Below are 115,343 nucleotides of genomic sequence, written 5' to 3'. Positions count from 1 at the left end.
CTAAGTGCCCCACAACTTCGTGATGCGATAAACCATTATAATAAGCGAGATGAATTGCTTGTTTCTGCTGAGGCTCGAGTTCTCCCATACACTGGTCGAGTTTATTTTTATGAACTTGAGGCCCGTCATCATTGATATGCTCTTCAAAAATGGCTTCTTGGCCATCTTCAAGTGGATCTTCCTTTCTGACCTTTTGATAACGCAACATGTCTAAGGCTCGGTAACGAACAATACTGATCATCCACGTGAGAACCGATCCTTTTCCGTGTTGATATTCTGTCGCGTTATGCCAAATTTTTACGTAGGCTTCTTGTAATACCTCTTCGGCTAACTCACGTCGACCGAGCATTTTTAAGCTAACTGCGAATAACTGGCCACTGGTAGATTGATATAAATCAGCAAACGCTTGTTTATCTCCATCTGCACTAGCACTTAATAAGTTAAGTAAGGTGTCTTGATCCATAATCTGCCACGTTTCCCTATGATGGTTCGATATAGTTGATACAGGCTAATTGCGCATATATTGATAAAAAAGCCCCAATAGTGTTTATACGAACCAAAGTTAATATTGGATGCAAAATAAATAAAATAAAATAAAATAAAATAAAAAAGCACCATCACTTTTCAGCATGGTGCTTGGTAGCAATAATATGAAGCTATATTTAACCTTGCAGTAAATACTCTTCAGCTTTCTCGATACTGCGCGGTTTACCCACCAGCATTAAAATATCGTTACGCCTTAATATCCACTCAGGGGGGGGTGGATCGATCTCCTCGCCTTTACGCCGCACCGCTCTAAGCTCAACATCCAAAGCTTGCCATGGAATATCTGCAACGGTTTTACCCACCGCACTAGCACCTGAAGCCAGTGACACAGCATGGAGTAAATCTAAGGTAAAATCAGTTTCTGTGCCGGAAAAGAAACCGTGTAAATATTGATAATGATTACGACGTTCAGATTCCAAGCGTTTAATAATCCGCGCTAAGGGGACGCCACATTTAAACAACACTTGCGACACCAGCATTAAGCTGCCCTCAAGTGATTCAGGGATAACTTGGGTCGCCCCCGCTTCTTTAAGCTCATGTAGATTCGCATCATCGCGAGTGCGCACCAATATTTTTACATCGGGAGCCAGTTTACGCGCCACGGCTAAACACTCTTCAGATTGCCTTGGTTCGCAAAATGTCACCACCACTAAGCTCGCTTGACGAATGCCCATCTTCTTCAATAGCGCCATTCTGCAAGCATCACCAAAATGAATATTTTCGCCTGCGGCTCTCGCTTCTGTCACTCTGGTGGGATCTAAATCAAGCACCATATAAGGCACCGCTTCTGTTTTCAAAAAGCGTGCAATCGTTTGCCCTACGCGGCCGTAACCTAAAATCAGTACCACATCACTTTCGTCAGAATGAGGCAATACAATTTCTATCGGTTCATTTTTAGGTGGCAGCTTATTGCCGCTAACCTTTTTGGCAATATCAACACTGTGACGGATCAGCCAAGGCGCCATTGACATAGATATGACCGCCACGGCGACTAACACAGTGCTTACTTCGGTATCGAGTAATTGATAATTTACTGCTAATGCCAGTAACACAAAACTAAACTCACCGACTTGACCTAAACTGATTGCGGTACTGAGTGATACCTTAGTATTTTCACCCACAAGTTTGAGCAAACCGTGCACGATTAATATTTTGGTGAGCACCACACCTGCCAAAATCAATAACACTTGCCACCAATATTGCATCACTAAATCGAAATTCAGTAGCATGCCGATGGAAATAAAAAACAAACCCATTAATAAATCACGAAATGGCCTTATGTCAGCCTCTAACTGGCGTCGATACTGGCTTTCGCCAAGTAACATCCCAGCAATAAATGCCCCTAACGCCATCGATAATCCAAGCCATTGAGTAAACGCGCCCGTCACTAAAGCGACAACTAAGGTAGATAATACAAATAATTCATTTGAACGTGAGCGAGCTACTTCGTCAAAAATACGTGGCAATATCCATTTACCAAATGACATTAATCCTAAAAAGGCCAAAATACCGGTGAGTAATCCCCACGCGATACTATTGAAGCTCATTTCAGCACCGCCTTTGGCTAATAGCGGCATTAAAATCAATAGCGGCACCACCGCTAAATCTTGAAATAACAATACACTGACCGACAGCTCGCCGTGTCTGCGCCTTAACCAGTTTTGTTCATTAAGCAGCTTTAACACTATGGCCGTTGACGACAGCGCAATAGCCGAACCGATCACCACCGCAGCCACTAAATTTTGCCCAACCAACATAGCAATGCCGCCAGCCACAAAGGCTGTTACCAGCATTTGGGCGCTACCCAGGCCAAAAACAGTTCGGCGCATTGCCCACAACCTCGGTACCGAAAACTCAAGTCCTAGGGTAAACATCAGTAGCACTACGCCTAACTCAGCCACAGATTGCATTTGTAATTGGGTAAACCAATGAAAACCGCTGGGGCCGCTAACAACCCCGGTGAGTAAATAAGCTAAAATGGCCGGTAAGCCGAGTCGACGTAACAATGCAATCGCCACAATAGCAATCACAAGCATCAACAAAATATGGATAAAAATACTGTGTTCCATTGTGGCTTTGGCTCCTTGTCAAAAAACTGTCGAAAGGGAAATAAAACGTTTGTTAGCACTACAGTAAAACAACAACCAATTAATAACTATAGAAAATTTTTCATAGGCACGATTATTGCTAACAATATGGTAATTAGTTGTAACGTACTGGAACCAATATTATGGATTTTTCAATAGCGACAGAATTATATCCTGAAGATTACTGGTACCGTTCAGACGCTTACTTGAATATGGAACCCGAACTGGACCTTATTCAAGTGATTCAACAACTACATGGAAGTTTAGATCCTCGGACAGTTTTTGCCTGCTTCGGCAAGATCCTAGGACAACATTTGCCGATTAAAGGACTACAATTGAACCTAGACAAACAAAAGTTTGTTTGGGGACGTCACTACGGTATTGAACTGCAACGTACTATTAACGATAACCAAGATACGTTTATCATAACCTATCAGTTGTCTGTAGCACTTAGTTCGGCGCAAAAACACACTTTAGAGCAACTTGAAGGCATATTAATTCAACCGTTGAATAATGCGTTGAAGTATCAAAATATGTCTAATCAAGCCATGTTTGATGCACTAACCCAATTAGGTAATCGTTATTATTACCGCCAGGCAATCGACATCGCATTAGCACGAGCTAATCGCCAGCAAGGCCAAGTGTCTTTAATTGTATTAGATTTAGATAAATTTAAACAACTTAACGATGCGCATGGCCATAAAGTCGGTGATTTTGTATTAGTAGGCTTTGCCGCATTAATTAATGAAGCCATTCGTAATACAGACCAAGCCTTTAGAATTGGCGGTGATGAGTTTGTGATCGTTACCCAAGGGGATGCCCAGGCCGCTGCAATAGTATGCCAACGTATCATTGATATGATGCCAAAACATTCTGAGCTCACCGAATATAACATTCAGTGCAGTTTAGGTATTGCGGAGTCCAAACCGCAGCAACAAGCAGAAAATATATATGAGCGTGCCGATAAAGCCATGTATTCCGCGAAAGCTGCCGGACGTAACTGCTACCGAATTTGCGCTAATTAGCACAACCTTATACTTATGTAGTAACAACTAATTAATAAAAAAAGACCTTAACAGGTCTTTTTTATTGGTTGATTATTGTCTGGTAATTACATGCCGCGAAGCTGAATACGCCTTAAAAACTCAGTCATCACTCGGTCATACACTAAATCACCTAAAAACAAATCCTCGACGCCATGGTCGATACTCGGATTGTCATTAACTTCAATCACATAAGCTTTACCGTCGATTTCTTTTAAGTCGACGCCATACAAGCCAGCACCAATTAAATTAGACGCTTTAACCGCAGCATCGACAATATTTTGTGGCACCATCTTCAAATCGATACAGTCAAAATCACCACTACTGACGCGACCACTTTGATGATGTTGGTAAATCTGCCAATGACCACGACTCATAAAGTAACGACAGGCATAAATAGGTTGGCGATTTAACACGCCGATACGCCAGTCATAATCGGTTGGCATAAACGCCTGCGCTAAAATTAGCGCGCTGTGCTCAAAGATTATCGCTGCTTGTTCAAGTAAAGTTTCACGGTCTTTAACTTTAACCACCCCGAGCGAAAATGCGCCATCGGGTACTTTAAGTACAATCGGTAACCCTATGGTGTTAATAACATTATCGGCCCAGTTTTTATCTGAGGCTTTAAAGATTAAACTTTTGGGTACGGGCACTTTATGTTTGTTTAATAGTTCGGTTAAAAACACCTTATTAGTACACTTCATAATGGATTCAGGATCATCCATTACCACTAGCCCAAGTTGCTCAGCCGCTTTAGCGAACCGATAGGTAAAGTTGCTGATATTGGTGGTTGAGCGAATAAACAAACCATCAAATTCACTTAACCGAGCCAGATCATGAGAACCAATTTGGACTAAATCCATGCCAATACGATTAGCCGACTTAGTAAATAACTTTAACGCGGCTTTATCTGATGGCGGCATTTTCTCATGCTCATCCACCAGCATGGCAATTTCGTAACGATAACGTTTCGACGGTTTCGGTAAACGCCATACTTTTTGTGAAAACACTTCAAGATACTTGGCAAATAAATCTTGTTCAGGCTCGGTTAAATCTTGAAACGCAGCAGGCTCAATGGTGTTAACTTGCCATTTACCTGACATTTTTAACAAATTCACCTGCAATACAGGCACAGTAAAGCGTTCAAATATTTTACGCGCAAGCTTGTCTAGCAACGGATTATCACAATAGCCAAAATACAGCTTCATGCTGATTTCATTCACCGTCTCTGGCAGCTTATCTAAGCCTGATTGCGGCAAACTAAAAAAACGGTCCTGAGATAAATCATTAATGGTCATTACCCGAGGGATCACGCGATGCCCACGGGCTTCCGCCATTAACGAGCAGTAATAACCTGTGCTTAAATAGTCATAACTACGACACAAGTTAATCACTTGCATGGCGCTTTGATCTGCAAATGCACCCATTTCTAAATAATCATGAACCGTGACCATATGGTCACTGGGCAAATAGGGACGCCAATCATTAACATCGTCGGTGACAATTAAAAAATGAGCCATAAATATCTGTTGCCTCTTGTGCGGTTTAGCGCGTAAATTAAGCCACTATCATGTTTTGCCAACTCGAGCCGACTCATGCTTATTCGTCAAGCGACCCCCAGCGATTTGCTCCAACTAAACCACATCGAAAACAATGCATTTAGTGGCGATAAAATCAGTTCTCGGCAGATGAAACGCTTTCTCAATTCACCTCTGGACAGCTTATTAGTGGCCGAAATAGACGGCACACTTGCAGGCTATGCTCTGGTGCTATTTCATCGAGGCACTCGGCTAGCCAGGCTGTACTCTATTGCCGTTGCAAGCGAATTTAGAGGTCGCAACATTGCCTTCGAACTGGTCACACAATGTGAGCACACAGTAGTCGAGCGTGGTTTCATTACATTACGCCTAGAAGTGCGAAACGACAATATCGCTGCCAAAAATCTTTATTTAAAAATGGGTTATAAAGTCCTAAAAACCTTAGTGCATTATTATGACGACTTGGCTGATGGCGTGCGCATGCACAAACGCCTAGACCCACCAGGGCCAAGCAAAGTCATCAAGATGCCTTTGTATGTACAAACCACCCCATTTACCTGTGGCGCAGCCTGCTTAATGATGGCCATGAGTGCGGTAAAGCCGCAATATAATCCAAGTCGAGTTGATGAGCTGAGCATTTGGCGCGAAGCCACCACTATTTTTATGACCAGCGGCCACGGCGGTTGCAGTGTTCATGGCTTAGCCTTAGCAGCGATTAAGCGCGGCTTACAAATTGAAATGTACAGTCAATCAACCTCGGTTCCTTTTATTGATAGCGTCCGTGATAGCAATAAAAAAGCCGTCATCACGATTGTGCATGACGACTTTTGCCAACAATTGATTTCGCAAGGTGTTGAGATACACAACGCGGCACCTACACTGGTTCAAATTAAACATTGGATTGACAGCGGTTATGCCGTTTTGCTGATGATAAGTACTTATCGCTTTAATGGCGAGAAAGGCCCACATTGGGTGGTATTAAGCGGTTACAACGAGCAGTTCATGTTTATTCACGACCCATTTGTTGAAGCACAAAAAGATGCGATTAATGCAGCGTATGTACCGATTAGTCAGTCAGAGCTGGCGCAAGTGATGCAGTATGGGAAGCAGAAACAGGTTTCTTGTTTAGTGGTTAAATCATCTTTGGCTTAAGATGGTTAAGCTTTTTATGGCCAGCGGGCACTAACGTCGTGGCGCTTCACCCACACCAGAGTTTCAAACTTCGTTTGAATTGAGATCGCAAGGTTGCACCTTAATCAGGTCAAATTTACTGTCGTTCTGGTAGTGCTGTTGAACTGGAATCCAGCTTTGTTCTTATGGCCTGCGGCCACCAACGTCGTGGCGCTTCGCCCACACCAGACCAAGAGGAAATTAACGGCTATTCCCTCTTGGAACTCCCAGCCGCCCCGCAACATTTTCAAAAAACGAAAAGGTCGCCATGGAGATTGATTTAACTTTGACCTGCATTCGGAATCTGCTTCGGCCTTATTCGAAAATGCTAACGCTTCCGATGGTACATCCTGTACCGCGAAAGCTAAGCTCACATCCATGTGAGCTTCACGCTATTTTCTTCAACGGCCTCAAGTTCAGAGTTGAATCTATGCATTTTCATAAAAAACTAACTCGTTTATGGAAAAAATCTAACTGACTGTTTATGACTCTGACATTTAGGTTTAGAGTAATACGACTACACAATAGCCAGTCTATTTATTTAAATTAACGTCAAAGTAATTGATATTAATTGATTTATCATACCGTTCTAATTGCTCAATCACGTCTGCGGGCATCACATAGAAGAATTCTTTACGATTATTAACTAAATTAACTCTTTGTTCTGCAAAGCTATTGTGCAAATATTTTTCAAGGGTGGGTGCATCTTCGGTAAAAACGAAAGCATGAACATCGAATAACTCAGGTACCGAAGCATCACCAAGCTCTTTTACCCTATCATTAGGATCAGCCCTTCTAGTCATCCCAATTTTACAGACTCCTTTGCCAAATGACATTTCATTCGATATGACATATACATACCCAGCTCGAGTCAGTTGGGCTAAAGATATAGCTCGTCTTTCTTTTTCACGAAGAATTTCTAATTCCTGCTGATGCAATTTATATAACGCTTTCTGCTCTTCCGTACTCGACTCTAATTTAGCCAATTCTTCAGCGACTAGCTTTTCCATTATAATTCGTTCTTTTTCTGCTTTTTCTGCAGCAGCGATTATTCGCCCTTCTTCGCGCTCTGCTTCACGGAGAATTTTTGCCTCTTCACGTTCAATGTCTTTAATTTCTAGATTCAATTGATTTAGTTCATAACTTAACCGAAACTCCTCAGTTTTTAACTTTAAGTATTCATTACTCAGATATGTTTTAACTGTGGTACCAGAAACATTAATCTCATTGAATGTATCTGTAGTACGCTGAATTAAACGATTTATGTTATTCCATGCTACCAGCGCTGATGCTGCCTTAAATTCATTGTCTAAACAACGAAGTCGTAGCTTAACTTCTCTATTAAACAATTTAGTGGCTTCTGATTTCTTACCGTTAACTCTAACATCTGAACCTATGCTACAAATACAAGCAGTCTTTTTACCTACCATCTCTTTTAGTCTAGCTTTGGACTGGTGTAATTTACTTTCTATATCTTTCAGCTCCCTACTATTAACCAATTTTGAATATACCGTAGAGTCTGATGTACCAATACTTATATGGTACTTAGAAAACAATTCTTCACGTTTACGGAGAAGTGTTAAATTATCTTGATAACTTGATTGAAGAGAGCTGTACTTATTGTTTAAATCATTTAATTTTTGTTCTTCAATCGTCACTGGTTGATACATTATTTGAATCTGAGCAGATTTTTCTTTTAGCGCCAGAAACTTAGTTCGAGATGACAAAAGTAAATAAATTGAATAAGATAATAAACATGCTAATAACATAATTATGTACATATGCTATTCCCCCTATATGGAAGCTGGTAACTGATATGATGAAGTCTGAGCTTGTGAGGCATCATGTTTAAGAGCTTTTCGCATGAGTAAGCTTTCTCGATATTCTTTTGCTTCTGCATCAAAATACCAATCACATTCAATACCTAATTCTTCCATGGCTTCCGTTACTTGTTGTAACGATACTCTGAAGAACTCTTTACGATAATTGTCGGCATTCACACGTCTATCATTAAACTTTTGATGCAACTTCCTTTCAATCTCAGGAGCATCACCAACGAATGTGAGTGTATGAACATCAAATTTAAAGGGAACACTTGCATCACCCAACTCATTTACTCTATCCATAGGTTCTAAGCGCCTTGTCATGCCTATCTTCACAACTCCTTCACCAAAGCTACCAATATTAGAAATGACATAGATGTAACCAACTCTTGTTAACTGAGCTTGTGATGTTGCTCTTTCAAACTTACGCTCTAACTGATTAATTTCACTCTTAATATGGGAAATTTTTAATTCTATTTCTGCGGCATTAGCACCGTGTAATTGACTGGCAAGCTTCTGAGCTTTTATCAAATCAGATTTACGATAATAAAGTTCATCCCCTATTTCCTCTGCTTGATCACCTGATTGATTACCTTGCGCTCTAATTAAAGCCTGTTGCTCTTTCTTTTGCTGTTTAAGGTTTTCTTTGTGTTGGAGCTCACGATGCCAAACTGAAAGCTCATTTACTTTAAGCTTTAAATAATCACTTGAAATAGCAACTCTTGCTGTTTCACCAAGTTTTGATAATTGCTCTTCAAGCTTATATAGTTTTTTCAGTGCTATATCATAACTTGAATGACGCATTTGCTTTCGAATGAAATCAAACTCAGCATTAAATGCTTTTAACAAAAGGTTTCGATAAGAACTAACCATCTTAGCACCTTCACTTTTACTGCCAAACCACTCCCAGTTAGAATATGCAGTTGTCGCTCTACTATTCCTGATTGATTCGAATTGTACTTCTAAACAATCTTCAATATGCTTTTTCAGTGATTCACTATCATCAAAATTGAATGTAGGAGGAAACAATCCAACATCGATAAATTTTAATTGTCCATTAATATGAGCTAGTTTTTTATTTAACTCATTATATACAAGCATCCCTGTAGATAGCTTATGTTCGATGTTTTGATATGATTTCTGTAAATCAAGTATAAGTTGATCAATCGGTTTACTTTTCAGCGCTTTTTCTTTACGTTCAATTTCAATAGTTAGTTCTTTACGTTTACGTGATGTTGAGTAAACCATAAAAAATGTCACACAAGATAGAACAGCTAAAACTAATAAAGTAATTTGATAGAGTTCGACATCCTTGAACATAAGCTTCTCCATTTTATTTTGTTACACGAAGATACTTCATATATTTATGTAACGCATTCTAATATTTAAAAATTAAGTCATATTGCAAAGAAATAGTGTTAACCACGATATTTCATTAAACAAAACTTGCTCTATATTTTTGTATCATTGGCAATACTCTTCAACTAGTTTCGCGGCAGAAACGAGTTATATGCCTTGCTTGTAATGGGTCTCAACTCTGAACTTGAGGACGTTGAAGAAAATAGCGTGAGCCTGACAGGACGTCAGGCTAGCTTTCGCGGTACAGGATGTACCATCGGAAGCGTTAGCATTTTCGAATAAGTCCGAAGCCGATTCCAAATAAAGCCCAAAGCTGGATCAATCCCCATGGCGACCTTTTCGCAGCTGTTGTTTTGTAAATAGCGAAAATGTTGCGGGGCGGCTGGGAGTTCCAAGAGGGAACAGCCGTTGGTTTCCTCTTGGTCTGGTGTGGGTGAAGCGCCACGACGTTGGTGGCCGCAGGCCATATGTATCAGCCCATGTAGGGTGGAACCTTGCGATCTCAATTCAAACGAAGTTTGAAAAAGTCTGGTGTGGGCGAAGCGCCACGACCTTAGTGGCCGCAGGCCATTTCAAATAAAAATACACTACGGTTATTTACCGTCCATCGCTCTGCGTTTTTTAAAGTCTGAATCTTCGATCCATTTTGGCCAGTCGTTGTTGTTGGCAAGCTTTTCAATGATGTAGCTGATTAAAGCGAGGTCTTGCTCTACCCCGCCTAAATTCCAGCTGGCATCGTAATCGTCTGCGCCTTGATGGTACTTATGGGCAATGTAGTCTGGGTCGGTGTCGCCTAAGCTCATGAACATTAACCCGGGGACGCCTTGTTGGGCTAAGGCAAAGTGGTCTGAACGGAACATTAAGCCATTTTGTGGACGAGGATCAGCCTTTACAGTGCGGCCTTGTGCTTTGGCGGCATCATCTAAATAGGTTTCAAGTTCTGATACGCCTTGGCCATAACGCAGGATGTAATTAACACCATTGCCTACATTCATGCCGTCTATGTTTAAAAACGATACCAGTTGTTTAGTCGGTACCGGAGGATTGGCAGCAAAGTATTGCGCGCCAATGAGTCCTGTTTCTTCTGCGGTAAATGCAGTAAACAGAATAGAGCGTTTAGGTGCTTTATTTTGCGCTTTAAAATGACGCGCTAATTGCAATACACCAGCAACGCCAGAGGCATTGTCGACGGCGCCGTTTAAAATAACCGTTTTACCATCTTGCAAGGTTTTACCTAAATGATCCCAATGGGCATGCATGACTAACCATTCGTCGGCTTGGCTGGTACCTGGTATCAGCCCTGCTACGTTATATGAGGTGGCTAATTCAATGGTATTTTTTACTGCTAAATTGGCTTTGAGTTTAAGTGGTATAGACTGAAAACCCGCTTTTGCTGCGGTGAGTTTGACTTTATCAAAGTCTAAGCCTGCTGCTTGAAACACTTTTTGCGCGGTTTGGTGCTGGATCCAACCCATGACGCCAATGTGTGATTGATTATTTTGATCATCAACTAAGGTGTATTTAGTATTAGTGTTGCTGTTTTCAACGACGTTCCAACCGTAGGCTGCGGGTGCAGTTTCGTGGACAATAAACACCGCTTTGGCGCCCTGCCTTGCTGCTTCTTCATACTTATAAGTCCAGCGGCCATAATAGGTCATGGCATTGCCTTTAAAGATGGCAGGATCTTGAGTCGCAAAGCCTGGGTCATTGACCAGCATAATCACGGTTTTGCCTTTAACGTCAATGTTGGCGTAATCATTCCATTGATATTCTGGCGCATTAATACCATAGCCAACAAACACTACATCGCTGTTATCTACATTCACTTGAGGCTGAACTTGTTCAGTACGTGCGGTGAAGTCAGTGCCGTTGTTAAACACTAAATCCCCCATACTCAGCTGCATTGTTTGATCGGCAGTAATTTTAGCCATTGGCACAGCTTGACGATAACTGTCACCAAAACCTGGAGCGAGTCCCATTGCTTTGTAGGCGTTTTCTAAATACTCAACCGTCAGTTTTTCACCATGGGACAATGGTCCACGACCTTCAAATTCATCACTTGCTAAGGTTTGCACATCTTGACGATAGGTTTTTTGATCAAATTGAAACGGCGTAGCATTTACGCTTGGCAGCAAAAACGCACCAAACACGGCTAATAAACGAAAGGTATTCACAGACAACATCCTCTGTTGAGTATTAAGAAAATTTATTGTAACAGATGCTAGGGACTAGAGCGGACTTCGTCCTGCTAGAACGCTTCGCGGCAATAAAGGCCGAATTCAATAATATAGTCTGAAGCCATCAGCAGTACTACCGCTTTTATAGCATCTAGTCGCGAAGCGGCCTAGCACCTAGCGATTTATCCGTTGTTATCGCTTGTTATCATCTTGGCAGACTGTTACCGCTTTTGCTTGTTGTAACCGCTTGTTATCATCTTGGCCGACTGTTACCGCTTTTGCCTGTTTCTATCGCTTGTTATCGTCTTGACCTGCCGTAATCACTCTTCATCGTGCGTCAAAAAGCGGTATACAAATCCCTTGATCACCCGTTTGCGCTAAATAGCGTTTGTCGACCCATAAACCAACGGCGGCGACTAAGGTGTCACCATAAAAAACTAACGGGATTTGTGGTCTACGCCATGGCGGGATATTGCATTCTTGCCACAGTTTCTTTAATTCGCGCGGTTTTTGCCGTTGTGATGTGGCAAATTGTGGCTGACATTTAATTGAACCTGCCGCGCCAAAGCGTATGCTCACGGCGGTATTATTGGGTAAAGCAAGTAGCGGCGTATTGTCTGTGGCGATTTGCAGGCCCAGCTGGCATTGCTTGTGCCCAACTCGGCACACTATCTGTTGCAGCTCGCCTTTAAGCAGTTGCTCAAATGGTTGTTGAACTGTACTTGCATCAATAGCGTCGAGCTCTTTATGGCTAACCACATAAGCGATACCAGCAAAACGTTTAACTTGATAATCGCCCCACTGAATCGACATGTTAGCGTCGTCTTTAGCCGCTAACAGTTGTGACAGGATCTGCTGTAATTGCGCTTGCGAAGGTAAACTAACGCCACAATGAATTAAATAACCGCGAAACAGTAATGCTTGCCAAGCGGCACTCAATTTACCAAACCCGGTGAGTTTAAACCCGGTTGATTCGGTCATTAATGCATTTGTATCGCCGGGCACTATTAACCACTCGGGTAAGCGATGACTCACTTCGTCGTCAATAACCTGTTGCTGCTCGGCACATAATGCGGCGCTACGCCCTGCGGTGGTCGCAATACTTGGCCAACGCTGTTTTAATCTTGGAATGATATCCAGGCGTAAAAAATTTCTATCAAAGCTGTCGTCTTGGTTACTTTCATCTTCAATATGGGATAGTTGTTTTTGCGCCGCAAATTGCTCGATTTGATCGCGGCTGATATCCAATAACGGTCTAACTAGCCAAGCTTGTTTGTAAGCTTGTATCGCCCCCATTGCCGCCAACCCTTTTGGGCCTTGACCACGTTTTAACGCGAGTAATAAGGTTTCAAGTTGATCATCTTGATGATGGGCGGTCAGTAAAATGTCACCGGGATTAAGATAACGGTCAAATGCTTGGTAACGAGCATCGCGGGCTTGCGCCTCTAAACTCTGCCGAGGGCCCTTTTCAACCTTAACTCGCTCAATCTGCACTGGCAGCTGATAATGATTAGCCCGAGTGATACAGTGCTGTACCCAAATGTCAGCATTGGCACTTAGCCCATGATGAACATGAATAAGCAGGCAAGCAATATGCGGATGTTTGTGTGCCAAGGCACTTAATCCACACGCGAGCACCTCTGAGTCAACGCCGCCACTGTAAGCCAGTACTAACTTAGGCGATGATTCACCTTTAACTACATTCATTTGATAAAGGGGTAATATCGCTTGTTCGAGCAAACTTAGCAGTTGTGGTGCACTCATTTGCTCTGTTAACGAAGACTTTTCAATCATGATGCGCGCCTAATTAAACACGATTTTGACGTTAGTTGAACCAAGCATGCTTTCGAGGGCTAACATTAACTCATCACTGGGATTAACTCGCCACTCTTCACCTAACACGATTTTGCCGCTGGCTTGCTGTTTGGTGTAGTTAATCACCACAGGCACAGCGCCCTTACGCCACGGTGTTAATGTTTGCTCAAAGGTTTGTAACCACTCAGGCGTGACATCATCGCCATGAACATTGATTTCAACCGCTTTGGCAAAGTGACTGCGCGCTTCGCCAATTTCAATGATATTACGGGCGTTCATGCGATTGCCGCCAGAGAAATCATCAAAGCTGACATCACCTTCACAAATAAGAATGCGATCTTTTTCGAGCATGTGGCCAAACTTTTCAAACGGTTCGGTAAATAGCATGACTTCTAAACGGGCACTTTTATCATCTAATGTGACTAAGCCCATTTTAGAGCCACGCTTAGTGATCATCACCCGTGTTGCCACCACTAGACCAGCTGCTTTTACGGTTTTACCGCGCTCGGTTGGGTGAATGTCTTTTAAGCGGCCATTAGTGTATTGCTTCAGTTCTTTTAAATACTGATTAATAGGGTGACCAGTAAGGTAAAGTCCTAATGTTTCGCGCTCACCTTCCAACCAGATTTTGTCTGGCCACGGAGTACAATGGACAAAGTTTTGCTTACTGTCTTCAGGTTCACTATTGAGTAAACCAAACATGTCATTTTGGCCAGTAGCTTCTGCTTTAGCATGTTGCGCCGCGGCACTAATCGCTTGAGGCAAGGTCGCCATCATTGATGCTCGATGCGGGCCTAATGTGTCTAAGGCGCCTGCAAGGATAAGCTTTTCAATTACTCGCTTATTGAGTTTTTTTAAATCAATTCGAGCACAAAAATCGAACAGGTCGGTAAACGGTCCATTTTTACGGGCTGTTAAAATAGAATCTACCGGGCCTTCACCGACGCCTTTAATCGCGCCGATACCATAAACAATATTAAGGTCGTCATCGACCGTAAACTTGAATAAGCCTTTGTTGACATCGGGCGGAATTAGCGGCAAGCCCATGCGTTCACATTCGTCAACCAAGGTGACGATTTTGTCGGTGTTGTCCATGTCGGCAGACATTACCGCGGCCATAAACTGCGATGGGAAATGGGTTTTTAGCCATAAGGTTTGATACGACACCAGTGCATAAGCGGCAGAATGCGATTTGTTAAAACCGTAACCGGCGAACTTTTCCACTAAGTCGAAGATTTTCATCGACAAGTCGCCGTCGACGCCGTTATTAATCGCCCCTTCTTTAAACGTGCCGCGCTGCTTTGCCATTTCTTCAGGTTTTTTCTTACCCATTGCACGACGGAGCATATCCGCGCCGCCTAGGGTGTAACCCGACAATACCTGAGCAATCTGCATGACCTGCTCTTGGTACAAAATGATGCCGTAGGTCGGTGACAATAACTCTCTTAGTGACTCATGCTGATATTCTGCATCTGGGTATGACACTTCTTCACGGCCATGCTTACGTTCAATAAAGTTGTCAACCATGCCTGATTGCAAAGGACCTGGGCGGAAAAGTGCCACGAGTGCAATCATGTCTTCAAAACAGTCGGGCTGCAGACGTTTAATCAGGTCTTTCATACCGCGAGATTCCAGCTGGAATACCGCGGTTGTTTCGTAGCGTTGCAGTAATCTAAAACAGGCAGGATCGGCAAGCGGAATGGCTTCGATACTAACGGGGTCTTTACCTTCTTTAATCAGGCGCGGATTAATCATCTGCAATGCCCAATCAATAATGGTTAAGGTACGTAAGCCCAAGAAATCGAACTTAACCAGACCAGCAGTTTCAACGTCATTTTTATCAAATTGTGTTACTGGGTTTAAGCCTTCGGCATCGCAATATAGCGGTGCAAAATCGGTAATTCGAGTCGGTGCGATAACCACACCACCGGCATGCTTACCCGCGTTACGTGTTACGCCTTCTAAGCGGCGACACATATCGATAAGCTCTTTAACGTCTTCATCGCCGTCATAGGCTTCAGGAAGCGCGGGTTCAACTTCAAAGGCTTTCGCCAATGTCATCCCTGGTTCTGCGGGGATTAATTTAGTTAACCGTTCAACAAAGCCGTAAGGATGACCTAATACGCGGCCTACATCGCGCACAACGGCTTTGGCCGCCATAGTACCAAAGGTAATAATCTGTGATACCGCTTCTCGGCCGTATAACTCGGCAACGTGATCAATGACTTCGTCGCGTCGGTCCATACAAAAGTCGACGTCGAAATCGGGCATGGATACACGTTCAGGGTTCAAGAATCGTTCGAACAGTAAATCGTATTCTAGTGGATCTAAGTCGGTAATTTTAAGCGCGTATGCGACTAATGAACCCGCACCCGAACCACGGCCGGGACCAACTGGAATGCCGTTGTCTTTGCCCCACTGAATAAACTCCATCACGATAAGGAAGTAACCAGGGAAACCCATCTGGTTAATGACTTTCAGTTCAATCTCGAGGCGTTCGTCATATTCGACACGTTTTTCGGCGCGAACTTGTGGAGCTGGAAATAAAAACTCAAGACGTTCTTCTAAGCCTTTAACGGACACGTTAACCAAGAAATCTTCAATGGATAAGTCGCCAGTAGGGAAATTAGGCAAAAAGTATTCATTTAGGCGAATGGTGACATTACAGCGTTTCGCAATTTCAACGCTGTTTTGAATTGCTGACGGAATATCGGCAAATAATGCAATCATTTCATCTTCGGTGCGCAGATATTGTTGATCGCTATAGGTTTTAGGGCGACGAGGATCGACTAAGGTAAAACCATCATGAATAGCCACCCGGATTTCATGTGCTTCAAAGTCATCTTGTTTTAAAAACACCACTTGGTTAGTGGCAACTACAGGTAAACCTTTGGTTGATGCTAGCTCAACCGCCATGTGTAAATAGCGTTCTTCATGGGCACGACCAGTGCGGATAAGCTCGAGGTAATAGCGATCTTCAAAGTGTTGTTGATAAAAGGCAATCAGCGACTCTACTTGGTTTTGATTACCTTTTAATAATGCCTTACCGACGTCGCCATCTTTGGCACCTGAGATAATGATCAAGCCACTGTTATATTTGACTAACCAATCTTGGTCGATCACCACTCGGTTATCGACATGACCACGAAGATAAGCTTCACTGATCAACTGAGTCAGATTTTGGTAACCTTCATTGTTCATCGCAATAATGGTTAAGGCGCAAAATTCTTTTTCAAAACCAGGTGTTTGCACCCAAAAATCTGCGCCAATGATCGGTTTGATCCCCGCACCATTACAAGCACCATAAAACTTAACCAAACCACAAAAGTTGTTTTGATCAGTTAACGCTATTGCTGCCATCCCCTGATTTTCAGCAGCTGCAATAATAGGTTTAACTTTAGCAACGCCATCTGACATTGAATAATCACTGTGGACGCGCAAATGAACAAAACGAGGATCGGACATAGAATATTTTTTCTTCGAAAAAGATGAATGAAACAACACGAAAATGCGGGATTTAGACTACCAAACTACGCGATGTTATCCAACGATAAACTCGCTTAATTTGGCTATTATCAAAATGTATCCTGAAGCAATATACGCTCCGCAACAGGTTTAAAACTTCTACGATGCTCAGGCAACACACCATACAAGGCTAGCGCTTCAAAGTGCGCTTTGGTTGGGTACCCTTTATGCTTAGCAAAGCCATACTGCGGGTGCAGATTGTCTAACGCGTCCATCTCGGCATCACGAGTGACTTTGGCAATAATGGATGCCGCACTAATAGCAGCCACTAAGCCGTCGCCTTTAATTATCGCATGACTGGCAATACCAAAATCCGGTACCCGATTACCATCAACCAGCACTCGTTCTGGTAAAATGGATAACCCGGCTACTGCGCGCTGCATGGCCAACATGGTGGCATGCAAAATATTCAGCTCATCGATTTCAGCAGGGCTGGCACGGCCAATACTGACACTTAGCGCATTATCCATAATCTGTTGATATAAGGAATTACGACGTTTCTCGCTAAGCTTCTTAGAATCATTAAGGCCAACAATCGGTTTATTCGGATCTAATATCACCGCGGCAGTGACCACATCGCCAACCAATGGACCACGTCCAACTTCGTCAACACCAGCAACAAGCCCTTGTGAAATAATGGCTACTTGTTCAGGGGTAATACCTTTTATCACAACCGATAATGTCGACATATTAGCTTATCCTAGTCAGGTTACGGCGCTGGTAATAATGCTACTACAGCATCTGCAGCTCGCTCGCTGGCATTACACTTTAGCAATTGATGTAATTCTTCAAAGCGGGTATTTAGCGGTGCAAAATCTTGATTAAGCTGGTTGATTATCGCATCGGCAATTAACTGTGGTTGGCAATTAGCTTGCATCAGTTCTGGCACGATGGTGTCGTTTGCGAGTAAATTAGGCAACGAATAATTTTTGATTTTCATCATTTTAATCGCGATGGCGTATGTAATTGGGCTAACCCGATACGACACAACCATAGGACGTTTAACCAGCATGGCCTCTAATGTCGCGGTGCCAGATGCTAATAAAATACAATCTGCAGCAGCCATGACTTCGCGAGATTGACCTTCAACAATAGTGACTTCTAGATCGGGAGCAAACTCCTCCAGTGCAGCAAGAAATTGTTGTCGACGAGCATCATTAACCACTGGGGTGACAAATTTGATGTCTGGAAAGGTTTGCTTAACTAACTGAGCAGCTTTTATAAATGGTTCAGCTAATTGCTTTAGCTCTCCGCCTCTGGACCCTGGCAATACTGCCAAGTATTCAGCATTAGGATCTAATCCTAATAACTGCCGCGCAGCCAGCTTATCACTGTGCATCGGAATATCGTCCGCAAGTGTGTGCCCCACAAAGGTACAAGGTACTTGATGTTGGTCGTAAAACGCTTTCTCAAACGGCAATAACGACAACACCATATTAGTGGCTTTAGCAATTTTAAATATACGTTTTGGACGCCAAGCCCATACTGACGGGCTGACATAATGGACTGTTTTAATCCCTTTGGCTTTTAATTTAAGCTCTACGCCAATATTAAAATCGGGCGCATCAATACCAATAAAACAGTCTGGCGCTAATTCAGTAATTTGTTTCACGAGACTTGAACGAATATGAAGCAGTCGAGGTAAATGTGATAACACTTCGACTAAGCCCATGATCGACAGTTCTTCCATTGGGAATAAACTCTCAAACCCTAGAGCTTGCATTCGAGGGCCACCAATGCCAATAAAGCGTGCATCAGGGTAGCGTTTTTTGAGTGAATTAACTAAACCGGCACCTAAAATATCGCCGGAGATTTCTCCGGCGACAATGGCGAATACTTTTGAAGGAGAGTTGGTCATCGTTTCCGTCTATCGAATAATGCCACGAGCAGAGTGGTTGATAAATTCCATAAATGCTTTCACATTGATGTCTTTTTCAGCGGCCTCGATTAATTCAGCGTTAGCTTCTTCAATGGTTAAACTCTTACGGAAAACCGCTTTGTACGCACTCAAGATTGCTCGTTGGTTTTCTTTGGTAAAACCACGGCGTTTTAAGCCTTCTAAGTTTAATCCACGCGGTACTGCAGGAGAACCAGCAGCCATCACAAATGGAGGAACATCTTGCAAAATAAGTGAAGCACCCGCGGTAAAGGCATGCGCGCCAATATGTACAAACTGATGCACACCAGTCATGCCGCCCAAAATAACCCAATCGCCAACATGTACATGACCCGCAATTGAAGCATTATTGGCCATAATAACGTTATCACCGACAAAACAGTCGTGGGCAATATGAACATACGCCATAAACAGACAGTTAGAACCGATGCGAGTTTCACCTTTATCTTGGGTCGTACCACGGTGAATGGTAACCGACTCACGAATGATGTTATTGTCGCCGATAATTAAGCGAGTTTGTTCGCCTGCGTACTTTTTATCTTGACACTCTTCACCAACTGAAGAGAATTGAAAAATACGATTACCTTTACCGATAACCGTTGGACCTTTAACCACAACATGAGAACTTATCCATGTGTCGTCGCCGATTTCAACGTTTTCACCAATGTAGGTCCAAGGACCAATAGTGACGTTATTACCAATTTTGGCTGTTGGGTGAACAAACGCTAATTTATCTATCACTTCTTAATCTCTCTACGTGCACACATGATTTCAGCAGAACAAACCAGTTCACCATCAACCAAGGCTTCACCAACAAACACACCAATACCGCGACGCTCTTTAATCATTTTAACGTGAAAATGTATTTGGTCGCCTGGCTCAACAACACGTTTGAAACGCGCTTTATCAATACCAGCAAAATAATACAGTACCTCTGGAGACGGCTCTGTACTCATGGTTTTAAAGGCAAGTAAACCCGTTGCTTGTGCCATGGCTTCTAAAATGAGCACGCCAGGCATAACAGGCTGTATCGGAAAATGTCCCTGAAAAAAAGGCTCATTAATGGTGACATTTTTAATCGCATGTAAGTGCTCACCTACAGTAAAGTCCAATACACGATCGATCAACAAAAATGGATATCTATGAGGCAGATATTTAAGTATCTCTTTAATATCCATGGTGTTTAATTGGTTTGACACACTACATTCCTTAAATAAGGCAGAATTACAATTATTCTGTGCCCTTAGCACTTTTCTCGAGGGTTTTCACTCGGCTAAATAATTCATCTAATTGACGGAAACGAACAGTGTTTCGACGCCATAATTTATTTTCCATTGCGATGGTAGCAGACGAATACACACCTTTTTCACGGATAATGCTGGTCACGTTTGTTCCGCCTGATATGTGTACACCATCAGCGACACTCAGGTGTCCAGCAACAGCACTACCGCCACCGAGGATACAATATTTACCAATGGTAGAACTGCCGGCAATAATAGAGCCGCCAGCCATTGCAGTATTTTGGCCGATAATGACATTATGAGCAATTTGAACTTGGTTGTCGATAATCACACCATCGTGGATCTCGGTATGCGACAACGCACCACGGTCAATGGAAGTACATGCGCCAATTTCGACATGATTGCCAATCCGAACGCCGCCGGTTTGTGGAATTTTAATCCAGTTACCGCGCTCATTGGCATAACCAAAACCATCAGAGCCAATAACAGTCCCTGAATGGACGATGCAATGATGGCCAATATGGACATTATGATAAACGCTCACGTTCGCCCAAAGACGCGTGTTTGAACCAATAATACTGGTTTCACCCACCACACAACCTGGACCAATCTGGACATTTTCACCCAAAATAACATTGGCACCTATCACTGCATTTGCACCAATAGCCACACCGTCACCTAAAATGGCTGATGCATCTATTTGAGCCGAAGGATGAATACCAGGTGTTTCTTTTGGGGTGGTATCAAGTAATTGCGCTACTCGAGCAAACCCTATGTAAGGATCGCTAACAATCAGGGCGTTACCATGATAACCACTTGCTTCTTTTTCGCTCAGCAATACCGCACTAGCTTGAGTTGCCTCAAGCTGAGCACGGTACTTACTATTGGCTAAAAAAGAGAGTTGGCCTTTAGTTGCACTTTCAAGGGTAGCGACACTGGTTATTTCCAGCGTGGCGTCGCCTTTAATCGTTGCCCCTAATAGTTGGCTAAGCTCTTTTAAAGTCACTTTTTGCATACTTATTATTTGCCTTTGCTTAAGGCTTCTACCACTTTGCTGCTGATGTCAGCTTCTGGCTTAACAAAAATAACTGCGCCACGTTGTAGCACCATGTCGTATTTTTCTTTACCAGCGATGGTATTAATCGCTTTTTGAACTTGAACTAATAGTTTGTTTTGCTCTTCACCTTGACGACGACGCATGTCTTCATCTAATGCTTTGCCTTTCAACTGGAATTCAGACTTTAATGATTCCATTTTACGTACTAATTCAGTCTTTTGTGAATCGCTCATTAAGGCGCCGTCACGTTGTTGTTTCTCAACCAAAGAACGCATTTCTTCTTGCATTTTTTGGACTTCAGCAACACGGTCACCAAACTCAGCTTTTAATGATTTAGAAATTTGTTCGCGCTGTGGCAACTGCTCGAACACTTCACCCATATCAACCACAGCGAGTTTTTCCGCTTGGGCTAGCATAGGGGTAGCAAACAATGCCAATGTAATTAATGCGCGATTTACCATCTTTTTCAAAGTAGACTCCTTGTTAAACTTGTTGTTATCAGCAAAACCTGCCGAGTGTATTTGTTTTAGAACGTTTTGCCAATATTGAATGAGAAAATCTCTGTCTCGTCATCTTCATATTCTTTCAGCGGCCAAGCTAAACTAAATACCATAGGGCCCATTGGTGATAACCACTGCACGCTCATACCCCATGAGGCACGTAAGCGTTCTGGATCGCTATAGTCTTCTAACTTAGAGAACTGATCCGCTGGTAAAGTCCGATATGAGTCATAATCAAACTCAGTATCCCATACGTTACCCGCATCAACGAAGAAACTGGTTCGCACTGAGTTAGTGTAAGCTTCATCAAGGAATGGTGTCGGAACAATCATTTCAAAGCTTGCTGTTGCAATGGCGTTACCACCAATTGAACGGCCAGAACTCACCTGAATGGTATTTGGGTCACCAGGCAAACTACAACCATCACCAGAAACATCAGGCGCACATTGCTCACTACCACGGTATAAATAGAACGAACGAGGGCCTACTGAGTTAGACTTAAAGCCACGTAACGAACTGCTACCACCAGAATAATAGTTTTCCCAGAACGGTAAGATTTGATCGTTGTCGTTAAACTGACCATAACCGTTTGAATAACCTAAACGGGCGCGAGCCAATAATACAAACCCATGCTGAGGTGTCAAAGGGAAGTAGAAGTTGGTATCGAAATCCGTTTTAAAGTACTGTAAGTCAGAACCTGGCACGGTCATTTTACCGCTTAAACGTTGCGACGAACCATCTGTCGGGAACGTACCACGGTTAAGTGTGCTGCGGTACCAACCGGCATTCAATTCAAAGTTATCAAAACTTAAGTCTGAATTAGGATCATCAGTTTCACGATACACATTATAGAAACGCAACGCTTGTTCATAAGCAGAGATTTCTGAAATAGTATTATGACGATAACCAATACCACCGTTCAAACGGTTAGATTCGTTAATCGGGAATCCAGAGTTTAACGCTACACCATAAGATTTATTCTTATAGCGCTCAAGGTTAGCCTCGTTGGCATCAAACTCGTTCCAGTAAACGCTACCACCTAAACTGACACCATCCTTAGTAAAGTATGGGTCGGTATAAGACAAGTTAGCACTTTTAGAATATTTGTTAGTGTTTACGCTAAAACCAGCTTGGTTACCAGTGCCAAGGAAGTTATTTTGCTCAACGCCAAACTGCAAACTCACACCAGATTCAGTACCATAACCGACACCTGCGTTGAACGAACCTGACGGTTGCTCTTTCACAGTCACTGCGACATCAACTAAATCGTCACTGCCCGGTACTTGAATGGTTTCTGCATCAACAGTTTCGAAATAACCTAAACGGTTAAGACGTAGTTTAGACTGTTCAATTTGAGCAGAATTCAACCACGCACCTTCCATTTGGCGTAATTCGCGGCGCATTACCTCATCTTTGGTAACCGTGTTACCAGTGAAGTTAATTGAGCGAACATACACGCGCTTACCCGGCTTAACATTGATGTTGAGTACCACTTCTTTGGTTTCATCATCAATTTCAGGATAGGTTTTAACTTCAGGATAAGCATAACCAAAGCGGCCAAGGTATTTGCTGTACATTTCTTCGGTGAATGTCACGTCGGCACCGTTGTACATGTTACCCGCTTTAATTGGTAAAATAGATCTCATTAACTCTTCGCGACCCATTAGGTCACCAATTAAGTTAACTTCTTTCACCTTGTACTTTTCACCTTCATTCACGTTAATAGTGATGTACAAACCTTTACGGTCTGGTGTCATCGCCACTTGCGTTGAAGTCACTTCAAAGCGAATATAGCCTTGATTATGGTAATAAGTTTTAATGGTTTCTAAGTCAGCTTGTAGCTTTTGCTTTTGGTAGCGACGTTCACCAAATAAATCCCACCATGCCACATAGTCTTTAAGCTCAAGCATACTGATGAGCTCAGAGTCTGAGAACACAGTATTACCTACTACGTTGATTTGACGGATTTCAGCCGCTAAACCTTCGGTAAACTTAAATTTAAGCTCAACACGGTTACGCGGCAAGTTGATGATTTGCGCTTCAACTTTGGCACCGTATTTACCCACACCGTAATAGAAATCTTGCAGGCCTTTTTCAATACCAGACAACATTGTTCTATCAAGTGATTCGCCAGCTTTAACACCAGAACCGTCAAGGCTTTCTTGTAACTGCTCGTCTTTGATATCTTTATTACCGTCAAACGAGATAATACTGATAGTTGGACGTTCTTTAACCGTTACATAGAGTATACCGTCTTCATGACTGACACTGATGTTTTCAAAATTGGTTGAACCGTAAAGGCTCTTAATCGCTTGCTGTAATTTAACTTCATCTACCGTGTCACCTACTTTCACAGGTAAACTCAATAGTGCTGCACCGAGAGCAACTCGTTGCAAACCTTCTACTTGGATGTCGGTCACTTCAAAAGGTTGGAAAGACTCTGCCCAACCATTCCCTGAAAAAGACGCGCCGACGAATAACATCGAGGCAAAAATTTTATTAAATCTCATAGAGCACTTCTAATTATTAGTCTGTCCTTGCTCAGAGTCGGGCAAAATCGTTGAATAAGGCTACGCCCATCAACATTAGCAGCAAAGCTGCGCCAAACCTGAATCCTATTTCCTGTACCTTTTCGGGTACAGGCTTACCAGTAATCACTTCTATAAAGTAATACAGCAAGTGTCCCCCATCGAGCACTGGCAGAGGCATTAAATTAATAATACCTAAGTTAACGCTGATGAGCGCGATAAACCCTAGAAAGTACACTAAACCGTAACTTGCACTGGCGCCTGCGCCTTGTGCAATCGAAATAGGACCACTAAGGTTTTTCACCGACACATCGCCGGTAAATAATTTTCCAATCATCTTAAAGCTGACGACAACGAGTTGCCATGTTTTATCAGCTGCAGCGATAACAGAATCTACTATGCCATACTCAAGCTCAAAGCGCATATTATCAGGCCACTGTGCTTGGGTTGGGCTAATTCCGACAATTCCGATAGTTTTACCATCAGAATTTTGTTGTGCTTTTGGCACAACATCAACATTGATTTGTTCGCCTTGACGTATCAATGTCATATTAATATTTTTGTTAGCAGAGCTTTGTACCACATCAACAAACGCATTCCAATCGCTGTATTGAGTGCCATTGATATTGACGAGTTTATCGCCAATCTTAATGCCCGCTTGCTCTGCCGCACTGTCTTTACTCACTGCCGCAATCGTTGGATCTATCCCTGGGCGAAATATCCCTAAACCGAGTGCGGTAATCGGCGACTCTTTTTCTGGATCGAAAACCCAATTTCGCGTATCGAGTTTTACGGTGCGAACGGGCATATCCATGCCCGACAACGCTGGTAATGGTGCTAGGGATAACTCAATACTGTCATCACCAATATGACCCACTAAGGCTAAATTAACTTCTTCCCAAGTACGTACTGGCTGTCCTGATACCGCTATAATTTGTTGTGGTTCAACCAACTGAATAACACTGGCAGGACTATTTAACTTAGTACTGTCTATTACCGGCTTAATCGACGGAGTACCAATAAGGTACATGACATATAACGCTACAATTGCAAAAATAAAGTTAGCTATCGGGCCGGCTGATACAATCGCAATACGTTGCCATACCGTTTTACGGTTAAAGGCCTGGTCAAGTAAATGCTCCGGCACGTCTTCAACGCGCTCATCAAGCATTTTGACATAGCCACCTAGTGGGATCATAGCGACGACATATTCAGTGCCATCTTTACCCACTTTACGCCAAATCGCTTTGCCAAATCCGATAGAGAAACGCTCGACTTTAACACCACAACGACGGGCAACCCAAAAGTGGCCATACTCATGAGCGGTAATTAAAATACCCAACGCGACGATAAAAGAACCTAAGCTCCAAAAAAAATCTATCATTATTTCCCTGAATTAATTTAGTCTGCTGATAACGGACACTGCCGTGGCACGTGCTTGCTCATCAAGCTGTATTATATCTTCAATACTGTCTAAACGTGTTTGTTGCACCGAGTCTAAACAGCGATAATTAACGTTAGCAATATCAGTAAAACGAATTAGACCTTTTAAAAATGAATCGACAGCAATTTCATTGGCCGCATTCAACACTGTGGTCGCTTCCTGACCTTGCTCACAGGCTTGCATTGCTAAGCGTAAACATGGAAAACGGTCAAAGTCAGGTTCACAAAAGCTTAACTGTCCGACTTTGAAAAAATCTAAAGGTTCAACGCCAGCGCCAATTCTTTGCGGATAGCTCATACAATGAGCAATCGGTGTACGCATATCGGGGTTGCCCATTTGTGCAATAACAGAACCATCGCGGTATTGCACCATTGAATGAATCACGCTTTGAGGATGTATCACTACTTTGAGCTGTTCAGCTTGCGTATTAAACAACCAGCGAGCTTCGATAAACTCTAAGCCTTTATTCATCATGGTGGCTGAATCGACAGAGATTTTAGGCCCCATGGACCAATTAGGGTGATTGCAAGCTTGAACAGGTGTCATCGCACTCAGAGTGGCTAAATCAGTGTTTAAAAACGGTCCACCTGAACCGGTTAATAAAATATGTGATATGCCATTAGCACTTAAGTCACAATAACCGAGTTGCGCTTGGACATTGGTTGGTAAACATTGAAATATGGCATTGTGCTCGCTGTCGACAGGTAGTACTGTCGCACCAGATGCTCTAGCCGTGTGCATAAATAACTCACCCGACATAACCAATGCTTCTTTGTTGGCTAGCAACACGCGTTTACCCGCTTTAACAGCGTCAAATGTCGGTACTAAACCTGCTGCGCCAACAATAGACGCCATAACGGTATCAGTGCGACTGTCGGTCACTAACGCATTTAACGCCTCAGCACCTGTCGTCACTTGAGTAACACAATCATTAGGCAATAACGATTTAAGCTCCATGGCGGCGCTCTCATCCACCATATGAGCATACTCAGGCTGATGAGTGATACACAAGGCCAGCATTTTTTGAACACTGGCATTGGCCACTAATCCATAGACATGAAAATCGGCAGGGTTATTTACCATCACACTTAAGGTGCTAGCGCCAATTGAGCCTGTAGCCCCTAAAATCACCATATTTTGCATTGGCATCACATCCACATGGCTATGTAGATAAAGGTAAACACTGGCAATGCAGCCGTTAGACTGTCGATACGGTCTAAAATACCACCATGACCAGGTAAAATGGTGCCAGAGTCTTTAATATTTGCAGCACGTTTGAACATACTTTCAGACAAGTCACCAAAAGCAGAAGCCAGAGCAGTAACGAGTGTCACCACAATGAGTAAGCCTAACTCTTGTTCTGGCGCAACATACATAATGCCCGCAACTACGACCATAGTAGTAATTAAACCACCGGCTAAGCCCTCAAGCGTTTTAGCAGGACTCACACTCGGCATCAATTTATGCTTGCCTAACTTACGTCCAGCAAAATAAGCACCGGTGTCAGTCGCCCAAACCACTAACATAACGATAAACACTAATGCACCACCATAATAGGGATGAACGTTACTGCTTAACGATTTGAGAGCGATTAAAGAAGCAAAACACGGGATGAGTGTTAACTGACCAAACATGGATTTCAGCATAGGGCTGTCTTTCCAAATTTTGGCACTTTTAGGAAAACTGAACACCAATGCACTACTGACTATCCACCAAAATACACCAATAGTGATGATGGCCAAATAAATAGGGTGTAATTGGCCTTTAAACCACAACACATCTAAGGGTACTGATAAGTTAAGCGCTATCATTAACAGACCCAGGGTAGCAGTAAAAGACCACTGGGTGACATTACAGCTTGGGTCAATGAAACTGCCCCACTCTTTTGCTGCAATTAAAAACACTGGCACTAACACCCAAGCAAACCAGTTTGCTGGAAGTAAAAATATTGCCCCGAGTACAATTGGGATTAACCACAATGCTGTTATTATTCGTTGTTTTAGCAAAAACTAATCCTCTTAATATTTATATTGCGCGTATCTCTTCAATTTGACTACCCGTCAAACCAAAACGGCGCTGCCGACTGGCAAAAATGGCAATAGCATCACGGAATGCTAGCTCATCAAAGTCAGGCCATAGGGTGTCAGTAAACACCAACTCGGCATAAGCGGCCTGCCATAAAACAAAATTACTAATGCGGTAGTCACCGCCAGTACGGATCATTAAATCAACTTCGCTCTGGTTTTGCATGCACAAATGTTCATTTAATGCTTCTTCGGTCATCTGACTGCTGGTGATTTCGCCACTTTCTACTTTTTCGGCTAATTTTTGTGCAGCCTGTAAGATATCCCAACGTCCGCCATAGTTCGCCGCCACATTTAATATCAAACCAGTATTGCTTGCTGTTTTCTCTTGAGCACCGGCAATTTGTTTCTGCAAACGATTAGAAAACCTGCTGGTATCACCAATAATATTGAGCTTAACTTGGTTTTTATCGAGCAGTTTCAATTCACGTTGTAACACCGTAAAAAACAATTCCATCAACAAACTGACTTCTTTATCTGGTCGGCGCCAATTTTCGCTCGAAAATGCAAATAGGGTTAATGATTCAATACCAAGTTGACTTGCAGTACTTACCGCACGGCGCACAGCTTTAACACCAGCTTTATGACCGAAAACCCGGGCTTTACCCTGCAGTTGTGCCCAACGGCCATTACCATCCATAATAATCGCAACATGTTTGGGCAGAGATTGTTTTACTACATCAGATAATTGTCCCGGCAACAATTGCGAAGTCATTTGCTCCGAATCGGCTTTAGGGTCTGATTCAAACTCAACTGTAGACGACATCTACGACAATCCTTTATAAAAACAAACGCCGTGTAGTATACCCTTACACGGCGTGTTAACTCTAGCGTCTAAATTGACAGATTATACTTCCATCAACTCTTTTTCTTTCGCTGCTAGTATTTGATCAATGTTTTTGATTGATGAATCAGTGTGCTTCTGCACTTCATCTTCACTACGGCGAACATCATCTTCAGTACATGCTTTTGCTTTTTCAAGCTTCTTGACTTCACTGATTGCGTCGCGACGAACGTTACGAATGGCAATACGACCATTTTCCGCTTCGTTACGTACCACTTTGATAAAGTCTTTACGACGTTCTTCAGTTAACGAAGGCAACGGAATACGCAAAGTTGCACCTGCAGACATAGGGTTTAAGCCTAAATCTGAACTCATAATCGCCTTTTCTACCGCTTGAACTATCGATCTATCAAATACGTTCACTGTTAGTGTACGAGAGTCTTCAACTCCGACATTAGCCACTTGATTAAGCGGTGACATAGAACCGTAGCAAGACACTTGAATAGAATCTAATAAACTTGGGTGTGCACGACCAGTACGAACTTTCGCCATTTGGTTTTTAGTTGCATCTACGCATTTACCCATGCGCTCTTGCGCATCTAACATAATAGTATCAATCACAATAATTTCCTTTTTGTCACAAATTCATGTGTGTTTGAGCATTAGCCTAAGAATGACACATGCAATAAAACCGCTCAAACAGTTAAATTATATAATATAAATATTTTCTGTGTCTGTGATTAAGCAGGTTGTTTACTGCTAATAATCGTACCTTCTTTCTCACCCATAATAACGCGGCGAAGTGCACCTGGCTTGTTCATATTGAATACAAGAATCGGCATATTATGATCACGTGCCATAGTAAATGCAGCGAGATCCATTACTTTTAATTCTGATTCAAGGACTTCGGCAAAACTAAGCGTGTCATATTTAACCGCTTCAGGGTTTTTCATTGGGTCTGCTGAGTATACACCATCTACTTTAGTGCCTTTTAGTACTACTTCAGCTTCAATCTCAATACCACGTAAACATGCTGCTGAGTCTGTTGTACAAAAAGGATTGCCCGTACCCGCAGCAAAAATAACCACACGACCAGACTTTAATAGGCTAATTGCTTCTGTCCAAGTGTAATCATCGCACACACCTTTAAGTGGGATAGCAGACATAAGGCGGGCATTAACATATGCACGGTGCAAGGCATCACGCATGGCTAAGCCATTCATTACGGTTGCTAACATACCCATGTGATCGCCCACCACGCGGTTCATACCAGCTTTTGCTAAGCCTTCACCACGAAATAGATTACCACCACCAATAACCACGCCAACTTGAATACCAAGTTCAACAAGCTCTTTCACTTCTTGTGCCATACGATCAAGTACTTTAGGGTCAATGCCGAAGCCTTCTTCACCCATTAATGCTTCACCGCTTAATTTAAGCAGAATACGTCTAAACGCTGGTTTTGGATTGGTGCTCATAATTTTCATCCTGATCATAACAAAACCGCAGCGGTTGCTGCGGTCTTAGGGTATTTAGATTAAAGCGATTACGCTTTTTTAGTAGCAGCGATTTGCGCAGCTACTTCAGCAGCGAAATCTTCTGCTTTCTTCTCGATACCTTCACCAACTTCTAAACGAATAAAGCTGGTTACTGTAGCGCCTTTCGATTTAAGCACTTCGCCAACAGTTTTCTTTGGTTCCATGATGAAAGCTTGACCAGTAAGAGAGATCTCACCAGTGAACTTCTTCATACGACCAACAACCATCTTCTCAGCGATTTCAGCAGGCTTGCCTTCATTCATCGCGATTTCGATTTGAAGCGTTTGCTCTCTTTCTACAAGTTCAGCAGGCACATCTTCAGGGTTTACGAAATCTGGCTTAGAAGCAGCTACGTGCATTGCGATATGCTTTAGTGTTTCTTCATCAGCTTCACCCGCAACCACAACACCAATACGATCACCGTGACGGTAAGACGCAAGGTTTGCACCATCGATATACTCAACGCGACGAACGTTGATGTTTTCACCGATTTTAGTTACAAGCGCAACACGAGTTTCTTCAAACTGTGCTTTTAATTCTTCGATAGACACTTTAGATGCAGCAGCAACATCAAGCACTGCGTTAGCAAATGCTAGGAAGTTTGAGTCTTTTGCAACGAAATCAGTTTGACAGTTAACTTCTAAAAGTGCAGCGAAACCTTCGCCATTCTTGATTAGAATTGTACCGTCAGCAGCGATGTTACCTGCTTTTTTAGCAGCCTTCGCGGCGCCGCTTTTACGCATGTTATCAATCGCTAGTTCGATGTCACCGTCAGTTTCAGTCAGTGCATTCTTACAGTCCATCATGCCAGCGCCAGTGCGGTCACGAAGTTCTTTAACTTGGGCAGCAGTAATTGCCATTGTTAAATCCTCTAATTTAATTCGTCTAATATTGCATTTATAAAACAGGGGCCAAAAGGCCCCTGTTCACCAATTATCTTATTGGCAAATAAGGGGGATGATAATCATCACGCCTTATTAAACAGCTTCTACGAAACCGTCTTGCTCAGCTTGAACAGCTAAATCTTGACCACGGCCAGCGTTAGCAGCTGCAGCAACAGAAGAAGTGTACAAACGGATAGCACGCATCGCGTCGTCGTTACCAGGAACGATGTAGTTAACACCGTCTGGTGCAGAGTTGGTATCAACAACTGCAACAACTGGAATACCTAGGTTGTTTGCTTCTTTAATAGCGATATGCTCATGGTCAGCACCGATAACGAATAATACGTCAGGTAAACCGCCCATGTTCTTGATTCCGCCTAAAGACTTTTCTAACTTGTCTAATTCGCGTGAACGCATTAACGCTTCTTTCTTAGTTAACTTGTCGAAAGTACCGTCTACAGACTGGCTTTCTAGCTCTTTAAGACGCTTGATTGACTGACGAACAGTTTTCCAGTTAGTTAACATGCCGCCTAACCAACGATGATCAACATAATACTGATCACAAGAAAGTGCAGATGCTTTGATAGCTTCGCCAGCAGCGCGCTTAGTACCTACGAATAATACTTTACCTTTCTTAGAAGCGATGTTGCTAATGAAAGCTAAAGCTTCGTTGAACATTGGTACTGTATGCTCAAGGTTGATGATGTGTACACCATTACGAGCGCCGAAGATGAAAGGCTTCATCTTAGGGTTCCAGTAACGAGTTTGGTGACCGAAGTGAACACCAGCTTGTAGCATGTCGCGCATTGAAACAGTAGTCATTGTATTTACCTTAATGTAAGGGGTTAGACCTCCACGCATCCCATGTTTCGACTTTCTAACTTCCGTTAAGAATGAGAAAGCACCCCGAAAAATGTGTCGATACGTGTGTGATTTAGTATTTAAGTTAATTGCCATGTATAATGACCACCATATTTTACGATTTGCCGAACACAATGTATACCTTGCTAAAAAAACAGCGATTGACATTGTATTAACTCGAACCGTACAACAACGATCTTACACATAACGGCGCGCTTTATACCATAAACGGCATGTAAATACAAATTTTTGCCGTAAAATCCTTGGATAAAACAAGCCTATTTTGACCGTCAAAAAGATAGAGAGTTTTTCATGAGTATTGTGATCAAAAATGCAGACGAGATAGAAAAAATGCGTGCAGCGGGTAAATTAGCGGCGCAAGTATTAGAAATGGTAGCTCCACACATTAAGGCTGGAGTGACCACAAATGAATTAGATGAAATCTGTGCTAAATACACCGAAGAGCAAGGTGCTATTTCAGCTCCGTTAAATTATCACGGATTTCCGAAGTCTATTTGTACGTCGGTAAATGAAGTCGTGTGCCACGGTATTCCTTCAGAGTACGTGTTAAAAGAAGGCGATATGATTAACCTTGATATTACGGTCATCAAAGACGGTTATCATGGTGATACCTCGAAAATGTTTTTAATTGGCGAAGTATCAGCAAAAGACAAACGTTTAAGCCGCATTGCCCAAGAAAGCTTGTATTTAGCCATTCGTAAAGTGCGTCCTGGTTTAAAATTAGGCGAAATTGGCACAACCATCGAAAAATTCATCAAAACAAGTAAAACAGGGCTTGATAAGTACTCCATCGTACAAGATTATTGTGGTCATGGTATTGGCACTGGCTTCCACGAAGAACCACAAGTTGTTCATTATAAAAATAATGATAAAACCGTGTTAAGACCCGGTATGTGCTTTACGATTGAACCAATGATCAATGCAGGTCGTCATACTACTGTGTTGGATAAAAGTGATAATTGGACAGTGACAACTTCTGATAGTAAAAACTCAGCACAATGGGAACATACACTTTTAGTGACCCAAACCGGTGTAGAAGTGTTAACTTTGCGTGAAGAAGAAGACTTTCCCCGTATCATTAACCACTAAAGACTCAAATTAGTAAGGACATCAATGAATACTGCGCTGGCCGCCAAAAACGCATTAATTGACTTAAACCAGCGCTTAGTTGAGCAGTACACTGCAAAACACCCTATTGCTGATATTGTTAAACACCGTAGTCAATTTGTTGATGCTTTACTAATACAAACTTGGCAGGATTTTGGCTTACATAATAGCCAGCTTGCCCTAGTTGCCGTTGGCGGCTACGGTCGTGGTGAACTGCATCCCTATTCAGACATTGACTTACTTTTTTTGGTTAACGATGAACAATTATCGCCCGAAACTGAAATTCAGTTAGGGCAATTCATTACCTACCTTTGGGATACTGGGCTTGAAATAGGCCACAGTGTACGCACAGTTGCGCAAACCATTGAACAAGGTAAATCAGACATCACCATTGCCACAAATCTGATTGAAGCCAGATTGCTCACTGGTAATGAATATCTATTTGACGTGTTATACGATGCTATTCGTCAACAAGACTTTTGGCCCTCTTATGACTTTTATAATGCCAAGAAAGATGAACAAACGACTCGTCATAGTAAAGCCAGTGCCTTTGATTTAGAACCTAACATCAAAACCTGTCCCGGCGGATTGCGTGATATTCAAACCATCGCTTGGGTTGCAATGCGCCACTTTGATGCCGCTAAATTAGAAGATTTAGTCGAGCACGATTTTCTAGCGCCAGCCGAATTAGCAGAATTAATTGAATGCCAAAATTTTCTGTGGGAAATCCGTTTTGCACTTCACACCACCGCTAATCGCAACGAAAACCGCTTGTTGTTTGATTTACAGAGGCAAGTTGCCAGTTTATTAGGTTACGAGGATGCGACCCAATTAGCCGTCGAACAAATGATGAAGCGCTATTATCGCACGGTACGCCGAGTGATGGAGCTTAATCAAATGCTGTTGCAATTGTTTAAGCGCGCGACATTAGGTCACACTCAAGCACTGGAAATTCAGCCAATAAGCGATGTTTATCAACGGCGTGGACGTTACATTGAAGTATTAGATGACGATTTATTTAGCCGCCAAAACGAAGAAATATTACGCTTATTTTTACTGGTGGCTAAAAACTCAAACATTCAAGAAATTTACGCGCCAACGTTACGATTACTGCGCAATGCTCGTAGAGCATTAACATCACCCTTACAAGAAAACCCCGCATGTCGTAAAGTGTTTATGGAGATATTAAAACATCCACGAGGTATTACCGCATTTTCATTAATGCACCAGCACGGTATTTTGTCGTCTTACTTACCGGCTTGGCGCAAGATTGAAGGCCAAATGCAGTTTGATTTATTTCATGCTTATACCGTTGACGAACACACCCATAGATTACTGCTCAATATTGATCGTTTTTCACAGGCTGAACAAAAAGATGAATTTCCACTCGGTGCCATCTTAATTAATCAGTTACCGAAAAAAGGTTTGTTAGTTCTCGGGGCTATTTTTCATGATATCGCTAAAGGCCGTGGCGGCGATCACAGCAAATTAGGTTCAAAAGACGCTATCGACTTTTGTAAATTGCATGGCATGAATGATCATGACGGTCGCTTAGTGGCTTGGTTAGTTGAAAATCACTTAGTGATGTCAATCACCGCTCAGCGCAGAGATATTTCAGACCCGGAAGTGATTGCACTATTTGCTGAAAAAGTACGCGATGCTGCACACTTAAGTTATTTGTATTGCCTCACTGTCGCAGATATTTGTGCCACCAATGAGAAAACATGGAATAACTGGAAAGGCTCGTTATTACGTGATTTGTATTTTTCAACTCAACGAGTATTAGCTCGGGGTAAAGAAAAACCTATTGATGCTAAAGCGCGTGTTAAAGAGGTCCAAGCCAAAGCTAAAAAAGAACTTATTCGTCGTGGCCTGAAAGAAAAAGACATGGATGAACTCTGGTCTCGGTTCAAATCTGACTATTTTTTACGTCATCAGCCAACCCAAGTGGCCTGGCATGCTGAGGCCATTCTAAAACATCATCACGACGAACCATTAGTATTAATGTCTAAGCATACAACACGTGGTGGTACGGAGCTTTTTGTCTATAGCAAAGATAAACCAAAACTGTTCGCCACCGTTATGACCGTTTTAGATAACAAAAATATCAATGTGCATGACGCTAACATCATGACATCAAAAGATAACTATGCACTCGACACCTTTGTGATTTTAGAACAAGATGGCGAGCCTATTATCCAATTATCACGCATTCAAAGTATCCGCAAAGCACTTGAAAAAGCCTTGGCAAGTGAAAATCCAAAACTGCCGAAGTTTAGAAAACTAGCCCGGATCATGAAACCTTTTAATGTTGCGACTCATGTTAGTTTCTTACCCAGTGCTCGCCATGGTACAAGTATGATGGAATTAATCACTCTCGACACCCCAGGCTTATTAGCCAAAGTCGGTGATACCTTCTACCGTTGTAATGTGACATTATTAGCAGCCAAAATTACCACTATTGGTGAACGTGCAGAAGACTTTTTCATATTAAAAAACCAAAGTGGAACGGCCCTAGATGAGCCACAACAGCAACAATTATCTGATGCGCTAACACTGGCGCTAAAATCATCTAACTAATTTAAACCATAAATTTGTGCAACTAATCATTTAATACCGGGAGAAAACAATGGAGGCTTTACGCCAACGCATTGAAGCAGCATTCGAAACACGTCAAGACATCTCACCTGCAACCGTAGAACCGAGTGTTCGCGCTGATGTTGAAACCGTGATCAATATGCTCGATAAAGGCCAAGTACGCGTTGCTGAAAAAATTGACGGTGAATGGCATGTTCACCAATGGCTTAAAAAGGCGGTACTACTGTCTTTTCGCATTTTTGATAACGGCGTGATTGAAGGTGGCGACACCAAGTATTTCGACAAAGTCCCACAAAAATTTGCCGATTATGACGAAGCTCGTTTTAAAGCAGAAGGTATTCGTGTTGTGCCACCCGCAACGGTTCGCAAAGGCTCATTTATCGGTAAAAATACCGTATTGATGCCATCTTACGTTAACCTTGGTGCCTATGTTGATGAAGGTACTATGGTTGATACATGGGCTACCGTTGGTTCGTGTGCGCAGATTGGTAAAAACGTACACTTATCTGGCGGTGTTGGTATTGGCGGTGTTTTAGAGCCATTACAAGCAGGTCCAACCATTATTGAAGACAACTGTTTTATTGGTGCTCGCAGCGAAATCGTTGAAGGTGTTGTGGTTGAAGAAGGCAGCGTCATTTCAATGGGCGTTTACATTGGCCAAAGCACGCGAATTTTTGATCGTGAAACCGGTGAAGTACATTACGGTCGTGTTCCTGCTGGATCGGTTGTCGTATCAGGTAACCTACCATCGGCTTGTGGCACATACAGCTTGTATGCAGCGATTATTGTCAAAAAAGTTGATGCTAAAACCCGCGGTAAAGTGGGTATCAATGAACTATTACGTATCGTAGATTAATTTTATTATCCAACGATAATCTACAAAAGGCTCCTAGGAGCCTTTTTTGTTACTGTTAAATCATCCATTAAATAAAAAATATAAGTTCCAAAAAATAACATTAACTCATCAAATCAATAGTATAACTAATTAGATCTGGCTTGTGCATTCACCAATAATGCATTGGCTAATATTCGCCAGGTTAACATTCCAATCACCAACTGCTTGTCATTTTGAACAATCAAATAATTAACATTACTTTTTTCCATCGTCCGTTGAGCATCGTTCAAAATGGTACGATCGTTAATCATATTTATTTTATGTTCCATCACTTGATGTACACGTTTATTCAGCAAGCTTCTATCCGCTGCACGTTCTGCTGCTGTATTTAAAAATGGGCTGTGCCAAAATGCTAAAACGTTATTATCAACCACGCCGATTGGGCTACGATTTTTTTCTGACAGTACCACGGCCACATCCATTTTAGCTTTTTTCATCATAGACTCAGCATGTTCAAGAGTATGATACTCCTCTAAAAAAACAACTGGGGCTAATGACAAAGTGCTAACATATTCTTCTTGTTTAAAGTCTTCGACAGCCAAAATATCAATACAGGTATCAACAACGACCTCATCGAATATTATGCCTCTGCCTTTTAATAACTCTTGGGTTAACACCTCCATTCCGAGCGATGGCCGATAAGGTCGATGGCTAAGAATCGAATCAGCAACGTCGGCTACAGCAATGATCTTGGCTTCAAGTATAATGTCATCCGCTTTCAACCCTTTTGGATAACCTGAACCGTCTAAGCGTTCATGATGTTGAAGGATCATTTGCTTAATAGGCCAAGGAAACTCCACTTCATCAACAATTAAAGCGCCTTGCTCAGGGTGTTGTTTAACCAAGCCAAACTCAGCATCACTTAACCGTGAGGGTTTAGATAGAATCTGGCTTGGAATGGCCAACTTACCGATATCGTGGATCAATGATCCCAGTTTTAATCCTTCCAATACTTCAGGTGTTAAGCCCATTTTCTCGCCAATAAGATAACTTAACTGCGCTACCGACTTTTGATGCCCCGCGGTATAAGCATCTTTTAACTCTAGCGCTTCTGAAATGGCACCAATCAACTGCACCAAAATAAGGGTCATCTTTTCTTTTTGCATTTTAATAATGCTAGATTGTCTCGATACCGCTTTCATGGTGCGAGGTAATTCGACGCTGTGCCACAAAATAGTCGCAAAAATACTTAACGATTTGGCATCTACTTGGGTATAAGGTTTATCTCGATTGCCAACGCCGATAATGCCAACGAGTTTTTTGCGATAATGAATCGGCACACAAAGATGATTACTAAAGGCAAAAAAACCTTGTTGTTGCGAACGATTCTCAGAAATACTGGCTAATTCATTATGCACCATCGATTTACGGGTTTGGATGGTTTCAGCCCAAATACCAGAATCTGCTTTATAGGTTTGTTGTTTTGTAATCGTAAAGTATTCACTGACGTTTTCACTCCATGTGGTTCGCACTATTTGATTGTTTTTCTCATCAAACATATGCAGATAACCCACATTAGATTGAGTCAGTGAAAGTGCCTGTTTTAATGACGTAGCAAACACCATATCACCGCTGGCATTAATCACTTCTTCGATTTGATTTAGCCAATCATCACTAGACTGGATCGCTTGATGATAATCAGGATGTAAATCAGATAACCAAGCTTTATCGAGTTCGATTTCTATGAAGGTAATACACCAATGCTCACTGCTTTCTTCTATCGGGGTGACAGTCGCTTGTAATGCATGCCCTTTGTCATCAACAAAATTGATCAGTTGTGAAGAAAGATGATTGGTAAGATCTATTTGCTCATGAGTAAGCATTGAAAAAGCATTCGATAATGGTTGTTTTAGAATAGCCGAGATGGGTTTATTGACTAATTTGTATAGCGGTTCACTTAGCTTAATTAATTCAAGCCTATCATTAAGAATGCCCCAACAGAGCCCAACTGTTTTAGGTAATTCTGAAGGTTTTAAGAAAAAATTAGCTTTTTGTAACATCCAGTTTCCCGTTTCTTACTTATACAGACTAAAAATATCAATTCCAATGGAATACAGCATAGCAAATTTCTAATAGATAAGTTGATACAGTAACTTACAGGAACCACTCATCTTTATTTATCTTTAAAGATAACACCATTTGATTTAACGTCAAATGATGTATATCTACAAACTTTAAAACACGACCGTTTTATTACCGTACACCACAACTTGTTCATTTAATACCAATTGCAGGGCTTTACTTAATACGCTTTTTTCAACATCACGGCCATTATGGGCTAATTCTTCTGCGCTATAACTGTGATCAACTGAAATGACATCTTGTTTAATAATAGGTCCTTCATCCAAGTGATTATTCACAAAGTGTGCTGTTGCACCAATAATTTTAACACCACGATCCCATGCTTGCTTATAAGGTGATGCACCAATGAATGCGGGTAAAAAAGAATGATGAATATTAATAATTTTATCTGCAAATGCTGTTACAAACTCAGGTGTTAATACTCGCATATATTTAGCGAGTACAACAAAGTCCGGATCATAAGGTTTTATCACTTTAAGCATGGCTTGTTCATGTTCTTGACGATTTAAGCCTTCATGACTGACATAATGAAATGGGATATCAAACTTTTCAGTTAATGGCTGCAACACATCATAATTGCCTACCACAGCGGCAATCTCAACATCTAAACCGCCATAATAAGACTTCATCAAAATATCGCCTAAACAATGAGCTTCTTTTGTCACCATGATCACGATACGTTTTTTACCCATATCCACTAATTTCATGTGATTTTTAGCTGGCAATACTTCACGTAATTCATTCAGTAGGCGTTCATCATCAAACACCCCTTCAAGCTCCGCACGCATAAAAAAGCGGCCTTGAGTGTGGTCAACAAATTCGGTGTTTTTAATAATGTTTAATTGATGAGCAAAACATACGTTGGTGATTTTGGCTATCAACCCCTGAGCATCAGCACAATCGGTTATTAGCACTTTACGTTGTAAATTAGCTGGGGTAAAAATAGTTTTATCTTGATGGCTCACGCGTACAACTCCTATTAAAATACTGTTTTACAGTGTGCCATTTAAAAAGATTTTTGGGTGATGTTTTTAATGATAAATTCTCATAAAAGAGAAATAATCTTGCTTTAGATACAAAACTCTCAAATATGTATGACAAGTTAAGCAACAATTATTATGGCTTAATGAAACAACCGTCCGTACTAACGCCGAGAATCTAAATATTTTTGCAGCAATTTACGTAATGTTTCAGCCTTAGTGCCATAAACAACTTGTACACCTTTGCCCATAACAACCACGCCTTTAGCTCCTAAACGCATTAGTCTAGCTTTATCGATTAAATTGGCTTGATTAACACTTATACGTAAGCGGGTTAAACAGGCATTAATCTCAACAATATTCTCGCGTCCGCCCAATGCAGAAATCATAGCCCGCAAGCTCTCTTTAGGCTCTGCAGGTAAATCACTTTGCTCGATTCGGCCAGGTGTTTTTAAATTGAACGCTAAAATACTGGCCCTAAAAATGGCATAATAAATGACTGCGGTAAGCGGGCCCAATATCCAAATCCAATGAGTATTAGCAGAGCGAGAAAACAATAAGGTGAAATCTACCAGCCCATGAGAGAACACGATGCTGTGATGAACTTCTAGTAAAATACACACGCTATAAGCTATGCCCGTGAGTAATGCATGCACAATAAACAAAATTGGCGCGACAAACATAAAGGCAAATTCTATCGGCTCTGTGACCCCGGTTAACCAACTAGCTGTCGCCGCTGATAACATAATCCCCGCAACTCTGTTACGCTCGGATTTATCAGCACAACGCCAAATCGCTAATGCTGCCGCGGGTAAGCCCCACATTTTAATCAAATAGCCACCAGCAAGATTTCCCGCCAATGGATCGCCGGCCAAATAACGCGCCACCTCACCCCGAACCACTGTACCTTGATTAATGTACTGCCCTACTTCAAGATAAAATGGCGCATTCCAAATATGATGCAACCCTAGTGGAATTAATAAGCGTTCAACCGTTCCGTAAACCCCAAAAGCAATAGCGGGGTCTTGATATACAGCCCAATCAGAAAGGAGTTCAATAATATGCGACAAGGGTGGCCAAACATGCACAAGTAAATAAGCCAGTGCCATAGACAGGGGTATAGTAATTATTGGTGCACTGCGACGACCTTCGAAAAATGAAAAAATAGCAGGCAATTTAACATGTTGACTAAGATTGACAGCTAAACATGTCATCGCACCGACTAACATTCCGCCAGCGATACCAGTGTCAATCGTTTGCATGCCCCATAGCGGTCGCGATACCAGACCATAAATATTTGTTAGGGCACCCATCGTGGACAAAAACACCCCGAAACCAAATACAGCTGAAAATGCTGCAATGCCTTGGTCTCGACAAAAACCAATCGCTACAGCAACACTAAACAGCAAAGGCATCATGGTAAAAACCAGATTGCCTACAGCAGAAAATACTGTATTCAATTCTGCAGGGATAAATGGCAACGGGTTAACCGTCAACCCTAACATCACCCCCGCAGCGGGTAAAATAGCAATAGGTATGAGCAGTGCTTGACTCAGGCGCTGTGCGAATTTAAACCATTGTTGCGTAAAAAAACTTACGCTACGTTTACCGATATGACGGCGTTGTGCCAAGTGGCTATCCATGTTTTAGCTTCTATTTCGGGTTCCATTGTTTCACAGGCATCAATTTCTAATCGTTCAGTCAGCGGCTTGGCACCCAACTCGGTTAACAACTCATCAAATTGTTTTATCGCCCCACAAAAAGTGTCATAGCTCGAATCGCCTAACCCAATTAGGCTGTATTGCAATAATGGTAAATACGGTGCACTGGATTTAAGTTCATTAAACCAAGGAGACATATCCTCGGGTATATCACCTTGCCCTGTGGTTGATGACACTACTATGAGTAGTTCATCTTGAGGTGGTATAAAACCAGATAATTCATTGGGTTGCCAAAGCTTAGTTGTAAACCCTAATGTTGCAATCGCTTTAGTCACTGTTTCGGCTGTAAATTGTGCGCTACCATAAACGGTACCAAAAACAACATTGACCTTTTTCATGGTATACTTTCCCCTTAAATGTAATACGATATAAAAGACCTTGAGTCTTAGTGACTTACCTTACTGTATTGTTTGAGTCTCTCGCAAGTGTCTTTATAAAGTAATTTAAATCGATATGGTCAACATCAGTTGCCCCAAATGAAATAGCGCAATAACGGAATCAAGACGATGCGACAAGTGAGCAGAAAGCGAAGACTAAAACTACAACATAAATTCGCCCACATTCGTCGTAACTATTATTTCCACATCGAACAAAAGCAGCACGAACCTATACCGCATATCCCCGAATTTGAAAAGCTTAAAGCCTTGCTTGCAGACCGAATGAATTAACTTAACAATATACTTGGCATTGAGGATAATTGATCATCATCCCAGCCAAATGCGTTAAAAACATTCAACCATTCAGCTTCTAACTCTGTTTCAATATGCATTGCTTGCTGGGTTACCGGATGCACAAACTGCAGGCTTTTTGCAATCAACCACAAACGGTTAATACCGAAATGTTCGCGAAAGAACTTATTTTGTTTACCATCGCCATGGGTTGTATCACCAACAATTGGATGACGTAAATGTGCCATATGACGACGTAATTGATGCTTGCGGCCTGTATGAGGGCTTAATCTTACCAAACCGTATCGGCTGGAAGGATAACGACCAGAACTAAACGGTATTTCGGTATTCAATAATGGTTGATAATCCGTCACGGCTTCTTGTGCGGCTTTGTTGGGATCAACATGCTTATCGCCTAAATCATCAAATTCCTGTTTTAGGGCATAATCTAGCGTGCCAGACTCATGCATATTGCCACGGACTATGGCTAAGTAGTGTTTTTTGATACTGTGATCAGCAAATTGCTCACATAATGCCCGAGCCACCTCACTAGACTTGGCAAACAGCAATACTCCGGATGTTGGTCTATCTAGGCGGTGCACCGGAAAAACATGGCAGCCCACTAAATCACGAGTCATCTGCATCGCAAAAAAACGCTCTCTACGGGCTAAATAACTACGATGAACCAACAAACCAGCAGGCTTATGGATAGCAACTAGGTGCTCGTCTTCAAATAGAATGTCGATATGGGGAGGTTGTAAATCACTGTCTAATTCAGTATCTGCAGTAGAGGTCTCATCCATGTATTCTGAGCCTATTGGTTCACATAAGTCATCGTTATCTAATGAGTATTCAGCATCGTTATCTTTTAAGATCATTTGTTATCACTTTACTTATTTTGTATTGGCCAACTCAGTATTGGCTTAATTTTTTTGTTGGAATGTGGTGGTGTTTGTCATTCGCTTAACGCTGACTGAGCAAAGTATCAAATTGTTGTAATTGAGCAATCAGAACATCACCATAGTGCATACCTTGCCACACATGCTCGGCCATAGGCGCTAATGCCATATTGGTCGGTAAAGGTTGTCGTTGCGCAATAAGCTCGGTCATCTTTGGAATAAAAATAAACTGCAACCATTGCTCGAATGCCATTACATCACAGCAAAAAGGTGCAGTACTCGCCATAACAGATGCAGGAGGTGAGATATCAGACCATAGCTGAAATTCCTTAAGCAATTGTTCTAATTTAACTAAATAATTTTGACTGGCTAAATAAAGCATAAAAATGAACGACAACATAAAGGCTAAGTCGGAGTATGATATCATTTAGCCCATTGAATACCCATCCAACTTCTTTGATTTAGTGACGACCCCATGACCGAGATAACCACCTTAAGCCAGTTTCTGACGACCGCAAATACACAATTCCAAATATACGATTTAGGTCGCCGAGTGCAACATATCGATATGTTAGCTTTTCAGCAAATTGATTCTTTACTGGCACCGTATCCTTATCCTATTCAAGGCCATGCACAGTTTGCTATCGTATTTTGGCAACAAGAACAATTACCTTATATTTGGTTTGTAAAGTTACCTCTAGATGAGCAAGGTTTATTATCACCTGCGCCTCGAACTCAGTTTATTAAAATGATTTTAGAAGCCCTAGGTCGTAATCCAACCCAAGCATTAACCGATGTACAGCAAGAACAATTAGCCAATCATCCTTTCAGCTTTAAGCCTAATCAGCACAAACTGGCGTTATTTAATGCATTGGTCAGACTTCAGCTTGGTCAACCCGCATCGAGCCAATATGAATTTGCTACGCAGTATTTGTCTGGCCAAGCAGCGCAAAACACATGGCCACTACTGGGTTTACAAGGTTTAGCCGATATTTGCGTTCGCGCACATCAATTCAACCATCTTGATGACATTATAAATGCACTTGATAATGCACCTATTGAAGTGCAAGCCGCCCTTTGCCAATGCTTAGAACACATTAATATTGATAAACGCCTTGCCGAGTACTTATTTAATCAATTAGAACAAGCTGAAGACCATATAAAAGTAATGTATTTAGCGGCATTAGCATCTGATGTTCAATACAGTACGACAGCCATTAACCAGCTCAATGAACAACAACATTTAGACGACAACACGCTAATAACAATTGCTGCACGTAACTGGTTAGCGTTAAAAGATGATGCCACTCGTAAACACTATTTAGAAGCGCTAGCAAAACAGCCTCAGCACTTCTTTAATCAAGTATTTGCTGATATCGTGGCAATACCCAGCTTACGTTCTGGATTATTAGCCGACTTAAGGCATCCAGACAGAAGCGTTCAATTAGCAACCGCAATTGGCGGATTATTTAGAGCTACCAGCCTATGATGACTGATTTTTTATTAATTGTTGCTTTAGTTGTCGTTGCTGCTTTTTTTTGGCAACTTCGACAAATGGCAGAATTAAGCCGAACGATTACAGAGCAAGCCTGTAAAAAGCAAAACGTACAACTACTGGCTATTGCAATGGAATCAGCCCGTCCAAGTATTGGTGGCAGTACTGGCATTTGTTGGAAAGCAACATTCATGTTCGAGTTTAGCACCGATGGTATTAACCAATATCGCGGCCATATTTTAATGCATGGTAATCGAGCCAAAAAAATTGAATGGCCAATTTTCCCTGAACCAGAATGGATGGATGCACCAATGGCGAGCGGTAAATTTGGCAGTTGTGGCAGCAGTAAAAGCTGTGATTCTGGTAAATGCCACTAATATCATTATTTATTAGTCGATGTTGAATCAAAAAAAACGCTATTTTTCAAAAAAATAGCGTTTTTTATTGCCATAAAATGCAATTAAGTTTGTGGATTGTTGAGGATTTTATAATCGCTGTAGGTAACAGTTTGAACACTGTCGAGTGACTTAAAAATTGCCGCTGTACCCATTATAGTGGTTGATGTATGAGCTGGCATCACTAATCCCTCAAACACATCAAAACTTAACTCTAATTCAAATTTAGTTAACGTAACTGAAAACGCAGGATTTAACTCGTCAGTATTTTTGATGAGAATTTTACGTAAATGCTTGGATGTTTTATCCAAATAAAGCACGCCTGCTAATACGTTATTGTCTAGCTCATCAATATTGGGTGTAAACGTAAATGACATATTATTGTCATCCTCACCGACAAAAACCAATGTCGACAAATCAATTAAATCAGAAAACGCTAATTCATAGCTAGTTTCGTCTTTATCTTCATGCAGATCTTGTTGACGTTCTCGGTATTCAGTTAAGCGCTTTTTACCAGGAGTATCACCATTTTCAGACACCAAACTCCAACGTTCAGTTTCAGTTAAAGATGCATTGAATTGTTCAATACGTGTCATGTCTGGCATCACTGTTTGCTGTGAATACTGCCAAAGCACCTTGGTACCGTCATTATTACTATTAAGATCGCTGAACGCTTGCTCAACCCATTGCTGTTGTTCTTCGCTCACGGCTGCATTGGCGTTATAGCAAACGAATGAAAAACCTACCAATAGTGCAACTTTAAACCCTTTCATGCTATCTCCTTATACAATGGTGAGTTAGATGTTGTGTACTTAAATGAGGTACTCAAACCCTACACATAGGCACTTTACAATTGGACAACATATCACTACAAAGTTCCATTGCTCTGAAAAAAACCAAAAGAAAGGCCGCGACAGTAACTGTCGCGGCCTCTTTATCTCTTGTTAAGCTTTCCAGCTATAAATGTGCTCCCTGCACCATCCATGCGTATCACTTGCTTCCTGCTCTATCCTTGTTCAATCCTTGATGTTCCTTGTACAATTAAGTACTTTCCATCTTACTCGATTATCCTTTTACCGAGCCTGCTCCATCCTGAGCGTGTCCTTATATCATCCATGAAATTCTTAACGTATCCTGTCGCAAATCATTTGCGTAGAATCTTGCATCCATTGCACACTATCATCCTGATAATGTTATAAAACTCGCTTAATCCGCTATTGCGTCCATTGAGCAAGTTTAACGTTTCATCCTGAAACTCAATACCGTCCGTTATTTCCATATACTCATGGTCTTCCAAGACCTCTTTACTACCTTGTAATATTCCCGTCCTAGGAACGAGATAAATAATAATTCATTTACCTCTACGTAAACAGGTACCTCTAAATGATTAAAATACCTCACAGATAACACAAAATTAAATAAACTTTACAATCAATAACTTAAATATTCAGGAGAAATATTAACCCGTAATAAGGTGATTCGGCTCACACACTTTGTGAGATATATCTCACAAAGTGTGTAGCAGAAAAGGTAAACAACAAGTTAACGATTTTTATATCCACTACACAACATAAGTTAATTTATAATCGAGCAAGTATTCTTGCTCGAAAATAATATAAAAATTTAGTGCGTATACTCAGAGATCAAACACTTTCAACTTACGACCTTCTTCAGCACTGGCAATGCCGAGTCCAATAAGTCTCATGACCAAAAGGGCCTGCTCTGCCGTTACTGGATTTGGGCTGCCAAGACAAATCGCATCGCGAATGCCTTCATAATATGCTTGGTAATTGCCTGGTGTCGTTATGATGTCTTGCTCGATAATCGCGTCTTTGTGTTTCAGCGATAATTTGCAAGAAAGTGGATCGTTTCCCCACCCCGGAGTTCCAGGCTGCTGACCTGACTTAAGCGCATTCTCCTGCGTATCAAGACCAAACTTAGTAAAGCTGCCACTAGTGCCATGCACTGTCATACGTGGGCCAGGGTTAGCAACCAATGCACTACCATGAAGAATTACCCGCATTTCGTCATATCCCAGCACGGCATGAAACCAGTCATCTGCGACTGCTCCATCACGTTGTTGAGCCAGGTCTAACCACATTGTTTTTGGTGTACCAAACAACTGCAGTGCCTGATCGAGTAAATGCGATCCCAAGTCAAACCACAAACCTCCGCCTAGAGCAGCCGACTCACGCCAGCGCGTTTGAACTTCAGGCCTATAGCGGTCAAAGTGTGATTCAAAATGTGTCACACGGCCTAGTGAACCTTCGCGCAACACCTTCTTTAACGTCAAAAAATCGGAATCCCAACGGCGATTATGAAATACTGATAGCAGCCGATCATATTGATGAGCGAGCTTAATAAGCTCCTTACCTTCACTAGTAGTGAGAGTGAATGGCTTATCCAAAACTACGTGCTTACCGGCTGCTAGAGCCGCTGCCGCAAGAGGAAAATGCGTATCATTGGGAGTTGGAATAACCACCAAATCTATATCAGCGCAGGAAAATAACTCTTCGGGGGATGAGAACACAGCCAAATCAGGTTGGTCTATATGCACCTTTGCCGGATTGCTGGAGGATATTGCGGCGAGTTGTAGGCCCGATACAGCCTTAATCAATGGTGCATGAAACGTTTTTGCGGCATAGCCGTAACCAACGATGCCTGTTTTGAGTATCTTTGTCATAAATTAATTCCTAGCATGAGCAACCAAAAATTTGATCATCGTCACTACCTATAAAAATTGCTCTATTTTGTAAATTCCGTTACATAACAATTTGCTGACCGAAGTGTTAATATTATAAAAATGAATCTGCCTTATTTATGTAAATACATTTTTAACCTGTCGGAGTCACAATACCACTGCATAAATATTGTAGTTTGTAAAACTTCAGACTGGGGGGTTCTAGTGGTGTGAGGTATCGATAATTTAATGTTAGAACGTTGTCTTTATTACTGACACCCGGCAACTTACCAACAAGCTTACAAAGTCTTCAAACCATTTAAATCAATTTTTCAATAACTTACCCTCACCCGCTTCGGTGGGTTCATCGACATATTACTCATATAAACCTTGAGTATAAAATTATTAAAAAGCCCCATCATTTCTGATGAGGCTTTTTCTGTTCTACGCTAATCGAACACTGTCCTAAAAAGCCTTTTCAAATTCAATTGTTGGCTATTCAACATGTGGTCAATACTGTCATCATATTTTAATACTCATATATCTGACTGAATCACCTCTTCTTAACAGCTTCAGTCGGCAAAAGTCTCATTTAACACGCTGGCTAGTCCTGTTGTATTCATACTAAAAATTAAATGAACCAAGTTCGGATTTAAAACCAACACAGCTTCAATGCCATGGGCTTGAAGGGCGGTACTGTCTAATAGACTGGCATCTTTCACTTCTAAGCGTAAGCGATTATCGGCAATAGCACGACATGAACTCACGTCACCCAATAGTGGCAGGATGGCTTGAGCTTGCTCGCGATCCTTTGCTGAAATGTTAACCGTTGCGGTTGCTATTACAGGCGTGGGAGTCGCAGCAAGATAGCCACCTGACGCGAGCATTTCATCAATTTCGGTACGTGACACTTCGGCGATAGTCCCCACAATAGCTTGTACCGCATTTCCCGAAATCAACACGCCACTGGCGCCTAACTGCTTCAATCTAGCTTGATCCACTTTACTGGTATCGCGCACATCCATCCGTAAGCGGGTAATACAAGAATCCACATTGACTAGGTTCTCTGGTCCGCCGAAGGCTTCGATAAAGTTACGCGCTCTTTCTGTCCCTTCTGATGAAACGATCTCTAATTCAACATCCATTCGACCTGGCGTTTTCAAGTCGAACTTCAAAATTAAGAATCTAAACACCACGTAATACAAAGCCGCATAAATGAGACCTAACACCACCAGCAACCAGATTTTTTGCGAATGACCTGAAAGAACAAGAAAATCGATCAAACCGTGTGAGAAAGAGGTTCCATGAACAACACCAAACATATTTACTAGCACATAAGCAAGACCAGCCATTAACGCATGTACTACATAAAGTAATGGTGCGGCAAATAAGAATGCAAACTCAATGGGTTCAGTAATTCCGGTTAAAAATGCGGTTAACGCTGCCGAAATCATGATACTACCGACCATGACACGATTTTCTGGGCGCGCAGTATGCCAAATCGCCATTGCAGCAGCAGGTAAACCAAACATTTTAAACAAATAACCTCCCGCAAGTTGACCGAAGCCATTACCAGCAGCTCGACTCGCATCGTCTGCTTGCAAATAACACGTCAGTACGCCAGTTGCAGGTTTACCTAAACTGTCAACACAATTGCCCGCTTCGAAGAAGAAAGGTACGTTCCATACATGGTGTAAACCGGCTGGAATTAACGAACGCTCAACCACACCATAAATACCAAAAGCTAATGTTGGATTTTGATATGCCGCCCAATGGGAAAATGCAGCAATAGCATTGCCTATCGGAGGCCAAATGAACGATAAGATAACTCCCGCAAAGATCGCTCCAAAACCAGTAATAATAGGCACACTTCGTTTACCTGAGAAGAATCCAAGATATGAAGGTAATTGAATTTTAAAGAAACGGTTAAAGGTCGCTGCAGCAATAGCACCGGCAATCATACCGCCAAACACGCCCACATCAGTACCAGGTTCAAGTACGCCGATGGTTTTAACCATGATGGCATATCCCACTAAGGCCGCCATAGCAGCCACACCATCATTTTTAGCAAATCCTAACGCGATACCTATCGCGAATAGCAATCCCATATTGCTAAAAATGGCTTCGCCCGCTTGTACCATTAACACATTGACGATATCGGGGAGCACACTAAAACCTGCGCTCCCAACGCCTAATAAGATACCCGCCACGGGTAATACGGAAACCGGCAACATGACCGATTTGCCCACTTTTTGTAAAACCGAAAATGCGCCACTCATCATAGCCTTCTTCGGTTTAGCTGCTGTTATTGTTTTAGATGTCATAATACAACCTTAGAAATTTTAATAGATTACCAAGTGATCAACGTTTTTCAATATCGCCTTTAACGGCAAGTAACGTATTAGGATCTCGCATTAATGCTCGAACATCTTTGGCATCTGCACAGCTCATCGCTTTAGCAGCTATAAGCTGACACGCTTGCTGATTTAAATGACGCACTTGATGCTTCACTTCTGGAATTGAAGGCACACTCACAGACAGTTCATCAATACCTAAGCCGACCAAAATAGGCACAGCATCTTTTTCGCCGGCCAATCCACCACAAATGCCAGCCCATTTACCTTTGGCATGCGCGGCCTTAACCGTCATATCGATCAGGCGTAATACTGCAGGATGCAATCCATCAGCAATGGCGGCTAACTTAGGGTGTCCACGATCAATCGCTAAGGTATATTGAGTCAAATCATTAGTACCAATAGAGAAAAAGTCGACATGTTCAGCCAACACATCTGCCATTACGGCTGCCGATGGCACTTCAATCATGATGCCAATTTGGATCCCACTAATATCGATAGCCAATTTTTCGGCTTCTTCTTTTACAACTTGTTTGGCTAACTTAAGCTCAAACAAAGATGCTACCATCGGGAACATAATGCGTAAGTTTCCTGCACCAGCCGCTTTCAATAGTGCGCGAACTTGTTGTCGTAATACTGCAGGCTTATCTAAACCAACACGGATACCACGTTCACCGAGAAATGGATTATCTTCTTTAGGCAAAGGTAAATAGGCTAACGGCTTATCTCCTCCTACATCTAACGTACGCACAACTAAAGGACGCTGTCCTAACGTTTGCAATACCGCACGATAGACTTGTTCCTGATCATCCTCTGAAGGTGCAACTGATTGGTCTTGATAAAGGAATTCAGAACGCAATAAACCAACCGCTTCGCCTCCCATTTCAACTAATTTTTGGGCATCACTGACTTTAGCGATATTGCCGGCAATTTCAAATCGCACTCCATCTAAGGTAACGGCTGTCTCATCTTTGTGCGCTAAAGCCAAGGCTTTCTGCTGCTCAGCGGCATTTTTAATCACATCAAGTTGCGCCATTTCAGCTTCTGTTGGCGACAATAATAGATAACCTTTTGCTGTATCGAGTAACACCTCAGTACCGTGCAAGGTCATGATCTTAGCTTCAACACCAGCCATAGCAGCAATACCCATTGCTCTAGCTAAAATAGCACTGTGGCTCGATGCCCCTCCTAAAGTGGTGCAAATTCCTTTAACAAATGCGGGGTTTAGTTTGGCTGTATCTGAAGGGGTTAAATCTTTGGCGACTAAAATGGTATTTTCAGGGAGTTCAGCCGGAATAGTATCTTGAGACAATCCCGCCATAATACGTGAAACTCGATTACCAACGTCGATAAGGTCTGTTGCTCGTCCTGCGAGTAATGGGTTGTCCATTCCAGCAAGTTTGTCCGCTTGGCGACAAATACTTTTACTCCAGGCATAAGGGGCCGACTTACCTTGCTGTAATTCAATAATACAGTCATCGTACAAATCAGGATCTGACATTAGCTCTTGGTGGGCCACAAAAATATCGGCTTTTTGCCCCATATCCTTGTTATGCAGCTCTTCAACCAGTTCGACTAAGGTTTGATTAGCCACCTTCATTGCATCGTCTAAAGTTTGCTGTTCAACCTGTGCATCGTCGGCAAAAGTGTCAAACTTAGGCACTTCAGCTTTAATCACGTATAAACGCCCTTTAACTTGACCGGGAGATGCCTCCACACCAATCAGCTGACGTGGATCTTGGCTCGTTTGTAGTAGTAGTGATGGTTCGGAAAAAGGATCGAAGTCGCTTTTAACGTTCTTAGTCACAAGTGAAGCATCGGCGCCCTCTTCACCTAAACCAGTGCTTATCGCCTCAGATAATGCTGCTATTGCCGCTTGCTGATCTTTACCTTTAGCGAGAATAACAATCTGCTCACCAAAAGCGATGTCTAACCCCATAAGACCAACCACACTTCGAGCATTTGCTTGCTTGCCTGCTTTATCAATCATCACGTCACAGTCAAATGCTTTAATCGCAGTGACAATGGCAGCAGCAGGCCGAGCATGAATACCGGTTGGATTAATAACCACTATTGGCGCAGAACTGACCATGTCATCTGACTTTGTTACAGCACGAACTGCCGCTGATACCTCTGCACTAAATAACAGATCGCCCGCGTTGACAAATTGTTCAGTCGTTGGTGTTAATGTAATAATTCTGGTCATATCCGTGAGCAGTATGACGGTACGCAAACTTTTTACACCGCAACCCACTTTATCTAAATCCAGCTCAATCAGTGGCGTTTTAGCTTTTACAGCATCACCCACTTTCACTAATGCCTTAAATCCTTCGCCTTTCAATTTAACGGTATCGACACCTATATGAAGCAGAATTTCGATGCCAGTCGCCGTTAATAAAGTCACGGCATGCTTAGAAGGATGTATTTGAGTAACGGTGGCGTCACATGGGGCGTGAAGAATGTTTTCTGTAGGGTCTATCGCTAATCCATCACCCACCATCTTTTGGGAAAATGCGGCATCAGGAACCTGACTCAGTGGACAGCACACCCCCGTAAAAGGGGCCAGCAACTGAATTGTGGTTGAAGTTTTTTTATTCATTGGAACTCCGAATTAAACACTTAACTGCATAATATTAATGTTTTTTATTTTTTGCAGTGAAAATAGTAAAAATGAAAAGCTGCTGCTTACATGATTACTCACTACTCCCTTATCAATCTGACTATTAGCACAACTAAATGAACGTTTTTAAGGAGACCAACGATTGCCACTCCTTAATGTGTAGGGACGACGATATTCTTTAGGTAAATATCACGGATAATCGCAGTGAATACCTTAGTGATCTGGCACTAATTTACCAAAGGTAAGATGTGATGTCCCAACCAGATCTCCGAGATATGACATTGGTAACAAAATTACTTAATTGTTACCAACATCCCAAAACGTTAACAACCCCCAGCGCAGATTGAAAACGTTACCTCTGTATTTAGCCTTGCGTTTATTCATCTATAATCGAATCTAAAACATCTACAATAACGGTTACTTATATTAGCGTTAATTTAAGCTGTTTTAGAGTGCATGTTGTATTTCAGCTTTAGTTAAAATGCAATATCACCTTTGAGAGTGACAACCCAAGCATCATTATTCTCACTGATACCACCTGGATTATGTATGTACTGAATTTCAGGACGAATAGCAGAATACTTAGTCACTTGAAATTTGTAATAGCTAGCAATGACCGTCTCTGTTTCCTGGATAGGCATATAAAGTGCGTGATTGTCATTATAAAGCTGAGCGCTATCAGCTATGCTATCGTTCACATGTAGGTATTTAGCGGCTAAGCCCCATTTATCTGTCGGACGAGCAGCAAATGGACCTTGATAATTCACCCCTAATGCCAATGATTTATCCACAGTAGTGATATCTTGATCGTTCAACGTCCCCATAAGGAACACACTAAGACCGCGGACAGAATCACCATCTACAGCAGTAACCTGTTGCTCTGCGACAAAATAAGCGCCAGCTTTACTGTCATGTTGACGTGCTTTGCCACCATCAATAATCAAGGGATTACCATCTTGATTGTAGTAAAGATCTTCACCTCCAACGGTATCATGCCAATAACCCAGTTTATAAGTACCTGGTAAGTCATTGAGGTTGGGCATCCAAGCAAGTTCTACAGGAATCGTCACTCCCAAAGTGCCATGAGGACTGCCCAAATTAAGATTTTGACTGTTTTTAAGCCAGCTTGGGTTCATTTGGTAAACCCCGGTCTTTACATACCATTCTGGCGCTAGCTGATACTTGACGACACCCGCCCATTGGCTTATAGGCCAGTTGTAAACCGTGGAATTAACATTACCGAATTGGGATCCACAGAATCCAAGATAGGCAAATTCACATTGGAAAGCACCAAATTCAGCGCCAACATTCATACGGCCTAACTTAATATTGAGGTCGCCACTAAGTAGTTTTTGCTCATAATAAAACTCAGAAATACGGGTCACTCTGCCGCGGCCAAACACTTCTATAGATTGCATTAACTGGCCGATTTCAGCTTGATCATTAATATTCTGGCTCTGCCCACCTCTATTGGTCAGTGACAAATGGAAGTTGGCATCGGACAAGTCTAATAATTTTTCGAGGTCGAAGTTAACACCAAGAACGGTTTGATCTGCATAACTAGTGGCATGATGTTGGCCACCTGTTAAGTTGCCTCCGGTTTCGAAGGTATAACCTAAGCTAACGTCGATACCGGCATTATGCATCTGGCTTCGGATACCACCAATATCACCGAACAAATAGTTATCCGCGGAGAAATTTTCGGCTTGTACTGAACTACTGCAAATAATTAACAGTACTGAGGCTGTTATGAGAGAATTTATACTTTTCATTGAATACTTCTTTTAGTCAATTGGAAAGCGCAATGCATCGTCAAAAATAAATGCACTATTTGATGTAGCAAAATCGTTATTTTGTTTAAAAAAAATAGTAATTACAAAACGAGAATACAGTAATTAATTTACATACCAATCTGAATGTGTTGATTATGAGCGCGTGATCTCATGTTGAAAATTGCCACTGTTCTTTCAGACACTCTTGAATTTAGTTGGCTTTTAGTTTGCATAACAAACAATGTTTCTAACGCAATATAGATTCTAGTGGGAGCGCATAGATGAACAGGATTGCCAACGGATACGTTGGCAGAAAAACTCACTTGGAAGGAGTTACAGGTGCTAGTGAGGCTATACAGGCCGATGTGAGATGGAGTGATGGAGTGATGGAGAGTTTGCGGTTATGAGTACCACTTACAAAGAATAAAGCGCAACCTTACATCTGAGGCCATATCATCATGCCAAATATGTGGGTTTTATTGCTCTTATTGCGGACGATATTGATTGACTGATTAACCTGGGCAGTTAACTCACCAACATAGGTGATGAAAGCATCAATCCGAGTAGGTTTATCTATCGATTTGATTCGATTTTGAAGATGCTAATAACATCAACATTGCGCCATAATGTACATAAAATTGCATTCCAGCGCGGTGACGAGTGAGCAAGAACTCTATATTTCCATCGAAGGGAAAGTCTTTATCGCGTAACGATTTGTCGAAACAAATATGAGATTAATTAAACAGTAACGCAAATAAAGGCGCGGTTATCACCATGGCTATGCCAGTAAAAATCATGGTTAAACTTGCGACGACGCCTTCTTCTCGGCCAATTTGATTCGCTTTAGCGGCTCCTGCGCCATGGGCTGACGCGCCTAATGATATACCTCGTGCCAAGCTGCTTTTTATGTTGGCAGCTTTAAAAAGAGGATCGCAAATGAGCATACCCATAATACCTGTCACTAACACTAACATTGCGGTTAATTCAGGGACGCCACCAAATGCGCTTGTAGCTTCGATAGCAAAGGGAGTTGAAACCGATCTTACAATTAGGCTTTTAGATAGTTCTGCCGGCATATGAGTGAAATGGAGAATCAACCATGATGAACCAACGCCTAAACATAACCCCACTAATACGCCAACACTTATGGTTAACGGATAACGTTTAATCAGAGCCCTTTCTCTATAAATTGGCACTGCAAATGCAATAGTCGCAGGCGCTAATAACGCGGGTAGCCAATGGGTAAATTGAAAATAATCGACCAATGGAATTTGAAATATCACTACAGTCAACAAAATAATAGTAGGGGCTAAAATAATGGGGGCGAACCAAATGCGTTGCTGGCGTAAATACAAGCGCTTACTAAAATAATAACCGACTAACGTGAGTAATAAACACAATACACCTAATAACGAACTATTCATTGTTACACCCCATTATATTCAATTTTAAACAGCACGTAAGCGCTGAGATGTAATGCTGTTTAAACGTTGCTGACGTTCAAATTTAAATAGCTTATCGACAATAAACGCAGTACCCAATAACACACTCGTACTCGCCAATAACATGCACACAATCAACTCTGCACCATAACTTTCTAGCAATGACTCATATTTTGTAATGGCAACAACTGGAGGAATAAAAAATAACAATAAATCGCCAATTAACCAGCTCGAACCTTGTTTGACGACTTTCTCAGGGATCCATCGGCAAGACAATAATATCAACAATACGCCGAGGCCAATCACGCTTCCTGGAATAATCGAATGAACAGAATAAGCAACCCATTGACACAACCAAGCAAAGAAACATAGGCCGCTGACTTGGATGATTAAGGTTGTTTTGCACTTTAAAAAGGCACTATGACCAGTGAATAGAGATAACATTTAGTTTCACGCAATGGTTATTTAGTTGATATGCGGAGTTTACCCTTGCTTAATTGATAAAAAAAATGAATATTAATGATTGATTACATCACTTTTGGTTATGACATTGGATCTTAAAGCACTGCACTATTTCACTGAGGTTGTTAATGCTGGCGGTTTCGCTAAAGCATGTCACACAGCATTTGTGACTCAACCTGCCCTCTCAAAAGCAATACGCTTACTGGAAGAAGAGCTTGATATGATATTGCTAGAACGCGGAAAGCGTGGCTCGCAAATCAGGCTAACTGAAGCAGGGAAAGTAGTTTATCGCCATGCCTCAAAGTTAATGGAAGCCCGTCAACTGATGATGGCTGAACTGGATTGTTTACGTAATTTAAGTGGTGGTTCACTAAAATTAGGGCTAGCTCCATTAGGCAGTGCAGAGTTATTTGCCCCTGTGATAGCTCAATTTAGACAACAATATCCGAGTATTGAGCTGCAATTATTGGTGCGCGGCGGTATAGAGCAAACGGCAGCCTTACACAAAGATGAAATAGAACTTGCGACAGGGATTATTGATTTCGATGATGAGTTTTGTGGTATTCGTATTCGCAATGAGTCAATGGTGGTTGTATTACCCGCAGGCCATAAACTTGCGAGTAAAGAAACGTTACAGTTAAGTGAGCTTGATCAATTGGCCCAAGTGATGTTTGAGCCAGAATACGCCTTATATGAGCTAGTGCTTGAAGCTTGTGCCAAAGCGGGATTTAAACCCCAAAATATCACTCGAGTCAGTCATGCTGATTTTGGCATTGCACTAGTCGCGGCTGGCTCTGGAGTAATGATACTGCCAAAAATTATTGCTGAACGATACCGGGTCGAAGCGGTTGTGAATGTCCCCTTAGCCAGTGAAGATTTACGCTGGGAGTTATCATTGTTTTGGCGTAAGCAGAAACATCTATCATTTGCGGCTCAAGCAATGATAAAGCTTATTAAGCAGCATTTAAGTCAGCTAGAAAATAAACCTAAAAACGAGTAAAGCAGCAGCGTTACGCATAATGTTTATCGAAAGCAACTAGCCAAGATTTTATCAACCGAAGAGTCAAAATAATTTAGATACAATTGCACCTAAGCCGGTAGCAGAGGTTGGTGTTGCTTTAGATGGGCTGTTATCTACCGTTAACGTATAGGTCCCCACAAAGTCATCAATGTAGCCAGGGGGCATTTATGCGTAAGAAGTAACAGTAGGTTCAACATGCAGCTCATTACTAGCAGACCAATAAGGCGATGTATGGTTAGGCATACCATTGGTTTCAATAACAATGTTCGTGCCACTGAGCACCACATTGACGTTGTTATCATCAAACTCATAGTACGCAGTATGTAAAATGCCACTGCCTAAATCTTCTGTTCCCGTATCGGTGCCGGTATCGGTTGAACTGGTTGCATCTGTTACATCGGTGCTGTCTTCAGAACCGCCACAGCCAGTTAACCCCAAGGTTAATGCTAAGGTGATGGCAAGAGTAAGCAAACTTAAAGGTGAAGAATTCATGTCATATCTCATAGGTGTAAATATAAGATAAAGCTTAACAATGAAATGTGTAGAAACTACGCAGAAATTATGAATAACCAGCAGTTTTGTATATACCAATGTTAATGAGGTTAAAAAGCCCTCCAATCGCCAAATTCGATAAAAATAGCATTATCGGTGTAATCATATATTGTTTTTCTAGCCAATTAGTCACGTCAATCAACACAGCCAGCGAGTCAATAAACAATTGAGTGGAACACTAATATGACACATATCAACAATGAGAATAACTTCACAAATTTAAATATCACAAAGACTTAGTATCAAGTTACTGCTCCGATCCGCTTTAACAATTGACCAAATGATAACGACATTTATTGTCATTGCTAAAGGTGTATTCTCAAACCTAAGGATACTGCAATGAAAACTACCGACATCCGAATTGTTCCAGGTCTGATTTCAATTGCGATAATTATATTTCTTTGGTTCATCGTCCCCTCACCGGAAGGTGTGTCGGCCAATGCCTGGCATTTATTGGCTTTGTTTATTGGTACTATTGTCGCAATTATTGGTAAAGCGATGCCTATTGGGGCTATTGCCATATTAGCCATTACACTCGTTGCATTAACAGGCGTAACCAATGACAAGCCAGCTGATGCCATTAAGGATGCCTTAAGTGGATTTTCAAACTCACTGATTTGGTTAATTGGTATTGCGATTATCATCTCACACGGATTAGCTAAAACAGGTTTAGGGAACCGTATTGGCTATTACTTTATTGCTTTTTTTGGGCGAAAAACCATTGGTATTGGCTATGCGTTAGCGTTATCAGAGCTGGTCATTGCACCTGTCACACCCAGTAATACGGCACGAGGCGGCGGAATTATTCACCCTATAATGAAGTCAATTGCAGCGAGTTTGGGCTCGTCTCCAGAAGAAGGAACATCACGCAAAATAGGCCATTATCTTGCCTTAGTGAATTATCATACCAACCCCATTACCTCGGCAATGTTCATTACCGCGACTGCACCTAACCCATTAATAGTCAAATTGATTGCTGATGCCACAGGTGCAGATATCAGTATTACTTGGGGCACATGGGCACTGGCAGCATTATTGCCAGGTTTGCTTTGTATTGCGCTGATGCCACTGGTTATCTATGCGGTTTACCCCCCAGAAATAAAGCGCACGCCAGACGCAACAGCTTACGCTAAGTCAAAGTTGGCTGACATGGGCCCTATGACTTTTGCTGAAAAAATCATGGTGAGTGTGTTCTCGCTATTACTGATCTTATGGGCAGGAGTACCTGCCATGATATTAGGGGCGGATTTTGCGGTTGATACCACTGCAGTCGCATTTTTAGGCTTATCCATTTTGTTAATTAGCGGGGTACTGAGTTGGGAAGATGTGCTTAAAGAAAAAACCGCTTGGGATACCGTGGTGTGGTTTTCAGCATTAGTCATGATGGCAACGTTCTTAAATAAGTTGGGATTAGTCGATTGGTTTTCTGGTGTGGTTGAAACCAATATCGCCCAAATTGGTGTCAGCTGGATGATTTCAGTGATCATATTGGTGGTGGTTTACTTTTATGCACACTACTTTTTTGCCAGCACCACTGCGCACATTACCGCCATGTTTGCAGCATTCTTCGCCGCTGGCATCGCATTAGGTGCCCCACCTTTATACCTAGGTTTACTCCTTGCAGGCGCATCATCTTTAATGATGTCGCTCACGCATTATGCCACTGGCACCTCACCGATTATCTTTGGCTCCGGTTACGTATCAATGGAAGACTGGTGGGTAATGGGCATTATTATGAGTGTTGTCAATTTAACCATTTGGGGTGTTGTCGGCGGACTGTGGTGGAAAGTACTTGGTTATTGGTAAGGTTGAGATAGAAATAAAATCAGCCTGTGCTTAAGCCATATTGATAAAGCCAAAAGTTGATTAAACCTAAAATTGATAAAGCCAAAAGTTAATTAAACTCAAAATTGATTAAATTAACGCTGACAAATAACATGAGTGATTTGTCAGCGTTAATCTGTAACCCTTTCACAGAACGAATAACTATATTTCGGTCTTAAACTGCTTTACATTTAACTCTAAGCTTTTAGCAAGCTCTTCAAGTTGATAACTGGCCGCGGTAATTTTACCGGCTTCTTGCTGAGCCAATAATGCTGAATGAGTAATTTGAATAAAGTTTTGATTTATATCCGCAGCAACCACAGACTGCTGCTCTGCGGCTGTGGCAATTTGGATATTCATATCGCTTATTTTAATTACCGATATATTGATAGCCTGTAATGATTCTCCAGCGTTTTTAGCTTGCTGAACACTACTATTGGCTTGCTCTTGACCTTCGTTCATAACAGTCACTGCTTTAACAGAACTGGCGCGCATGCTTTCAATTACAGCTTGGATTTGTCTTGTTGATTCTTGTGTACGCTGAGCAAGATTACGCACTTCATCAGCAACAACGGCAAAACCTCGGCCTTGTTCACCTGCACGTGCAGCTTCAATGGCCGCATTTAACGCCAACAAATTAGTTTGTTCAGCAATACCTTGAATCACATCTAACACAGATCCAATTTCTTTACTGTCTTGTGATAGTAAATCAATGATCTGTGCCGCTTCACTTACTTTAACGGCTAACGCATCAATATCAGTCTGTGTTTTAGTCACTTCAATCTGACCAGCATTAAACTCATTTGTGGCCGTTTGTGATAGTAGCGCAGCTTCGCTGGTATGGTTTGCCACTTCTGAAACGGTACTCGACATCTGGGTGATCGCTGCAGCACCATTATCGGTCGCTAATTTTTGATTATTGATGAGGTGTTCGTTTTGCTTTGCCGTTTGGTATAAATCTTTAGACGCCGCAAGTAACTTATTTGCGGCCAACATGGAATTTTGGGTTATGTCGGTCAGGTTAATGGTTAAATCCTGCACTGCACTTAATATACTCTGAGAAGAATTAACGGTTAATTTTACCGTGAGATCACCTGAAGCGATTTGTTGAATCACATTGGCAGCATATTCCGGCTCGCCGCCAATAATATTTTTTAAGCGCTTTACAGAAGTTAACGCCACCATACACCCAATAAATAGTGCAATGGCGGTTACAACGAGCATCACCGACTGAAAACTGGTTGTTTGCTCACGCGCTGCTGAAACTTGTTGTTGAATCTGCGCTTCTTGATAATCAATTAACTTATTAATTCTTTTTAGCCATTCGCTATATAAAGGTGAAACTACCACTAATAGGTGCTCTGTCGCAGCATCATTACGGCTCGAATTAACCATCTGTAACAAGGTTTCAGTAGCCGCTAGCGTGGTCACTTCAATGTCTTTAATCGCTTGCAGTAAGCTTAACTCTTCATTGCTGTGCTGCACGTTGGCATACATAGTATTAAGTGTTTTTGCAGCTGTGAGATAAAACTGTTTAAGACGATTAATGTCATTTTGATGCTGTTGTGACAGTGAAGCATTATTGACTAATACGGCATCTCGAATTGAAATGGCTCGATCATGCACACTGCCTCTAAAATTAATCGCTTGGCGCTGTTCAACTGCTGTCTGCTCTGACAATTTGGTTAAATTATTGTCTGCGATACTTATTTTGAGTAAACCAAACAAGGTTATACCAACCATAATGACCAGTAAACTTGCAAAGCCAAAGTAAAGACGGCTTATTATTCTCATTATTAAGACCTTTTGTGTAATTAAGTGTATTGGTACTTTTCGGTAAAATTTGAAGCGTAAAATTGAGTCAGTAAAATTAAAAACATGAATAACAAGCACTAAAGACAACGGCTATCGACAATTGACAATTGACAATTGACAATTGACACTTTGATTTTTAAGGTGATAACTAAAAATCAACTTCTATCATTAATGGTATAGTTGATGCTCAACAGTTTTCGGACTCCATGATGAATAAAGACCGGAGCATCGTTTCAATAATTTCAGCAAACCTTTTTTACGGCCTAATCTAAAGAGTGAGCGTATAAAAACCGCGAGCTCGATTGAATAAAGCTCTAAAATCAGCAAACTCAATACGCTTAGCGATGCTCCGTAGCTCACTTTTTATTAAAGCTTTTCGATCAATGTATTTAAAGTCATCAGATTCAAATCAATCAACAAGATGTCGTAAATAGAAATACCTGTTGTCAAAATGGCAACTCGTACCTACAAACCTTTCAATCTATTATCCTTGCAACATTAAGTGAGGGTTTTATGACTAGATTTATACTGTGTAGCTTCGCGCTGGTTCTGCTTTATCCCACTGCAATTGACCTTTATTTAGTTGGTTTACCACAAATCGCCAAAGACTTAGGTGCAAGTGAGTCACAACTCCATATCGCTTTTTCTGTGTATTTAGCGGGTATGGCCACAACGATGGTATTTGCCGGTAAATTATCAGACGTTATCGGCAGACGACCCATAGCAATTACTGGCGCTATTATTTTTACATTAGCTTCGTTCATGGCCAGTACAGTAGAAAACAGCCAATCTTTTTTAATCGTCCGCTTTATTCAAGGTATTGGCGCTGGCAGTTGTTACGTGGTCGCGTTTGCTATTTTACGTGACAAGCTGGACGATAAACGCAGAGCAAAAATATTATCTATGGTCAATGGAATTACCTGCATCATGCCCGTTATCGCCCCGGTGATTGGTCATTTGATCATGCTTAGCCTTCCATGGCCAAGTCTGTTTATTACTATGGCAGCCATGGGTGGAGTGGTGTGTTTAATGTCAGTATTTGTTTTAAAAGAAACCAATACTACACGCCAATCATCACGAGCTAATGTAACAACAGTCGAAACAACTGATCCATCGACAGCCCACCCCTTCACTCAATCAACAACTCAACCCACAACTGCGACAGAATCCTTTTACCAACGATTCTTTTTAAGCCGACTACTCATTAGTGCCATTGCCGTTACAGCAATTCTTACGTTTGTAAATGTATCGCCAATGTTGATCATGAATATCATGGGCTTTAGTCGCGGCGAGTATTCAATTGCGATGGCATTAACGGCACTTGTTAGTATGCTCACCTCATTTGCTATGCCATTGGCGTTGTCATATATCAAGCAACGTAGCTTGATGCTGGTATCTCAATTATTATTTGTGTCTGCCGCAATCATCCTCGGGCAGACTCAACTCAGTGCCGATAGCCAATTTATCAGTCTATTTGGTCTTAGTCTTATCTGTGCAGGATTTTCAATTGGGTTTGGTGTGGTAATGAGCCAAGCGCTTAGCCCCTATCGTTATCGAGCGGGTGTCGCCAGTTCTATGCTCGGAGTGGCTCAAATTTGCAGTTCAGCTTTGTATATTTGGCTATTAGGCTTGCTTGGTATAAGTGCATTGAATATGCTGATATTAATATTGTTAATGGGTGGCGTTATCAGCGCTGTTTTAATAGTATTCATTCCCTCACCACTGCCGAGTATTTCCAATGAAGAAATCATTAGCACGCCTTGATCTAAACTTGCTGATCACTCTGCAATTGTTATTACAAGAATTAAGCGTCACTAAAACAGCAAAAAAACTGAACGTGACGCCGTCAACGGTGAGCAAATCTCTCAGCAAGTTACGAGAATGGTTTGACGACCCTTTGTTTATAAAAACACCTCATGGATTTAGCCCAACGTCACTCGCCATCAGTATGGAACAAGAGCTTGCTGACTGGTTACAAGTCAGCAGTCAAATACTCGCAAAACGCGGCGATGAGATCCCTAATGGTGTGCGCTTTAATCTTGCGATGGAATCGCCATTACTACTGACGATGTTTAATCAACTTACACAGCAAATTTTTCAGCAGTATCCAGATGCTAAAGTCAAAGTTCATAACTGGGACTATGACTCAATTGAGGCGATCATTCGAGGAGAAGTCGACATTGGTTTTACAGGCCGAGAGAGCCACCCAAGATCAAAAGAATCGATTAAACTTTTACCCTACTTTATCAATTACGAAGTATTATTTACCGACCTCCCCTTAGTGTATTTACATAAAGATCACCCAGCCTTAAAAGAAGATTGGAATATTGATACTTTTGTAAAATACCCACAAATTAACATCACATGGGAAAAGTCAGACACCTGGGCATTAGATGAAGTGTTAATAGAAATGGGCTTAAGCCGTAATATTGAATTAACCATGGCCACGTTCGAACAATCTTTGTTTATGACAGCTCAGTCTGGTCACAACATGATTACCACTGCACCACAATATTGTCAGCACTACTGTCGTAATATACACACAGATTTAGTGTGTTTACCTATTCCGGTAGATAAAGCATTACAAGATAAATTGATGATTCCCTTCACCATGATTTGGCATAAACGAAACAATCAAAATCCAAAAATAAAATGGTTAAGAGATGCGATAAAAGCCTTATATCGAGACCTTAATAATACCCACTTGCGTTAGTGTAGAGATACAAGTGGCATAGTTATTTTGGCCACCTAAATAGAGGTGATATTATTATCTCGTACATGACTTTAGGTGAACACATGAGATCGATAACCTACTACTTTATAAGCGCAGATGACGGTTACAGTTGTTGAAAAATAGCTTTCATATGATTTTCACACAAAGATCAACACACACTAAAGACTAACTCATAACCCTCATTTACAAATCCAAGGAGGAGACGTATTCCATAAATTAATCCACTCAGGGATTGAGCTTGCTGGCATTGGCCTTGCTATACCGAAACCTTGTGCTAATTGACATCCCATTTTGAGTAATTGCCGACCATGCTCTTGGGTTTCAACCCCCTCTGCTATCACAGAACGACCGAAGGTCTTCGATAATTCAATGACACTTTTTACAATGGCTTGATCATCCATATCATCTAACATGTCAATGACAAAAGATTGATCTATTTTTATAACATCAGTCTTTAACTTTCTCAAATAGCTTAAAGATGAAAACCCCGTACCAAAATCATCTAACGAAAAACGTATCCCTAACTGTTTACATTGACTAATAACCTCAGCGATGTGCTGAGTATCTTTAATAATACTGGATTCTAAAATTTCAAATTCAAGCTGACCCGCTTGAAAACTCGTGTTGAGAAATAAGATTTCATTTAATTGTTTAATGAAATCTTCATGCTGAAGTTGTAATGGACTGACATTGACACTGATAGGTATAACTATTCCTAAGCGTCGCCATTCATTATGCTGCTTTATTGCCTGGTCAATTACCCATTTACCTAACTCAATTGCTAGAGGCTCTTCTTCAATGTAGGGCAAAAAGCGAAAGGGTGACAAAAGACCTTCTGTCGGATGTTGCCAACGAATAAGGGCCTCTAAACCTATAATATCATTAGTTTCCATATTAATTTTTGGTTGGTAGAATAACAAAAACTCATTGTTATTAAATCCATTGCTTATGTATTCTAACTCTCGATACTGGAGTTTTATCGCTACATCATTTTCAAAGTCAAATTCATGAATGCAATTCTTTCCCTGCTCTTTAGCCCTATACATAGCCTGATCAGCATGACGAATAAGTATGTCTGGGTAACTATTATCCTGTGGGAAAAATGTCACGCCAATACTCACCGTTATAGAAAGGCGCTTATTTTCAATAATAAATATTTCTGTAATTGAAGAAAGTATTCGCTGTAATATTTCTGTTGCTTGATGATGACAGTCTAAATCATCAAGAATCAAAACAAACTCATCGCCACCAAACCTGGCAAGAGTATCATCCTCTCGTATTGCAGTTTTAAACCTATTTGCAACAAGGCAAAGAAACTCATCTCCTATATCATGACCGTAAGCATCATTTACCTCTTTAAAGCCATCCAAGTCTAGGAAGGCTATAGCTATTTGTTTGCTATTACGCTGCGCTTTGATAAGCGCTTGCTGCATTCGATCAGCTAACAAATTTCTGTTTGGCAAATGTGTTAGTGGATCATAGTTGGCTGCAAACTTTAACTTCTCATTTACTTCTTTTAATACCTGATTACTTTTTTCAAGTTTCCGTTGATTATTTTTCTCGTCGGTAATGTCTTGAAATATACCACTTAATTTTTCAGCAACACCATCGACATACGTGATATGACAAGTCGTTCTAACGTCAATCTTTCGTCCTTTGGTGGTATAAGTTTCAAGCTCTAAGTCGTACTCTTCGCCAAGTTGAATCGCAGCATCAAGCGCTTCTTGGAATAATTTTTTGGAATCGGGTAATAAATAACTTACCCCCATTTCAACGGTAGGAATATATTCTTGCGGAGTTGTTTCATAAATTCTGTAAGTTTCATCTGTCCAAATCAAGTCACCGTTATGCAAGTTGAGTTGCCAGCCACCTAGCTTGCCTATCTCTTGAGATTCTCTCAATAACTCGGTTGTGGTTGCAAGTAGTTCTTCCTGCCGCTTACGAAAGGTTATTTCTTGGTGCATGCCAATCATTCGTGTCGGCTTGCCTTCAACATCCCATGCAATAGCTTTGCCTGTAGACAATACCCAAACATAATGACCGCTTTTGTGTTTCATACGAACTTCTAACTCACAAAGTTCGCTTTGGCCTTGACAATGGTAATCATAATTTTTAATTGCCCTAGGCAAATCATCTGGGTGCAATACATCTAGCCAAGTTTGGTAATCAACAGGCATTAACTCCGATAAGGTATACCCTATAATCTCAGCCCAACGTTCATTACAAACAAGACCATCATTTTCAACACGCCAATCCCAGACGCCAACATTAGTCGCATCTAAAACTAACTCATTAACCTCTTGGCTTATCGTATTCTTGTGCATGGCCTTTATACTGTTTGGGATAAAAAGTTATGGATTAATCAGCTTTTGTAAATAAGAACTTTTTGCCTTTTAATCAATCACAAAAGTCTACTTATTACTGTTTTTTAACTTCAATACTAAAACAGTTTTAACGAACAGATATTCTTTAATATAAGGTAAGCTTGATTAAGTATCAAAGCAAATCACTTAGTTAATGAGCGAAAAAAATATTAATAAAACGAAAAACAAAATGAGATTAGAGCTTCAATTTTTTACACTATATCCAAGACCTAAACGGTAGAAAAAAACTGTGCCACCCATCCTCTGAACAAGTAACATAGCTCATTTCCATTGCTTTGGCGACAGCTCTGCTCGATGTACTCAATTCATCAACTTCAATCGAAACATCAAAAAACTATTTTTGAATTAGTAACCTATCGGTCACCTACGGAATTCAGCACAGCTGAGAAACTTGATAGCAATCAAATATGAGGATGTGTTGTGTTTTTTGGAGGGGATACTTAAACGCACAGCCTGCGCTGGCAATTTGTGGTGCCTTGTCGCCGTTTTCGGTATCAATGCTCACAGTATTCAGTTAATGCAGATAAAACTCAAAACTGTTATTGAGGATGGATAGCTTACTTTTAACAAACAGGAACCCGGGGTTCAGAGTCCTATCTTTAGCCCCAATAAATAAGCCTTATATTTGTCGGATTGGCATTTAGTCTTGAATCTAGAAGAGGGATAGCTTGCTTTTAATAAAGAGGAACCCGGGGTTCAGAGCCCTATCTTTCACCAAATAAAAAGGCCCGCTATAAATAGCGGGCCTTTTTATTGAATGTGGCGGAGGGATAGGGATTTGAACCCTAGAACGGGATAAACCGTTGCCGGTTTTCAAGACCGGTGCATTCGACCACTCTGCCATCCCTCCGAACGGGCTGAATAATATAAGTAACTCGTTTGCTTGTAAACCATAAAGTTAAAAAAAACACCTGAGTGCATAGCATTTAATCAGCATGCTCATATTTTTGTCATCATCGAGACTTTTTTAATCAACACAAAACTCGTTGGCGACTCTTTTATGGACTTGAATCACTTCAACAACACCAGGTAAGCTAGAAGAGTTGAATCTGCTAAGGCTTTTGTGGTGCTTTATGCTAATATCATCTCATTATTTTTCGTTGTCGCAGCTAAATTACCACTATATGAATTCAACGCTACTGCCTAGTGCCAAACTCGCTCCTCAATATCATTTACCTGATGCATCGACTTCAGTTTCTTTTCCAAGTCATATACTGCTTGGTCAAGAACGAGTGGTTGAAACATTCAAATTAATGAGCAAAACAAATTCGCAACATTTATTTCTTGCTGATTTTTTAGGGGTAGATAGATCACTATTTATTGATGCGTTGGTAACTCAAGCTAACACGCCTTCAAATCATTACCTTGTTGCGACTAAAAAACAGCAAGAAGATGCAGATATTCAGTTTAAGTGGCAACAAACCCTCCCTCCTGAACATGTCGGCATTATCGCTAAACAAGAATCATTGTCTTGCTATTTACAAGGGACTATTCGCCGTGCTGATTTGCTCGGTAGAATGCTTAAAACGGATAAATCCAGTGTTTATAAACCTGGTGCACTAGCCAAAAATCATTTCGTGTTTATTTGCTTAGCATCATTATGGCAGCGCGAGAGTTTGTGGGATTTGTTGATGCAAATTATCCACGATGGCTTTTATCGTATTAATAATGAGTTAACTCCTATTCCACTGAATTGTAAAATTGTACTTGTGGGCTCTGGTTTATCGTATAGCCAGCTTAGAGTTGAAGACCGAAATTTTAATCGCCATTTTCCATTGCTGGCTGAAATGAGTAATGAAGTTGATCTAACACAGCATCCTGAATCGTCTTATGTGCAATGGTTGAACGTGCTTGCCCAAGCAGAATCTGTTGAATTAGAACCATCAAGTTTGTTACCGTTATTTTGGTATAGCTCTCGTTTGGTTGAACATCAACAACGCTTAAGTTTAAGTATGTTGGAGTTTAGGCAACTATTAGGTCAAGCAAAAGTATATTCAGGTCAAGCTACATTGAATGCTGCAGCTATAGCTAAAGCACTGGAAAAATTAAAATTCCGTCACAATAGCTCTGAAATATATTCGGCTCAAAGTTTTGATGATAATTTTATAAACCTGCCAACTAAAGGCGCTATGGTAGGTCAGATTAATGCCCTTACGGTTATTGATACAGGCGATTATACCTATGGTGAGCCTGCCCGTATTACCTCATCAGTGCATTATGGTGATGGCGAAGTGGCAGATATTGAACGAAAATCAGAGTTGGGTGGCAATATTCATGCAAAAGGCATGATGATCCTATCTGCTTGCTTGTACCGTATTTTTGGTCGTGACGCGCCTCTTCATTTGAATGCAAATATTGTATTTGAACAGTCTTACCAAGAAATTGATGGTGATAGCGCTTCACTCGCCGAGTATTGCTGTTTAATGTCTGCGATAGCTGAACAACCGATTATCCAAAGTTTAGCGGTTACAGGCGCATTAGATCAGTTTGGCAATGTACAAGCGATTGGTGGTGTGAATGAGAAAATTGAAGGTTTCTTTAATTTATGTCAACGCCGCGGTTTAACGGGTGAACAAGGTGTTATTATGCCTAAGGCCAATGTATTACAGCTAAATCTTGAACCTACTGTGATTGAAGCCATTGATAAAGGATTATTTCATATCCATGCAATTGAGCATATGGATCAAGCAGTTGAACTGCTGATGCAAATGCCTGCTGGAGTCGCGAATGAAGATAACGACTTTGCACCAGACACGCTTTACGGATTAGTACAACAACGTTTAGATAAATTAGCCGGACAAGATGATGATGACGTGGAACTGAACTTTTTTGCTAAATTGTTAGCTAGATTGCACATTATTTAGTGATCGGAGTTGTTTAGCTTACACGTGTTCGCTATCTTGTTAGTATTATCAGTCAATTAAGTGGTATCGATTTAAATGGAAAAAGCTAATAGTTTCAATAAAGAGCAACTTGTCGCATGTGGTCATGGCAATCTTTTAGGCCCAAATAGACCGCGCTTACCTGTCGACAATATGTTGATGATTGACCGTATCATTACCATAAATGAAGATGGTGGTGCATTTGGTAAAGGTGAAATAATTGCCGAACTCGATATCACACCCGATCTATGGTTTTTTGATTGCCACTTTATCAGTGACCCAGTAATGCCTGGTTGTTTAGGTTTGGATGCTATGTGGCAACTTGTTGGTTTCTTCCTAGGCTGGGAAGGCGCTGAAGGTAAAGGTCGAGCATTAGGCGTGGGTGAAGTGAAATTTACCGGCCAAGTATTACCTGATGCAAAGAAAGTGACTTACAAGCTTAATATTAAACGCAAAATTCACCGAAAATTGGTTATGGGTATAGCTGATGCCACGATGGAAGTTGATGGTCGTCAAATCTACTCAGCAACTGATTTAAAAGTAGGTATTTTTAGTGATACATCAACTTTCTAGTTAACGCCACTTTACTTCGAAATACGTTGAAAATGTAGCTTAATGCCCTCCGATATACTTCGTGAGGGCATTTTATTAAGTGTTACTTATTAAGTACTACTTGTTAAATAGGCCATTAAGACGACCGTCAATACCTTCACGCCATCCGCCTAACCATTGAGACCGTGAATCCAGATTCGAATGGGGACAAACCTCCTTAGAACGCCCTCCTACTCCGGCTTGAAATCCTTTTGAAAATGCTCTGTCTAAACGATCTCTTTTCTGTCTTTTCATGCATGAGTCCTCTTCAGTAACAGGCTTTTGTTTGACATGATAAAGCTGAAGCCTTGCATATAGAAATAGATCGTTTTTTAACCAAAATCAACCAAAAAAACCATCATTTTAATGATCTTTTATTAAGGTATTGAGAATTAGGTTAAAAAAAATCGAGGAATATTTCCTCGATTTTTTTATGGTTCTAGACTACCCCCTGTTTGAGGTGCTAGATGACGGTGACTACACTGAGTCTATGATGACAGTTAAGCCTATTTTTTTACTCTGCGACGCAACCATAATAATGGCAGAGTGAATAACCAAGCAAAACTGGCTGCACCTTGACGTACATAAGCCACTTCTTCAACTGTGTCTGAAGTCGTACATGCTTCACCAGAGGTTGGTTTCAAAATAACCATTCGCGGCAAATATGCTGTTACTGGAGCACCGTTCCCATCTAATTCAAATAGCGGTAGATTATTTTCACCGACAAGCACATTACCAGTAGTTGCATCGGTTTGATATTGTGGCTTACGAATAAACGCAGTCCCTACAATAGTGCCGTCTTCATTGATGCTATTGGCTTCTACAACTTGAATATCGGTGTTATAAGTTAATATTTCACCAGTACCATCTTGAATACTCACTTGATGACGAGCCCACTCTCCATCAGTATTCTGTACATAGCCTTTAGAACCACAGGTAAGGAGATCGTTTAAATTAGAAAATTCGCTAGTACTATTTTCAAATAAGAAACCCACTTTTGGACGAGGCTTTTCTTTGTCGTAAGTTGATTCAACATAACCGACAACTTGTCCTTTATTGTTGATATCTTTAGGTTTGCTACTTAAATCTGACAATGTGGTTTGGAAGTCATTCGGCGTAACAATTCCTTGTTCAGGATTATTAGTGTCTAATGTGAAGAATTTATCACGCAAATAGCCACCAATATATTTACGATAACTGCCGACTAAAATACCATTATCATTAATATCATATGCGATAGAACTGGTGACTTCATTCTCCATATCTACCCAATTATATTGATATTCACCATTGGCATTCTTTTTCCAGTAAGCAGCATCAAAATATAATTTATCGGTGTCGCCATTACGATAAACATGTGAGCGGCCAGCCACATCATCATCGCTGTTAACACCTAATGCTTGGGCGGTGTAAATTAGCGTTGAATCCGTTGCAGGGGTTAAGCCTAACGGTAATTCAGTACGCTCAGGTACACCGGCATCGTCTATGTTATTTAAATCCCATACTAAAGCGCGTGTTTGATAAATAATATAACGACGGCTGTTAGTGTCTGGATACTGAGAATCTTGAACACAAATAGCGAGCGGCGTAGGATTATCTGCATCAGTGTCTTCTGCGCTTGTAATACAGCTATCTACACGGTCAACACTTGATGAAGCCAATGCGGTACTTCCATAACCAACAACAAGATTATTTTCATTTACATCGGCTGCAACAGACGAACCACCTAACTCAACGGTAGCTGCACTAGTGTCAGCATCTTGTTCACGAACATAGGTTGTGTAAGGAGGTAGCAATGAAAATTCAACATCATCTTTTACTGCAATGGCACGAAGTTCAAAATCACGATAATACCAAAGCTCTTGTGTTGTGCTTGTACCTTCATAAGCCAAGGTCTTTTGTTCACCGGTATAAGCACCCACTTTGGTGCCATTACTGTTAAGACCATAGAAGAAGGTATCAATTGAATTAACAACCAGTTCACCATCACTGTCTACATCAGTAGGATTAGTCGTACCTGCTAGGCTATAAAATGAAGGCTTCCAAGCGCCTTCAGCGGCATTTGCACTGGTAGTGACAGTGAAGTTATTTGCCTCTATTGGCTTTAATACTGAATAGGTAATCTCTTCTGCATCAGAAATACCATCTTCAACATCAATGATGCCGCCTTCAATGTCTTCGGTACTAAGTTTCTTTTTACCTTTTGAAATACCGACAACTTCATCTTGACTGTTCACCGCCATGGCATAGCCATTACGTGTACCGTCAATAGTGCCATTTAGGTCGAAATCTTCAATATTAACAATTTCATATACTGGCGCAGCTTGAACTGTTCCAATCACACTTAATACACCTATCGCAACAAGGGATAAGGCTTTATCAAACTTTAACTTCATGTAACTATTCCTGTTTTATTATGCTTTACTTCAGTGACTCAAGCTCTTCCCATCGCTCGAAGCAAACTTCTAAATTCTGTTCTTTTTCTGCCAACAACTGCAGTGTTTTATTGACCAAATCCTGCGGTTGATTATAAAAATCAGCACCCGCTATGGTTTGCTGCAATTGGGCAATATCTTGCTCGAGCTGTTCCATTTGGCTCGGAAGCGTATCTAATTCTTTTTGCAATTTGTAAGACAGTTTTTTGACTGCTTTCTCAGGGATACTGACAGGCTTTGTTTCAACCACTGCGGTAGGTTGGACAACATTAGTTGCAACAGGTTCCTCAGAATAAAACTTTGCACCTTGAGCAACAGCATCTTGGTAACCACCAACATACTCAGCCCATTGTCCATTGCCCGCAAACCACCAACTGCTGGTAACGGTATTGTCGATAAATGCTCTATCGTGGCTCACGATAAGTAATGTACCAGCAAAATCAGCAAGCAGTGACTCTAACAATTCTAACGTCTCAATATCAAGATCGTTTGTTGGTTCATCGAGAATAATTAAATTGGCAGGGCGTAATAATAATCTCGCCAATAACAAACGGTTCTTCTCGCCACCAGAAAGTGCTTTTACCGGAGTACGAGCACGCATTGGCGAGAATAAGAAATCTTGTAGATAACTAAGAATATGGCGATCTTGGCCATTAATTGTGACGGTACTTTTACCCTCACCAACGTTTTCTTCTACTGTTTTTTCTGGGTCAAGCGCTTCACGATACTGGTCAAAATAGGCAACGTCTAGCTTAGTACCGACTTTAATTTCGCCAGATTGAGGCTGCAGCTTTTCAATTAACAGTTTGATTAGCGTTGATTTACCGCAACCATTTGGGCCAATTAACGCGATACGGTCACCACGTATGACAGTAGTACTGAAATCTTTAACTAAATTTTTATCAGGCAAATTATAGTTAACATTTTTAATATCAAATACTAACTTACCAGAGCGTTCGTTATCAGATACCGACATTTTGGCGTTACCTTGACGGTTTAAGCGTTCACTACGTTCGGTACGTAGTGCTTTTAACGCTCGAACACGACCTTCATTTCGAGTACGTCGCGCTTTAACACCTTGGCGGATCCAGGTTTCTTCGTCGGCAAGTTTTTTATCAAAATGAGCGTTTTTCTCAGCTTCAACTCGTAACCATTCTTGCTTACCATCTAAATAAACTTGATAGTTACCTGGAAATGAGACCACTACACCACGATCTAAATCGACGATACGCGTTGCCATTCTTTGAATAAAACCACGGTCATGGCTTACAAATACGATAGCGCCTTTAAAGCTTAATAAAAATTGCTCTAACCATTCAATGGTATCGATATCTAAATGGTTGGTAGGTTCGTCAAGCAGTAATAAATCAGGATTAACAACAAGGGCACGAGCTAACGCCACTTTACGCTGCCAACCACCAGACAATTCATTTAATGGCTTATCCGGATCTAGACCTAACAACTGACAGTTTTGGATAATGCGTGAATCTAATTGCCAGCCGTCATTGTGATCTAACACTTCCTGAAGACGTTGCATTTGATTCAGCATACGGTCCATCTGCTCAGGATTAGCATCTGCAACATCGTGTGATAATTGATGATACTGTTCTAACGCTTCACCAATTTCTTTCAAACCCGCTGCTATATAAGAGTAAACCGATCCGGTTTCTGCTTTAGGAGGGTCTTGCTGTAAACGACTGACGTTAACGTCATTTGCAATATTAAACTCACCATCATCAAGTAATACATCACCTGATAATACTTTCATTAAACTTGATTTACCGGCGCCATTACGCCCAACAATACACACGCGCTCACCAGGTTCAATGGTAAAATCTGCATTTAGCAGCAAAGGAATGTAACCGTAGGCTAACGAGCCATTATTAATGCGTACCAGACTCAATCTAAACTCCTAAAAATTCTTGTAATTGTGCGGCATCGAAAGGCCAGAATAACTCACGTTCGCCCTGTACAAATACAGGAATGCTCATGCCATAACGCTCTGCAAGTGATGCGTTATCACAAATATCGATGTGCTGATAATGTATTGCGGTTTGATCAACCAATTTTTGAGCTATTTCACACAGATGACAACCCTCGGTGTGAAATAGCACATAGGCGACTGAACTATTTTTTAGCATGAGTCAGTAGCCAAACATTATGGATATGTGGATTACGTTTATAATCCAGCGGTAAACATAAATGGTCGATATTAGTCACGTCGATACCTGCTTGGTTCAACGCCTCGATATCCATTTTAAATTTACGTTTGTTGTTTGAGAAGATAAGCTCGCCATTTGGAGAAAGTAGCTTAATCAAGCCACCTAACATCTCTGCATGATCGCGTTGCACATCCCAACTGTCTTCCATACGTTTTGAATTTGAAAACGTCGGTGGGTCGATAAAAATGAGTTCATATTTCTGATGGCTATTATCTTTTATCCACTGCAAACAGTCTGCTTGAATAAAGTCGTATTTAGCGCCAGACAAACCATTTAAGGCAAAGTTTTCTTTGGCCCAATTGATGTAGGTATTAGACATGTCGATGGTGGTAACTGATTTAGCTCCACCGATCGCAGCATGTACTGATGCAGAGCCAGTGTAAGCGAATAAATTAAGGACATTTTTGCCTTTTGATTTATCGCCAACCAGTTTACGTGTAACTCGATGATCAAGGAACAAACCCGTATCGAGATAACCGGTTAAGTTAAGTTTAAATTTAGCACCATATTCTTCAGTGATAACTTCAACTTTACGTTCGTCAATTTTTTGATATTGGTTAGCACCCTTCTGACGTTCACGAGTTTTCAAGGTGATACGATCAGGATGAATCCCTAACGCCCCAGGCAAGGCTAATAGCACATCACTAATACGGCGTTTAGTCACCGCTTCAGGAATAGTTGCTGGAGCTGAATATTCTTGAATAACAACATAATCGACGTATCTATCAATGGCGACGTTGTATTCAGGTAAATCAGCATCATATAAACGATAACTGTCTATGCGCTCTTTTTTAGCCCATTTTTCAAACTGTTTAACATTCTTTTTAATACGATTCGCAAATGCTGGCGCAATGTCGATAATATCAACACCTTCAGGCAATTCAGGCACGTCGCGGCGGGTACTGTTGGCGTGTAAGGTATAAATGTTAAAAGCACATTCTAATGCGCCGTTGAACATTTTCATCTGCTTGTCAGCTTTTAGTTTAAGCGATGATATAAGTTCAACATCACTGCACAACATAGCTATTTTCCAGCCACCAAACTCTTTTTTAAACTTATCACCGAGTTGGTAATAAAGTTGTAAAAGCTCAGTAACATTACCCAAACGCTCACCGTAAGGCGGGTTAGAAATCAAAAAGCCTTCACTTACAGGAGGTGTTACATCGAGTGCATCTGACACGCTAAATTCAATTAATTCAGCTACACCAGCATTCTCAGCATTGCGCTTAGCGATAGAAATCAGGTGAGGTTCGATGTCTGAACCGTAAAATTTAAGCTTACAACGAGTTTTGCCCAAGGTTGCACGCGCTTGAGCTTCGTCAAAAATAACCTGCCACATTGCTTTATTGTGACTTTGCCAATTTTCGAAACCAAATTTCTCACGTTTTAGTCCAGGCGCAATATCAGCAGCCATTAATGCCGCTTCTATTAATACCGTGCCACTGCCACAAAATGGGTCAAGCACAGTAATAGGATTAGCTTGCCAACCACTGCGTACCAACATATTGGCAGCGAGGTTTTCTTTTAATGGTGCTTCACCCGTAGTTGAACGGTATCCGCGTTGGTGTAAAGAAGCGCCTGAGAAATTCATTGAAATAGTCAGTTGACCATTACGATAATGGGCATCAATTTTAAAATCTGGATTGACACGTTCTACATCGGGACGAGGAGTACCATCATCACGAAAACGGTCAACTACAGCATCTTTAATTTTCAGCGCACCAAATTGAGTGTTATTAATGAAACCACCCGTGCCGTGAAAATCAATACTGAAGGTTTTTTTATGGGAAAAATGCGATGGCCAATCAATGCAGTATGCTGCGTTATAAAGTTGCTCTGCAGAATCACAAGCTCCTTTATAGATGACTAATACGATACGGCTCGCTAAACGAGTCCATAATGTAATGCGATAAGCCAGCTCTAATGAAGCAGAAAAATATACTCCAGCAACACTTTCTTTAACGTCGGTTGCTCCGAACTCTTTAAGTTCAGAAGCAAGGCTATATTCGAAACCCTTTGGGGCTGCAGCAAAAAAATTAAACATGTATTAGTCAGTCATCGGTTACGCAAAATTCAGTGCAGCATTATACCTGCTCAAACACATAACCCCAACGACTTATCGAAATGGACGGTTAAAATCCCTTATTTTTGGGTTAATTTGGCAATATCGTACGATAAAGCAGTGACTCGCTTATTTTACCAGCAAACAAATAGCTATCGCCTAGATTTTACTTGCAAATATAAACGGGGATCGCTATAGTTCGCCCCGCTTTGAAGCAGACCGTTAAACACGCTAACTAGCCAGTTTAATAAGATGAATTAAAGCAGCGTCAATCGGACGCGGGATGGAGCAGTTGGTAGCTCGTCGGGCTCATAACCCGAAGGTCGTAGGTTCAAGTCCTACTCCCGCAACCATTTCTTTAGTCAATAGAATTAAAATAATTGATAGCGTTTATCGGACGCGGGATGGAGCAGTTGGTAGCTCGTCGGGCTCAGCTTTTTATTAATAAAGAGTCGAAGGCCGTAGTTTTTATCAAGTCCTACTCCCACAACCATTTCTTTAGTCAATAGAATTAAAATAATTGATAGCGTTTATCGGACGCGGGATGGAGCAGTTGGTAGCTCGTCGGGCTCATAACCCGAAGGTCGTAGGTTCAAGTCCTACTCCCGCAACCATTTCTTTAGTCAATAGAATTAAAATAATTGATAGCGTTTATCGGACGCGGGATGGAGCAGTTGGTAGCTCGTCGGGCTCATAACCCGAAGGTCGTAGGTTCAAGTCCTACTCCCGCAACCATTTCTTTAGTCAATAGAATTAAAATAATTGATAGCGTTTATCGGACGCGGGATGGAGCAGTTGGTAGCTCGTCGGGCTCATAACCCGAAGGTCGTAGGTTCAAGTCCTACTCCCGCAACCATTTCTTTAGTCAATAGAATTAAAATAATTGATAGCGTTTATCGGACGCGGGATGGAGCAGTTGGTAGCTCGTCGGGCTCATAACCCGAAGGTCGTAGGTTCAAGTCCTACTCCCGCAACCATTTTCTATTAGTAATTTTCTCATTTCAATTAACTCCCTTTTTAAACCCTTAAAATCCCATTGTACAATTGGTTCCTGTCGTCATGCTCAGCTTTTTATAAACAAAGAGTCGAAGGTCTTAGATTTTTATCAAGTCCTACTCCCGCAACCATTTTCTATTGTTATACCTTTCCTTATAATTTCCCTGCTTTAATTATCTGCAATCAGAACTATATCTTTATCGTGCCCCCTTTTTTATATTTTAACCTCAATCTCACATGTTAATTAATTTGTATAGCTCGTCCAGAGAGTATGAAATGATTAGTGTCACTCGCCGGACTCAAAAAATAAAAACTGCTATGAGCCCAGACGACATTTATACCCCCTGAACAAAAAATATTAACTTCATCAGTTGAGTCTCTTTTCTAGTGTGTTATTTCGATGTTGGTAGCGATAATTTCCACCAACTCAGCATCCCACCTTCAAGTTGATATACATCAGTAAATCCAAACTGTTTAAGTTTTCTAACCCCAGGGATACTGCGATGGGCAGAGAGACATATCACGACAGTTGTTACCTCTGGTGATAATTCAAGCTGTTTTATCGTATCAATAGAAAGCGACGTGATAGGTAGGTTTTTAGAGCCTTCAATATGCGACTTGTGCCATTCCATTTTTGAGCGAACATCTACAATCTGAATATCATTCTTCTGAAGTCGTTTATGTAATTCTTGGGCGCTCATTTCGGGTACTTTTCCAAACGGTAGCCACTGACACAGTTTCTTTAATATCGACATCTATGCATTCCTAATATTGATTTCTAATGTGTATGCTTAACTAAAGCCGAATTCAGAGGCATTCATTACCAAGCCATCAAGCTAAATAGTGACAAGTTAACTTTATGGAAAACATCATCATGAATGGCGATTGCCTTTCCTAATCTCTAATCTCTAATCTCTAATCTCTAATCTCTAATCTCTAATGTCTAATGTCTACCACATAAGTCGCTTCATCAAGCTTTGAACCACTGATGTTTAATATTTATATCACTGATTTGATATCTAACATTAAACAACAACCATGATATCGAGCTTCTATTTGAAATGTTTATGCTCTTGGGTTAGATGATACAACAGTATATATTGACCATTCAATCATACAACACTGGTTTTTCTATTGACGAGTATTGCTGTCGGCGATTGTGCGTAACAACGCGTAAACAAAAATGCCGAATGATTTCTCATTCGGCATTATCTAAAGTGCAATACGGTTATTTCATCAAAGTGACTTCAACCAGTGTTTCACTTTGGTGCGATTATTATTGTCACGACTTTGCTTAATTAATTCATCATCAGCTTTAATTTGACTCGTTTTAGCCAAACGGTCATAGAGCAAAACATTCACAGATGCAGCTAAATTCATACACCCTACAGTCGGTACATACACAACATCATCAGCAGCATCAATTAATTGCTGTGGAATAGTGCCGTCTTCCGGACCGAATATATAAAAGGCATTATCTGGATGAATAAATAAAGGCAACGGCGTCGCCCCAACAACAAGATCGACACAGACTATGGTTGCGCCATCAGGCACACTATCAAGTAATGACTCGACACCAGTTAAAGGAATACGCTTGGCAGCATCTTTAGTGTCAACATCGTATTGAGCATCACCCGACTTAGCCGCCAATTCATAACGTTTTCCGGTATAGCAAACGTTATCAACACCGTAGCAACCAGCTGCTCGCATAATGCCGCCAACATTGACCGGCGTTTTGGGATTAACTAAACCTATAGTGACTTGTTGCAATGAGGAATTTACCATAAAAGCTGTTTATCTATTCCGGGTTATGCCGCTTGAGCGACAATACGTTGACGTAACTGCTGCCATGCAGCTTCCACTAATGAAAAATCATGTTCATCTAATTCTTCATTTGCCAACGCAAGACATTTAACCAACTTTTGATCAAGCGCAGGTAAATCTTGTTCAGGTTCGACTTCTAATTCAGCTAATACAACGGCGACGTGGCCTTGTAAATAACCACAAGCAAATAACGCATCGTCATCGCTGTGGCTAACACTGTCTTCAATCCAAGACTCTAATGCTGCATCGTACTGTTCTAACATGCTCTAGTTCTCCACTAAATCTGGGTTGGCTACTTGATACATTACGTAATCATGGTAACCCGTGACTATTTTGTAATAGCCAGTGAGTGCTTTATCTAATTCAGGGTCGCCACTATCCACAATTAATGGCCTACCTTCAAGTGCTTTTAGCTTAGTTTTTGTGGCCAGGATTAAAATATTGTCTTTTTCTAGTTGCCGGATCAGTTCCGGTGACAACTGCTGATTGCCACGACCCAATATATGCCCTTGCCCACCGATTAATGTAATCACTAGCTTGACGCTAGAATACCTTTTTTTATCGGCAATCAACGCGAGTAATTGTTGCGCGGTAACATCCTTAGCAATCACGCTTTTATGCTGAATAACATCAACACCAAGCAAAGTATTTTCTAAACCAAGGTCTTCCATGACTGCCGCTACGGTGCTGCCTGAACCCATGATATAAAGCTCATCGTCCATTGATTCAATCACATCGGCGGCAATATCGGCCAACACTAATTCATCAACTTCTTTACCGCCCATTTTCACGGCTTGTATATATCGTGGCGCAGCAGGAACCGTCATTTCACCAAATCGTTTCGCTTTTACAATACCCTGCCTAAACGCGATCTCATCAATGTCCATTACATCAGCAGACATTAAGCTCACGAGTTCACCTTTAAGTAACATGCTGACAACGAGCCCAGAAGCATGCGGGGTAATACCGTATACACCCGAGTGAATTTTAACACCCGCTGGTACACCTAACACCGGAAATGCGTCATCAACTACAGCATAAATATCACGGGCAGTACCGTCTCCGCCAGCAAACAGTAACAAATCTAATTGATGATCAAGTAAGCATTTAACCGCTTGTTGGGTATCTATTGCAGACGTTTTTTCAATTGAGGTTGTTTCTAACGCGGTATATACATCTTGAGTCGAAAAACCCATTTGACGACATAAGCTCCCGCCCATTTCACCAGATGCAGTAATAATATCGATTTGTTTAACGAAAGGTAAAATCACATTCAGAGCTTGTTGCATTCGCATCTGTGCTTTGGGAATAGCCCCTTTTGCAATAGCTTCTACGGCAACACCATCAGAACCTTTTAAAGCAACACTGCCTCCGAGGCCAGCTAATGGATTAATGATTACACCTAAGCGAAAACGTTTCACACTAACTCCTTGCTGATAGCATAACTTCTGTGTCAAAAATGAAAAGTAAATAAATTATCTATTGAACCAATTATAGATTAGTCGCTGGTTGGCCATTAATATTGGGGATAAGCAATACCGCTATCATAGACAAAAATGCACAAGCGGCAGCAAAGACCCACACCCACATAGTGCTACTGCCATCACCCCAAATAATGCCACTGATCCACGTGCCTAATGCGCCACCCACACCAAAGCTGACACTGGCATATAGTGCTTGGCCAGTACTTCGATGGCTGATGGAAAAATGACGATGAATAAAATGGATTGAAGCTGCATGGACTAAACCAAAAGTGAAAGCATGCAATAGTTGGCTAATAACCAATAAGGAAACGTGTTCAACACCAAAAGCCAATAGTAACCAACGAACGGCGGTTAACAGAATGCTCACCACAAGCAATACTCGAATACCGTATTGACGAATAAGACGGGATGAATAAAAGAAAATAATAATTTCGGCTAACACACCCAAAGCAACTAACATTCCAGCGATAGTCTCAGAGTAACCAACCTGCTTTAGATACAGTACAAAAAAACCATAAAATGGTCCGACACTCATCTGCAGTAACATTGCAGATAACATAAACCACACTAATGATTTATCAAATGTCAGTTTAGGACGCTCCGCTTTATTGACTACCACATTGCGATTAGCAGGTAGAGGTAATGAGCAAGCAAACAAACCTAAAAACAGTATCATCCCCATATAAGGCAACACTTCGGGGCCCCAGTGATCAATCGCTAATCCACCACTTATCACCAAAATAATATAACCAACACTGCCCCAACTTCGAATGGCACCATAACGTTCAGCTTTATCACCCAAAGTTTCTAACGTAATCACTTCTAACTGAGCAAGAATGGAATTCCAAAAGAAAGTGTATATGGCTAAACTAACCGCAAGATACATGAAGCTGCCGTCGAAGAAAAAACTGGTATAGGTAATCGCTGCAGCAAAGGAGCCAAGCTTTATCAATTCTGCTCGCATACCAGTGCGATCGGCTACAGCCGCCCATACGTTAGGCGCGACAATTCGAGTGGCCATTAAAATGGCCAACAAAAAACCTATCTCTTGGGCATTGAAACCTCGGCTATCAAAGAAAACCCCCAAATAGGGAACCATGATGCCAAGAATAGAAAAGAAAAAGAAATAACAAGCGCTGAGCCAGCGTAAATCTGGTTCAGCGGGTTTCAATGAGGACATTATCGCATTCCGATAACGGGTGTTTGACTAGTAACATCTTGGTTTTGCGCACGATGTCTTAACAAGTGATCCATCAATACAATCGCGAGCATCGCTTCAGCAATAGGCACGGCGCGAATACCCACACAAGGATCATGACGACCTTTGGTGATCATATCGATTGTTTCGCCCTGCACTGTCATGCTTTGACCTGGTACGCTAATGCTCGAGGTAGGTTTTAGCGCAATATGAGCCACAACAGGTTGGCCAGATGAAATGCCGCCCAATACGCCACCTGCATGGTTAGATGCAAAACCTTGTGGTGACATTAAATCACGACCTTCTGAACCTTTTTGAGTAACAACACCAAAGCCATCACCAATTTCAACACCTTTAACGGCATTAATGCCCATTAACGCATGCGCGATATCAGCATCAAGGCGATCAAATACGGGTTCGCCTAATCCCACAGGAACACCAGTGGCTGCAACAGTAATTTTGGCGCCTATTGAATCACCAGATTTACGTAAGCCACGCATGTACTCATCTAACGCTTCTAATTTACTAGCATCAGGGAAGAAAAATGCATTTTGCTCAATTTGAGTCAAATCAATAGTGTCAGCGCTAATAGGTCCTAGTTGAGCAAGGTAGCCATGAATTTCAATGCCGTGCACTTGCTTGAGGTATTTTTTTGCTACCGCACCTGCGGCAACTCGCATTGCCGTTTCGCGTGCAGACGAGCGCCCGCCGCCACGGTAATCACGCATGCCATACTTTTGTTGGTAGGTATAATCTGCATGACCAGGACGAAACGTGTCTTTAATATCTGAATAGTCTTGGCTACGTTGATCGGTATTCTCAATCAACAAACCAATAGAGGTGCCAGTGGTTTTACCTTCAAACACTCCTGACAAAATTCTTACTTCATCAGCTTCACGGCGTGCCGTTGTATAACGTGACGTGCCAGGACGACGACGGTCTAAATCATGTTGCATATCTTCAACGGTTAACTCCAGTCCTGGAGGGCAACCATCAATGATACAACCTAAAGCAACACCATGGCTTTCACCAAATGTTGTAACAACAAAGTTTTGACCAATACTATTTCCTGACATGCGCGTTAACTACCTCTATTAATTATTCACTTCATTGAGTGCGATTCTTGTCGCTATTATTCACTATCTTTATAGATGGCGAAAAGTGATTCATTTTCAACTAGCTGATCACGGGTTAATACAAACACGCCATCACCGCCAAATTCAAAATCAACCCAAGCAAATGGCATATCAGGATATTGCTCAATCAAATGCACCATTGAATTACCGACTTCAACGACTAGCAAACCAGTTTCTGTTAAATAATCTGCCGCATTAGCTAAGATACGCTTGGTTAAATCTAAGCCATCATTGCCAGACGCTAACCCAATAGCAGGTTCGTGATGATACTCTTCAGGCATATCACCAATATCTTGTGCATCTACATATGGAGGGTTAGACACAATTAAGTCGTAATGCTGGCCTTTTGGAATCGCTGAGAATAAATCGGATTGCATCGGGAAAACACGATCCAACACGCCCAAAGATTCAATATTAATTTGGGCAACTTCAAGTGCGTCTTCGCTAATATCTAATGCGTCAACTTCAGCATCTTCAAACGCATAGGCACAAGCAATGGCAATACAAGCACTGCCAGTACATAAATCCATAATGCGATTAACCGGTTTGTTATATAACCATGGGCTAAAATGATGATTGATCATTTCGGCAATCGGCGAACGCGGAACCAGTACGCGTTCATCAACATAAAATTCAAGACCCGCAAATTTGGCTTTATTGGTCAAATACGGTACCGGTAAACGTTCACGTACACGGCGAATAATTAATTCAACGATTTTGTGTTTTTCGCTACTGGTCAGGTTACTTAAAATAACCTGCTGGCCGATATCTTCTGGTAAGTGTAGAGCATCAAAAACCAATGCAATGGCTTCGTCCCAAGCATTATCCGTTCCGTGACCATAATAAATATTGGCATCATTAAAACGGCTGACAGCCCAACGTAACATATCAGCTATAGTACGTAACTCAGTGACAGCTTCATCTACAAAGATCTTATCCAAAACACACTCCTTAAAAATTGTTCTGCGCTATTGTAACTGATGTCTATTAAGATGACCTAGAATTCAATACAATACGCCCATGAAAGACGATAATTATCCAGACTTATCGCTGTTTAGTGCATTAATCGAGGGTATCAAACCGCTAAGGCAAGATACTCACCACTTTAAACAGCCTGTCAAAGCCAAACAACAGTTCGAAATAAAAGAACAGCAGATTCATGCTGATAGCTATTTTTCGGATACATATCAGCCGCTTCTGCCGGTAGGTGGCCCTATGCGTTGGATTAATACCAGCACAGATAAGCATGAATTAAAACGCTTAAGGCGTGGTGACTATTCTCCGGACCTGTTGCTTGATTTGCATGGCATGCGTCAAGCAGAAGCCAAACTTGAATTAGCCGCACTTATCCAAGCATGTGTTAAGCAAAACACGATTTGTTGCTGCGTAATGCACGGCTATGGAATGGGTATTTTAAAACAGCAAACACCAATGTGGTTAGCACAACACCCAAACGTAAAAGCGTTTCACCAAGCACCCAAAGAATGGGGTGGCGATGCCGCGTTATTGGTATTAATTGATATTGGTGAACAGCCTCACCGACGTTAATACGAAGAAATAAGCGCGAACATAAAAAAGGTAAGTAATCACTTACCTTTTTTTATTCAGATGTGATTCAAAACGTTATTGCCATTACACAACAACTTGATGTGGTGCTGTCATTGCGACAAAACTCGCGTTATGCGTATGTTTGTCTATGTGAGCCACCGCAGAGGTAGCAAACAAAGGTGGCTCAACCCCCGCCACAAGCTCGCTGACCATAAATCCTAAAATTGGCATATGTGCTATAACCAATACATTATCGGCTTTATATTGCTCGGCATAAGCCAACACAACATCTATCGCCACTTTAGCATCGCTAGAGGGAGTCACATCATCAAGTACTAACCACTTACGGGGTTCAGCTAAGTGTTTACTGACTTCTTGCCACGTTTGCTGCGCACGTAAATAAGGGCTCACAATCACCAAATCAAAATGGCTGACCTGTTTTGCTAACCAATTAGCCATGTAGCCAGTTTGAATACGGCCTGTTTCAGTTAACTTTCGTTCCCTATCGGACAGAGCATCAAAACTCGCTTCACCATGGCGCATCAAAAATAGCTGCATACTTCTCTCGTGATGTTTTTATTATCATTCTTAACCAATTGTAGCGTTAATCAGCGCAACAACAAACCTAGAATTGAGCATATTTAGATAAACTTTAGTCGATAATTGAATAAAACTGACCAAGGTAATTTGCTAAAAAGTAATAACAAGATCAATATATAACAAGTTATCTTTTCTGGAGTCTCCTCTTGCCTGAATTTCCAGCAGTTTATAAAAGCCAAAATGATCATCGCCAATACCAATATCGAGTGTTGAACAACCAACTTCGAGTGCTATTGGTTGAAGACATGCAATCAAATCAAGCAGCCGCATCTATGGCGGTTAGTGTTGGTCATTTTGACGATCCTGTTGACCGACCAGGTATGGCGCATTTCCTTGAGCACATGTTATTTTTAGGCACCGAGAAATATCCAGATTCAGGAGAATACCACGCTTATATTAATCAACATGGTGGCAGTAATAATGCTTGGACAGGCACAGAACAAACTAACTTTTTCTATAGCATTAATGCCGAAGCCTTAGAAGGTTCATTAGACCGATTCAGTCAATTTTTTATTGCCCCAAAGTTTGACTTAGAGTTAGTGGATCGTGAAAGGCAGGCAATCGAATCTGAATTTAGCTTAAAATTAAAAGATGATATTCGCCGAGTTTACCAAGTTCAAAAAGAAACCGTTAATCCAAAACATCCATTTTCAAAATTCTCTGTCGGTAACCAAACAACTTTAGCGGGTAAACAAGCAGACATACGGGATGAACTGCTGGCTTTTTATCAACAACATTACAGTGCTAATATTATGACATTGTGCGTTGTCGCTCCACGCCCTATTGCAGAGCTAGACACCATCGTTAAAAAATACTTCTCAAACATTATCAATAGAAATGTAAGTAAACACTATTCATCTGAAGCAATGATAACGAAGGACCAACGTCAAAAACATATACAAATTGTACCGTTGAAAGATCAAAAACGAGTCAGTATTAGTTTTTCACTGCCAGAGATAGACCAATTTTATAAGCGAAAACCACTCACCTTTATCAGCCATTTACTCGGTAATGAAAGCCCAGGGAGTTTACTGTCCTATTTAAAAGTACAGGGGTTAGCCAATAACTTATCTGCTGGCGGTGGGGTTAATGGTTACAACTTCAAAGATTATTCAATCAGCATACAATTAACCGACAAGGGATTTACAGAGCTTGATGAAGTGGTAACTTGTGTATTTGAATACATTGAATTGATTAAGCTGCAAGGTGTACAAGCATGGCGTTACCAAGAGCGAGCCAATTTACTTAACACTGCGTTTCGATTCCAAGAACAGATCAAAACCTTGGATTTAGCAAGCCATCTCAGTATCAACATGCACCATTATGATATTGAAGACATTATTTATGGCGACTATCGCATGGATGAAATGCTAGAGGATGAAACAACACAACTGCTATCTATGATGTCGGCAGCTAATATGCGCTTACTCACGGTTGCAAAAGAATCACAGGTCGATAATCAAGCAAAATGGTACGACACTCCGTACCAAGTGAGATCATTACAACCCCAACAAATAGCAAAATGGTCTTCCGTTACGGTAAGAGAGTCACTTAAACTTCCGGAAAGAAATCCGTTTATTGTCGCCAACCCGCAAGCTAGGGCAGACAAAAGCGATACTCCAGTACCCACTATTGTTGCAGAAGGCGAAGGTTACCGTATTTGGCATAAAAAAGATGATGAATTCAATGTTCCTAAAGGGCATTTATACTTATCGTTAGACTCAGATCAAGCGAGCTCAACCCCTAGACAAGCAGCATTAACAAGACTATACGTTGAAATGCTTATCGATTATCTGACTGAACCAACATACCAAGCAGAGGTTGCTGGCCTTAACTACAATATTTACCCTCACCAAGGCGGCATTACCCTGCATTTAACCGGTTTTACGGGTAACCAAGAAAAGCTCCTCACTCTAATCATCAACAAAGCCCGCGAGCGTAACTTTACCGAACAACGCTTTAGTATGATTAAAAATCAGATATTACGCAGCTGGAATAATGTTGCTCAAGCTAAGCCAATATCTCAATTATTTACCAGCTTAACCGTATCGCTACAAAAAAGAAGTTTTGAACCCGCTAGAATGGCTGAAGAACTCACGCTACTGACACTTGATGATTTACATAATCATGTCAGCGCATTTTACAAAAAGGTTTACCTCGAAGGTTTGGTATACGGAGATTGGCTGGTTGAAGAAGCACAACAACTCGGCAAGCGTTTGCAACATCTATTGTCTTTAGTCACCAAACCAAGCGCAGAGTCTTCACGCGAACTTATCAACCTAGATAAAAGAGGTTCATTACTTCGCGAAAAAACCATTTCCCATCAAGATAGTGCCATTATTGTTTACTATCAGTCTCGGATGGCGACACCAGAACGTGTGGCGTTATTCAGTCTACTGAACCATACAATGTCATCTACCTTTTTTCATGAGTTACGCACTAAACAACAATTAGGCTACATGGTTGGGACAGGTTACTTACCGTTAAACCGACATCCAGGGATGATTTTTTATGTGCAGTCCCCTACTACAGGTCCAAGACAACTTCTCGAAGCAATCGACGAATTCATCGCCGACTTTAATTATGCCGTTATGCAAATAACCAATGAACAATGGGAAAGCACAAAGCAAGGTATGATAAGTCAAATAATGGAACACGATACCAACCTAAAAACACGCAGCCAACGCTATTGGGTGAGCTTAGGTAACCGCGATTATGGATTTAATCAACGTGAAATGGTCGTCGCGGAAGTCGAAAAGCTCACCAGAGCTCACTTGATCAAGTTTATGGTGGCTCACATGCGCAGTAGAGATTGTGACCGTTTAGTCTTGTTTAACAGTGGTGAACAACATCACAGCCAAACAAGCCTTCGTTCAGATAATATGATTGTCGACTTAAAAACATTCAAACATCAAGCAGATAAATTTCAGTTTTAACCAGCATCGACGTTTAAAGGTCTAAAAAATATAAAGCGAGATAAATCGAAATTAGATTAACAAAATGTCTCAATCATTGTTAACAGTACAAGCGACCAAATAAAACCTTAGTATTACATAACTAATTGATTAAAAAATAACTATAAACAAATTTTACAGCGATAATTGAGTAATATTCTATCAATCACACCTTTTTTGTTAACATGCTTTTGACAAAGGGCCTGCTTTCTGAAAAAGTAGACAATTCATGAACTTCTTTGCGGCATCAAAAGAGAATAAGTATAAATCTATGCCTAAAATTTTACTCTTTATCTGTGTTTATTTTATTTTCAGCTTTGGCGCTGCAGCCATTGAAGCTGATGACACAGAATCAAATTTCGATCTACTACTAAACTACACTAATTATGGTGTTGCAGATGGTTTGTCTCAGGACACAGTAACTGCCATCGTAGAAGATCCAGAGGGTTACGTTTGGGTTGGTACTATCAATGGATTAAATCGTTTCGACGGCAATGAATTTAAGCAATTCTATGCAGAAGATAATGCAAATTCTCTACCCAGTTCTTTTATTCGTAATTTACTCATAGATGATAATGGCACATTATTAGTCGGGACAGATAAAGGCCTTGTATCGTATAACAAAAATACAGAGAGATTTGTTAAAAATGAAATATCAGACTTAATTGGTAAACAAACAATTTGGTCACTTTCGAAACAGAAAGAAGGTGTGATCATTGGTCTAGAAAATAGAATAATCACTTATTCCAATGCGACTAGAAACATAATATTAGACATTAATGAAAATAAATTTAAAGAGATCAAAAAAATAATAAAAAGCAAAGAATCATTATTTATTAGGAATTTTGATGGTGATGTTTTCGAATTTAAAAATCAAAGTGTTGCAAAAATATTAAGCGGTACTAATGATATAGTAACTATGAAAGATAGCTTAATAGCTGTAACTAATGACGGTATCTATATTATCAATGACGGCGTATTATTATTATCAAAGCTTAAATTTAAGGCCTTAAGTTCATCGGCTAATTTTTACTCACAACATACACTTGGATTGTCTGAAAATCATCTATACGAGCTAAATTTAATCAACAAAAAATTAGAAACAAAAAAGATCGGGACTATAGATTTAAAAAAAGAAAGATTAAATAACATTATTATTTCACAAAACAAAAAGCATATTTACATTTCAAACTATGTTGATGGTTATTTTGATATATCACAAAATAAAAATTATCTAAAAAGGATAAATACTCCAGAAAAAAACATTTGGTCTATGACTAACATTGATACTGGATTACTTATCGCTAACAATAAAAGCAATATTTATCGATATAACAAATCAATATCAAATACTGTTGAAGTCAACAACCTTAATCATGGGCCTAAATCGATAATATCTATTGGTGATACCTTATTCATTGGCTCATCTGACGGTCTAACACTAAAAAATAATACGACAAAAGAAGAAAAAAAATTACTTTCTGATATTATTTTCAATATTAAAAAACACGGTAATTTCCTTTTTGCTTCTACTTTTGATGGAAAAATTTACAAGCTTAATTTTAAAGGAGAAATAATCACCCTTTTAGACACAAAAACGGGATTCCCTATATATGACACCTTACTCGATAAACAAACTTTATGGATAGCATCACAAAGCGGCTTGATAAAGTATAACAATGGTATATTTACAAACATATTCAATCAAGATTTCGTATTCAACCTAACAAAAAATAAAAATAGTATATTTTTTGGAACAAAAAATTCAGTTTATGTATTAAAAAATGGAAATATAACAAAAATAATAGATAGAAAGAAGATAATTTATTCAATAACAAGCATTGAAGATACTCTTACAATTGCTTCAAGTAGAGAAGTAATATTATTAGATCTTAATAAAAATAAAAAATACATTTTGAATACTGAAAATGGTTCTTTTGACGATTATAATACACAAGCAACACTTAGTATGGGTCAAGAAATAATACTTGGAAGCCCTGATGGTATGCTTCTAATTAATCCAATTGAGATCATATCAACACTAGAAAAAGAACCAAGCAACAAAATAAACTTTGAAGAACTTTTACTATTTAATTCTCCGGTAGAGGTAGGTTCGGAAAAATTGAAAGAACCACTTAATTATATTGAAAAAATCTCATTACGCTATTCGGACTACCCATTCACTATAAAATTTAATATCTTAGGGGAAAGCAATAAAGATTTTGAATTTTTTTATTATTTAGAAGATCTGGAAAAAACATGGCTATCAACTGAAGGTAATAATTCCGTAACTTATACTAATTTATCTCCTGGAAAATATAATTTTAAAATTTATGCAAAAAATCGTTCTTCCGGAAAAGAGACTAATGAAAGAAATATTAAGATATTAGTAACTCCACCATGGTGGTTATCAAATCTAGCGATAGGAATTTATGTTGCCATCATTATAATTATCATTACTTTAATTATTAAATCAGCAATACATCGTAGAAAAATCCAAAAGAAAATAGCCCAGAGTGAAGAACGTTTAAAATTATCATTATGGGGCAGTGGCGATGAAATGTGGGACTGGGATATTGAAAGTGGCAAAATCTACCGTTCTAATATATGGGGCTCTTTAGACTTCCCTCAAGACGGTCGTCGCTCGGGTAATCCTGATGAAGAAAGTAATATCCACCCTCTCGATAGAGATCGTGTGACAAGGGCGCTAAATGATCATTTCAATGCCCTAACCGATCACTTCGAAATTGCTTATCGCGTTAAAGCGCGCAACCAAGAGTGGATCTGGATTTTAGACAGAGCCAAGATAGTTGAACGTGATCAGAAAGATGTACCCCTTCGAATGACTGGCACCATTAAAGACATCAATAATATTAAGCAAGCAGAAGAGCAACTTCGTTTATTCGCTAGAGCAATTGAAAATATTTCTGAAGGGATGTTTATTCTCAATGAAAAATATCAATTTGTTGAAGTCAATAATGCCTGTTGTGAACTGGCAGCTTCGACAAAGGAAAAATTTACTCATGAAATACTCAATTTCACTCGTTATCCAGCCAGTTATTCAGAACAAATAAGAAACTTACTAAAACAGCAAGGTCGTTGGAGCGGCGAAGTTGAAGCGAGTAAAGGTAAAGACAATTATTTCTTAATGGAACTGACTATTGACGCTATATACAATGAACAAGGTGACACAAGTCATTATGTTGGCGTGTTTTCCGATATAACTCGCCGTAAACAACAAGAAGAAGAACTCAGAAAACTAACCAATAATGACTTACTTACCGGTTTACCCAATCGGTCTAGTTTGCAAGTGACACTCAGCAACCTAGTTAAAAAGGATGTTCATCACACCCTAATGGTGCTTGATTTAGATAATTTTAAACGTATTAATGACTCATTAGGCCATCAAATTGGTGATGACTTATTAATTGGTGTTGCTGAGCGTATAAAGTTAGCCATCCCAAAACATGCCAGCTTATACCGTCTAGGCGGCGATGAATTTGCCTTACTCGTAGATCAACACCCTGATATCGGATCATGTGCCGCCATTGCAACGCAAGTGATAAATTGTCTAAAGCCAGCTTTCACTCTTAATAATGACTCACTGGTACTAGGCATTAGTATCGGAATTGTGCTTTATCCTGAAGACGAGCAAAACGAGCAAGCATTGTTACGTAAAGCAGATATCGCCATGTATCACGCTAAGTCTGGTGGTGGCAACCGCTATCAGTTTTATTCTGAGTCATTAAATCAAAATGCTTTACGTCAGCTTGAAATCGAAAGTTTAATCAGAGAAGCACTCAAAGACGATTTGTTTGAAGTATATTACCAACCCAAAATCGATGTGAAGAAAGATCGTCTTAACGGAATGGAAGCATTAGTGAGATTAAATCATCCTAAATTAGGCCTGATTGGACCGAATGAATTTATCCCCCTTGCCGAAGAAAATGGTTTAATCGTTGAAATTGGTGATGTCGTCTTGCGAAAAGCGTGTTTTGCTGCGCAGAAATGGCTCGAACTAGGATTATTTAGTGGTCGTGTTGCTGTCAATTTATCGTCAAGACAATTTGCTCTGCCCGATTTACAGCAACGAATAGAGTCAATTTTACGACTCACAAAGTTACCAGCTAAACACTTAGAGCTTGAAATCACTGAAGGAACTGTCATTAAAGATCCCGAACAAGCGATTAAAGTGATGCAGCAATTGGCTAAAATGGGTGTCAGCCTTGCTCTTGACGACTTTGGGACAGGTTATTCCTCTTTGTCTTATCTAAAGCGATTTCCTATTAATTGCTTAAAGATCGATAAAACCTTTGTTGATGACATAGATAAATCTGACCGAGACCTCAAGATGGTCGATTCAATTATTACTATTGCCCACAATATGGGACTGACCGTGGTAGGTGAAGGGGTTGAACAAACCGCACAACTCAATATATTAAAAGCACTTAATTGCGAAGAGATTCAAGGCTATATCTATAGTAAGCCTATTAAAGAAGCTGACTTTGAGCTTATGTTGAATGCAGACAAACTTAAATTTGAAGCATTAAACGGTACATTAAAGAAAAATAAATAACTACCTCTTATATTTGGCATAACAAATGCAAATGCAAGTTCAGTTGTCAAAATAATATTGTTATTTAACCCTGAGCTTCAATTACAAAATATAAGAGAGATTAAAATGATTAAAGGAATAATTACAGTTGCGGTTTTATCGGCATTATCATTCAATGGCTATTCAATGGTAAATAGTCCTATGACCGAAGCAGCAAATACTTGCAATGTTAGCATGTTAGACACTCGAACAGCTAAAATCCCGGGTGTTAAATTGCTTAACTCCCAAACAGCTAAAATCCCGGGCGTTAAACTGCTTAACACTCAAACAGTTAAAATCCCGGGCGTTAAACTGCTTAACTCTCAAACAGCTAAAATCCCGGGCGTTAAACTGCTTAACACCCAAACAGCTAAAATCCCGGGCGTTAAACTGCTTAACTCTCAAACAGCTAAAATCCCGGGCGTTAAACTGCTTAACACCCAAACAGCTAAAATCCCGGGCGTTAAACTGCTTAACACCCAAACAGCTAAAATCCCGGGCGTTAAACTGCTTAACTCTCAAACAGCTAAAATCCCGGGCGTTAAACTGCTTAACTCTCAAACAGCTAAAATCCCAGGTGTTAAACTGCTTAACTCTCAAACAGCTAAAATCCCGGGCGTTAAACTGCTTAACACCCAAACAGCTTAAGGAGAACCCTATGTTTACTTCTCTAAAAATAGCACTTGGTTTAGCAAAACCAGCTCGTAAAAAAGTAAAATTGCCTGAAGGTTTAAATCACCTTGAAGTCATCCAAGCTAGAGCTTGGTGGAAGTAATTATTGAGATACTGATGATTAACCATCAGCCATAAAAAAGGAGCATAAGCTCCTTTTTTGTTGTTTTGAATTTGAATTTGAATTTTTATATAGCAAACTAAAATGAGTTTAACCTTCTATTCTATAGCGGCCATGTCGCCAAACCTTCATATCAGCCAAGCGTTTGTGGGTGCTAAACAATGGGTAAGTGAGTGGCCCTAATATACAACCTACACATCCCCATCGCTTTACGGCTAAACCATGCTGATAAGCTGCAAAACCAAATAAAAAACCACTACTAATACTCACTAAAATAAGCATGAATAACCAACTAAACTGCATTATCGCTGACTCCAAATAACTCAGTTAACTTAATCCCTACTTATACAACATTACGATTCATCTTTGACTCGCAAGCAATCATGTTAACGCCATTATATCGAGGTGATTACAGCTTAATGGCGAAATATCATTCGTATGATCGTTTACGCTATCATCCTTGACTTATCATACTAAATAACGGGCATTATACCGTAAAGAAGTATCTGATTGATTAAAAATAAGGCAAAGGTATGCCTTTGTTACATAAAAAAGCGGCAATTCACTGCCGCTTTTTTACAATTTGATAACTAAATATTATCAATAACAATCACTCGGTTTACTTTTTATAAAATTGGCTGCCATCACTAGCCATTTTTACTAACGTATCACACGGTGCGAAACGGTCACCGTACAGTGATTGATAACCTTGTAAAGTTGCCACTAAATTACTTGCACCTAAGGTGTCGATATAACGGAACGGGCCGCCCAAGAATGGCGGGAAGCCAATACCGAATATAGCACCGATGTCACCATCTCTTGCAGAGGCAATAATCCCTTCTTCAAGACAACGAACAGCTTCATTGAGCATTTGAATAGTACAACGCTCTGCCACATCTTTTGCTTCTTTATCCGAAGCGATTAAGATATCGAGCACTTTGTAAACGGATTCATCAACCAATTTGGCTTTTTTAGCTTTAGGTCCGTATTGATAGAAACCTTTACCATTTTTACGACCCTTACGGTCATCGGCTAATAACTTGTCAAATGCTGCAGGTGCTTTAAAGCGATCGCCGAGCTCTTTTTCTAAAATTGGCGAAATTTTAGCACCTACGTCAATGCCCACTTCATCAAGCAAAGTCATCGGTCCCACAGGGAAACCAAACTTCACTAATGCGCGATCTAGGTGTTCAACACGTTGACCTTCAAGTAATAACTGCGCAGCTTCGTTCATATACAGGGCTAGAATACGGTTTACATAAAAACCTGCGCCGTCTTGAACCACAATAGGTGTCTTTCCTTGCTTGCGTGCAAACGCCACTGTAGTTGCAATCGTTTCTGGCGATGTGGTTTTATGGGCAATCACCTCAACTAACGGCATTTTTTCTACCGGAGAAAAGTAATGTAGGCCAATCACATTTTCAGGACGACTTGCCGCTGCGGCAATCTGACCAATCGGTAATGAAGACGTATTAGAAGCAAAAATGGTGTTTTCACCACATTCACGCTCAACGTCTTGAACCATTTTATGTTTAAGTGCTAAATCTTCAAATACCGCTTCAACAACGATATCGGCATCTTTAATACCTGTATATTCAGTCGTCGTTGTCATTAATGCCATGATATTGTCACGCGCTATAGGTGTCATATGACGACGCTTAACGCCTTTATCTAGCAGTTTGTAAGCATATGATAGTGCGTTACTTAATCCCTGCTCTGAAATGTCTTTGACACGCGCTGGAATTTTAGCTTTAGTGGTTGTTACAGACGCAATACCACCGCCCATTAACCCACCGCCTAATACCATTACTTTTTTAACTTTGCGTGGCACAGCACCTTCAGCACCAGTTTCTTTTTTCATTTCAGTGGTGGCAAAGAACAAGCTACGTAATGCTGCCGACTCTTTCGACATCACTAAATTAGCAAAATGAGTTGCTTCAACCTCAAGCCCTTTCACCATGCCTTTATTCATACCTTGACGAACACAATCGATGATTTTAGCTGGCGCAGGATAATTCCCCTGAGTTTTTTTCATTACCTGTTTGCGAGCTTGATCAAACATAATATCGCGAGTAAATGAAGATGATTCTAAAAACTGATTAATTTTAGATTGCACCACAGGTTTTGCAGCTTGTTTACTTTTTTTTGCTAGCTCTATCGCGGTTTCAAGCAAAATAGAGTTAGGCACAACATCATTCACTAACCCCATTTTTAATGCTTGTTTAGGACGAATTTGCTTGCCAGTAAGCATCATATCTAACGCAGTTGCAATTCCGACTAGTCGAGGTAAACGCTGAGTACCGCCGCCGCCGGGCAACAAACCCAGTTGCACTTCAGGCACCCCTAGCATGGTTTTTTTATCGTCACTGCATACGCGTAAATGACACGCTAGCGCTAATTCTAAGCCACCACCTAAACAAGCACCATTGATAGCAGCAACAACAGGAATTGATAATCCTTCAAGCTCAGAAAAAACCACATGACCTTGTTGTGACAATGCCTTAGCATCAGCTTCACTCTTGCAAGCTGCTAACATGGTGATATCGGCACCGGCAACAAACGAATCAGCCTTACCAGATATAACAACCAAGCCTTTAATGCTGTTATCAGCTTTGATTTCAGTTAATATTTCACTAATTTCAGGACCAAATTGTTCTTTTAAGGTGTTCATGGTTTCGCCAGGAACGTCCATTGTTAAAATGGCAATACCATCGTCACGACGAGCTAAATTAAATGTTTTTTCCATGCTCATTACTCCACCTCCAAAATCATTGCCACACCTAAACCGCCAGCAGCACAAGCAGTTGCTAAACCAGTACCACCACCACGACGCTTAAGTTCATTACACACTTGGGTAATCAAACGCGTACCGGTTGCCGCAAAAGGATGACCATAGGCTAATGAACCGCCTAATACGTTAAACTTACTCATGTCTATTTCGCCTATCGCGCGATTGCGACCCAGCTTCTCTGCTGCAAACTTTTTAGAACCAAACATCTGCATATTGGCCAATGTTTGTGCCGCAAATGCTTCGTGCATTTCAATCAGCGTTAAATCTTCTAATTCCATTCCAGCACGTTTTAATGCTAATGGCGTCGCATACGAAGGCCCCATTAACATGTCTTGCCATACATCGATGGCCGTAAACGCATAACTCTTGATGTAACCAATAGGTTGATACCCTAAGGCTTTAGCACGACCTTCACTCATTAAAATAATGGCCGATGCACCATCGGTTAATGGCGTGCTGTTGGCGGCAGTAACGGTACCGTGCTTACGGTCAAATGCGGGACGCAATTTGGCGTAAGACTCTAATACAGAGTTTTCACGAATATTATTATCACGATCAATAAACTGTTTGTAAGGTGGAATATGAGCTGTCATCACTTCTTGTTGAAGCACGCCAGAATTCCACGTTTCAGTAGCCAATGTATGTGAACGATGCGCTAATGCATCTTGATCTGCACGGCTAATGTTGTAAGTCTTAGCCATTTGTTCTGCGGTTTGCCCCATAGACAAACCCGTTGAATACTCAGCAACCGCTGGCGGTACCGGCATCAGGTCTTTCAAGCCTAAACGACGTGCAATCGCAAATTTTTGCTTAAAAGTACGCGCTTTATTTAAATCGACTAAAGCATGTGCAAGCTTTTTTGATACTCCAATAGGTAGTACTGAAGACGAGTCAGACCCACCAGCTAAGCCGATTTCAATATTGCCGGTCATAATTGATTCAGCTACGTTAACCGCCGACTGAAAACTGGTTGCACAAGCTCGGGTGACAGAGTAAGCATCTGTTGACACATTCATGCCAGTACCTAGTACAATTTCACGAGCAATATTGGGTGCTGCAGGCATTTGCACAACTTGACCATAGACAAGCTGCTCAATTAACTGAGAGTCGATTTCAGAGCGAGACAGCAACTCATTAACCACCATTTTGCCCATATCTAGCGCTGATACGCCATGAAAGGCGGTTGCTTGCTTTGCAAATGGTGTTCTTAAACCGGCAACAATCGCAATGCGCTCACCCCGGGAATTTGTTACTTGTTGTCTATCACTCATGTGTCACCCTCTATTATTGTTAGCTTATCTCGGCTCTGCCGGTAAATTTTTATTTTGCCAGATAATCTGGTCAGACCATCAAAGTGTGACCTGATTCTAACTTTTTATTGAATAGTTTTAAACAGGCGTTTACAACTATCTACTTCATAAAGAGTTAAATTGTGTTAATCCTACTAGCCAAAAACCAATAGAATTCATAACATAGGGTGTAATAATCCCAATGCCAACTAAATAAATTGAGTACAGCTATGCCGTTAAGTCGTTTCCACTCACTACGCACCTATTTAGATAATGTTGTCTTAGGTCAACCCGTATTAACTGAGAACTTGCTGATAGCACTTATCGCAAACGGACATTTATTAGTTGAAGGTCCTCCTGGCTTAGCCAAAACTCGTGCAGTAAAAGCATTATGTGATGGAGTAGAAGGCGAGTTTCATCGTATTCAGTTCACTCCCGATTTATTGCCTGCCGATTTAACTGGCACTGATATTTATCGTCAGCAAACAGGGACATTCGAATTTGAAGCGGGGCCAATTTTCCATAATCTAATCCTAGCAGATGAAATTAATCGTGCCCCAGCTAAAGTTCAGTCAGCGCTATTAGAAGCCATGGCTGAAGGCCAGGTTACCGTTGGTAAAAATAGTTATCCTTTACCACCACTATTCTTAGTGATGGCTACACAGAATCCGCTAGAAAACGAAGGTACTTATCCGCTGCCAGAAGCGCAATTAGATCGTTTTTTAATGCACTTAAATCTCGATTATCCTAGCGCAGAAACCGAAGTCGAAATCTTACGCCAATCGCGTAAAGAGGCCAAAACACATCAGTTGCCTACGATAGACCCCGTCGCACAAGCCGATGTGTTTGCAGCAAGAGATCAGGCATTAGATATTTACTTAGCTGAACCGTTAGAGAAATACATCGTTGAAATTGTGATGGCGACTCGACAACCTGCGCGCTACAGTGCTGATTTAGCTAAATGGCTTGAATATGGTGTCAGTCCTCGCGCCACAATTTCACTGGAACGTTGCGCCAGAGCGCGTGCTTGGTTACATGAACGAGACTTTGTTTCACCAGAAGACATTCAAGCTGTTGCGCCTAATGTGTTACGTCACCGTTTGTTACTCAGTTATCAAGCGCAAGCGGAAGGCGTTACGGCAGATCAGGTGATTGATCACATTCTTAGTCAAGTTGCCGTACCGTAAATGTTGCAGCACGAGCACCTATTATTAAGCATGATTAGATTATGATGAACCCAACTAATTCATTACCACTTTACAGTGATGGTGTGAGCTTAAATGAGCAAGAGCTTATTGCTTGTCAAAGCTTATCCCGCGCCATACCCGATCGCAAATCGCGGGCGAAAGCAGCATTGTCTGGTCACCGAAGCAGCCAAATAAAAGGCCGCGGTATGGAGTTTGCTGAAGTACGTCATTACCAAAATGGAGATGACGTTCGTACTATAGACTGGCGAGTCACTGCACGAACAGGTGTTGCACATACTAAGTTGTTTGTTGAAGAACGCGAACGCCCTATCCTGCTATTGATAGACTTGAGCCACAGCTTATACTTTGGCTCCCAGCTACTATTACAATCGGTACAAGTGGCTCATTTAGCCACAACGTTAGGTTGGAATGCCATTAACCATGGCGATAGACTCGGGGCATTAATTGCCAGTGAAAGTACTCACTTAGAGCTAAAGCCACGTAGTCGCCGTCAAGGTATTTTACAGTTAACCTCAGGGTTAATTAATGTCCATCAACAACAATTAAACCAAATAAATCAATTATCACCCGATCCCGGCCATATGTTTAAAGCCTGCCAACGGCTACAGCGCATTGCTAAGCCTGGGTCACTGATTTGGATTATTACTGACGGCCAACATATCAACCAGCAATGTTTAGCGCCTTTAACAGAGTTGTCGCGTCACTGTGATATTGGTGCCTTTGTGGTAACCGATCCATTAAGGCAGGGAACCTTAGCGTTACCCAAACAATTTTCTTTACCCGTACGAGATGGCCAACAACAACTGACCCTAACACGTCAAAGTTATGAAGCCTGGTTAAGTACTCAGCAACAGCAGTTACAGCAATTCGTCTCATTAATGAATATGATAAAAGTACAACCTAAATTCATCGATGCCGCTAAACCGCTCAGTGCACAATTGGATATTTTACGTTAAATGACCACTGCTAACTTACCAACACAGCCATTGCCGATTGACGCCAAAGCCTCCGCTTTAGCGCAAATGCAAGATATTGTATTACCAGAGCCAATTAGTGCAGTGCCTATCGCACCTGGATATTGGATAATTGCAACAATATTAATAACCTTAGCAATCTGGTTAGTTAAGCGTTTATATAAACAACATCAATATCATGCACCACGAAAAATCGCGCTGACGTTACTAGATAGCTATGATATTGAAGATGATACCTTTGCAGCACAGGTTAACAGCTTACTCAAACGCACCGCACTTACCTATTTACCGCGTGAACACCTCGCTAAACTCAACGGTCAGCCTTGGTTTGATTGGTTAGATACTCGCCTCGCCTCTGGCCAGCAACATAAAATTGGTCAACTATTAATTAAGCGACATCAAGCAAGTGGTTTAGATCAAACCGAAAAAGCTCAATTAAAATCTTTAGCGAAAGCCTGGCTAAGCAATAAACGTCCTTTTAGTGATACAACGTTATCATCCAATAATTCATATCTGGAGGCCAAATGCTAGCATTTTATTGGCCATGGTTATTAATCTTACTGCCGCTTCCGTTGTTGATAAAACGCATCAACATACATAATGTCGGCGGACATCTACAGCTACCCGGCATCGCTACAACGGTTACAGTGTCCAGCTCAGTAAACCGAAAAAGCAGCAGAAAACGTTACTGGCTAATGTGGATATTGTTGTTGTTAGCAATCGCTCGACCACAGTGGCTTGGCGATCCCATAGAATTACCGGCAAAAGGCCGTGATTTAATGATTGCGGTGGATTTATCCGGCAGTATGCAAATTGAAGACATGGTCATAAATGGACAAACTGTTAACAGGTTTACCCTAATACAACATGTACTTAGTGACTTTATCGAACGTCGTAAAGGTGACAGACTCGGACTTATTTTATTTGCTGATCATGCTTATTTACAAGCCCCACTCACCTTAGACCGCCGCTCTGTTGCTACATTTTTAGATGATGCTCAGATAGGTTTAGTCGGCAAGCAAACCGCTATCGGTGAAGCCATTGCCCTTGCGGTTAAGCGCTTTGATAAAGTTGACGAAAGTAATCGAGTGCTCATTCTGTTAACGGATGGCTCTAATAATGCAGGTAATATTGAACCAGAAGTCGCCGCACAAATTGCCGCGAAACGTAACATCACTATTTATACTATCGGGGTTGGCGCTGAAATATTAGAACGCCGAACTATTTTTGGAAAAGAGCGCATTAATCCATCAATGGACTTAGACGAAGGCCAACTCAAAAAATTAGCTGCCATGACTAAGGGGCGTTATTTTAGAGCCCGAAACAGTGAAGAGTTAGCCAGCATTTATCAAGAAATAGACAAGTTAGAACCGGTGAGTCGTGATCAATTGAGTTATCGTCCCAAAAGTGAGTTATTTTATTGGCCGTTATTAATGTCATTACTGATTAGTTTTTTAATCAGTTTGCAGCAACAATGGCCTGCCCAGTTATTGGCTAAAACCAACCAGACTAAAACTAACCAAACCAAAGAGGCGAATCAATAATGATCCATTTCATTCGCCCTGAATGGCTATTAGGGTTCATCCCGGTATTAATATTAAGTGCATTATTTTGGCGTAAACATAGCCAGCAATCAGCATGGAAACAATATATCGCCCCACATTTAAGTCAGTTACTAATCAGCCAAACGGTTGAGAAAAGTCATCAGCCCAAATGGCTATTAATTGCCAGTTGGATAGTCGCCGTGATTGCGCTTTCAGGGCCGGCATTAAATAAACAAAATCTGCCAGTATTTGCAACCGAACAAGGTCGAGTGCTCATTATGGATATGTCTCAGTCCATGTATGCCACCGACTTAAGTCCAAATCGCTTGTCCTACGCTAAATTTAGAGCGACCGACTTATTAAATGAATTAAAAGAAGGCGAAACAGGGTTGATTGCCTATGCTGGTGATGCTTATACCATTAGCCCGTTAACCCGCGACCGTGACACTATTTTAAACTTACTGCCAACATTATCACCCGATATTATGCCCACTAAAGGATCTAACTTAACAGCGGCGTTATCTCTAGCAGAAAAACTATTGGCTCAAGGTGGTCATGTCAGTGGCGATATTATTGTCATGACCGATGGCATTTCTGCACAACAATTTAATCAAGCAAGCAGCGCACTTAACAGCCGTTATCGTTTATCGATCATGGCTTTTGGCAGTAAACAAGGTGCACCCATTCGTTTAGCTGATGGTCAATTATTGCGTGATAATAGTAATGAAATCGTTGTCGCTAAAACCGATTACGGTCTATTGCAGAAACTTGTCCAACAACACCAAGGGATCCTTGTGCCAGCTCAAACAGATGGTAGCGATATCTCCACCCTCACCCACTGGCTGGCAACTGATGGCAAGGCAACCGAAACGGATCTTGCAGGCGAAACTTGGCAAGATCTGGGTCCATATTTAGCTATGTTATTAATCATCCCGATGTTAATGAGTTTTAGGCAAGGATTATTAACCCTCATGCTTAGCCCTAGCTTGCTATTCGCTACGGCAATGACATTTAGTCTAGCCAACAGTCAACCAGCACAAGCCTCTGTGTGGCAGGACTTATGGAAAACTAAAGACCAACAAGCACAGTCTGCATTTGAACAAGGTGAATTTACCCAAGCAGCGGAAACATTCGAAAACCAACAATGGCAAGCCTCTGCGCAATACAAAGCCGGTAATTATCAACAAGCGCTAGAAGGCTATGAACAAGACAGCAGCGCCCAAGGTTTATATAACCAAGGGAATGCCCTAATGCAGCTTAAAGATTATCAAGAGGCCATTAAGCGTTATCAACAAGCTATTGCGGCTCAATCACCGTTTACTGAAGCAAAACAGAATTTGACCTTAGCCCAGCAATTGCTTGAACAACAAAAAGAGTCATCAGATCAGCAATCTGATAAATCAGAGCAAGATCCATCTAACTCAAATGATGACAACTCTACATCAGAGCAATCTTCTGATAACAATGAATCTCAACAAGCAGATTCCGACGAATCACAGTCTGGTGAACAGGAAAACCAACAAGGTCAACAAGACCAATCTGGCCAACAAAACCAACAACAGAACGCTGAAAACCAATCTGACAATAAAAATGATCGTTCATCTGATAATAATAAACCGCAATCACAAAGTGATCAGCCATCAGACCGTGATGAACAACAAGATGATAAACAATCCGAATCGTCACAAAACGAAGCACAACAGCAAAATGGTCAGCAACAAAATGGTTCGGATCAACAATCATCAACCTCTGAAGATAACAACACTTCACAGCAATATGATTCAACGCAAGATTCTCCAGCTAGTAACGAATCTAGCATGCAGGCCAGTGCAACTAAAAATGGAGACCAACAAGATGATGGCAACCAAAAAATGAGTGCTGCACCGTCGTCAACAGAGTCAAATACCGAAGACATAAAAGATGGCAAACCATCAGAAATGATCTCGGCTTCACAAATTAATCAAGATGATTTGCCTGCAGATATGCAACGTGCCCTTCGCGCCATAAACGAAGATCCACAAGTGTTAATCCGCAATAAAATGCAGCTTGAATATCAAAAACGTCGTCAAAATAGTCAACCGCCTAAGGAAAATGAACAGTGGTAATCAGAACTTTTTTTAGCCTATTGCTATTCATCATTGCTGCACCGGTATTTGCACTTAGCCAAGTACAAACAACCATAGACCGAAATCCAATTGTTACCGGCGAGTATTTCGTACTCGATATTATTGCCGATGATGATCTAAATGCGGGGGCATTAGATACCTCAGTATTGCTCGATGACTTTATTGTTGGAAGAACTAGCGTTGGCCGCAGCACTAAAATGGTTAACTTTGACACCACCAAAGAAACTCGCTGGCAGGTATTATTGTCACCTAAGTCAGTGGGCAATGTCACCATACCGGCGTTTAACATCAAAGGAATTAGCTCAAACCCAATTACCTTAAAAGTTATTCCACAAGGTTCAACTGCCGACGAAGTACAAAACGTATTTATTAACATCAACACTAGTGCCTCAGAAGCTTATGTCGGCCAATTAATCACTTATAAAGTAAAACTATACCTTGCAGTAGAATTACAACGAGGAGTATTAAGTGCTCCCGTTATTGAAGGCGCGCAAATCAAGCAAATAGGCGAAGACAAAGATGGCAGTGAGATCATTGATGGCCGTCGCTTTAGAGTAATTGAACGCACTTACGGTATTATTGCCGATCTGCCAGGGGAGTTAGTTATCAATGGCGCCAGTTTCTCAGGCGATGTACTTGTTGAAGCCCCTAGACGCGGAGGTATGTTTGGCTTTAATGAAAGTCGGCCAATGCAAACAGAAGCGGAAAGAGAAGTCATTCAAATCAATTCAACACCACCAAGTTACCAAGGAAAATGGTTAGTCAGCGATATTGCGGTATTAAAAGAGACGTGGCCGGACGATATCAACGAATTTGAAGTGGGCAGCCCAATTACCCGCACAATTAGTTTAATTGCATCTAATACCGATGACACTAGTTTACCCGACATCGATATTCCACTGGCCGACGGCTTAAAAGCTTATCCAGAAAAGCCGTTAAGACAAACTTTTGTTCGCGACAATCAAGTGGTATCACAATACAGTATCACTACTGCTATTGTGCCAACAAAACCAGGTACTTATACTCTACCTGAGATAAATGTTCCTTGGTGGAACCCACATCTTAAAAAGCAACAATTTGCCACATTGCCAGCCCGCACGATTAACGTGATAGGCAGCACAACGGCTACGACAGATATTCCACCAGCGGATAGTTTTAGCGCAGTTCAAGCCAGCGGATATTGGCCGTTACTGAGTGCTGTTCTGGCGGTATTATGGCTCATCACTTTAGTATTATGGCGTAAAGCAGCATCGGTAAACCGCACGTTGCCACAATTTAATCAAGACAATAAAAACCTCAAAATACCTAGAAAAACAGCAACGACTGGACTCAATGCAATTATTCATGCATGCGACCGTAACGACAGCAGTGCGGCGATTATTGCGGTACAAGCCTACTTTAGCGAACGTTTAGGTAAATTGATGACTTTGACTCAAATCAGCGGTTTATCAGAACAATTAGCGTTAGCAATGAATAAGCTACAAGCAGACAAATACAGCAATAAACCACAAGCGATTGATAAAAAATCGTTAATGGATGCCATTTTGGCTTATCAACAACCCCCTCTCGCCAATAAAAAATCAATAATAGCAGAGCTAAATCCATAACATTAAAAAGCTAATAGTAGCTAGATGCTGCTATTTAGCTTGCTATTAATCCTCCTCCTTTTTAAGCTGTTACATATTATTAACTCAAAAAAGTTAAAAAATGTTTGATTCATTGCGAAAGAAAAAGTCCGAACCTGCGGTCTTATCTGAGATGCTAACAAAACAACGACGATACGATAGCCTTGTCAGGGCTCTTCACACCGACATATTTCGCTACGCCTTTTGGTTGTGTGGTGATAAACATGTTGCTGAAGATATTACTCAAGAAACGTTCTTAAGGGCGTGGCGTTCTTTGGACTCATTAAATGACGAAAAAGCGGCTAAAGCCTGGCTAATTACCATTTTAAGACGGGAAAATGCCAGACGTTTTGAGCGTAAACAATTTGACTACAGCGACGTAGAACAAGATTTACTTGAAGATGTACTATCGACAAGTCATGAAGAAGATACCGAGCAGTATTGGTTACGTCGTCAAATAGGTAAACTCGATATCGAATATCGAGAGCCGTTGTTATTGCAGCTGATTGGCGGGTTTAGTGGTGAAGAGATTGCCACCATGCTAGAACTCAATCGAAATACGGTAATGACCCGTTTATTTAGAGCCAGAAACCAGTTAAAAGACGCTCTCGAAGCACCAGAGGTAAGAGGTCAATCAAATGGATGATCTACAGTTTCGTCGCCATGCATACGGTGACCCCAATAATCAAGCCGACGATTTTTTAGCTCATTTAGCTGAAAATGAAGACGATGCTAAATTTGTCAAAGATCTACAAGCATTTGATCATAGACTCACTCAAGCACTCAATATTAGCGTGCCTGATGGGCTTGCTGATAAGTTAATTTTACGACAGCAATTGAGTCAGCATCAAAAAAACAAAAAACAGACCCGTTACTTAATGGCAATGGCTGCTTCAGTTGCCTTTATTGTGGGAGTTAGCTTTAGTTTATTACGCTTCACGCCAGTAAACTTAGGGGAAAACTCGTTGGCTCATGTTCATCATGAAACCAAAGCATTAGTGATGGAACAGGATATTGGTTTTAATGACGTAAACTTTAAACTAGCCAGTTTAGAAGGATTAAGTGATTCGAAATTTATCCAACAACCAGGCCGTGTTTTTTACACCTCTTATTGCGACTTCCAAGGTGTTAAATCATTGCATTTAGTGATGGCTGACGAGAACGGAAACAAAGTCACTTTGTTTATTGTGCCCGTCGAAAGTCGTATTGTGTTAGAAGAAGCATTTGCAGACAATCAATACAAAGGCCAAAGTTTTCAAACAGCCGACGCCTATATGGTGTTAGTGGGTGAGCCCGCTTCTGACCTTGAGTTTGTCAAAAAAGAAGTTGAAAACACCTTTATTTAATTTATAAATTAATGATTTAAAATCCGCTACTTCATTGGAATAGCGGATTTTTTTTCATATTAAAAAATCAAAGTGTGAACTAGATCAAACTTCTGCTAGCATGTCGACCATAAAAATAATCACCTGGAAGCAATATGGAAATTCAAACACCAATCATCATTACCTTTATCGGATATCTTGCCTTAATGATGGGTATCGGTTACTGGGCTTATCGTAAAACAGACACTGTTGATGATTACATTCTCGGTGGTCGCAAAATGGGGCCCGCAGTAACAGCGTTAAGTGTTGGCGCATCAGATATGTCTGGTTGGTTGTTATTAGGCTTACCTGGCGCGGTGTATTTAAGTGGTTTAGGTGAAGCCTGGATTGGATTTGGGTTAGTGTTTGGTGCGTGGCTTAATTGGCTATTTGTTGCAAAACGACTGCGAATTTATACCCAAGTTGCCAATAATTCTTTGACGTTACCCGATTTTTTTGAAAACCGTTTTAATGACTCTCATGGACTATTGAAATTGGTTTCGGCATTAACGATCCTGATCTTTTTCACTTTCTATGCTTCTTCAGGCATGGTGGGCGGTGCGATATTATTTGAAAAAGTATTCGGCCTCGATTATAACCTCGCCTTACTGATCGGTTCATTCATCATTGTGTCTTATACTTTCGTAGGTGGATTTTTTGCCGTCAGCTGGACTGACTTCTTTCAAGGCTGCTTAATGTTAATTGCATTATTAATTGTACCCATTGCAATTTTCAGCCAACCCGATACTCAAGCAAGTTTTGAACAAATCGATCCTGCTATGTTGTCGTTTATTAACGAAAACACCACCGTCATTGGACTCGTGTCGCTATTGGCGTGGGGATTAGGTTATTTCGGCCAACCGCATATTTTATCTCGTTTTATGGCTATCGGCAGTCCAAAAGATTTAGTGTTATCTCGTCGTATCGCCATGAGCTGGATGTTAGTGTCGTTAGTTGGTGCCTTAGCAACGGGTATTGCCGGTAGTCTTTATTTTGCTGCAGAGCCACTTGAGAACTCAGAAACAGTATTTATTCATTTAGCCCATGCCGCTTTTAATCCATGGATTGGCGGCTTGCTGATTGCCGCTATTTTGTCTGCCATTATGAGTACTATTGACTCACAATTACTGGTTTGCTCTAGTGTCATCACAGAAGACTTTTACCTTAAATGGTTACGTCCACAAGCCAGCAGTAAAGAGTTAATGTTAGTAGGCCGTATTGGCGTTATTGCCATTGCATTAGTAGCCGGCGTTGTCGCACTTAATCCTGAAAGCAGCGTATTAGGACTCGTCAGTTATGCATGGGCTGGGTTTGGAGCTGCATTTGGTCCCGTGGTGTTATTATCACTCTTTTGGCAAGGTTATAGCCGTAATGGTGCGATATCAACCATTCTAGTAGGTGCTCTTACCGTTGTCGTGTGGAAACAACTGACTGGCGGTATTTTTGAGTTGTATGAAATCGTCCCTGGATTTATTTTCGCAATGTTAGTGGGGGTAATCGTCAGTAAAATGTCACCACCAACATCGAAAACTATCGCCGACTTTGCCGATTTTCGTGAATCTTTAAAAACACAATAAACTCCAATAAAAGGCTGTATTAGTCATTTTAATAGCTCAACCGCTGTAATTGCAGAGGTTGAGCTACTAATCTTATAATCGAGTGTCAATACCAACGAATGACCTAACAAGCTTCGATGAATCTCATCTGATTAGTCTCTAAAATCCACTATGAATAAACTTTAACTTAAACTAACTGCACAGTAATGGTTGTCTAAAACTGCTGATAAATTTACATATACTGCCATGCTATCAAACACCTACTTCACCATTAAAAACCAGAATTAACTTAATATTAACAACAACTAACATCTGGTCGGAGTTGTTACATTAGTCACACTTACCTAATATGCCTAAAATTTTGACCGTCAAATGCTTGAAGTGAATAAACTTTGTGCAAAACGGTAATAATAAATGGGACATAATAATGAATAAATTCCACAAGACCCTCATTGCTACCGCGGTAGGCCTACTCAGTGCACAAGCGTCCGCTGCTGGTTTTCAGTTAAACAGCCAATCTGCTACTGGTATTGGTCGTGCAATGGCGGGTGATGCCGTTATTGCTGACAACGCATCGGTTCTATCTCGTAATCCTGCAGCCATGGCTCTTTTTGATGAAACAGCGCTATCTTTAGGTGTTGTTTATGCAGACATTGATGTATCAGTATCTGATGCACAAGGCAGTTTTGCCGGACAAGACGTTGCTTTTGGTAGTGAGCATAATGCAGCAGAAGCAAAAGTTATCCCCAATTTTTATTACATCAATCCAATTAATGACAAAATGGCGTTTGGCGTTGCGGTATTCAGTAACTACGGCACTGGCACCGATTTAGGTGACTTGGCAAACAGAACCCCTACCATTAGCGGCAATGCAGTACCACTGCCACCTCCAGTAGACTTACTCGGTAATACAGAAGTGGTTACTATTAACTTCAACACCAGTATGTCTTATCGCATTAATGATGAGTTCAGTTTTGGTTTTGGTGTTGATGCCGTTTACGGCAGCGGAACCTTAACTCGTACTAGCGAAAACCCACAGATTGGCAGTCTAGTCGATGTCGATGCAGATGGTTGGGCATTAGGTGGGATTGTTGGTGTTGTGTATGAAGTTAATCCAGATAATCGATTTGGTTTAAGTTATCGTATTAGCCCAAAACTTACCGCCAAAGGTGATGTAAATTATCTTTACACTGAATACAATGAAATTGATATTCCTATCGCTGATATTGCTCAGTTTGCCGGTTTCCACCAGCTAACGGATAAATTTGCCGTGCATTACACTGCACAGTGGACTAATTGGAGTGCATTCGACAAAATCGTGGTTAAAGATGGTGCCAATGGTGTCGACCAAGCAGATTTAAAAGAATACCACTGGAAAGATTCGTGGTTCTTAAGCCTAGGCGCGACTTATAACCTCACTCAAGACTGGACTTTACGCGCAGGTGTCGCAACCGATCAGGGCGTAGTTAATCAGCATTCATCATTATCAATACCTGATTCTGATCGCACTTGGTACACCGCGGGTGTGAGTTACGATTTAAATGCAAAATCAAGCGTTGATTTAGGTATCGCTTTTGTACGCGGAGAAGATGTTACTGTACTAGAAAATAGTAACCTTCTTGCTCAAGTGCCTGGCTACAACAGTGAGATTTCAGCACAAACGCGTTCAAATGCGGTTTACTACTCAGTACAATATAACTACAGTTTTTAATTAGCAGTATTTACCCTTTTTTAGTCCGCTCACCACGGGCTAGAAGTTTCCAACCAAGCCGCCTTTTATTGTTAATTGGCGGTTTTTTTATGCCATTTATATCATAGGGTTCTAATCTATACGATTTTACAATATATCGGTTGCTTAACGGTGCAAAGTCCATTAGAATTTTCTTATAGACTTCACATTAGGCTATCACTATGTCTCGCTTATCTAATAATTTATTCCTCGGCACAATTCTCGCAACAACGATACTAGCCACAATAGTATCCTATACAGTGCAAGCCTCTGATGTTGCTACATTAAAGCTAGAGTATTCAGAACAATATCAACCCCGTATTTATGATGCAAAAATTGAAGCAATTAAAGCGGCAACGATTTCTGCACAAACCTCAGGGCGGATTATTAATATTCATTTTGATGTGAATGATCTCGTCCCACAAGGCGCTGCATTATTAGAAATTACCAATAAAGAGCAAGGCGCAGGATACGCGGGGGCAGAAGCGGATCTCGCTAAAGCAGAAGCGCTAAACAGTGAGGCCCAAGCACAATATCTTCGTTATAAAACATTGTTTCCCAAGGGCGCCATATCAAAAGGTGCCATGGATGAAGCCACTGCCAAAGCAAAATCCAGCAAACAAGCAGTCAGTGCTGCTCAAGCACAGTTAATAAAGGCCAAAGAGAGTTTAAATTACACTGTCGTGAGTGCGCCTTTTAGTGGCCGAATGACCCATCGATTTATCGAACAAGGTGAAACCATATCTTACGGCCAAGCGTTGTTCTCTGGCTACGATACTCAACACCTTAGAGCTGTATTTCAAATTCCACAGCAAGACGTTGCTCAGGTGCAACAACAGGAGCAAGTGAGTGTTCAATTGTTCAACGGCGATGAAATCATTTCAAATGATATTAACGTCTATCAATTTGCCGATCCGTTAACTCATCAGCATCAAGTCAGAGTCAATATTGATGCCAGTAACATGGAAGACGTCATTGTAGGTCAGTGGATTAAGGTAGTCGTTAACTTCCCTAGTCGAACGAGTTTAATGATCCCATTATCGGCCATACATCAAGTCAGTGACTTAACGTCAGTGTATCGTAAACATTCAGACAAGATTGTGCTTAACCAAGTGCGTATCGGCCGAGTAGACCATCAGAATAATACTGCTGAAGTATTATCAGGGTTAATGGAAGGCGATGAAATTGTTATCGATGCTGGACGATATTTAATTATGTCCTCAGCAGCGAAAGGTCAGGAGTAAACCTGATGACAACACCTAATGAATCGATAAAACTTGGCCTTTCAGGCTCAATAGCAAAAGCATTTCAACACAGTGCCATTACCCCATTACTGGCTATTCTAGGTTTATTACTCGGCCTTTTTGCGGTGATTATTACCCCCAAAGAAGAAGAACCTCAAATTGATGTGACTTTTGCTGATGTGTTTATCCCCTACCCTGGAGCCACACCGACGGAGGTTGAAAATCAGGTCACCTTACCTGCAGAACGGATAATTTCTCAAATAAAAGGCATTGATACCCTGTACTCATTTTCCCAGCCCGATGGCGCGCTCATTATCGCTATTTTTGACGTCGGCGTTCCACGAGATGAAGCTGTGGTTAATTTGTACAATCAACTGTATTCAAACAGCGATAAGTTTAACCATGCAGCAGGCATTGGTGAGCCGTTAATCAAACCTAGAGGTATTGACGACGTACCTATAGTGGGGTTAACGCTCTGGTCTCAAGATCCAAACATCACTGCAGAGCAGCTTACCTTGGTCGCATCGGGCCTAGAAACAGAGCTAAAACGGATACCGGGTACTCGAGAGATTTATAGCCAAGGTGGCCACGAGATGGTGTTAAATGTGCGTATTGATCCTGTCAAGATGAACAGTTTCGGCGTAACGTTCAACGATATTAGTGCCACATTACAAGATAATAACCAACTGTCTACAGTCGGCTCTATGACACAGTTTAATCAAGAAATAAAACTGCAAGCGGGGCAGTTTTTACGCACGCCAGATGATGTTAATAATCTGCTGATTAAAGTTAGTCAACCCGAATCTATAACGGAGAAAAGTCCATTTCCTCGTGCAGTTTATTTATCTGATGTCGCCGATGTGAGCCTTAAAAGTGATATTCCTAAACAACATGTTTGGCACGTAACAGATAAGGGGACTTACCCGGCTATAACCATCGCGATTGGTAAACAGGCGGGGCAAAATGCCGTCGACATTGCAGATGCCGTATTAGCTAAAATCGATGCTGTCGATAACGTATTAATTCCCAATAATGTCAATGTCGCTATCTCTCGCAACTACGGTAAAACCGCTGGAGATAAATCTAATACGCTTATTTTCAAATTGATTTTTGCCACATCTGCGGTAGTACTACTGGTATTTTTCACCATGGGACTTCGTGAGTCTGCCGTCGTTGGTGTAGCCATTATCATTACTCTCGCCATAACCTTATTTGCATCTTGGGCATGGGGATTCACTCTAAACCGAATTTCATTGTTCGCACTTATATTCTCCATTGGTATCTTGGTCGATGATGCCATCGTGGTGGTAGAGAATATTCATCGGCATATGGCAATGAGTGATAAACCCATAAGCGAGCTCATCCCTCATGCCGTTGATGAAGTCGGTGGGCCAACGATATTAGCTACCTTCACCGTTATCGCCGCCCTATTGCCAATGGCGTTCGTATCTGGACTAATGGGTCCATACATGAGCCCAATTCCGATTAATGCCAGTATGGGAATGATTATTTCGCTATTAATCGCGTTTATTATGACCCCATGGTTAAGCCGCATATTGTTAAAACCTCACAAAAAGATACATAGTTCAAACAATAAAGCGCCTGACACAAGTATCCCAGTAGAAGAAGACAATCGATTAACGCGTCTATTTACGCGAATAATGAGTCCTTTTTTACTCGGCGAACATGCGCCAAAAGCGCGAAAAGGCTTGGCTTTAGGGATCGTATTATTGATTGCCTTCGCTATCGCCTTACCTGTAATGCAAGCTGTAGTACTAAAAATGCTGCCTTTTGATAATAAGTCTGAGTTTCAGGTAATGGTTGATATGCCTGAAGGCACCCCTGTGGAACAAACTCAAAGAGTATTACAAGATCTCAGTCAATATCTCAGCAGTGTGGAAGAAGTTGAGCATTTACAGTTGTACGCGGGCACCCATGCACCTATGAATTTTAATGGCTTAGTACGACATTATTTTTTACGCAGCAGCCAAGAACTCGGTGAAATTCAGGTCAATCTAGTGGATAAAAAACATCGAGACCGCGACAGTCATACCATTGCATCATCTGTACGCGAGCCGTTGCAAAAAATTGGTCTACGTTATCAAGCCAATATCAAAATTGTTGAGGTACCACCAGGGCCACCGGTTTGGTCGCCTATAGTTGCTGAGGTTTATGCGCCTAACACCGAATTACGTGAACAAGCAGCCAATGACTTATTGCAACGTTTCAGAGATACCGAATACGTCGTTGATATGGATATATATTTGCCAGCGCAACAACAAAAGTGGCAAGTGATCATTGATCGAAATAAAGCCAGCTTAATGGGTGTTTCTTACGCCAGTATTGTGGATACGATCAGCACTGCTGTTGATGGTAAGGATGTCAGTTACTTGCATCAAGCACAGTTAGCTCATCCCACGCCGATTAGATTACAGCTTGATGAAGCCGCTAAAGTAGATCTAAAGCAAGTCTTGTTATTACGCCTACCGACTCAATCAGGTGAAACAGTACCGCTAACTGAATTAGTTAAGGTGCAACAACAAGTGATTAATGCACCCATTATCCATAAAAATATGGTGCCTATGATAATGGTTATTGCCGATATGGCAGGGCCAACGGGTAGCCCACTTTATGGCATGTTCGATATGGTCAGCCAGATTAATCAGCAAAATGAAAAAGGTGACACTAGTTATCTAATTCAACAAAATTTGGTTAATCAACCTGATGGATTAACCGACGTGTCGATTCTATGGGATGGTGAATGGAAAATAACATATGAAACCTTCCGCGATATGGGCATTGCTTATGCCGTTGGTATGATTGCTATTTACTTACTTGTTGTGGGTCAATTTAAATCTTATATCGTGCCGTTAATCATCATGGCGCCCATTCCATTAACCATCATAGGTGTTATGCCTGGGCACGCTTTATTAGGCGCTCAATTCACGGCTCCTTCTATGATAGGCATGATAGCGCTGGCAGGCATTATTGTCCGAAACTCAATTTTGCTGGTTGATTTCATTAATCAACAAACTGCCGCAGGCGTTCCGTTAGAACAAGCGGTTATCCACTCTGGCGCGGTAAGGGCAAAGCCCATTATGTTGACAGCATTAGCAGCAATAATTGGGGCATTATTTATTATTGATGACCCTATTTTTAACGGTTTAGCCATTAGTTTAATATTTGGGATTTTTATCTCAACTATTTTAACCTTGGTGGTGATTCCAGTGTTGTATTTTTCAGTAATGAAACATAAGCATGTGTAACAAAATTATATTATTCACTGGGCATCGCCCAATAAGGAGCTAAACATGTCATTAGAACGAAATATTATGGCCTTTGCCGGCTTTATGGTTTTATTATCTCTTGTGTTAACCGCAACAGTTAGTCCACATTTTGTCTGGCTTACTGTATTTGTCGGCGCTAATCTATTTCAGAGTGCTTTTACAGGCTTTTGTCCTGCTGCGATGATAATGAAAAAGTTCGGCGTCAAAACTGCAGCTGAAATAGCCTTAAATAAATAACAAGGAAATTATCGTGTTTAAAAAATCTATGCTGCTGTCTATTCAATCTATCTTAGCGATGTTGGTCTTATTAGCGGCATCGCTTATGCCTACTTGGGCTGCAGAGCAAGAGTCTAGCGTTGCTTGGGAAAAAATAGACCGCGGTGTCACATTAATTGATGTGCGCACTGCTGAAGAGTTTGCTGCTGGACATATTGACGGTGCGATTAATATTCCATTTGAGATTATCGTCCCAGAGTTGGCAAAGCTCAATATCGATACAGACGCCGAAGTGGTTCTTTACTGCCGCAGCGGCAACCGTAGTGGTATTGCACAGGAATCATTAGTTAAACAGGGTTACACCAATACCTATAATGCGGGTGGTTTTGATAGCTTAATATCAGCACGATAACCTCACTAACAATCTAAAACCACACATTTGCAACTGTGGTTTTATTAAGTAAATACAATAGTTTATCGTATTGACATCCTCTTCATCTCAATACGATAAACCTTACCGCTTTCGCTCCCTACATTTTTCCTGTAAAAAAATCTTTACATTTAATATTAGATAATTATTTATTAGCATAAAACGGATCCGTTTATGCACTTTCTAGTTAAGCGCTTTCATAAAGTTAACTCCATTAAC

Annotated in this window: 86 protein-coding genes and 7 tRNA genes (1 of these 93 running past the window's edge); 37 read left to right on the top strand and 56 right to left on the bottom strand. The window is 41.1% G+C overall.

Going from position 1 to position 115,343, the window contains the following annotated elements; genetic code table 11:
- On the bottom strand, positions 1–463 hold the 5' portion of the coding sequence (locus CXF88_RS09670; RefSeq protein WP_011636768.1) for a sigma-70 family RNA polymerase sigma factor. 74 nt of this gene lie to the left of the window's left edge; the window shows 463 of its 537 coding nt (coding positions 1–463); its start codon is at positions 461–463; its stop codon lies beyond the left edge, outside the window.
- Between the two features lie 199 nt (positions 464–662).
- Entirely contained in the window at positions 663–2,615 is a 1,953-nt protein-coding gene (locus CXF88_RS09665; RefSeq protein WP_101086649.1) for a monovalent cation:proton antiporter family protein, read from the bottom strand.
- A gap of 161 nt (positions 2,616–2,776) precedes the next feature.
- Here CXF88_RS09665 and CXF88_RS09660 point away from each other — a divergent pair, with 161 nt between their 5' ends.
- Positions 2,777–3,658 carry a GGDEF domain-containing protein gene (locus tag CXF88_RS09660; protein WP_101086648.1) on the top strand — a complete coding sequence of 294 codons (882 nt, stop codon included), beginning with the start codon at positions 2,777–2,779 and terminating at the stop codon, positions 3,656–3,658.
- 86 nt (positions 3,659–3,744) lie between these two features.
- Here the strand turns inward: CXF88_RS09660 and CXF88_RS09655 are convergent, their stop codons facing one another.
- A complete protein-coding gene (locus CXF88_RS09655) occupies positions 3,745–5,196 on the bottom strand; it encodes a RimK family protein (protein WP_101086647.1) in 1,452 nt (483 codons plus the stop codon).
- A 75-nt stretch (positions 5,197–5,271) separates the two neighbouring features.
- On the opposite strand from CXF88_RS09655, the gene CXF88_RS09650 reads away from it, so the two are divergent.
- Positions 5,272–6,366, top strand: a complete 1,095-nt coding sequence (locus tag CXF88_RS09650) for a GNAT family N-acetyltransferase/peptidase C39 family protein (protein WP_101086646.1) — start codon at positions 5,272–5,274, stop codon at positions 6,364–6,366.
- A gap of 551 nt (positions 6,367–6,917) precedes the next feature.
- Here CXF88_RS09650 and CXF88_RS09640 read toward each other — a convergent pair.
- The 20 genes from CXF88_RS09640 to rpsB all read right to left on the bottom strand — a co-directional run bounded on the left by CXF88_RS09640 (position 6,918) and on the right by rpsB (position 31,862).
- Positions 6,918–8,165, bottom strand: coding sequence for a DUF4041 domain-containing protein (locus CXF88_RS09640; RefSeq protein WP_101086644.1), 1,248 nt, complete (start codon positions 8,163–8,165; stop codon positions 6,918–6,920).
- A gap of 12 nt (positions 8,166–8,177) precedes the next feature.
- Entirely contained in the window at positions 8,178–9,527 is a 1,350-nt protein-coding gene (locus CXF88_RS09635) for a DUF4041 domain-containing protein (protein ID WP_197708430.1), read from the bottom strand.
- A gap of 632 nt (positions 9,528–10,159) precedes the next feature.
- Complete coding sequence (locus CXF88_RS09630) at positions 10,160–11,749, bottom strand: M28 family metallopeptidase (protein ID WP_101086642.1); 1,590 nt, start codon at positions 11,747–11,749, stop codon at positions 10,160–10,162.
- Between the two features lie 321 nt (positions 11,750–12,070).
- Positions 12,071–13,537, bottom strand: a complete 1,467-nt coding sequence (gene tilS, locus CXF88_RS09625; protein ID WP_101086641.1) for a tRNA lysidine(34) synthetase TilS — start codon at positions 13,535–13,537, stop codon at positions 12,071–12,073.
- A 9-nt stretch (positions 13,538–13,546) separates the two neighbouring features.
- Entirely contained in the window at positions 13,547–17,023 is a 3,477-nt protein-coding gene (gene dnaE / locus CXF88_RS09620; protein WP_101086640.1) for a DNA polymerase III subunit alpha, read from the bottom strand.
- Positions 17,024–17,133: 110 nt separating this feature from the next.
- A complete protein-coding gene (gene rnhB, locus CXF88_RS09615) occupies positions 17,134–17,772 on the bottom strand; it encodes a ribonuclease HII (RefSeq protein WP_101086639.1) in 639 nt (212 codons plus the stop codon).
- Between the two features lie 20 nt (positions 17,773–17,792).
- Complete coding sequence (gene lpxB / locus CXF88_RS09610; RefSeq protein WP_101086638.1) at positions 17,793–18,941, bottom strand: lipid-A-disaccharide synthase; 1,149 nt, start codon at positions 18,939–18,941, stop codon at positions 17,793–17,795.
- 9 nt (positions 18,942–18,950) lie between these two features.
- A complete protein-coding gene (gene lpxA / locus CXF88_RS09605; RefSeq protein WP_101086637.1) occupies positions 18,951–19,721 on the bottom strand; it encodes an acyl-ACP--UDP-N-acetylglucosamine O-acyltransferase in 771 nt (256 codons plus the stop codon).
- Positions 19,718–20,179 (bottom strand): 3-hydroxyacyl-ACP dehydratase FabZ, encoded by a 462-nt coding sequence (gene fabZ / locus CXF88_RS09600; protein WP_011636755.1) that lies wholly within the window; start codon positions 20,177–20,179, stop codon positions 19,718–19,720. Before fabZ ends, lpxA begins: the two co-directional genes overlap by 4 nt.
- Positions 20,180–20,210: 31 nt before the next feature.
- On the bottom strand, positions 20,211–21,236 hold the full coding sequence (gene lpxD / locus CXF88_RS09595) for a UDP-3-O-(3-hydroxymyristoyl)glucosamine N-acyltransferase (protein ID WP_101086636.1): 1,026 nt from the start codon (positions 21,234–21,236) through the stop codon (positions 20,211–20,213).
- A gap of 5 nt (positions 21,237–21,241) precedes the next feature.
- Positions 21,242–21,739 (bottom strand): OmpH family outer membrane protein, encoded by a 498-nt coding sequence (locus CXF88_RS09590; RefSeq protein WP_011636753.1) that lies wholly within the window; start codon positions 21,737–21,739, stop codon positions 21,242–21,244.
- Positions 21,740–21,804: 65 nt separating this feature from the next.
- Complete coding sequence (bamA, locus tag CXF88_RS09585; protein ID WP_101086635.1) at positions 21,805–24,288, bottom strand: outer membrane protein assembly factor BamA; 2,484 nt, start codon at positions 24,286–24,288, stop codon at positions 21,805–21,807.
- Between the two features lie 31 nt (positions 24,289–24,319).
- Complete coding sequence (gene rseP / locus CXF88_RS09580; protein WP_101086634.1) at positions 24,320–25,690, bottom strand: sigma E protease regulator RseP; 1,371 nt, start codon at positions 25,688–25,690, stop codon at positions 24,320–24,322.
- A gap of 12 nt (positions 25,691–25,702) precedes the next feature.
- A complete protein-coding gene (gene ispC / locus CXF88_RS09575; RefSeq protein WP_101087204.1) occupies positions 25,703–26,893 on the bottom strand; it encodes a 1-deoxy-D-xylulose-5-phosphate reductoisomerase in 1,191 nt (396 codons plus the stop codon).
- Positions 26,894–26,898: 5 nt separating this feature from the next.
- Positions 26,899–27,756, bottom strand: a complete 858-nt coding sequence (locus CXF88_RS09570; RefSeq protein ID WP_101086633.1) for a phosphatidate cytidylyltransferase — start codon at positions 27,754–27,756, stop codon at positions 26,899–26,901.
- Between the two features lie 19 nt (positions 27,757–27,775).
- Complete coding sequence (gene uppS, locus CXF88_RS09565) at positions 27,776–28,600, bottom strand: polyprenyl diphosphate synthase (RefSeq protein ID WP_011636748.1); 825 nt, start codon at positions 28,598–28,600, stop codon at positions 27,776–27,778.
- Between the two features lie 81 nt (positions 28,601–28,681).
- Positions 28,682–29,239, bottom strand: a complete 558-nt coding sequence (gene frr, locus CXF88_RS09560) for a ribosome recycling factor (protein WP_162023507.1) — start codon at positions 29,237–29,239, stop codon at positions 28,682–28,684.
- 119 nt (positions 29,240–29,358) lie between these two features.
- On the bottom strand, positions 29,359–30,096 hold the full coding sequence (gene pyrH, locus CXF88_RS09555) for a UMP kinase (RefSeq protein WP_011636746.1): 738 nt from the start codon (positions 30,094–30,096) through the stop codon (positions 29,359–29,361).
- Between the two features lie 68 nt (positions 30,097–30,164).
- A complete protein-coding gene (tsf, locus tag CXF88_RS09550; protein ID WP_101086632.1) occupies positions 30,165–31,016 on the bottom strand; it encodes a translation elongation factor Ts in 852 nt (283 codons plus the stop codon).
- Positions 31,017–31,133: 117 nt separating this feature from the next.
- A complete protein-coding gene (rpsB, locus tag CXF88_RS09545; RefSeq protein ID WP_011636744.1) occupies positions 31,134–31,862 on the bottom strand; it encodes a 30S ribosomal protein S2 in 729 nt (242 codons plus the stop codon).
- Between the two features lie 351 nt (positions 31,863–32,213).
- Between rpsB and map the strand changes: the two genes are divergently transcribed.
- The 3 genes from map to dapD are packed head-to-tail and all read left to right on the top strand — an operon-like array spanning position 32,214 to position 36,483.
- A complete protein-coding gene (gene map, locus CXF88_RS09540) occupies positions 32,214–33,011 on the top strand; it encodes a type I methionyl aminopeptidase (RefSeq protein ID WP_101086631.1) in 798 nt (265 codons plus the stop codon).
- Between the two features lie 24 nt (positions 33,012–33,035).
- Positions 33,036–35,609: a bifunctional uridylyltransferase/uridylyl-removing protein GlnD gene (glnD, locus tag CXF88_RS09535; RefSeq protein ID WP_101086630.1), complete on the top strand. Its 2,574-nt coding sequence runs from the start codon at positions 33,036–33,038 to the stop codon at positions 35,607–35,609.
- A gap of 49 nt (positions 35,610–35,658) precedes the next feature.
- Positions 35,659–36,483, top strand: coding sequence for a 2,3,4,5-tetrahydropyridine-2,6-dicarboxylate N-succinyltransferase (gene dapD, locus CXF88_RS09530; protein WP_101086629.1), 825 nt, complete (start codon positions 35,659–35,661; stop codon positions 36,481–36,483).
- Between the two features lie 125 nt (positions 36,484–36,608).
- Here dapD and CXF88_RS09525 read toward each other — a convergent pair whose 3' ends face one another.
- From CXF88_RS09525 to CXF88_RS09500, 6 genes are all read right to left on the bottom strand, one after another.
- Positions 36,609–38,522 (bottom strand): HD domain-containing phosphohydrolase, encoded by a 1,914-nt coding sequence (locus tag CXF88_RS09525; RefSeq protein ID WP_101086628.1) that lies wholly within the window; start codon positions 38,520–38,522, stop codon positions 36,609–36,611.
- A 174-nt stretch (positions 38,523–38,696) separates the two neighbouring features.
- Entirely contained in the window at positions 38,697–39,569 is an 873-nt protein-coding gene (purU, locus tag CXF88_RS09520; RefSeq protein ID WP_174839644.1) for a formyltetrahydrofolate deformylase, read from the bottom strand.
- A 179-nt stretch (positions 39,570–39,748) separates the two neighbouring features.
- Positions 39,749–41,227: a PTS transporter subunit EIIC gene (locus tag CXF88_RS09515; RefSeq protein WP_101086626.1), complete on the bottom strand. Its 1,479-nt coding sequence runs from the start codon at positions 41,225–41,227 to the stop codon at positions 39,749–39,751.
- Positions 41,179–41,643, bottom strand: coding sequence for a flavodoxin (locus CXF88_RS09510; protein ID WP_101086625.1), 465 nt, complete (start codon positions 41,641–41,643; stop codon positions 41,179–41,181). Before CXF88_RS09510 ends, CXF88_RS09515 begins: the two co-directional genes overlap by 49 nt.
- Positions 41,644–41,969: 326 nt before the next feature.
- Complete coding sequence (truC, locus tag CXF88_RS09505) at positions 41,970–42,776, bottom strand: tRNA pseudouridine(65) synthase TruC (RefSeq protein WP_192115300.1); 807 nt, start codon at positions 42,774–42,776, stop codon at positions 41,970–41,972.
- A 160-nt stretch (positions 42,777–42,936) separates the two neighbouring features.
- Positions 42,937–43,299 (bottom strand): YqcC family protein, encoded by a 363-nt coding sequence (locus tag CXF88_RS09500; protein WP_101086623.1) that lies wholly within the window; start codon positions 43,297–43,299, stop codon positions 42,937–42,939.
- 48 nt (positions 43,300–43,347) lie between these two features.
- On the opposite strand from CXF88_RS09500, the gene CXF88_RS09495 reads away from it, so the two are divergent.
- Complete coding sequence (locus tag CXF88_RS09495; RefSeq protein WP_101086622.1) at positions 43,348–44,361, top strand: DUF3549 family protein; 1,014 nt, start codon at positions 43,348–43,350, stop codon at positions 44,359–44,361.
- A complete protein-coding gene (locus tag CXF88_RS09490; RefSeq protein WP_101086621.1) occupies positions 44,358–44,744 on the top strand; it encodes a DUF3301 domain-containing protein in 387 nt (128 codons plus the stop codon). Before CXF88_RS09495 ends, CXF88_RS09490 begins: the two co-directional genes overlap by 4 nt.
- Positions 44,745–44,827: 83 nt before the next feature.
- Here the strand turns inward: CXF88_RS09490 and CXF88_RS09485 are convergent, their stop codons facing one another.
- From CXF88_RS09485 to CXF88_RS09455, 7 genes are all read right to left on the bottom strand, one after another.
- On the bottom strand, positions 44,828–45,535 hold the full coding sequence (locus CXF88_RS09485; protein ID WP_101086620.1) for a hypothetical protein: 708 nt from the start codon (positions 45,533–45,535) through the stop codon (positions 44,828–44,830).
- Positions 45,536–46,398: 863 nt separating this feature from the next.
- On the bottom strand, positions 46,399–47,445 hold the full coding sequence (locus tag CXF88_RS09480) for an oxidoreductase (protein ID WP_101086619.1): 1,047 nt from the start codon (positions 47,443–47,445) through the stop codon (positions 46,399–46,401).
- A gap of 569 nt (positions 47,446–48,014) precedes the next feature.
- A complete protein-coding gene (gene ptsG, locus CXF88_RS09475) occupies positions 48,015–49,766 on the bottom strand; it encodes a PTS glucose transporter subunit IIBC (protein ID WP_101086618.1) in 1,752 nt (583 codons plus the stop codon).
- 37 nt (positions 49,767–49,803) lie between these two features.
- A complete protein-coding gene (gene ptsP / locus CXF88_RS09470; RefSeq protein WP_197708429.1) occupies positions 49,804–52,395 on the bottom strand; it encodes a phosphoenolpyruvate--protein phosphotransferase in 2,592 nt (863 codons plus the stop codon).
- 497 nt (positions 52,396–52,892) lie between these two features.
- Positions 52,893–54,188 (bottom strand): carbohydrate porin, encoded by a 1,296-nt coding sequence (locus CXF88_RS09465; protein ID WP_101086617.1) that lies wholly within the window; start codon positions 54,186–54,188, stop codon positions 52,893–52,895.
- Between the two features lie 734 nt (positions 54,189–54,922).
- Positions 54,923–55,612 (bottom strand): LrgB family protein, encoded by a 690-nt coding sequence (locus tag CXF88_RS09460; protein WP_101086616.1) that lies wholly within the window; start codon positions 55,610–55,612, stop codon positions 54,923–54,925.
- A 24-nt stretch (positions 55,613–55,636) separates the two neighbouring features.
- A complete protein-coding gene (locus CXF88_RS09455; protein ID WP_101086615.1) occupies positions 55,637–56,074 on the bottom strand; it encodes a CidA/LrgA family protein in 438 nt (145 codons plus the stop codon).
- 106 nt (positions 56,075–56,180) lie between these two features.
- On the opposite strand from CXF88_RS09455, the gene CXF88_RS09450 reads away from it, so the two are divergent.
- Positions 56,181–57,092 carry a LysR substrate-binding domain-containing protein gene (locus tag CXF88_RS09450; protein WP_101087201.1) on the top strand — a complete coding sequence of 304 codons (912 nt, stop codon included), beginning with the start codon at positions 56,181–56,183 and terminating at the stop codon, positions 57,090–57,092.
- 186 nt (positions 57,093–57,278) lie between these two features.
- Here CXF88_RS09450 and CXF88_RS09445 read toward each other — a convergent pair whose 3' ends face one another.
- The gene (locus tag CXF88_RS09445) at positions 57,279–57,605 is read right to left on the bottom strand and encodes a hypothetical protein (RefSeq protein WP_101086614.1); all 327 of its coding nucleotides are present in this window, start codon (positions 57,603–57,605) and stop codon (positions 57,279–57,281) included.
- Between the two features lie 399 nt (positions 57,606–58,004).
- On the opposite strand from CXF88_RS09445, the gene CXF88_RS09440 reads away from it, so the two are divergent.
- A complete protein-coding gene (locus CXF88_RS09440) occupies positions 58,005–59,471 on the top strand; it encodes a DASS family sodium-coupled anion symporter (protein ID WP_101086613.1) in 1,467 nt (488 codons plus the stop codon).
- Between the two features lie 180 nt (positions 59,472–59,651).
- Here CXF88_RS09440 and CXF88_RS09435 read toward each other — a convergent pair whose 3' ends face one another.
- Positions 59,652–61,283 carry a methyl-accepting chemotaxis protein gene (locus tag CXF88_RS09435; RefSeq protein WP_101086612.1) on the bottom strand — a complete coding sequence of 544 codons (1,632 nt, stop codon included), beginning with the start codon at positions 61,281–61,283 and terminating at the stop codon, positions 59,652–59,654.
- Between the two features lie 534 nt (positions 61,284–61,817).
- Here CXF88_RS09435 and CXF88_RS09430 point away from each other — a divergent pair.
- Together CXF88_RS09430 and yidZ are read left to right on the top strand one after the other, a co-directional pair.
- A complete protein-coding gene (locus CXF88_RS09430; protein ID WP_101086611.1) occupies positions 61,818–63,068 on the top strand; it encodes an MFS transporter in 1,251 nt (416 codons plus the stop codon).
- The gene (gene yidZ, locus CXF88_RS09425) at positions 63,043–64,017 is read left to right on the top strand and encodes an HTH-type transcriptional regulator YidZ (protein ID WP_101086610.1); all 975 of its coding nucleotides are present in this window, start codon (positions 63,043–63,045) and stop codon (positions 64,015–64,017) included. The genes CXF88_RS09430 and yidZ overlap by 26 nt, the downstream gene beginning before the upstream one ends.
- 200 nt (positions 64,018–64,217) lie before the next feature.
- On the opposite strand, the gene CXF88_RS09420 is transcribed toward yidZ, so the two are convergent.
- Both CXF88_RS09420 and CXF88_RS09415 read right to left on the bottom strand, forming a co-directional pair.
- Positions 64,218–66,362: a GGDEF and EAL domain-containing protein gene (locus CXF88_RS09420; protein ID WP_101086609.1), complete on the bottom strand. Its 2,145-nt coding sequence runs from the start codon at positions 66,360–66,362 to the stop codon at positions 64,218–64,220.
- An 820-nt stretch (positions 66,363–67,182) separates the two neighbouring features.
- A tRNA-Ser gene (locus CXF88_RS09415) sits at positions 67,183–67,272 on the bottom strand.
- A 274-nt stretch (positions 67,273–67,546) separates the two neighbouring features.
- On the opposite strand from CXF88_RS09415, the gene CXF88_RS09410 reads away from it, so the two are divergent.
- Both CXF88_RS09410 and fabA read left to right on the top strand, forming a co-directional pair.
- A complete protein-coding gene (locus CXF88_RS09410) occupies positions 67,547–69,286 on the top strand; it encodes an AAA family ATPase (RefSeq protein ID WP_197708444.1) in 1,740 nt (579 codons plus the stop codon).
- 75 nt (positions 69,287–69,361) lie between these two features.
- A complete protein-coding gene (gene fabA, locus CXF88_RS09405) occupies positions 69,362–69,877 on the top strand; it encodes a bifunctional 3-hydroxydecanoyl-ACP dehydratase/trans-2-decenoyl-ACP isomerase (RefSeq protein WP_101086607.1) in 516 nt (171 codons plus the stop codon).
- Between the two features lie 96 nt (positions 69,878–69,973).
- Here the strand turns inward: fabA and rmf are convergent, their stop codons facing one another.
- The 5 genes from rmf to rlmKL form a co-directional block, all read right to left on the bottom strand.
- Positions 69,974–70,150: a ribosome modulation factor gene (gene rmf, locus CXF88_RS09400; protein WP_011638106.1), complete on the bottom strand. Its 177-nt coding sequence runs from the start codon at positions 70,148–70,150 to the stop codon at positions 69,974–69,976.
- Positions 70,151–70,401: 251 nt separating this feature from the next.
- Entirely contained in the window at positions 70,402–72,291 is a 1,890-nt protein-coding gene (locus tag CXF88_RS09395) for a DUF3466 family protein (RefSeq protein ID WP_101086606.1), read from the bottom strand.
- A 25-nt stretch (positions 72,292–72,316) separates the two neighbouring features.
- On the bottom strand, positions 72,317–74,233 hold the full coding sequence (locus CXF88_RS09390) for an ABC transporter ATP-binding protein (RefSeq protein WP_101086605.1): 1,917 nt from the start codon (positions 74,231–74,233) through the stop codon (positions 72,317–72,319).
- A gap of 1 nt (position 74,234) precedes the next feature.
- Positions 74,235–74,471, bottom strand: coding sequence for a glutaredoxin family protein (locus CXF88_RS09385; RefSeq protein ID WP_059744475.1), 237 nt, complete (start codon positions 74,469–74,471; stop codon positions 74,235–74,237).
- Positions 74,458–76,596, bottom strand: a complete 2,139-nt coding sequence (rlmKL, locus tag CXF88_RS09380) for a bifunctional 23S rRNA (guanine(2069)-N(7))-methyltransferase RlmK/23S rRNA (guanine(2445)-N(2))-methyltransferase RlmL (protein WP_101086604.1) — start codon at positions 76,594–76,596, stop codon at positions 74,458–74,460. Before rlmKL ends, CXF88_RS09385 begins: the two co-directional genes overlap by 14 nt.
- Positions 76,597–76,891: 295 nt before the next feature.
- Here rlmKL and CXF88_RS09375 point away from each other — a divergent pair.
- The 6 genes from CXF88_RS09375 (at position 76,892) to CXF88_RS09355 (ending at position 77,591) form a co-directional block, all read left to right on the top strand.
- A tRNA-Met gene (locus CXF88_RS09375) sits at positions 76,892–76,967 on the top strand.
- Between the two features lie 45 nt (positions 76,968–77,012).
- Positions 77,013–77,107 (top strand) — tRNA-OTHER (locus tag CXF88_RS21920).
- Between the two features lie 45 nt (positions 77,108–77,152).
- Positions 77,153–77,228: transfer RNA gene (locus CXF88_RS09370), tRNA-Met, on the top strand.
- 45 nt (positions 77,229–77,273) lie between these two features.
- A tRNA-Met gene (locus CXF88_RS09365) sits at positions 77,274–77,349 on the top strand.
- Between the two features lie 45 nt (positions 77,350–77,394).
- Positions 77,395–77,470: transfer RNA gene (locus CXF88_RS09360), tRNA-Met, on the top strand.
- A gap of 45 nt (positions 77,471–77,515) precedes the next feature.
- Positions 77,516–77,591: transfer RNA gene (locus tag CXF88_RS09355), tRNA-Met, on the top strand.
- A gap of 411 nt (positions 77,592–78,002) precedes the next feature.
- Here CXF88_RS09355 and CXF88_RS09350 read toward each other — a convergent pair.
- From CXF88_RS09350 to prmB, 7 genes are all read right to left on the bottom strand, one after another.
- Positions 78,003–78,365, bottom strand: a complete 363-nt coding sequence (locus CXF88_RS09350) for a rhodanese-like domain-containing protein (RefSeq protein WP_101086603.1) — start codon at positions 78,363–78,365, stop codon at positions 78,003–78,005.
- Positions 78,366–78,846: 481 nt separating this feature from the next.
- On the bottom strand, positions 78,847–79,395 hold the full coding sequence (locus CXF88_RS09345) for an RNA methyltransferase (RefSeq protein ID WP_101086602.1): 549 nt from the start codon (positions 79,393–79,395) through the stop codon (positions 78,847–78,849).
- 23 nt (positions 79,396–79,418) lie between these two features.
- On the bottom strand, positions 79,419–79,697 hold the full coding sequence (locus CXF88_RS09340) for a YfcL family protein (protein ID WP_101086601.1): 279 nt from the start codon (positions 79,695–79,697) through the stop codon (positions 79,419–79,421).
- A 3-nt stretch (positions 79,698–79,700) separates the two neighbouring features.
- Positions 79,701–80,855, bottom strand: coding sequence for an ATP-NAD kinase family protein (locus CXF88_RS09335; RefSeq protein ID WP_101086600.1), 1,155 nt, complete (start codon positions 80,853–80,855; stop codon positions 79,701–79,703).
- A gap of 70 nt (positions 80,856–80,925) precedes the next feature.
- A complete protein-coding gene (locus tag CXF88_RS09330) occupies positions 80,926–82,098 on the bottom strand; it encodes an MFS transporter (protein ID WP_101086599.1) in 1,173 nt (390 codons plus the stop codon).
- A complete protein-coding gene (aroC, locus tag CXF88_RS09325) occupies positions 82,098–83,192 on the bottom strand; it encodes a chorismate synthase (protein WP_059744462.1) in 1,095 nt (364 codons plus the stop codon). Before aroC ends, CXF88_RS09330 begins: the two co-directional genes overlap by 1 nt.
- Before the next feature lie 56 nt (positions 83,193–83,248).
- Positions 83,249–84,193 carry a 50S ribosomal protein L3 N(5)-glutamine methyltransferase gene (gene prmB / locus CXF88_RS09320; RefSeq protein WP_101086598.1) on the bottom strand — a complete coding sequence of 315 codons (945 nt, stop codon included), beginning with the start codon at positions 84,191–84,193 and terminating at the stop codon, positions 83,249–83,251.
- 79 nt (positions 84,194–84,272) lie between these two features.
- On the opposite strand from prmB, the gene smrB reads away from it, so the two are divergent.
- On the top strand, positions 84,273–84,800 hold the full coding sequence (gene smrB, locus CXF88_RS09315; protein WP_101086597.1) for an endonuclease SmrB: 528 nt from the start codon (positions 84,273–84,275) through the stop codon (positions 84,798–84,800).
- 84 nt (positions 84,801–84,884) lie between these two features.
- On the opposite strand, the gene sixA is transcribed toward smrB, so the two are convergent.
- Positions 84,885–85,358, bottom strand: coding sequence for a phosphohistidine phosphatase SixA (gene sixA, locus CXF88_RS09310; RefSeq protein ID WP_101086596.1), 474 nt, complete (start codon positions 85,356–85,358; stop codon positions 84,885–84,887).
- Positions 85,359–85,546: 188 nt separating this feature from the next.
- Here sixA and CXF88_RS09305 point away from each other — a divergent pair, with 188 nt between their 5' ends.
- From CXF88_RS09305 to CXF88_RS09295, 3 genes are all read left to right on the top strand, one after another.
- Positions 85,547–88,336 (top strand): insulinase family protein, encoded by a 2,790-nt coding sequence (locus CXF88_RS09305; protein WP_101086595.1) that lies wholly within the window; start codon positions 85,547–85,549, stop codon positions 88,334–88,336.
- A 247-nt stretch (positions 88,337–88,583) separates the two neighbouring features.
- Positions 88,584–92,930 carry an EAL domain-containing protein gene (locus CXF88_RS09300; RefSeq protein WP_101086594.1) on the top strand — a complete coding sequence of 1,449 codons (4,347 nt, stop codon included), beginning with the start codon at positions 88,584–88,586 and terminating at the stop codon, positions 92,928–92,930.
- Positions 92,931–93,035: 105 nt separating this feature from the next.
- Positions 93,036–93,596, top strand: a complete 561-nt coding sequence (locus tag CXF88_RS09295) for a hypothetical protein (protein WP_101086593.1) — start codon at positions 93,036–93,038, stop codon at positions 93,594–93,596.
- A 235-nt stretch (positions 93,597–93,831) separates the two neighbouring features.
- On the opposite strand, the gene CXF88_RS09285 is transcribed toward CXF88_RS09295, so the two are convergent.
- The 3 genes from CXF88_RS09285 to fadI all read right to left on the bottom strand — a co-directional run bounded on the left by CXF88_RS09285 (position 93,832) and on the right by fadI (position 97,803).
- Positions 93,832–94,044: a hypothetical protein gene (locus CXF88_RS09285; protein WP_101086592.1), complete on the bottom strand. Its 213-nt coding sequence runs from the start codon at positions 94,042–94,044 to the stop codon at positions 93,832–93,834.
- A 316-nt stretch (positions 94,045–94,360) separates the two neighbouring features.
- Positions 94,361–96,487, bottom strand: a complete 2,127-nt coding sequence (gene fadJ, locus CXF88_RS09280; protein WP_101087200.1) for a fatty acid oxidation complex subunit alpha FadJ — start codon at positions 96,485–96,487, stop codon at positions 94,361–94,363.
- A 5-nt stretch (positions 96,488–96,492) separates the two neighbouring features.
- Positions 96,493–97,803: an acetyl-CoA C-acyltransferase FadI gene (fadI, locus tag CXF88_RS09275; RefSeq protein ID WP_059744448.1), complete on the bottom strand. Its 1,311-nt coding sequence runs from the start codon at positions 97,801–97,803 to the stop codon at positions 96,493–96,495.
- A 248-nt stretch (positions 97,804–98,051) separates the two neighbouring features.
- Between fadI and CXF88_RS09270 the strand changes: the two genes are divergently transcribed.
- From CXF88_RS09270 to CXF88_RS09205, 14 genes are all read left to right on the top strand, one after another.
- The gene (locus CXF88_RS09270; RefSeq protein ID WP_059744447.1) at positions 98,052–99,008 is read left to right on the top strand and encodes a MoxR family ATPase; all 957 of its coding nucleotides are present in this window, start codon (positions 98,052–98,054) and stop codon (positions 99,006–99,008) included.
- 41 nt (positions 99,009–99,049) lie between these two features.
- Positions 99,050–99,985 (top strand): DUF58 domain-containing protein, encoded by a 936-nt coding sequence (locus CXF88_RS09265; protein WP_101086591.1) that lies wholly within the window; start codon positions 99,050–99,052, stop codon positions 99,983–99,985.
- Positions 99,986–100,534, top strand: a complete 549-nt coding sequence (locus CXF88_RS09260; protein WP_101086590.1) for a DUF4381 domain-containing protein — start codon at positions 99,986–99,988, stop codon at positions 100,532–100,534.
- Positions 100,528–101,547: a VWA domain-containing protein gene (locus tag CXF88_RS09255; protein WP_101086589.1), complete on the top strand. Its 1,020-nt coding sequence runs from the start codon at positions 100,528–100,530 to the stop codon at positions 101,545–101,547. The genes CXF88_RS09260 and CXF88_RS09255 overlap by 7 nt, the downstream gene beginning before the upstream one ends.
- On the top strand, positions 101,547–103,652 hold the full coding sequence (locus CXF88_RS09250; protein ID WP_101086588.1) for a VWA domain-containing protein: 2,106 nt from the start codon (positions 101,547–101,549) through the stop codon (positions 103,650–103,652). Before CXF88_RS09255 ends, CXF88_RS09250 begins: the two co-directional genes overlap by 1 nt.
- Positions 103,646–105,280, top strand: coding sequence for a BatD family protein (locus tag CXF88_RS09245; protein ID WP_101086587.1), 1,635 nt, complete (start codon positions 103,646–103,648; stop codon positions 105,278–105,280). The genes CXF88_RS09250 and CXF88_RS09245 overlap by 7 nt, the downstream gene beginning before the upstream one ends.
- Positions 105,281–105,380: 100 nt before the next feature.
- Positions 105,381–105,944, top strand: coding sequence for a sigma-70 family RNA polymerase sigma factor (locus CXF88_RS09240; protein WP_011638133.1), 564 nt, complete (start codon positions 105,381–105,383; stop codon positions 105,942–105,944).
- Entirely contained in the window at positions 105,937–106,644 is a 708-nt protein-coding gene (locus tag CXF88_RS09235; protein WP_101086586.1) for a DUF3379 domain-containing protein, read from the top strand. Before CXF88_RS09240 ends, CXF88_RS09235 begins: the two co-directional genes overlap by 8 nt.
- Positions 106,645–106,778: 134 nt before the next feature.
- Complete coding sequence (gene putP, locus CXF88_RS09230; RefSeq protein WP_101086585.1) at positions 106,779–108,239, top strand: sodium/proline symporter PutP; 1,461 nt, start codon at positions 106,779–106,781, stop codon at positions 108,237–108,239.
- Positions 108,240–108,645: 406 nt separating this feature from the next.
- Positions 108,646–109,929, top strand: coding sequence for an outer membrane protein transport protein (locus CXF88_RS09225; protein ID WP_101086584.1), 1,284 nt, complete (start codon positions 108,646–108,648; stop codon positions 109,927–109,929).
- 200 nt (positions 109,930–110,129) lie between these two features.
- Entirely contained in the window at positions 110,130–111,191 is a 1,062-nt protein-coding gene (locus CXF88_RS09220) for an efflux RND transporter periplasmic adaptor subunit (protein ID WP_101086583.1), read from the top strand.
- Between the two features lie 5 nt (positions 111,192–111,196).
- Positions 111,197–114,457 (top strand): efflux RND transporter permease subunit, encoded by a 3,261-nt coding sequence (locus CXF88_RS09215; protein ID WP_101086582.1) that lies wholly within the window; start codon positions 111,197–111,199, stop codon positions 114,455–114,457.
- Positions 114,458–114,502: 45 nt separating this feature from the next.
- Positions 114,503–114,715, top strand: coding sequence for a DUF2892 domain-containing protein (locus CXF88_RS09210; protein WP_101086581.1), 213 nt, complete (start codon positions 114,503–114,505; stop codon positions 114,713–114,715).
- Between the two features lie 13 nt (positions 114,716–114,728).
- Positions 114,729–115,106, top strand: coding sequence for a rhodanese-like domain-containing protein (locus CXF88_RS09205; RefSeq protein WP_101086580.1), 378 nt, complete (start codon positions 114,729–114,731; stop codon positions 115,104–115,106).
- Positions 115,107–115,343 lie beyond the last annotated feature (237 nt).

The organism is Shewanella sp. ALD9, assembly GCF_002836315.1.
Lineage (GTDB): Bacteria > Pseudomonadota > Gammaproteobacteria > Enterobacterales > Shewanellaceae > Shewanella.
Note: the sequence above shows the minus strand (reverse complement) of the source record. Positions and strands in the feature narration are given on the sequence as shown.

What these genes read in the sequence shown, in the direction of transcription:
- CXF88_RS09665 (WP_101086649.1), bottom strand. Translation starts at nt 2,615, where the DNA reads ATGGAACACAGTATTTTTATCCATATTTTGTTGATGCTTGTGATTGCT.
- CXF88_RS09660 (WP_101086648.1), top strand. Translation starts at nt 2,777, where the DNA reads ATGGATTTTTCAATAGCGACAGAATTATATCCTGAAGATTACTGGTAC.
- CXF88_RS09655 (WP_101086647.1), bottom strand. Translation starts at nt 5,196, where the DNA reads ATGGCTCATTTTTTAATTGTCACCGACGATGTTAATGATTGGCGTCCC.
- CXF88_RS09650 (WP_101086646.1), top strand. Translation starts at nt 5,272, where the DNA reads ATGCTTATTCGTCAAGCGACCCCCAGCGATTTGCTCCAACTAAACCAC.
- CXF88_RS09640 (WP_101086644.1), bottom strand. Translation starts at nt 8,165, where the DNA reads ATGTACATAATTATGTTATTAGCATGTTTATTATCTTATTCAATTTAT.
- CXF88_RS09635 (WP_197708430.1), bottom strand. Translation starts at nt 9,527, where the DNA reads ATGTTCAAGGATGTCGAACTCTATCAAATTACTTTATTAGTTTTAGCT.
- CXF88_RS09630 (WP_101086642.1), bottom strand. Translation starts at nt 11,749, where the DNA reads ATGTTGTCTGTGAATACCTTTCGTTTATTAGCCGTGTTTGGTGCGTTT.
- tilS (WP_101086641.1), bottom strand. Translation starts at nt 13,537, where the DNA reads ATGATTGAAAAGTCTTCGTTAACAGAGCAAATGAGTGCACCACAACTG.
- dnaE (WP_101086640.1), bottom strand. Translation starts at nt 17,023, where the DNA reads ATGTCCGATCCTCGTTTTGTTCATTTGCGCGTCCACAGTGATTATTCA.
- rnhB (WP_101086639.1), bottom strand. Translation starts at nt 17,772, where the DNA reads ATGTCGACATTATCGGTTGTGATAAAAGGTATTACCCCTGAACAAGTA.
- lpxB (WP_101086638.1), bottom strand. Translation starts at nt 18,941, where the DNA reads ATGACCAACTCTCCTTCAAAAGTATTCGCCATTGTCGCCGGAGAAATC.
- lpxD (WP_101086636.1), bottom strand. Translation starts at nt 21,236, where the DNA reads ATGCAAAAAGTGACTTTAAAAGAGCTTAGCCAACTATTAGGGGCAACG.
- CXF88_RS09590 (WP_011636753.1), bottom strand. Translation starts at nt 21,739, where the DNA reads ATGGTAAATCGCGCATTAATTACATTGGCATTGTTTGCTACCCCTATG.
- bamA (WP_101086635.1), bottom strand. Translation starts at nt 24,288, where the DNA reads ATGAGATTTAATAAAATTTTTGCCTCGATGTTATTCGTCGGCGCGTCT.
- rseP (WP_101086634.1), bottom strand. Translation starts at nt 25,690, where the DNA reads ATGATAGATTTTTTTTGGAGCTTAGGTTCTTTTATCGTCGCGTTGGGT.
- ispC (WP_101087204.1), bottom strand. Translation starts at nt 26,893, where the DNA reads ATGCAAAATATGGTGATTTTAGGGGCTACAGGCTCAATTGGCGCTAGC.
- uppS (WP_011636748.1), bottom strand. Translation starts at nt 28,600, where the DNA reads ATGTCGTCTACAGTTGAGTTTGAATCAGACCCTAAAGCCGATTCGGAG.
- pyrH (WP_011636746.1), bottom strand. Translation starts at nt 30,096, where the DNA reads ATGAGCACCAATCCAAAACCAGCGTTTAGACGTATTCTGCTTAAATTA.
- tsf (WP_101086632.1), bottom strand. Translation starts at nt 31,016, where the DNA reads ATGGCAATTACTGCTGCCCAAGTTAAAGAACTTCGTGACCGCACTGGC.
- rpsB (WP_011636744.1), bottom strand. Translation starts at nt 31,862, where the DNA reads ATGACTACTGTTTCAATGCGCGACATGCTACAAGCTGGTGTTCACTTC.
- map (WP_101086631.1), top strand. Translation starts at nt 32,214, where the DNA reads ATGAGTATTGTGATCAAAAATGCAGACGAGATAGAAAAAATGCGTGCA.
- glnD (WP_101086630.1), top strand. Translation starts at nt 33,036, where the DNA reads ATGAATACTGCGCTGGCCGCCAAAAACGCATTAATTGACTTAAACCAG.
- dapD (WP_101086629.1), top strand. Translation starts at nt 35,659, where the DNA reads ATGGAGGCTTTACGCCAACGCATTGAAGCAGCATTCGAAACACGTCAA.
- CXF88_RS09525 (WP_101086628.1), bottom strand. Translation starts at nt 38,522, where the DNA reads ATGTTACAAAAAGCTAATTTTTTCTTAAAACCTTCAGAATTACCTAAA.
- CXF88_RS09515 (WP_101086626.1), bottom strand. Translation starts at nt 41,227, where the DNA reads ATGGATAGCCACTTGGCACAACGCCGTCATATCGGTAAACGTAGCGTA.
- CXF88_RS09510 (WP_101086625.1), bottom strand. Translation starts at nt 41,643, where the DNA reads ATGAAAAAGGTCAATGTTGTTTTTGGTACCGTTTATGGTAGCGCACAA.
- truC (WP_192115300.1), bottom strand. Translation starts at nt 42,776, where the DNA reads ATGGATGAGACCTCTACTGCAGATACTGAATTAGACAGTGATTTACAA.
- CXF88_RS09500 (WP_101086623.1), bottom strand. Translation starts at nt 43,299, where the DNA reads ATGATATCATACTCCGACTTAGCCTTTATGTTGTCGTTCATTTTTATG.
- CXF88_RS09495 (WP_101086622.1), top strand. Translation starts at nt 43,348, where the DNA reads ATGACCGAGATAACCACCTTAAGCCAGTTTCTGACGACCGCAAATACA.
- CXF88_RS09490 (WP_101086621.1), top strand. Translation starts at nt 44,358, where the DNA reads ATGATGACTGATTTTTTATTAATTGTTGCTTTAGTTGTCGTTGCTGCT.
- CXF88_RS09485 (WP_101086620.1), bottom strand. Translation starts at nt 45,535, where the DNA reads ATGAAAGGGTTTAAAGTTGCACTATTGGTAGGTTTTTCATTCGTTTGC.
- CXF88_RS09480 (WP_101086619.1), bottom strand. Translation starts at nt 47,445, where the DNA reads ATGACAAAGATACTCAAAACAGGCATCGTTGGTTACGGCTATGCCGCA.
- ptsG (WP_101086618.1), bottom strand. Translation starts at nt 49,766, where the DNA reads ATGACATCTAAAACAATAACAGCAGCTAAACCGAAGAAGGCTATGATG.
- ptsP (WP_197708429.1), bottom strand. Translation starts at nt 52,395, where the DNA reads ATGAATAAAAAAACTTCAACCACAATTCAGTTGCTGGCCCCTTTTACG.
- CXF88_RS09465 (WP_101086617.1), bottom strand. Translation starts at nt 54,188, where the DNA reads ATGAAAAGTATAAATTCTCTCATAACAGCCTCAGTACTGTTAATTATT.
- CXF88_RS09460 (WP_101086616.1), bottom strand. Translation starts at nt 55,612, where the DNA reads ATGAATAGTTCGTTATTAGGTGTATTGTGTTTATTACTCACGTTAGTC.
- CXF88_RS09455 (WP_101086615.1), bottom strand. Translation starts at nt 56,074, where the DNA reads ATGTTATCTCTATTCACTGGTCATAGTGCCTTTTTAAAGTGCAAAACA.
- CXF88_RS09445 (WP_101086614.1), bottom strand. Translation starts at nt 57,605, where the DNA reads ATGAATTCTTCACCTTTAAGTTTGCTTACTCTTGCCATCACCTTAGCA.
- CXF88_RS09440 (WP_101086613.1), top strand. Translation starts at nt 58,005, where the DNA reads ATGAAAACTACCGACATCCGAATTGTTCCAGGTCTGATTTCAATTGCG.
- CXF88_RS09435 (WP_101086612.1), bottom strand. Translation starts at nt 61,283, where the DNA reads ATGAGAATAATAAGCCGTCTTTACTTTGGCTTTGCAAGTTTACTGGTC.
- CXF88_RS09430 (WP_101086611.1), top strand. Translation starts at nt 61,818, where the DNA reads ATGACTAGATTTATACTGTGTAGCTTCGCGCTGGTTCTGCTTTATCCC.
- yidZ (WP_101086610.1), top strand. Translation starts at nt 63,043, where the DNA reads ATGAAGAAATCATTAGCACGCCTTGATCTAAACTTGCTGATCACTCTG.
- CXF88_RS09420 (WP_101086609.1), bottom strand. Translation starts at nt 66,362, where the DNA reads ATGCACAAGAATACGATAAGCCAAGAGGTTAATGAGTTAGTTTTAGAT.
- CXF88_RS09410 (WP_197708444.1), top strand. Translation starts at nt 67,547, where the DNA reads ATGAATTCAACGCTACTGCCTAGTGCCAAACTCGCTCCTCAATATCAT.
- fabA (WP_101086607.1), top strand. Translation starts at nt 69,362, where the DNA reads ATGGAAAAAGCTAATAGTTTCAATAAAGAGCAACTTGTCGCATGTGGT.
- rmf (WP_011638106.1), bottom strand. Translation starts at nt 70,150, where the DNA reads ATGAAAAGACAGAAAAGAGATCGTTTAGACAGAGCATTTTCAAAAGGA.
- CXF88_RS09395 (WP_101086606.1), bottom strand. Translation starts at nt 72,291, where the DNA reads ATGAAGTTAAAGTTTGATAAAGCCTTATCCCTTGTTGCGATAGGTGTA.
- CXF88_RS09385 (WP_059744475.1), bottom strand. Translation starts at nt 74,471, where the DNA reads ATGCTAAAAAATAGTTCAGTCGCCTATGTGCTATTTCACACCGAGGGT.
- rlmKL (WP_101086604.1), bottom strand. Translation starts at nt 76,596, where the DNA reads ATGTTTAATTTTTTTGCTGCAGCCCCAAAGGGTTTCGAATATAGCCTT.
- CXF88_RS09350 (WP_101086603.1), bottom strand. Translation starts at nt 78,365, where the DNA reads ATGTCGATATTAAAGAAACTGTGTCAGTGGCTACCGTTTGGAAAAGTA.
- CXF88_RS09345 (WP_101086602.1), bottom strand. Translation starts at nt 79,395, where the DNA reads ATGGTAAATTCCTCATTGCAACAAGTCACTATAGGTTTAGTTAATCCC.
- CXF88_RS09340 (WP_101086601.1), bottom strand. Translation starts at nt 79,697, where the DNA reads ATGTTAGAACAGTACGATGCAGCATTAGAGTCTTGGATTGAAGACAGT.
- CXF88_RS09330 (WP_101086599.1), bottom strand. Translation starts at nt 82,098, where the DNA reads ATGTCCTCATTGAAACCCGCTGAACCAGATTTACGCTGGCTCAGCGCT.
- aroC (WP_059744462.1), bottom strand. Translation starts at nt 83,192, where the DNA reads ATGTCAGGAAATAGTATTGGTCAAAACTTTGTTGTTACAACATTTGGT.
- smrB (WP_101086597.1), top strand. Translation starts at nt 84,273, where the DNA reads ATGAAAGACGATAATTATCCAGACTTATCGCTGTTTAGTGCATTAATC.
- sixA (WP_101086596.1), bottom strand. Translation starts at nt 85,358, where the DNA reads ATGCAGCTATTTTTGATGCGCCATGGTGAAGCGAGTTTTGATGCTCTG.
- CXF88_RS09300 (WP_101086594.1), top strand. Translation starts at nt 88,584, where the DNA reads ATGAACTTCTTTGCGGCATCAAAAGAGAATAAGTATAAATCTATGCCT.
- CXF88_RS09295 (WP_101086593.1), top strand. Translation starts at nt 93,036, where the DNA reads ATGATTAAAGGAATAATTACAGTTGCGGTTTTATCGGCATTATCATTC.
- CXF88_RS09285 (WP_101086592.1), bottom strand. Translation starts at nt 94,044, where the DNA reads ATGCAGTTTAGTTGGTTATTCATGCTTATTTTAGTGAGTATTAGTAGT.
- fadJ (WP_101087200.1), bottom strand. Translation starts at nt 96,487, where the DNA reads ATGGAAAAAACATTTAATTTAGCTCGTCGTGACGATGGTATTGCCATT.
- fadI (WP_059744448.1), bottom strand. Translation starts at nt 97,803, where the DNA reads ATGAGTGATAGACAACAAGTAACAAATTCCCGGGGTGAGCGCATTGCG.
- CXF88_RS09270 (WP_059744447.1), top strand. Translation starts at nt 98,052, where the DNA reads ATGCCGTTAAGTCGTTTCCACTCACTACGCACCTATTTAGATAATGTT.
- CXF88_RS09265 (WP_101086591.1), top strand. Translation starts at nt 99,050, where the DNA reads ATGATGAACCCAACTAATTCATTACCACTTTACAGTGATGGTGTGAGC.
- CXF88_RS09260 (WP_101086590.1), top strand. Translation starts at nt 99,986, where the DNA reads ATGACCACTGCTAACTTACCAACACAGCCATTGCCGATTGACGCCAAA.
- CXF88_RS09255 (WP_101086589.1), top strand. Translation starts at nt 100,528, where the DNA reads ATGCTAGCATTTTATTGGCCATGGTTATTAATCTTACTGCCGCTTCCG.
- CXF88_RS09250 (WP_101086588.1), top strand. Translation starts at nt 101,547, where the DNA reads ATGATCCATTTCATTCGCCCTGAATGGCTATTAGGGTTCATCCCGGTA.
- CXF88_RS09240 (WP_011638133.1), top strand. Translation starts at nt 105,381, where the DNA reads ATGTTTGATTCATTGCGAAAGAAAAAGTCCGAACCTGCGGTCTTATCT.
- CXF88_RS09235 (WP_101086586.1), top strand. Translation starts at nt 105,937, where the DNA reads ATGGATGATCTACAGTTTCGTCGCCATGCATACGGTGACCCCAATAAT.
- putP (WP_101086585.1), top strand. Translation starts at nt 106,779, where the DNA reads ATGGAAATTCAAACACCAATCATCATTACCTTTATCGGATATCTTGCC.
- CXF88_RS09225 (WP_101086584.1), top strand. Translation starts at nt 108,646, where the DNA reads ATGAATAAATTCCACAAGACCCTCATTGCTACCGCGGTAGGCCTACTC.
- CXF88_RS09220 (WP_101086583.1), top strand. Translation starts at nt 110,130, where the DNA reads ATGTCTCGCTTATCTAATAATTTATTCCTCGGCACAATTCTCGCAACA.
- CXF88_RS09215 (WP_101086582.1), top strand. Translation starts at nt 111,197, where the DNA reads ATGACAACACCTAATGAATCGATAAAACTTGGCCTTTCAGGCTCAATA.
- CXF88_RS09210 (WP_101086581.1), top strand. Translation starts at nt 114,503, where the DNA reads ATGTCATTAGAACGAAATATTATGGCCTTTGCCGGCTTTATGGTTTTA.